Annotated in this window: 103 protein-coding genes, 1 other RNA gene and 1 pseudogene (1 of these 105 only partly in view); 85 read left to right on the top strand and 20 right to left on the bottom strand. The window is 27.7% G+C overall.

Annotated features, from left to right (window positions below; genetic code table 11):
• Positions 1-205: 205 nt before the first annotated feature.
• The 6 genes from BQ2505_RS00805 to BQ2505_RS09045 all read right to left on the bottom strand — a co-directional run bounded on the left by BQ2505_RS00805 (position 206) and on the right by BQ2505_RS09045 (position 3,104).
• A complete protein-coding gene (locus BQ2505_RS00805; RefSeq protein WP_074015935.1) occupies positions 206-679 on the bottom strand; it encodes a DUF2004 domain-containing protein in 474 nt (157 codons plus the stop codon).
• A 27-nt stretch (positions 680-706) separates the two neighbouring features.
• Positions 707-1,120 carry a hypothetical protein gene (locus BQ2505_RS00800; RefSeq protein WP_074015934.1) on the bottom strand — a complete coding sequence of 138 codons (414 nt, stop codon included), beginning with the start codon at positions 1,118-1,120 and terminating at the stop codon, positions 707-709.
• A 121-nt stretch (positions 1,121-1,241) separates the two neighbouring features.
• Positions 1,242-1,460 (bottom strand): hypothetical protein, encoded by a 219-nt coding sequence (locus tag BQ2505_RS00795; protein ID WP_074015933.1) that lies wholly within the window; start codon positions 1,458-1,460, stop codon positions 1,242-1,244.
• A 16-nt stretch (positions 1,461-1,476) separates the two neighbouring features.
• Positions 1,477-2,190, bottom strand: a complete 714-nt coding sequence (locus BQ2505_RS00790; RefSeq protein WP_074015932.1) for a DUF4241 domain-containing protein — start codon at positions 2,188-2,190, stop codon at positions 1,477-1,479.
• A 26-nt stretch (positions 2,191-2,216) separates the two neighbouring features.
• Entirely contained in the window at positions 2,217-2,723 is a 507-nt protein-coding gene (locus tag BQ2505_RS00785; protein WP_074015931.1) for a hypothetical protein, read from the bottom strand.
• Between the two features lie 264 nt (positions 2,724-2,987).
• Complete coding sequence (locus tag BQ2505_RS09045; protein WP_392389516.1) at positions 2,988-3,104, bottom strand: helix-turn-helix domain-containing protein; 117 nt, start codon at positions 3,102-3,104, stop codon at positions 2,988-2,990.
• Positions 3,105-3,239: 135 nt separating this feature from the next.
• On the opposite strand from BQ2505_RS09045, the gene BQ2505_RS08625 reads away from it, so the two are divergent.
• From BQ2505_RS08625 to BQ2505_RS00765, 3 genes are all read left to right on the top strand, one after another.
• On the top strand, positions 3,240-3,446 hold the full coding sequence (locus tag BQ2505_RS08625; RefSeq protein WP_262360264.1) for a type III toxin-antitoxin system ToxN/AbiQ family toxin: 207 nt from the start codon (positions 3,240-3,242) through the stop codon (positions 3,444-3,446).
• Positions 3,447-3,520: 74 nt separating this feature from the next.
• Positions 3,521-4,477: a formimidoylglutamase gene (gene hutG, locus BQ2505_RS00770; protein WP_074015930.1), complete on the top strand. Its 957-nt coding sequence runs from the start codon at positions 3,521-3,523 to the stop codon at positions 4,475-4,477.
• 344 nt (positions 4,478-4,821) lie between these two features.
• Complete coding sequence (locus BQ2505_RS00765) at positions 4,822-5,619, top strand: class I SAM-dependent methyltransferase (protein WP_074015929.1); 798 nt, start codon at positions 4,822-4,824, stop codon at positions 5,617-5,619.
• 216 nt (positions 5,620-5,835) lie between these two features.
• Here the strand turns inward: BQ2505_RS00765 and recJ are convergent, their stop codons facing one another.
• Complete coding sequence (gene recJ / locus BQ2505_RS00760) at positions 5,836-8,394, bottom strand: single-stranded-DNA-specific exonuclease RecJ (RefSeq protein WP_074015928.1); 2,559 nt, start codon at positions 8,392-8,394, stop codon at positions 5,836-5,838.
• A 606-nt stretch (positions 8,395-9,000) separates the two neighbouring features.
• On the opposite strand from recJ, the gene nhaC reads away from it, so the two are divergent.
• Together nhaC and BQ2505_RS00750 are read left to right on the top strand one after the other, a co-directional pair.
• Positions 9,001-10,380, top strand: coding sequence for a Na+/H+ antiporter NhaC (gene nhaC, locus BQ2505_RS00755; RefSeq protein WP_074015927.1), 1,380 nt, complete (start codon positions 9,001-9,003; stop codon positions 10,378-10,380).
• Positions 10,381-10,400: 20 nt separating this feature from the next.
• Positions 10,401-10,733: a DUF1904 domain-containing protein gene (locus tag BQ2505_RS00750; protein ID WP_074015926.1), complete on the top strand. Its 333-nt coding sequence runs from the start codon at positions 10,401-10,403 to the stop codon at positions 10,731-10,733.
• 180 nt (positions 10,734-10,913) lie between these two features.
• Here the strand turns inward: BQ2505_RS00750 and dtd are convergent, their stop codons facing one another.
• Positions 10,914-11,366 (bottom strand): D-aminoacyl-tRNA deacylase, encoded by a 453-nt coding sequence (gene dtd / locus BQ2505_RS00745; RefSeq protein ID WP_074015925.1) that lies wholly within the window; start codon positions 11,364-11,366, stop codon positions 10,914-10,916.
• Between the two features lie 117 nt (positions 11,367-11,483).
• Between dtd and BQ2505_RS00740 the strand changes: the two genes are divergently transcribed.
• The 8 genes from BQ2505_RS00740 (at position 11,484) to BQ2505_RS00705 (ending at position 19,133) form a co-directional block, all read left to right on the top strand.
• Positions 11,484-12,989: a nicotinate phosphoribosyltransferase gene (locus BQ2505_RS00740; protein ID WP_074015924.1), complete on the top strand. Its 1,506-nt coding sequence runs from the start codon at positions 11,484-11,486 to the stop codon at positions 12,987-12,989.
• 70 nt (positions 12,990-13,059) lie between these two features.
• Positions 13,060-13,962, top strand: coding sequence for a phosphatidylserine decarboxylase (locus BQ2505_RS00735; protein ID WP_074015923.1), 903 nt, complete (start codon positions 13,060-13,062; stop codon positions 13,960-13,962).
• Positions 13,949-14,338 carry a NusG domain II-containing protein gene (locus BQ2505_RS00730; protein ID WP_074015922.1) on the top strand — a complete coding sequence of 130 codons (390 nt, stop codon included), beginning with the start codon at positions 13,949-13,951 and terminating at the stop codon, positions 14,336-14,338. The genes BQ2505_RS00735 and BQ2505_RS00730 overlap by 14 nt, the downstream gene beginning before the upstream one ends.
• Positions 14,339-14,359: 21 nt before the next feature.
• Positions 14,360-15,454, top strand: coding sequence for an AI-2E family transporter (locus BQ2505_RS00725; protein WP_074015921.1), 1,095 nt, complete (start codon positions 14,360-14,362; stop codon positions 15,452-15,454).
• Positions 15,451-16,596, top strand: coding sequence for a THUMP domain-containing class I SAM-dependent RNA methyltransferase (locus tag BQ2505_RS00720; RefSeq protein ID WP_074015920.1), 1,146 nt, complete (start codon positions 15,451-15,453; stop codon positions 16,594-16,596). Before BQ2505_RS00725 ends, BQ2505_RS00720 begins: the two co-directional genes overlap by 4 nt.
• Positions 16,580-17,242, top strand: a complete 663-nt coding sequence (locus tag BQ2505_RS00715) for a hypothetical protein (protein ID WP_074015919.1) — start codon at positions 16,580-16,582, stop codon at positions 17,240-17,242. Before BQ2505_RS00720 ends, BQ2505_RS00715 begins: the two co-directional genes overlap by 17 nt.
• A gap of 42 nt (positions 17,243-17,284) precedes the next feature.
• Positions 17,285-17,788, top strand: a complete 504-nt coding sequence (locus tag BQ2505_RS00710; protein ID WP_074015918.1) for a peptidylprolyl isomerase — start codon at positions 17,285-17,287, stop codon at positions 17,786-17,788.
• A 43-nt stretch (positions 17,789-17,831) separates the two neighbouring features.
• Positions 17,832-19,133 carry a Na+/H+ antiporter family protein gene (locus BQ2505_RS00705; protein ID WP_074015917.1) on the top strand — a complete coding sequence of 434 codons (1,302 nt, stop codon included), beginning with the start codon at positions 17,832-17,834 and terminating at the stop codon, positions 19,131-19,133.
• 183 nt (positions 19,134-19,316) lie between these two features.
• On the opposite strand, the gene creD is transcribed toward BQ2505_RS00705, so the two are convergent.
• Positions 19,317-20,759 (bottom strand): cell envelope integrity protein CreD, encoded by a 1,443-nt coding sequence (gene creD / locus BQ2505_RS00700; protein ID WP_074015916.1) that lies wholly within the window; start codon positions 20,757-20,759, stop codon positions 19,317-19,319.
• 163 nt (positions 20,760-20,922) lie between these two features.
• Positions 20,923-22,257 (bottom strand): H2O-forming NADH oxidase, encoded by a 1,335-nt coding sequence (gene nox, locus BQ2505_RS00695; protein ID WP_074015915.1) that lies wholly within the window; start codon positions 22,255-22,257, stop codon positions 20,923-20,925.
• Positions 22,258-22,864: 607 nt separating this feature from the next.
• On the opposite strand from nox, the gene BQ2505_RS00690 reads away from it, so the two are divergent.
• The 3 genes from BQ2505_RS00690 (at position 22,865) to BQ2505_RS00680 (ending at position 23,836) form a co-directional block, all read left to right on the top strand.
• Complete coding sequence (locus BQ2505_RS00690) at positions 22,865-23,065, top strand: cold shock domain-containing protein (protein WP_074015914.1); 201 nt, start codon at positions 22,865-22,867, stop codon at positions 23,063-23,065.
• A 238-nt stretch (positions 23,066-23,303) separates the two neighbouring features.
• A complete protein-coding gene (locus tag BQ2505_RS00685) occupies positions 23,304-23,570 on the top strand; it encodes a type II toxin-antitoxin system RelB/DinJ family antitoxin (protein WP_074015913.1) in 267 nt (88 codons plus the stop codon).
• On the top strand, positions 23,570-23,836 hold the full coding sequence (locus BQ2505_RS00680) for a Txe/YoeB family addiction module toxin (protein ID WP_074015912.1): 267 nt from the start codon (positions 23,570-23,572) through the stop codon (positions 23,834-23,836). Before BQ2505_RS00685 ends, BQ2505_RS00680 begins: the two co-directional genes overlap by 1 nt.
• 250 nt (positions 23,837-24,086) lie before the next feature.
• On the opposite strand, the pseudogene BQ2505_RS09020 reads toward BQ2505_RS00680, so the two are convergent.
• A pseudogene (locus BQ2505_RS09020) lies at positions 24,087-24,251 on the bottom strand (EamA/RhaT family transporter); the annotation flags it as partial.
• A gap of 222 nt (positions 24,252-24,473) precedes the next feature.
• On the opposite strand from BQ2505_RS09020, the gene BQ2505_RS00670 reads away from it, so the two are divergent.
• The 8 genes from BQ2505_RS00670 (at position 24,474) to deoD (ending at position 33,876) form a co-directional block, all read left to right on the top strand.
• Complete coding sequence (locus tag BQ2505_RS00670) at positions 24,474-25,454, top strand: MBL fold metallo-hydrolase (protein ID WP_074015911.1); 981 nt, start codon at positions 24,474-24,476, stop codon at positions 25,452-25,454.
• Positions 25,455-25,532: 78 nt separating this feature from the next.
• Positions 25,533-25,784 (top strand): glutaredoxin domain-containing protein, encoded by a 252-nt coding sequence (locus BQ2505_RS00665; protein WP_074015910.1) that lies wholly within the window; start codon positions 25,533-25,535, stop codon positions 25,782-25,784.
• A gap of 100 nt (positions 25,785-25,884) precedes the next feature.
• Complete coding sequence (locus BQ2505_RS00660; RefSeq protein WP_074015909.1) at positions 25,885-27,588, top strand: proline--tRNA ligase; 1,704 nt, start codon at positions 25,885-25,887, stop codon at positions 27,586-27,588.
• Between the two features lie 18 nt (positions 27,589-27,606).
• On the top strand, positions 27,607-28,080 hold the full coding sequence (locus tag BQ2505_RS00655; RefSeq protein WP_074015908.1) for a YehS family protein: 474 nt from the start codon (positions 27,607-27,609) through the stop codon (positions 28,078-28,080).
• Between the two features lie 16 nt (positions 28,081-28,096).
• The gene (locus tag BQ2505_RS00650; RefSeq protein WP_074015989.1) at positions 28,097-30,559 is read left to right on the top strand and encodes an ATP-dependent DNA helicase; all 2,463 of its coding nucleotides are present in this window, start codon (positions 28,097-28,099) and stop codon (positions 30,557-30,559) included.
• A gap of 10 nt (positions 30,560-30,569) precedes the next feature.
• Entirely contained in the window at positions 30,570-32,642 is a 2,073-nt protein-coding gene (locus tag BQ2505_RS00645) for an HD family phosphohydrolase (RefSeq protein ID WP_074015907.1), read from the top strand.
• Positions 32,643-32,656: 14 nt separating this feature from the next.
• Entirely contained in the window at positions 32,657-33,145 is a 489-nt protein-coding gene (gene ybeY, locus BQ2505_RS00640; RefSeq protein WP_074015906.1) for an rRNA maturation RNase YbeY, read from the top strand.
• A 20-nt stretch (positions 33,146-33,165) separates the two neighbouring features.
• Positions 33,166-33,876, top strand: coding sequence for a purine-nucleoside phosphorylase (gene deoD, locus BQ2505_RS00635; protein ID WP_074015905.1), 711 nt, complete (start codon positions 33,166-33,168; stop codon positions 33,874-33,876).
• Positions 33,877-34,064: 188 nt separating this feature from the next.
• On the opposite strand, the gene BQ2505_RS00630 is transcribed toward deoD, so the two are convergent.
• A complete protein-coding gene (locus BQ2505_RS00630) occupies positions 34,065-35,492 on the bottom strand; it encodes an aminotransferase-like domain-containing protein (RefSeq protein ID WP_074015904.1) in 1,428 nt (475 codons plus the stop codon).
• Between the two features lie 133 nt (positions 35,493-35,625).
• Between BQ2505_RS00630 and megL the strand changes: the two genes are divergently transcribed.
• The 23 genes from megL (at position 35,626) to trxA (ending at position 60,802) form a co-directional block, all read left to right on the top strand.
• The gene (gene megL, locus BQ2505_RS00625; protein WP_074015903.1) at positions 35,626-36,816 is read left to right on the top strand and encodes a methionine gamma-lyase; all 1,191 of its coding nucleotides are present in this window, start codon (positions 35,626-35,628) and stop codon (positions 36,814-36,816) included.
• Between the two features lie 51 nt (positions 36,817-36,867).
• On the top strand, positions 36,868-38,223 hold the full coding sequence (locus tag BQ2505_RS00620) for a Na+/H+ antiporter NhaC family protein (protein ID WP_074015902.1): 1,356 nt from the start codon (positions 36,868-36,870) through the stop codon (positions 38,221-38,223).
• A gap of 265 nt (positions 38,224-38,488) precedes the next feature.
• Positions 38,489-42,061 (top strand): pyruvate:ferredoxin (flavodoxin) oxidoreductase, encoded by a 3,573-nt coding sequence (gene nifJ / locus BQ2505_RS00615; protein WP_074015901.1) that lies wholly within the window; start codon positions 38,489-38,491, stop codon positions 42,059-42,061.
• Between the two features lie 365 nt (positions 42,062-42,426).
• Positions 42,427-43,515: a tetratricopeptide repeat protein gene (locus BQ2505_RS00610; RefSeq protein ID WP_074015900.1), complete on the top strand. Its 1,089-nt coding sequence runs from the start codon at positions 42,427-42,429 to the stop codon at positions 43,513-43,515.
• Positions 43,516-43,544: 29 nt separating this feature from the next.
• On the top strand, positions 43,545-43,739 hold the full coding sequence (locus BQ2505_RS00605) for a heavy-metal-associated domain-containing protein (protein WP_074015899.1): 195 nt from the start codon (positions 43,545-43,547) through the stop codon (positions 43,737-43,739).
• A 149-nt stretch (positions 43,740-43,888) separates the two neighbouring features.
• Positions 43,889-46,168 carry a heavy metal translocating P-type ATPase gene (locus BQ2505_RS00600; RefSeq protein ID WP_074015898.1) on the top strand — a complete coding sequence of 760 codons (2,280 nt, stop codon included), beginning with the start codon at positions 43,889-43,891 and terminating at the stop codon, positions 46,166-46,168.
• Positions 46,169-46,549: 381 nt separating this feature from the next.
• A complete protein-coding gene (gene eutA / locus BQ2505_RS00595) occupies positions 46,550-47,980 on the top strand; it encodes an ethanolamine ammonia-lyase reactivating factor EutA (protein ID WP_074015897.1) in 1,431 nt (476 codons plus the stop codon).
• Between the two features lie 23 nt (positions 47,981-48,003).
• Entirely contained in the window at positions 48,004-49,371 is a 1,368-nt protein-coding gene (locus BQ2505_RS00590; RefSeq protein ID WP_074015896.1) for an ethanolamine ammonia-lyase subunit EutB, read from the top strand.
• An 11-nt stretch (positions 49,372-49,382) separates the two neighbouring features.
• Complete coding sequence (eutC, locus tag BQ2505_RS00585; RefSeq protein ID WP_074015895.1) at positions 49,383-50,270, top strand: ethanolamine ammonia-lyase subunit EutC; 888 nt, start codon at positions 49,383-49,385, stop codon at positions 50,268-50,270.
• Positions 50,271-50,354: 84 nt separating this feature from the next.
• Positions 50,355-51,008 carry an ethanolamine utilization microcompartment protein EutL gene (gene eutL, locus BQ2505_RS00580; protein WP_074015894.1) on the top strand — a complete coding sequence of 218 codons (654 nt, stop codon included), beginning with the start codon at positions 50,355-50,357 and terminating at the stop codon, positions 51,006-51,008.
• 10 nt (positions 51,009-51,018) lie between these two features.
• Positions 51,019-51,483, top strand: a complete 465-nt coding sequence (locus tag BQ2505_RS00575) for a BMC domain-containing protein (protein ID WP_074015893.1) — start codon at positions 51,019-51,021, stop codon at positions 51,481-51,483.
• Between the two features lie 29 nt (positions 51,484-51,512).
• Complete coding sequence (gene eutM, locus BQ2505_RS00570) at positions 51,513-51,797, top strand: ethanolamine utilization microcompartment protein EutM (RefSeq protein WP_143403511.1); 285 nt, start codon at positions 51,513-51,515, stop codon at positions 51,795-51,797.
• Between the two features lie 77 nt (positions 51,798-51,874).
• Complete coding sequence (locus BQ2505_RS00565; RefSeq protein WP_074015891.1) at positions 51,875-53,314, top strand: acetaldehyde dehydrogenase (acetylating); 1,440 nt, start codon at positions 51,875-51,877, stop codon at positions 53,312-53,314.
• Between the two features lie 180 nt (positions 53,315-53,494).
• The gene (locus tag BQ2505_RS00560) at positions 53,495-54,280 is read left to right on the top strand and encodes an ethanolamine utilization protein (RefSeq protein ID WP_074015890.1); all 786 of its coding nucleotides are present in this window, start codon (positions 53,495-53,497) and stop codon (positions 54,278-54,280) included.
• A gap of 11 nt (positions 54,281-54,291) precedes the next feature.
• Positions 54,292-54,885: an ethanolamine utilization protein gene (locus tag BQ2505_RS00555; RefSeq protein WP_074015889.1), complete on the top strand. Its 594-nt coding sequence runs from the start codon at positions 54,292-54,294 to the stop codon at positions 54,883-54,885.
• Between the two features lie 3 nt (positions 54,886-54,888).
• Positions 54,889-55,137 (top strand): EutN/CcmL family microcompartment protein, encoded by a 249-nt coding sequence (locus BQ2505_RS00550; protein WP_074015888.1) that lies wholly within the window; start codon positions 54,889-54,891, stop codon positions 55,135-55,137.
• Between the two features lie 8 nt (positions 55,138-55,145).
• Entirely contained in the window at positions 55,146-55,457 is a 312-nt protein-coding gene (locus BQ2505_RS00545) for a hypothetical protein (RefSeq protein WP_074015887.1), read from the top strand.
• Entirely contained in the window at positions 55,457-56,536 is a 1,080-nt protein-coding gene (eutH, locus tag BQ2505_RS00540; RefSeq protein WP_074015886.1) for an ethanolamine utilization protein EutH, read from the top strand. The genes BQ2505_RS00545 and eutH overlap by 1 nt, the downstream gene beginning before the upstream one ends.
• A gap of 15 nt (positions 56,537-56,551) precedes the next feature.
• Positions 56,552-56,995 (top strand): cupin domain-containing protein, encoded by a 444-nt coding sequence (locus tag BQ2505_RS00535; RefSeq protein ID WP_074015885.1) that lies wholly within the window; start codon positions 56,552-56,554, stop codon positions 56,993-56,995.
• 22 nt (positions 56,996-57,017) lie between these two features.
• Positions 57,018-58,133: an HAD family hydrolase gene (locus BQ2505_RS00530; protein ID WP_074015884.1), complete on the top strand. Its 1,116-nt coding sequence runs from the start codon at positions 57,018-57,020 to the stop codon at positions 58,131-58,133.
• Between the two features lie 68 nt (positions 58,134-58,201).
• Positions 58,202-59,284, top strand: coding sequence for a haloacid dehalogenase-like hydrolase (locus BQ2505_RS00525; protein WP_074015988.1), 1,083 nt, complete (start codon positions 58,202-58,204; stop codon positions 59,282-59,284).
• A 19-nt stretch (positions 59,285-59,303) separates the two neighbouring features.
• On the top strand, positions 59,304-60,419 hold the full coding sequence (locus BQ2505_RS00520; protein ID WP_074015883.1) for a 1-propanol dehydrogenase PduQ: 1,116 nt from the start codon (positions 59,304-59,306) through the stop codon (positions 60,417-60,419).
• Positions 60,420-60,493: 74 nt separating this feature from the next.
• Positions 60,494-60,802 carry a thioredoxin gene (gene trxA, locus BQ2505_RS00515; protein WP_074015882.1) on the top strand — a complete coding sequence of 103 codons (309 nt, stop codon included), beginning with the start codon at positions 60,494-60,496 and terminating at the stop codon, positions 60,800-60,802.
• 258 nt (positions 60,803-61,060) lie between these two features.
• Here trxA and ilvA read toward each other — a convergent pair whose 3' ends face one another.
• The 3 genes from ilvA to BQ2505_RS00500 form a co-directional block, all read right to left on the bottom strand.
• Positions 61,061-62,275: a threonine ammonia-lyase gene (ilvA, locus tag BQ2505_RS00510; RefSeq protein ID WP_074015881.1), complete on the bottom strand. Its 1,215-nt coding sequence runs from the start codon at positions 62,273-62,275 to the stop codon at positions 61,061-61,063.
• Between the two features lie 313 nt (positions 62,276-62,588).
• Positions 62,589-63,011: an RrF2 family transcriptional regulator gene (locus BQ2505_RS00505; RefSeq protein ID WP_074015880.1), complete on the bottom strand. Its 423-nt coding sequence runs from the start codon at positions 63,009-63,011 to the stop codon at positions 62,589-62,591.
• Between the two features lie 16 nt (positions 63,012-63,027).
• A complete protein-coding gene (locus BQ2505_RS00500; RefSeq protein WP_074015879.1) occupies positions 63,028-63,759 on the bottom strand; it encodes an HAD family hydrolase in 732 nt (243 codons plus the stop codon).
• Between the two features lie 245 nt (positions 63,760-64,004).
• Between BQ2505_RS00500 and BQ2505_RS00495 the strand changes: the two genes are divergently transcribed.
• The 3 genes from BQ2505_RS00495 (at position 64,005) to BQ2505_RS00485 (ending at position 69,215) form a co-directional block, all read left to right on the top strand.
• Complete coding sequence (locus BQ2505_RS00495) at positions 64,005-65,432, top strand: leucyl aminopeptidase (RefSeq protein WP_074015878.1); 1,428 nt, start codon at positions 64,005-64,007, stop codon at positions 65,430-65,432.
• A gap of 160 nt (positions 65,433-65,592) precedes the next feature.
• Positions 65,593-67,899 carry an McrB family protein gene (locus BQ2505_RS00490; protein ID WP_143403510.1) on the top strand — a complete coding sequence of 769 codons (2,307 nt, stop codon included), beginning with the start codon at positions 65,593-65,595 and terminating at the stop codon, positions 67,897-67,899.
• The gene (locus BQ2505_RS00485) at positions 67,899-69,215 is read left to right on the top strand and encodes an McrC family protein (protein WP_074015877.1); all 1,317 of its coding nucleotides are present in this window, start codon (positions 67,899-67,901) and stop codon (positions 69,213-69,215) included. The genes BQ2505_RS00490 and BQ2505_RS00485 overlap by 1 nt, the downstream gene beginning before the upstream one ends.
• A gap of 72 nt (positions 69,216-69,287) precedes the next feature.
• On the opposite strand, the gene clpB is transcribed toward BQ2505_RS00485, so the two are convergent.
• The gene (gene clpB, locus BQ2505_RS00480) at positions 69,288-71,864 is read right to left on the bottom strand and encodes an ATP-dependent chaperone ClpB (protein ID WP_074015876.1); all 2,577 of its coding nucleotides are present in this window, start codon (positions 71,862-71,864) and stop codon (positions 69,288-69,290) included.
• Positions 71,865-72,486: 622 nt separating this feature from the next.
• Here clpB and glmS point away from each other — a divergent pair.
• From glmS to BQ2505_RS00395, 17 genes are all read left to right on the top strand, one after another.
• Complete coding sequence (gene glmS, locus BQ2505_RS00475; RefSeq protein ID WP_074015875.1) at positions 72,487-74,310, top strand: glutamine--fructose-6-phosphate transaminase (isomerizing); 1,824 nt, start codon at positions 72,487-72,489, stop codon at positions 74,308-74,310.
• Between the two features lie 344 nt (positions 74,311-74,654).
• Positions 74,655-75,380: a YlmH/Sll1252 family protein gene (locus BQ2505_RS00470; protein ID WP_074015874.1), complete on the top strand. Its 726-nt coding sequence runs from the start codon at positions 74,655-74,657 to the stop codon at positions 75,378-75,380.
• Positions 75,381-75,396: 16 nt separating this feature from the next.
• Complete coding sequence (locus BQ2505_RS00465; RefSeq protein WP_074015873.1) at positions 75,397-76,863, top strand: hypothetical protein; 1,467 nt, start codon at positions 75,397-75,399, stop codon at positions 76,861-76,863.
• Between the two features lie 58 nt (positions 76,864-76,921).
• Positions 76,922-77,014: signal recognition particle sRNA small type (gene ffs / locus BQ2505_RS00460), an RNA gene on the top strand.
• A gap of 56 nt (positions 77,015-77,070) precedes the next feature.
• Positions 77,071-78,027: a nitronate monooxygenase gene (locus BQ2505_RS00455; RefSeq protein WP_074015872.1), complete on the top strand. Its 957-nt coding sequence runs from the start codon at positions 77,071-77,073 to the stop codon at positions 78,025-78,027.
• A 182-nt stretch (positions 78,028-78,209) separates the two neighbouring features.
• Positions 78,210-78,857, top strand: a complete 648-nt coding sequence (locus BQ2505_RS00450) for a septum site-determining protein MinC (RefSeq protein WP_074015871.1) — start codon at positions 78,210-78,212, stop codon at positions 78,855-78,857.
• A 1-nt stretch (position 78,858) separates the two neighbouring features.
• Positions 78,859-79,656, top strand: a complete 798-nt coding sequence (gene minD / locus BQ2505_RS00445; RefSeq protein WP_074015870.1) for a septum site-determining protein MinD — start codon at positions 78,859-78,861, stop codon at positions 79,654-79,656.
• Positions 79,657-79,658: 2 nt separating this feature from the next.
• Positions 79,659-79,931, top strand: a complete 273-nt coding sequence (gene minE / locus BQ2505_RS00440; protein ID WP_074015869.1) for a cell division topological specificity factor MinE — start codon at positions 79,659-79,661, stop codon at positions 79,929-79,931.
• A 65-nt stretch (positions 79,932-79,996) separates the two neighbouring features.
• Entirely contained in the window at positions 79,997-81,517 is a 1,521-nt protein-coding gene (locus BQ2505_RS00435; protein ID WP_074015868.1) for an ABC transporter substrate-binding protein, read from the top strand.
• A gap of 286 nt (positions 81,518-81,803) precedes the next feature.
• On the top strand, positions 81,804-82,730 hold the full coding sequence (nikB, locus tag BQ2505_RS00430; RefSeq protein ID WP_074015867.1) for a nickel ABC transporter permease: 927 nt from the start codon (positions 81,804-81,806) through the stop codon (positions 82,728-82,730).
• A gap of 9 nt (positions 82,731-82,739) precedes the next feature.
• Positions 82,740-83,606: an ABC transporter permease gene (locus BQ2505_RS00425; RefSeq protein ID WP_074015866.1), complete on the top strand. Its 867-nt coding sequence runs from the start codon at positions 82,740-82,742 to the stop codon at positions 83,604-83,606.
• Positions 83,607-83,624: 18 nt separating this feature from the next.
• A complete protein-coding gene (locus tag BQ2505_RS00420; RefSeq protein WP_074015865.1) occupies positions 83,625-84,632 on the top strand; it encodes an ABC transporter ATP-binding protein in 1,008 nt (335 codons plus the stop codon).
• On the top strand, positions 84,625-85,596 hold the full coding sequence (locus BQ2505_RS00415; RefSeq protein ID WP_074015864.1) for an ABC transporter ATP-binding protein: 972 nt from the start codon (positions 84,625-84,627) through the stop codon (positions 85,594-85,596). The genes BQ2505_RS00420 and BQ2505_RS00415 overlap by 8 nt, the downstream gene beginning before the upstream one ends.
• 169 nt (positions 85,597-85,765) lie before the next feature.
• Positions 85,766-87,157, top strand: coding sequence for an aminopeptidase P family protein (locus tag BQ2505_RS00410; protein ID WP_074015863.1), 1,392 nt, complete (start codon positions 85,766-85,768; stop codon positions 87,155-87,157).
• 79 nt (positions 87,158-87,236) lie between these two features.
• Complete coding sequence (locus tag BQ2505_RS00405; protein ID WP_074015862.1) at positions 87,237-88,061, top strand: sirohydrochlorin cobaltochelatase; 825 nt, start codon at positions 87,237-87,239, stop codon at positions 88,059-88,061.
• A gap of 311 nt (positions 88,062-88,372) precedes the next feature.
• The gene (locus tag BQ2505_RS00400) at positions 88,373-89,263 is read left to right on the top strand and encodes a tRNA 2-thiocytidine biosynthesis TtcA family protein (protein ID WP_187367076.1); all 891 of its coding nucleotides are present in this window, start codon (positions 88,373-88,375) and stop codon (positions 89,261-89,263) included.
• Positions 89,264-89,467: 204 nt separating this feature from the next.
• The gene (locus BQ2505_RS00395; protein WP_074015861.1) at positions 89,468-91,765 is read left to right on the top strand and encodes a tetratricopeptide repeat protein; all 2,298 of its coding nucleotides are present in this window, start codon (positions 89,468-89,470) and stop codon (positions 91,763-91,765) included.
• Positions 91,766-91,839: 74 nt separating this feature from the next.
• On the opposite strand, the gene BQ2505_RS00390 is transcribed toward BQ2505_RS00395, so the two are convergent.
• Both BQ2505_RS00390 and BQ2505_RS00385 read right to left on the bottom strand, forming a co-directional pair.
• Positions 91,840-92,364 carry an NUDIX hydrolase gene (locus tag BQ2505_RS00390; RefSeq protein ID WP_074015860.1) on the bottom strand — a complete coding sequence of 175 codons (525 nt, stop codon included), beginning with the start codon at positions 92,362-92,364 and terminating at the stop codon, positions 91,840-91,842.
• Position 92,365: 1 nt separating this feature from the next.
• On the bottom strand, positions 92,366-93,721 hold the full coding sequence (locus BQ2505_RS00385; RefSeq protein ID WP_074015859.1) for a DUF1576 domain-containing protein: 1,356 nt from the start codon (positions 93,719-93,721) through the stop codon (positions 92,366-92,368).
• A gap of 169 nt (positions 93,722-93,890) precedes the next feature.
• Here BQ2505_RS00385 and BQ2505_RS00380 point away from each other — a divergent pair, with 169 nt between their 5' ends.
• Complete coding sequence (locus BQ2505_RS00380; protein WP_074015858.1) at positions 93,891-95,237, top strand: NCS2 family permease; 1,347 nt, start codon at positions 93,891-93,893, stop codon at positions 95,235-95,237.
• 181 nt (positions 95,238-95,418) lie between these two features.
• On the opposite strand, the gene BQ2505_RS00375 is transcribed toward BQ2505_RS00380, so the two are convergent.
• Positions 95,419-95,796, bottom strand: a complete 378-nt coding sequence (locus BQ2505_RS00375) for a DUF2752 domain-containing protein (RefSeq protein WP_074015857.1) — start codon at positions 95,794-95,796, stop codon at positions 95,419-95,421.
• Positions 95,775-96,104, bottom strand: coding sequence for a DUF4234 domain-containing protein (locus BQ2505_RS00370; RefSeq protein ID WP_074015856.1), 330 nt, complete (start codon positions 96,102-96,104; stop codon positions 95,775-95,777). The genes BQ2505_RS00375 and BQ2505_RS00370 overlap by 22 nt, the downstream gene beginning before the upstream one ends.
• Positions 96,105-96,271: 167 nt before the next feature.
• On the opposite strand from BQ2505_RS00370, the gene BQ2505_RS00365 reads away from it, so the two are divergent.
• The 17 genes from BQ2505_RS00365 to rplI form a co-directional block, all read left to right on the top strand.
• Complete coding sequence (locus BQ2505_RS00365) at positions 96,272-97,309, top strand: hypothetical protein (RefSeq protein ID WP_143403509.1); 1,038 nt, start codon at positions 96,272-96,274, stop codon at positions 97,307-97,309.
• A 9-nt stretch (positions 97,310-97,318) separates the two neighbouring features.
• Positions 97,319-97,894 carry a dephospho-CoA kinase gene (gene coaE / locus BQ2505_RS00360; RefSeq protein WP_074015855.1) on the top strand — a complete coding sequence of 192 codons (576 nt, stop codon included), beginning with the start codon at positions 97,319-97,321 and terminating at the stop codon, positions 97,892-97,894.
• Entirely contained in the window at positions 97,891-100,086 is a 2,196-nt protein-coding gene (locus tag BQ2505_RS00355; RefSeq protein ID WP_074015854.1) for a peptidase U32 family protein, read from the top strand. Before coaE ends, BQ2505_RS00355 begins: the two co-directional genes overlap by 4 nt.
• Positions 100,087-100,593 carry a phosphatidylglycerophosphatase A family protein gene (locus BQ2505_RS00350; RefSeq protein WP_074015853.1) on the top strand — a complete coding sequence of 169 codons (507 nt, stop codon included), beginning with the start codon at positions 100,087-100,089 and terminating at the stop codon, positions 100,591-100,593. It abuts the gene before it with no gap.
• A 161-nt stretch (positions 100,594-100,754) separates the two neighbouring features.
• Positions 100,755-101,957 (top strand): CinA family nicotinamide mononucleotide deamidase-related protein, encoded by a 1,203-nt coding sequence (locus tag BQ2505_RS00345; protein ID WP_074015852.1) that lies wholly within the window; start codon positions 100,755-100,757, stop codon positions 101,955-101,957.
• A 3-nt stretch (positions 101,958-101,960) separates the two neighbouring features.
• Complete coding sequence (locus tag BQ2505_RS00340) at positions 101,961-102,512, top strand: helix-turn-helix domain-containing protein (RefSeq protein WP_074015851.1); 552 nt, start codon at positions 101,961-101,963, stop codon at positions 102,510-102,512.
• An 11-nt stretch (positions 102,513-102,523) separates the two neighbouring features.
• Complete coding sequence (locus BQ2505_RS00335; protein ID WP_074015850.1) at positions 102,524-105,067, top strand: DegV family protein; 2,544 nt, start codon at positions 102,524-102,526, stop codon at positions 105,065-105,067.
• Positions 105,068-105,382: 315 nt separating this feature from the next.
• Entirely contained in the window at positions 105,383-105,931 is a 549-nt protein-coding gene (locus tag BQ2505_RS00330; RefSeq protein WP_074015849.1) for a DUF116 domain-containing protein, read from the top strand.
• Positions 105,928-108,723, top strand: a complete 2,796-nt coding sequence (locus tag BQ2505_RS00325; protein WP_074015848.1) for a tetratricopeptide repeat protein — start codon at positions 105,928-105,930, stop codon at positions 108,721-108,723. The genes BQ2505_RS00330 and BQ2505_RS00325 overlap by 4 nt, the downstream gene beginning before the upstream one ends.
• A 155-nt stretch (positions 108,724-108,878) precedes the next feature.
• Positions 108,879-109,214 (top strand): hypothetical protein, encoded by a 336-nt coding sequence (locus tag BQ2505_RS00320; protein ID WP_074015847.1) that lies wholly within the window; start codon positions 108,879-108,881, stop codon positions 109,212-109,214.
• Between the two features lie 21 nt (positions 109,215-109,235).
• Complete coding sequence (locus BQ2505_RS00315) at positions 109,236-109,847, top strand: MotA/TolQ/ExbB proton channel family protein (protein WP_074015846.1); 612 nt, start codon at positions 109,236-109,238, stop codon at positions 109,845-109,847.
• A 7-nt stretch (positions 109,848-109,854) separates the two neighbouring features.
• Positions 109,855-110,295 carry an ExbD/TolR family protein gene (locus tag BQ2505_RS00310; RefSeq protein WP_074015845.1) on the top strand — a complete coding sequence of 147 codons (441 nt, stop codon included), beginning with the start codon at positions 109,855-109,857 and terminating at the stop codon, positions 110,293-110,295.
• Positions 110,296-110,300: 5 nt separating this feature from the next.
• Positions 110,301-111,170, top strand: coding sequence for an energy transducer TonB (locus tag BQ2505_RS00305; RefSeq protein WP_074015844.1), 870 nt, complete (start codon positions 110,301-110,303; stop codon positions 111,168-111,170).
• A gap of 12 nt (positions 111,171-111,182) precedes the next feature.
• Positions 111,183-112,577 (top strand): sigma-54-dependent transcriptional regulator, encoded by a 1,395-nt coding sequence (locus BQ2505_RS00300; protein ID WP_074015843.1) that lies wholly within the window; start codon positions 111,183-111,185, stop codon positions 112,575-112,577.
• 3 nt (positions 112,578-112,580) lie between these two features.
• Positions 112,581-114,038, top strand: coding sequence for a DNA polymerase III subunit gamma/tau (gene dnaX, locus BQ2505_RS00295; protein WP_074015842.1), 1,458 nt, complete (start codon positions 112,581-112,583; stop codon positions 114,036-114,038).
• 18 nt (positions 114,039-114,056) lie between these two features.
• The gene (locus BQ2505_RS00290; RefSeq protein WP_074015841.1) at positions 114,057-114,887 is read left to right on the top strand and encodes a hypothetical protein; all 831 of its coding nucleotides are present in this window, start codon (positions 114,057-114,059) and stop codon (positions 114,885-114,887) included.
• Positions 114,888-114,900: 13 nt separating this feature from the next.
• Positions 114,901-115,343 carry the 5' portion of a 50S ribosomal protein L9 gene (rplI, locus tag BQ2505_RS00285; RefSeq protein ID WP_074015840.1) on the top strand. It continues 7 nt past the right edge of the window, so the window shows 443 of its 450 coding nt (coding positions 1-443); the start codon lies at positions 114,901-114,903; the stop codon falls past the right edge of the window.

Raw genomic sequence — 115,343 nt, 5'->3', positions numbered from 1 at the left:
GGAGCTTCCTACGAAGTAGGTACTTCTACTAGCTACCTATACTTTAATAGTGAAAATTCCGCCCTAGTGGTAACCAAATTTTTTTATTTTGTTTATTGATAACTAATAAATCGTAACTAAAGCATTACCGTTTTGTTCAAGTATTTTTTATAGAATTCTTTCATATTTTCAAAATGTTCTAATAGTTACCCTTTAATTTTAAATTTTAACTTTCCCAAGCAATATCTATAATATCAAGACTATCATCAAATTTAACAGCTAAAATTTCATCACTTTCTTCTGGAGAAATCATATAATCTACAATCATTACATTCTCTCCATCTGCCCATAATCCAATATTCGTAACTTTCATACATTGTACAAATTCATTTACATCTTCTGGTAAATCAAGTTCTAATTCTTCTTTATGAAATGTAATATATGTATTATCTTCTAATAGAAATTCTTCTATTGCTTTTCTAGCTTTTATGTTATATTCATCAAAATTTTGTAAAAACTTCGTAAAATTATCTAATAATTCTGTTGTGATTTTAGCTGGTTTACCATACCAAAGTGTTGTATTAATTCCATTTATCTCTTCTTCCCACAATACAACAACATCGTCACTAAATCCCATACCATCGTCTAATCCATTTACTAAATCTAATTCTCCAAAAAATTCATGTTTTATTTTTTCCATATTCTACCACCTCATTACAATTTTTATTTATTCTGTAAATTCACTTGTTACATCTATCCATTTTTCTGCATCAATTTCTTCATCGTTTAAATACTTTTCAAGATAAGAAATAATAGTTTCTGATTTATCAAAGAAAGCTCGATAATGCTTAAAGTTCTTTTTATGTTCATATTTTCTATATTCTATTATGTAAAAATCTAATTCATCTATAGCATTTGCTTCATAATTTAAATTAGACTTAATAAACTTCACTACAGGTTTTAAATCATCGAGTATTCCTATATCTGAATGAACTTGAATATAGTTAGGATTTTTCTTAGAAGTGTCAATGATAGATATCCACTCCTCACTATTTTCTGTAAACAGATTTTTTATAATCTCTTTAATTTCTTCTATATCCGCTTTTTTATTGCTAATGTATTCTGTATCAAATTTTTTCATTTTATCCTCTAACTTTCATATAGGCTTCGATATTTTTAATATTATATTCTTTAAGTAAAATATTTATCACCAATACACTATTTGTTAATTTTAGCTATCAATTCTTACATCAAAAATATCTTCATACAAGCCTAAAAGTATCTAAATTTACACAAGCCAAAGCTATTTTAGGTAAATTCTTCTCATAAAGATTAATTAGCTTGTTAGTAAAATCAATTTCTTCCTGTGTGAAATCGTCTTTATAAATGGTTACATTAATATTTTCATCATCAAATTCATAAGTCGAAACATACTTGGATTCATATAAAATAAAATCTTCTTTATTTAATAAATAGTTCATATATCCCCCTTTGAAATTAATTTATCGGTATATACTCTAAAACAATATCACAAAGATTTCCCTTTTCATCATACCCAAAATATACAGGATACTGTCCATCTCCAAAACCAGACTGAATCATAGGAATTGATAAATCTGTATTAGGAATTTTAAAGTTTATCCAGTCTCCATCTTCTCTTTGAAATTTTGGATTTTTCATGGCATTTTCTTTAAATTCCTTTGCAAAAAAATCATTATAAATATTTTTTTCAGTATTTTCTTTATACCACTTCTCTACAAAATCACAATATTTATCTCTTGTTTCTACATCAACTATAGTTGCCAATCCTGCATCAACCATAAATCCAAAAATACTTTCATTATCTACACCTTCTAGGTTTTCATCACCTTTTAAAGCTTCGTAATAAATCACAGGCTTATTTTCATTAAATTTTACTCTTGTAAGTACATAACGATAGTGTTCTTCTTCGATTTCTGCTACCAAAGTTTCAATGCTATACTTTCCTCTTGGTACTTTGGTTAAGTAAGGTTTTTCTGCTCTACTCAGCCAAACCAAAGGATCTCTTACCAAAAGTTCTCCCGTAGGAAATATGATTTCTCCCATTTCTAAAACAAATAATTTTTTTCCATGAATTTCATTTTTTTCAAAAACTTCTGCATAGTTCATAGGGGCAACTAATAAATGTTTTACTGTTTCATATTTTTTAATCCATTCTTTTGTTGTATTCATATATACTCCTTCAAAAATTTATCGTTCTACACTATTCCTAATCTTTCACCACGTATTTTAAAAACAGTATCCACATCCATATCAAACATCTTGCTTTTGAAATTTATTTCTTCAAAATAATAGCTCACTTTTTCTTTGTCGAATTCATTTTCTAATTGTTTCCATAAATCTTTAGTTAATACCACAAATGCCAAAGTATCATTCCCAAGACTTTCAATACAAAAACGAATTTCATACTTGGGTTGAATAAACTCATTTATAGATTTAATGGTTGTATCTCTATCCATTTTTTCCTTATAGGGTATCATAAATGACTTATCTTTATGTTTTAAATAAATATCTTCTCCATAAGGTTTCCCATTATCTTTTAATACTATTTCTATCTTATCTTCTAGTTTTTCATTCACATAAGAGATGATATCTTCATCATATTCTCTATGATCGACCCATATAAGAGTATCGGATTCTAAAAGTTCTTCAAAATTGTTCGTATCTTCTAAAAAAGATTTTAATCTTATAAATGTATTATCCATAAATTTTCTCCTTATTTACTTTCAAAATAAGATTGTAGAATATAAATTCATAGTTACTTTTCTATGTTAATTATACCATTTTGCATATACCCTTATAAAGCGAAATAATTCACAAATTGTAAAAACACAAACTTGCACTTTTAGAATTACGTGAACTACTCCCACCTAAAGAGGTGGGAGCTTCCTATGAAGTAGGTACTTTTACTAGCTACCTATATTGAGTAGGCTATCCCCATAGTTCCTATGGTTCTTTTTATCTTTTCATCAAGCTGTCTGTCTTATTCTTAGACCTTCAGCTAATATATTTTTCGCTGCATTTATATCTCTATCGTTGAGCATAAGGTTGTAGACAAGTCTAACACAACCAAAAGTTTTACTTATGAATATTTTTGTTCTTCTGTTGGTTATATTCTGTATTTGTATGCTTTTAGTTGTATCATCTTCTCTATCTTCTTGCTATTTTTTAATTATATATATCAATTATACGATTATTCTACCTAAAAAACAAGGCAATTCATCTCCCAGCTACAGAGATCGGAGAATTCTTGCCTCAATTGGTTAAAAACTGCTACAAAGCTTTATGAATATATGTTGCTTGATAAATTGCCTAACAATATAAAAGAAAGGTGCTGCAACTTTAAATTATTAGAAGAAAAAGCTATAGAATATGATAAAGAGAAATATTTTTACTTGAATAATTATAACAATGTGTTAAAATTATAAATATATTTAAAGTTTGTTATAAATATTCTTAAAATAAATAATAGAAACATATATTTAATGGAAAGAGGTATAAAATGGATTGGAATGGTCGTATAGATGGATATGATGAAGATGTACTTAGAATACACCAAGTTATTCAAGTAAAAACTTTAGAAGAATTGTTGGAAGAAAGTAGTGACGGGAAAAAAGTTTGTTTTGTAAGCTATAATTCTGATGAAGGAATTAGAAGAAATAATGGAAGATTAGGAGCAAGAGAAGGGTGGCAACATTTAAAATCTGCATTGTCAAATTTTCCGATATTTGATACTTCTATAAAATTTTATGATTTAAAAAACCCAATAGATGTAAAAAATGGAAAACTGGAAGAAGCCCAAATGCAACTTGCTGATACTGTTGCAAAACTAAAAGAAAAGAATTATTTTGTTGTATGTATGGGTGGTGGACATGATATAGCTTATGGAACATATACAGGTATAATGAATTATGCAAAAACTCTTAGTTCAAAACCTAAGGTTGGAATTATAAGTTTTGATGCTCACTTTGATATGAGAGATTTTAGTAAAGGTGGAAATTCAGGAACTATGTTCTACCAAATTGCTGAAGATTGTAAAAGAGATAATATAAAATTTGACTATAATGTTATAGGAATTCAAAGATTTTCAAATACTAAAAGACTTTTTGATAGAGCAAAAGAATATGGCGTAAGATATTATTTAGCAGAAGATATACAAAAAGTTAGTGATTTAAATTTAAATCCAATTTTAGAAAGAAATGATTTTATACATCTAACTATATGTACAGATGTATTCCATATAACTTGTGCTCCAGGAGTAAGTGCTCCACAAACTTTTGGAATTTGGCCAAGCCAAGCAATTAGATTGCTAGATATTATAGCTAGTACTAAAAAGAATTTGACACTTGAAGTAGCAGAAATTAGCCCTAGATATGACTATGATGATAGAACTTCAAGACTTGTGGCTAACTTGATTTATCAAGTTGTACTAAAATATTTTGGTGCTGAAGTTAAATAAAAAATAATCCCTGACATTCGTATTACTTTGAAACCTGTATTTACTAAAAACAGGAAATTTTGTACGTTTGTCAGGGATTTTTTGTTTATTCTATAGGAAAGTATAAAAGTGAATAATGAAAATTAGTCTCTTGAGTTCTACGAGCTCAATGAACACAGGCTCTTCGAACTAATACGGACGTCAGAGACTAATAAGTATTTAAATTTAGACTTTTCTATAAAAATTATATATACAAATATTTTGATTTAAAGAAATTTAGCTAGTAAAAAATATTGAAAGTTTCATTTATGAAGAGTATAATAAAATTAATTATATTTATTATCTAATCACGAAGGAGGCTTTTTATGAAAATTAAATTAGATGGTGTAGCAGAAACATTGCTTATAACATTAAATGTAAGGGCTAAAGATTATGAAAGTACAAAATCTATTTTACAAGATAAAAAATCTTTTGAAATTGTTTCACAATTAGATTATGATTTTAAAAAATTTGATACTGCTTGGGCTAGTTATTATGGAGTATTAGCAAGAGCATATATAATGGATAAAGAAGTAAAGAAGTTTATAGCCAAATATCAAGATTGTGTAATAATTTCAATAGGTTGTGGACTTGATACCAGATTTGAAAGAGTAGATAATGGAAAAATAATTTGGTATAATCTTGATTTGCCAGAAGTAATAGAAGTAAGAAAAAATTTTTTTAAAGAAAATGATAGAGTAAAAAATATTTCAAAGTCAGTTTTTGAATCTGATTGGACCAAAGAAGTTGTAACTAACGGCAAAGAGTTGCTTATAATTTCTGAAGGAGTTTTTATGTATTTTGATGAAAGTGAAGTAAAGAAAATTTTAGAAAATTTAGTTAATAGCTTTAATAAATTTGAGTTACATTTAGATTTACTTTATAAAGGAACTGTAAAAATGAGTTCAAAACACGATGCTCTAAAGAAAATGAATAATGCTGTATTTAAATGGGGTGTAAAAGACGGTAGTGAAGTTGTAAAATTAGAACCTAAATTAAAACAAATAGGACTTATTAATTTTACAGAAAAAATGGCAAAAATTTTGCCCCTATCAAAAAAAATATTTATTCCACTTTTTTGGATTATGAATAATCGTTTAGGAATGTATAGATATGATAAATAAATAAAGTCACTTGACAGCCGTATGAGTTCTACGAGCTCAATGAACACAGGCTCTTCGAACTAATACGGACGTCAGAGACTATTTTTTATTTATTTTTATACTTCCCTTATAAATGAAAAAATAGTGTATCAGAACTTTTAATAGTTCATCAACACTATTTGACAAATAGCCTACTTTAATTGCATTATAAACCAAAAAAATATTATTTTCAATCATTTAGAAATGAACAACTATTTCTTTTGTTGAATATATTTTTTCATTTTCTTCTACTTTTTTTAATAAAATTTCTTTCTTTTCATTTGATAAGAATGGGTAATATAAGTTATCAAAATCTTTTAATTTTTTAATTTCTTTATAATCTATATACTCAACATTTTTTGGAACAGAGTAAGTATCCTCAATTTTTATAAAATTATTGATATTAAAATCTCTGTTTGAAATAATTAAGATATTATTTTTATTTTCAATTTTTTCAAGACTTTTAAGAAAATCTTCTAAAATTGTATCGTGATTAAAATTTAAAGTAAAGATATAGAAATTAGCTTTTTTAGAAGCGTCATTTATACTTATAGTTAAATTTTTGTATTCATAGAAAAATTTTATTGTATTTATAATAGTTTCTATTCCTCTTCCTTTTTCCATTATAGCAAGAGTAGGATTTTTCTCTTTAAAAATAGAAGAAAGTATTTTTTTCTGAATAGAGTTATACGAAAAATTTCCTATTAACATATTTTTAATTTCCATAAAAATTTGATTGTCTTTTATTGGAAAACTTTTCAGTTCAGCTTCCTTTTTGTTTATTACAATATGTAAGTTTATATTTTCTTTTTTTATATATCTTTCTTTTATCTCTACTGAAAAATCATAATTGAAATCCCTTTTTAGTGTTACTAAAATTTTAGAAAGATTAGAGTCAATATTTTCAAAAATAACTCTATCTTTAGTTAAAGCTACCCCATAATCGTTAAAACTTAAAGATATGGGATTTTCAATATCCATTCTCTTAGGATAGACAACTGTTTCTATTGGAAAAGTAATATCTTTACCTTCTAATTTTAGAATGCTATCAAAAATATCTGAATTATTTTCTGAATTTTTAATATCTTCAAGTTGTAACTTACACATATATCTATCTTTAAAAGTTTCTAATTTTAATTTAAAAGCTATATCAATACTTTTTGATTCAGCTACCAAATCATAGTAATCCCCACCACCAAAAAAAATACAATTTTTGAAATAGTATCCATCTTTCATAATATCCATCATAAGATGTTCTGTACTATTTCTAGTAAATCTTAGATTTTCAAATCTACAATTTTTAAAAATAAAAATAGGAGTATGATTTTTAGCTCCGTATGGTTCAAGTAATTCTAACTCTTTTAAAAAATTATAATTTACTTTGTAAGGCTCTAAAATTGATTCTATTTTTATATTTTTTTTAAAAACTTCAGTGTCATAGTGCTCGTCTATATATTTTTCTACCCTATCATAAAATTCATCAATATTTTCAATATTTATTGTAAAACCTGCAGCTCCTGAATGACCACCGTATTTTACTAAAATATCACTAACAGAATTTAAACATTCTACTATATTTATACCATCAATACTTCTGCAAGAGGCAGTTGCTATTCCTTCATTTTCTTTTATTTCCATGATAATACTAGGCTTATAGTATTTATCTAAAATTTTAGATGCAACTATACCTATAACACCATGATGGAAATTTTTATTAGCCACTAAAATTAATTTTCTATTGTATAGTTGTTTTTTTTCAATTTCAACTAAAGATGTTTCAAATATTCTTTTTTGTATCTCTTTTCTTGAATTGTTATTTTCCAAAAGTTTATCTATAATTTGTAAGCATTTAAAGCCATCTTCTTCAACAAACAAAGAAACGGCTTGTTTTGCATCTTCTAAACGACCAGCAGCATTAAAAATAGGGGCAATTATATAACCTATATCGTAAGCAAAATATTCTCTACTATCCCAATCATCAGGGAAAATTTTTCTAATAAGTTGCTTTATTCCTATCCATCTTGTATTTTTTAAAACTTTTAAACCTCTTCTTACAAATTTTCTGTTGTCAGAAACTAAAGGGACTATATCTGCAACAGTTCCAATAGCTACGATATCTAGATATTTGTTTAAATCATTCATTTTATTTTGTTTTTTATAAATAGCATAAACAAGCATAAAAGCTGTTCCAACACCTGCTAAATATTTGAAAGAGTATATATTCTCATTTCTTTTAGGGTTGATAACTGCCATAGCTTTTGGTAAATTCCCTGTTATTTCATGATGATCTGTTATAATAAAATCTAATTCTAATTCATTAGCTAAGTCAATTTCTTCTGCGGAGTTTATACCACAGTCAACACTTATAACGAGATTAGCTCCATCGTTTTTTAATGTTTGTATAGCTTCTTTATTAAGACCATAACCTTCATCTCTCAATGGAATATAATAGTTAACATTTGCACCTAGTTCAGATAAAGATAAATATAGAAGTGAAACAGAAGTTATCCCGTCTACATCGTAGTCTCCATAGATATAAATTTTTTCATTTTTTTCTATTGCTTTCATTATTCTTTCATATGCAATATCAATATCTTTTAAATCAAAAGGATCAAAAGAAAAGTCATCTTCAAGAGATAAATTTCTATTCTCTAAAATTTCTTTTACTATGTAATCTAATTTTTTATTTTTTTCTTTATTAAAAACATATTCATAATTAACTTCGTTTTCTAAAATCCATTTAGTTTCTTTTCTCATATTTTTTCCTTTCTAAAAAATATTTTATAATATTCATTATATCATTTTTATTAAAAATGGGGGTAAAAAAAATAAAATTTCACTACTTGACAAGCTCTTTATATTATGTTAAAATTCAAAATCATAATTAATAAGAAAGGAGTAATCAAAATGTTAAACTTACTATCAATAGAATTAAATAAAAACCTAAATATAAATAAAAATCATTTTGGTTACGTATATTATTATAAGAATTAGAGAGTCATTAATTAGTGGCTCTATTTGTATTTGTAAAGAGCCTCTAATTTATAATAAGGTACCTAAGGCTTTTTACATTTACAATATGTAAAAAGCCTTTTTTGTTTATTAGGAAAGTATAAAATTAAATAGCAAAAATAGTCTCTGACATCCGTATTAGTTGGAAGAGCCTGTGTTCATTGAGCTCGTAGAACTCATACGGCTGTCAAGAGACTTTATTTATTTGTTATTTGTTAGAAAAGTATAAAATTTAAAATAAAAATTAGGCTCAAATGGCTATATTAGTTTGAATAAACTGTGTTTATTAAATTTTTAAAACTCATAAGGTTGTTAATGGGCTTTATAAAAAAATTAGAGGGAGAGATTTTTATGTTTGATTTAGTACAACATCACAAACCGAAGAAAATGGAAGCAATACTTATAATTTTGATAGTATTTCTAATACTAGGATACTCAATGATAGGAATTCCAAATATGACACCACATATTCCAGTTTTAATAACTATTGTATTTTTATTATTATATGGTTCTATAAATAAAGTTAAATTTTCATTATTACAAAATAGTATGATTCAATCTGTTAGTACAAGTATGGGAGCTGTATTTTTGTTTTTTTTCATTGGAATTTTAGTTACAGTACTAATGATGGCAGGGTCTATACCAACATTAATTTTTTATGGTTTAGATATAATTTCAACAAAGGTGTTTTACCTTTCATCTTTTGTAATAACAGCAATTATTGGAATAGCTATTGGAAGTAGCTTGACTACTGTTGCAACTTTAGGAGTTGCTCTTATGGGAATGTCTAATGCTTTTGGATTAAATCCTGCAATCACTGCTGGAGCAATAGTATCTGGAGCATTTTTTGGAGATAAAATGTCTCCTTTATCAGATACAACAAGTATTTCGGCAAGTATAGTCGGAGTTGATTTATTTGAACATATAAAAAATATGATGTATACAACAGTTCCAGCTTTTATATTATCAGCTCTTGCATTTACTTTACTTTCTCCTTGGAATAAGGTTGGAGATATATCAAGTGTTGTACAATTTAAGAATGATATTTTAAATACAGGTTTAGTTAATAATTTATCTTTTATACCTTTCATTTTATTAATAATATTTTCAATATTAAAAGTTCCAGCAATATTAACAATTATATATACAAGTATAGTTGGACTAGGAATAGCATTCATTAATAATTCTTATAGTTTAGAAGAAATAGCTGGGTTTTTATTTGCAGGATTTTCAAAGGCTGATTTACCACAAACAATAGCAAGTCTTCTAAATAGAGGTGGAATAAACAGTATGTTTTTTACATTGACAATAGTAATACTTGCTTTGGCCTTGGGAGGTTTATTATTTGGTTTAGGAATTATTCCTACATTATTAGAAAGCATAGCTCATTTATTAACAACACCATCAAGAGCGACTTTTTGTGTAGCTTTTACAGCTTTAGGAGTAAATTACATAGTGGGAGAGCAATACTTAAGTATTTTACTTTCAGGAAAAACTTTTAAGCCTATCTATGATGAATTGCAACTACATTCTAAAAATTTATCAAGAACCTTAGAAGATTCAGGAACTGTTATCAATCCTTTAGTTCCTTGGGGAGTTTGTGGGGTTTTTATAACTAGTGTTTTAGGAGTTAGTACAGTAGCTTACTTACCATTTTCATTTTTCTGTTACCTTTCATTGATATTAACATTAATTTTTGGATTTACAGGAATGACTTTAACAAAAAAATAAAATATAGTTTAGGAGGAATTATGCCACATTTAAAAATAAGAGGAATTGAGAAAAAAATAATAGTGGAACACAGTAAAGAAATAGTAGATAATTTATCTAAAATTATAAATTGTGATAGAACTTGGGTGACCATAGAGCACCAAGAAACTGAATATATTTTTGATGGAAAAATTGTAGAAGGCTATACTTTTGTTGAAATATATTGGTTTGCAAGGGAAGAAAAAATAAAAAAAGAGGTTGCTAAGTATTTAACAGAACTTATAAAAAAAGTAAATAACAATAAAGATTGCTGTGTTATATTTTTTACATTGACTGGTGAAAATTATTGTGATAATGGAGAATTTTTTGCATAAATGTATAAATAAAATAATATCTCCTGATGTCTGTATTAGTTCGAAGAGTTTATTTTATAGGAAAGTATAAATTTAATATGAAAATTAGTCTCCAACCTCCGTATTACTCTGGAGAGCATTTCGGTGAGCTCGGAAGAGTCATACGGTTGTCAGGAGACTTTATTTATCAAAGGAATAAAACTAAATTTTAGCATCTTTTGTATCTATTATCATGGTAACTGGCCCATCATTTAGCAGTTCAACTTGCATATCAGCTCCAAATTCTCCAACTTCTGTTTTTATTCCAAAATTTTTAAATTCATCTATAAATTTTAGATATAATTCTTTTGCATACTCAGGTCTAGCAGCATCGATAAAAGATGGACGACGACCTTTTATACAATTACCATAAAGAGTAAATTGTGAGACAATTAATATTTCACCTTTTACATCTTCTAGTGATAAATTCATCTTTTGATTTTCATCTTCAAAAATCCTTAAATCCTTTATTTTGTTTGCGAGCCATTTAACTTCTTTTTCACTATCATCGTGTGTAATTCCCAATAAGACAAGAAAACCATGATTAATCTCTCCTATAATTTTACTATCTACACTGACTTTAGCACATTTAACTTTTTGAATAACTGTTCTCATTAAAATCACCTCTATATTTTTTTAATATATTAAGTTCACTTATCGTATTTAAATTATTATTTGGAAAAACAAAAAAATGTGGTATAATTAATAAAATAAATTTTCAAGGTGGAACTTATGAATAATGAATTAATTTTAACAGAATTTGCCAGAGTTATCAACTCTGATAGATATCAATATACAGAAAGTGATATTTTTTTAATGGAAAATATGCAAAATAAAGTTGCAGTCTTTGATATGTTTTTTAGAAAGACGGAAGATGGTGGTTTTGCAGTTGTTTCAGGAATACAGGAAGTTATACATTTAATAGAGATTTTAAATAATACTCCGGAAGAAGAAAAGAAAAAATATTTCTCTAAAATTTTAGAAGAACAGCATTTAATAGAATTTTTATCAAAGTTAAAATTCACTGGTGATTTATATGCATTAAGAGATGGAGAAATAGTTTATCCTAATGAACCAATAATAACTATTAAGGCTCCATTGATACAAGCTAAAATTTTAGAAACTCCCATATTAAATATAATGAATATGAATATGGCAATAGCTACAAAAGCTTCTATGATAACAAGAGTAGCTGCACCTATAAAGGTTTTAGCATTTGGAAGTAGAAGAGCTCATGGTTTTGATAGTGCTGTTGAGGGAAATAAAGCAGCTATAATTGGAGGATGTTTTGGGCATTCAAATTTAATGACTGAATATAAGTATGGACTTCCTTCGAACGGAACAATGTCTCATTCATATATTCAAGCATTTGGGGTAGGTGTAGAAGCTGAAAAAATTGCTTTTAAAACTTTTATAACACACAGAAGAGAAAGAAAAAATAATAGTTTAATATTATTGATAGATACATATGATGCAATAAATATTGGTATAGAAAATGCAATAAAAGCTTTTAAGGAATGTGGCATAGATGACAACTATCAAGGAATATATGGTATAAGACTTGATTCAGGGGACTTGGCATATCAATCAAAAAAATGCCGTAAAAGATTAGATGAAGAAGGCTTTACAAAAGCTAAAATAACTTTAACTAATGGTTTAGATGAAAAACTTATAAGGTCTTTGAAAGAACAAGGAGCTTGTGTAGATATGTATGGAGTGGGAGATGCAATAGCAGTAAGCAAATCATTTCCTTGTTTTGGAGGAGTTTATAAGATAGTTGAGTTAGATGAAGAACCTTTAATAAAAATTTCAGGAGATGTTATAAAAATTTCAAATCCAGGATTTAAAGAAGTGTACAGAATTTTTGATAAAGAAGGGTTTGCTTATGCCGACCTAATAACTTTAGTAAAAAATGATGAGGATAAAGAAAAATTAACAGCTAATAAAGAATTTTCTATAAGAGATGAAAAGTATGAATTTAAAAGTAGTTTATTAAAAAAAGATAGTTATTCATATAAAAAACTTACAAATATTTACATAGAAAATGGAAATATAATTGAAAATTTATACAGTGAACTTTTAGATGTAAAAAAATCACAAAATTATTATTTTGATACATTAGGAAAAATATCTCCTGAAAGAAAAAGATTGGAAAATCCACATAGTTATAAGGTAGATTTATCTTCTGATTTATTAAAATTAAAATATGGATTAATTAATAAAATAAAAAATGTTTAAGAAACGAAAAAAAATAATAGTAGTTCTAGTAATAATAATTTTTCTAATTATTACTAGTAAGGGAAATAATATGAAGTTTGAAAAAATAAGATATATTGAAAGAAAAACAGGAGAAGTAAAAATAGAAAAGGTTATGGGAGAGAATTTTTTGGAGTTTCTTTACTATAATCCTTTTGGAAAACTAACTTTAAATGCAGTTGTAAAAAGAAAAATTTTATCTGATTGGTATGGTAAAAAAATGTCTAGTCCAGAATCAAAAAATAAAATTAAAGATTTTATAAAAGATATGGATATAAATATGAATGAATATAAGTATCCAGCTGAGTATTATAATAATTTTAATGAATTTTTTTATAGAGAATTAAAAGATGGAGCTAGAATAATTGACAAGAATGAAGAAAGTCTTGCATCACCAGCAGATTCAAAAATATTAGCTTATGAAAATATAGATGAGATTCAAAAATTTTTTGTGAAAGGATCTGAATTTTCTTTAGAAGAATTTTTTCAGAGTAAAGATTTAGCTGAAAAGTATAAGGGTGGAACATTTGTAATTTTTAGATTAGCACCAGCAGATTATCATAGATTTCATTTTCCAACAAGTGGAAAAATATCTGAAAATAAAAAGATAGAAGGATATTATTATTCTGTTTCAACTCATGCTATAAAAACAAATTTTAGAATTTTTTCTGAAAATAAGAGAGAATATGCTATATTAAGCACTGAAAAGTTTGGGGATATAGCAATGGTTGATGTTGGAGCTACTATGGTTGGTGGAATAGTTCAAACTTATAAAGAGAACTCTTTTGTAAATAAAGGAGATGAAAAAGGTTATTTCTTATTTGGTGGATCAACTTGTATTTTAGTTTTTGAGAAAGATAAGGTTGAAATAGATAAAGATATTTTAGATAATACAAAAAATAAAATAGAAACAAGGATATACATGGGAGAAAAATTTGCCAATGCAAAAAAATAGATATTTTAAGATAGGTGATACTGTAATTTATATATTTTTAATAGTATTTTTTGGAGTTTTTTTATCAAAAATAGGAAACTTTAAAGATGTAAAAGGTGCTAAGGCAGAAATATGGGTTGATGGAGATTTGAAGTATGTTCAACCATTGCAAAAAGAAGAAAAAAATATTTTTGTAGAAACAGGAATTGGTGGTTGTAATGTGCAATTTAAAGATGAAATGGTTAGAGTAACAAGCTCAAATTCTCCATTGAAAATTGCAGTTAAACAAGGTTTTATAAAATCTCCAGGAGAGGTTATTATTGGTATACCTGATAGGTTAGTAATAAAAATTGTTGGAGATTCAGAAGAGAATGAAGTTGATTTCATTTTGAGATAAATAGTAAGAGGTTTAAAATAAATGAGTTTAAAAAAAGTAACAAAAATTTTAGGGATAGTTTTATTAATTATAGTTGTTCAAGCATATTTTTTAAGTACTGCTAACTTTTTAGAAATAATTAGCAAGTGGAGTGGTTATTTTACATCAATAATAATGGCTTTATTTCTTGCTGTATTACTAAATCCTATAGCAGAATTTTTTAGAAGAAAAATTAAAATGAATTTAATATGTTCACTTATTGCATCTATTCTGATTGTAATACTGATAATATTAGTATTATTAATGATAATTATTCCTCAAATTTTAGCTTCAATGAAAGAGATGAATAATATTTTTCCTTATATTTCAGATAAAATTTATAATTTTATGACTAGAGGTATAGAAATTTTAGAAGAGAAAAATATATATAAAATAAATGTTAGTGAATTAAATACCAATTTTTCTAATTTTATTAAAGCTAATTCTTCTAGTATACAAAAAATAGGCTCAGTATTATTAGGAAATATTGTTCGTTGGTCAGTGGGACTTACAAATGTAGTAGTAGCTTTTATATTAGCATTTTTAATATTGCTAGATAGAGAAAGACTGTTAAATACATTAAAAAATATTGTAAAAATAATATTTGGAGAGAAAAATACAGATTATGTAATGCTTAAATTAAAAGCTTCAGAAACTATATTTTTAAACTATATTGGTGGGAAAATAATAGTTTCTTTCATTGTGGGTTTATGCGTCTATATAACTTTATTGATAACAGGAACTCCTTATGCAGCATTAAGTGGCATACTACTAGGAATAGGAAATATGATACCTTATGTAGGTTCATTAGTTGGAGGAATAATAGCATTTTTCTTAATACTTATAATTGCTCCAATAAAAACAATATTTTTAATAGTTGCTATTGTAATTTCTCAACTTGTTGATGGTTTTATAGTTGGACCGAAGATAATTGGAGATAAGGTAGGATTGAGTTCATTTTGGGTTATGGTTTCAATGATAGTTTTTGGTAATTTATTTGGTTTACTAGGAATGTTTTTAGGAACACCATTATTATCAATAATAAGATTATTTTATAAAGATTTAGTAAAAAAAGCTGAGAGAGAGGGAGAAAAATGATTTTTATAGCATCAACTACAATGGGATTAGAAAGTGTTGTTAAAGAAGAATGTCTTTCTCTTGGTTTTAAAAATATAAAAGTTTTTGATGGTAGAGTTGAGTTTGAAGGTGATTTTACAGATTTGGTTAAAGCTAATATCCATTTAAGATGTTCTGATAGGGTTTTTATAAAAATGGCTGAATTTAAAGCTCTTACTTATGAAGAACTTTTTCAAAATATAAAAAAGATAGAGTGGGGAGATTATATTGATGAAAACGGAGAATTCCCAGTTTCTTGGGTAAGTTCTGTAAAATCAAAATTGTATTCAAAATCAGATATTCAAAGAATAGTTAAAAAGGCTATGGTTGAAAAGTTGAAAGAAAAGTATAAAAGAGAAATCTTTTTAGAAAATGGAGCTTTATATTCAATAAAAATTCATTGTCATAAAGATATTTTTATAGTTATGCTTGATAGTTCTGGAGAGTCTTTAACGAAAAGAGGATATAGAGCAAATCAAAGAGTAGCTCCTATTAAAGAAACTTTAGCGGCAGCTCTAGTATTGCTATCGAAATGGAGAGCTAACGAAGTTTTTTTAGATCCGATGTGTGGAACAGGAACTATAGCTATTGAAGCAGCTATGATAGCTAGAAATATTGCTCCAGGAGCTAATAGAAATTTTTCATCTGAAAAATGGTCTATTATTCCTGAAAATATTTGGACTGACACTAGAGATGAAGCTTTTTCAAATGAAAATCTCGATATAGAACTAAAAATAATGGCTTCTGATATAGACGAAAAAAGTATAGAAATTGCTAAAGGGAATGCTGAAAAAGCAGGTGTCTTAGACGATATAACATTTTCAGTAAAAGATTATAGAGAGTTAGAAAGTCCAGCAAAATATGGGGCAGTAATAGTAAATCCTCCTTATGGAGAAAGACTTATGAATGGAGAAGATGAAGATATATATCAATTTTATAAGGAATTTGGAGATTTTTGTAAGAGAAAGTTAGCAAAGTGGTCGTATTATGTAATAACATCATATGAAGATTTTGAAAAAGCTTTTTCAGAAAAATCAACAAAAAATAGAAAATTGTATAATGGTGGAATAAAATGTCATTTCTATCAATATTTTGGAGCAGGGAAAAATGGATACAAAAATTAATGTAGATATGTTTTTAGACTATTCAAGAGAGGTTATATTACAAGTTTTGACACTAGTGAAAAGAGTATATGATGATTTAAAAGAAAAAGAGGATATTGCCGGTATTGAAAAATTAAAGAATGAAGTTATTCCTATTTATGAAACAATGTTCTTATCTTTAAATATAGAAGAAATCTCAAAATTAGCTAGTGAAAATATAGAAAAATTTAATAAACTAAAAAATAATATAGAAAAACTAGCTATTGAATATAACTTTTCTGAAGACTTTTTGAATAAAAAGATTGAGAAAAGAAAAATGCTAAAAGGTAAATCTGGCTCTGAAGTTCTAGAGAGATTTTATAAATATAAATTGAAAGAGTTGAAGAGAATAAAAGGGGATTTTATGGTAAAAATAAATAAGCTCCTTTCAGAAGAAAAAAAATTAAATTTTGAATTAACTAATACAATTCAAGAAGAAGAGCAATTACCTATAATGGAAAAAATTATTGAAGTTAGTAAAAAATATAGAAATTTAAATACGATTTTAGAAAAGTATCAAATTGAATTAAAAGATACTGAAAATAAGTTAAATAAGAAATGGTATTATGAAATTTATGGAACGACAGAAGAAAAAATACTTCTAGACACCTATAAAAGTGGAAATTAATGTATAATTAATTTATAAAAAAATATAAAGAAAGGAGGACAGATGAGTTTACAAGCTATTATTAAAACAGACAAGGGGGAGATAAAACTAAATTTATTTCCTGAGGTTGCTCCAATAACAGTTCTAAATTTTGTTACATTAGCAAAAATTGGCTATTATAATGGATTGACATTTCATAGAGTTATAAAAGATTTTATGATTCAAGGTGGAGATCCTAGTGGAACTGGAGCAGGAGGACCTGGATATCAATTTGGTGATGAATTCAAAAAAGGTGTTGTATTTGATAGAAAAGGGCTTTTGGCTATGGCAAATGCTGGGCCAAATACAAATGGTTCTCAATTTTTTATCACACATGTTCCAACTGATTGGCTAAATTATCATCATACTATCTTCGGTGAAGTTGTAGAACAAGCTGATCAAGATGTAGTTGATAAAGTTGAACAGGGAGATGTGATGAAAGAAATTGTTATTGTAGGAGAAACAGATAAATTAGTAGAAGATAATAAAGAATTTTATGCACAATTAACCGAATTTCTAAAAATCTAATAAATTATCTAAAGTGTATTTTTAAATATGTGGAGGTAAGTCTATGATTTTATTAAATCCAGTTGTTATATCAGTCATTGTTATGACTATTTTATGCTTATTAAAATTAAATGTTCTTTTGGCTTTAGTTGTATCTGCTTTAGTTGCTGGTTTCACAGCAGGAATGCCTGTTGGAGACATAATGGGAAATCTAATAAATGGTATGGGAGGAAATGCTGAAACAGCTTTGAGTTATATACTGTTAGGAACACTAGCTGTTGCTATTAATAGTACAGGAGTTGCTACTATAGTATCTAGAAAGATAGCTTCATTAGTTGATGGTAAAAAGAAAATATTACTTATAGTTATAGCTGTATTTTCTTGTTTTTCACAAAATTTAATACCGGTTCATATAGCATTTATTCCTATATTAATTCCACCTTTATTAAAATTAATGAACTCTTTGAAATTGGATAGAAGAGCTATGGCTTGTTCTTTAACATTTGGGTTAAAAGCACCATATATAGCATTACCAGTTGGGTTTGGATTAATTTTCCATGGTATTCTTTCAGCAGAAATGAGTAAAAATGGTATGGAAATAGCAAAAACTGATGTATGGAAATCTACATGGTTTTTAGGTTTATTTATGATTATTGGTTTATTATTAGCAATTTTTGTTTCTTACACAAGAAGTAGAGAATATAAAGATTTACCTCTAAAAGGTATGGAAGAAGTAGAAGCTACTGAAATGGAAACTAAACATTGGTTAACATTAGTTGCTGCTGCACTTGCATTTATTATTCAATTATTAACAGGTTCTTTACCTTTAGGAGCAATAGCTGCTTTAGCTGCAATGTTTATATTTAGAACTATAAAATGGAAAGATATTGATGAATATATCAATGGTGGAGTAGGACTTATGGGGCTAATAGCTTTCATCATGCTAGTTGCTGCTGGTTATGGAAATATAATTAGAGAAACTGGAGCTGTTGATTCATTAGTATTGAGTATACATGATATGATAGGAGGAAGCAAAGCTATAGGAGTTGCTGTAATGTTGTTAATAGGATTGTTAATAACTATGGGAATTGGAACTTCTTTTGGAACTATTCCAGTTGTTGCTGCTATATATATTCCTTTATGTATAAAATTAGGGCTATCAGTAGAAGGATCAGTAATAGTTCTTGCAGCAGCAGCAGCATTAGGAGATGCTGGATCACCTGCATCAGATTCAACATTAGGACCAACATCTGGGCTTAATGCCGATGGTCAACATGATCATATAATGGATACTTGTGTTCCTACATTTATACACTATAATATACCTCTTCTTATTGGAGGATTTATTGGAGGAATGTTCTTCTAATAACTAAGATTTGAATTCAAAGAAAAAGAAGGACTATTGTAATAAAAATTGCAATAGTCCTATTTTATTTATAAGGAAAGTATAAAATTAAATAACTAAGTTAGTCTCTTGACAGCCGTATGAGTTCTACGAGCTCAATAAACATAGGCTCTTCGAACTAATACGGACGTCAGAGACTTTTTTTTATTTTTCTCTATTTTCAAGTCTTTCAAAAATTTCAGTGTTTTTTGTTAGGTACATAACAACATAAAGTACAGTAAGTATCAATAGACTTCCAGTTAGTAAAGCATATTGCTCCATTCTTAAGATAGAAAATAATATTGCATAAATACCACTTAAGAAAAAGAACATTCCGATTCCAAGTTTTTTATTTGAAGTTAGACTCATTATATATAAGGAGTTTGGAATAACTATAGCTAATGAGGAAATTAAATAAGCCCATTCAAAGCCTATATGCTCTGATAAAGATAGTAATAGTAGGTAAAAAATAATAAGAGATAGTCCTACAATTAGGTATTGTACATAGTGAGTAAATCTTCTGCTAATTACTTCAAATATATAAACTATGACCAAACTCATCATAATAAACAAGATTCCGTATTTACTTGCTCTAGTGATTTGAGTATAATCTGTTATAGAATCAAATAATCCAGTTTTTATAACAGTATTTTCATTATTAGAGTTATTTTCATCATAGGAATCATCGTAATAGGAATCATCGTAATAGGAATCATCGTAATAGGAATCATCGTAATAGAAATCATCGTATTTATCTTCGTTTATATCTATAATTTGAGGATAATTTCTAACTAAATTTGAAACCTCCCATTTAGCTGAAAAACCGTTATTATTGATATTTTTTTCACTTGGTAAGATGCCTGAAAAACTTGGAGATTTCCAATTTGAACTAATTTCGATATTGTTTTTCTTTCCAAGAGGTAATATTGAAATATCCTTACTTCCTCTAAAGTCTATATCAATTTCAAAAGGAATTTTTTCTTCTTCTAAAATTTTATTAAAATCTAATTTAAGTTCGGCAGATATTCCATTAGTGATTAAAGGAACAGCCATAGTTCCAGACATAGCATCTAAATCTTTTTCTAAATTTCCTATTTTTAATTTATTGATTTTTATAAGAGCTTTAGTGTCTGATAATCCAATAGATAAATAAGATTTAATTTTTTTGTTTTTTGGAAAATCTTTAGGCGAAAAAAAACCTTTTAATTTCATATTTGCATTATAGACAGTGGCATTATATATTCCTCTTTGTCTTATTTCATCTTTTATTTTAATAATTGCATTAAGCTCATCAGGAAGTATTACAAATTTCTTTTCAACTGGAACCACTGCAAGAGTTTTTGAATTAATGATATCTTTTTCATTATCTATACCTGTATCTGTATATGAAATAGTAATTACAGGAGCTATAATTTTTTGATTTTTTCCCCATTCATTACCAATGCTAATTACAGTTTTATTATATAAATCACCTCTATCAAAAATTAAACTTCCAATAAACGATAAAGGTATTTGTAATAAAAGTGAAAAAATAAATAAGAATATAATTTTTTTCATAATTGGGGAAGTTTTTTTTGTGTAAAATTTTTTTTGTAAGTTATTTTCCATAGTTCTCCTTTCAAATTTAATAAAAACACTGAGAGCTGTATAGGTTTATAAGCTCAAAAAAACAAGTTAAATAAATAATAAAGTCCCTTAATACATATTCTATGAAATTATAACATAGATAATGGAAATCAGGGACTAATTTTTATATTTATTTTTGTGCTTTCTATTTAGCTCCAAGAGCAGCCATAGTTATATAGTTGTATGGTTTATTAAAATGAGGTAAGAATAATATATCTAATAGTTTAAATTTGTCAATAGTTACACCTTCTTGTATAGCTAAAGAGAATACATGCATAGCCATAGAAATATCATATTTAGAAGACATTTGAGCTCCTATTATTTTTCTGTTATCTTTTCTATATACGATTCTTATATAAACCTCTTCGTTATTGTGTTCCATAAATTCTGGTTTTTGTAAGTCATGGAAAGTAGTTTCTAATGCTTCTATTCCTAATTTTTCAGCTTTTTCTAAAGTAAGACCAGTAGAAACCATATTTAATCCAAATATAGAAATACCATTAGAACCTTGAACACCAACACTTTCTATTTTAGTTCCACATACATTATGAGCAGCAATAATTCCAGATCTAACTGCATTAGTTGCAAGAGCAATATAGTTTACATCATTGATTGAATTATCAAAAACAGTAGCACAATCTCCAATAGCATAAACATCATCTAAATTAGTTTTTTGAGTTTTATCTACCACATAGGCTCCATTTTTAAATAAAGTTATTTTATCTTTTCCTAAATCTGTATTAGGTCTGAATCCAGCACATAAAATAACCATATCTACTGGTAATTCTCCCTTATTAGTTATAATTTTTTCAACTTTACCATTTCCTTGAATTTCTTTTACTAATTGATCATATTCAAGGTTAATTCCATGATTTTTTAATTGTGCATCCATTTGATCTCTAAATATTTTATCGTAATAAACAGATAGACAACCTTTAGCAGCATCTATTAAATAAACTTCTTTTCCCCATCTTTTAAATGCTTCTGCAAGCTCAACTCCGATGTATCCAGCTCCAACAACAGCTACTTTTTGAATATTTTTGTTAGAATCTAACTTATCTATAACTTCTTGTGCATTTTGGAAAAGTTTTACATATTGTACATTTTCTAATTCTTTTCCAACAATTGGTAAATTCATAGGTAAAGAACCAGTTGATAAGATTAGTTTGTCATATTTTTCTTCGTATTTTTCTCCATTTTTTCCAGTAGCATATACAATTTTATTATCAAAGTCAATATTAGTAACTCCAGTTTCCATATGAATTTTAGCACCTTTAGCTTCTAATTTTTCTTTTGATGAATAAAAAAGACCTTCAGAACCTGCAATTTGATGTCCTATCCATAATGCCATTCCACAACCTAAAAAACTAATATTAGAATTTTGGTCGAATACAACTACTTCATTTCCTTGATAATTATCAAGCATTGTGTTGATACAAGCTGTTCCAGCATGGTTTGCTCCTACTACAACTATTTTCATTACAATCTCTCCTTTTTTTTATTCTCTAAGAAAGTATAAATTTAATATAAAAATTAGTCTCTTGACAGCCGTATGAGTTCTACGAGCTCAATAAACACAGGCTCTTCGAACTAATACGGACGTCAGAGACTTTTTTTTATATACTTAATTAATATAATTTCTTAACTATTTATATATTACACTTTTTTGTAAAAAAAACAATACAGTTTTTTATTTTCTTATGATTTTTAATAAAAATAAGGCAAAAATGATTATTTTTAGTTCAATTATTATTTTAAAAATTATTTTTAATCTATAAAAAAGTCTAAAAAACATAAAATGTTATATTTAGTCATTAAATTTTCACTTAAGATTTTTATTTTTTAAATAAATTGTTTAAAATTTAAAAAAAAATTAAAAAAATAGTATACATCTATGAAATTTTATAGTATAATATGTCAAGGTAAGATATATAACTTTTTAGATTGAATTATTCTTTTAATATTGTGATAAGTGATTCTTTTTAGTTCCTTTTTCTAATATTAAATTTCTATATGCTTTTATAGATATATTCATTTATGTTAGTTATTTATTTTTAATCATATTTATTTTTATGGAGGTTTACAAAATGAAAGGTACTGTTAAATGGTTTAACAAAGAAAAAGGGTTTGGATTTATTACTGGTGAAGATGGAAAAGATGTTTTTGCACACTTTTCACAAATTCAAAAAGAAGGATTCAAAGAATTGTTTGAAGGTCAAGAAGTTGAGTTTGATATAACTGAAGGACAAAAAGGACCTCAAGCTTCTAATATAGTTATAGTTAAATAATAATATTATTAGAGAATTTTAGCTGTTGTAGAAATACAACAGCTTTTTTATTCTATAGGAAAGTATAATAATAAATAAAGAAAATTAGTCTCTTGACAGCCGTATGAGTTCTACGAGCTCAATGAACACAGGCTCTTCGAACTAATACGGACGTCAGAGACTTTATTTTTTAAACTTGACTTTTTCAAATATAAAGATATAATATATACAATATAAAGATAATAAAGGAGGTTTTAAAATGTCGATGAAATTAATAAATATTAGAATGGATGAAGATTTGAAAAAAGAAATGGAAATTGTTTGTAATGACTTAGGTATTAATATAACAACTGCATTTACTATATTTGCCAAGAAATTAACAAGAGAAAAGAGAATCCCTTTTAATGTATCAATAGACCCTTTCTATTCAAGTGAAAATATAAAAGCCTTACAAAACTCAATAGATGAAGTAAAAGATGGTAAAGTTATTATGAAAACTATAGAAGAATTGGAGTCTATGGAGTAATGAAAATTAGTTTTTCTATTCAAGCTTGGGAAGAATATTTATATTTTCAAAGTCAAGATAAAAAGACATTAAAGAAAATAAATGAACTAATAAAAGATATTGAAAGAAATGGTGTATTGAATGGAATAGGTAAGCCTGAAAAACTAACTAATAATCTTAGTGGACTATATAGTAGAAGAATCAACGACAAAGATAGATTAGTTTATAAGTTAGAAAATGATTTTATAATTATCTTACAGTGCAAAGGGCATTATAATGATAATTAAAAACATAATAATACTAATTAATATCAATGTATACTTTATACTTTAATTTCTACAAAAAAGCCCGAACATGCAAAAAGTTGAAGGCTTTTTTGCTTTATAGGAAAGTATAAAGTTAAATAGTAAAATAAAGTCTCTTGACAGCCGTATGAGTTCTACGAGCTTAATAAATACAGGATCTTCGAACTAATACGGACGTCGGAGATTTTTTTTATTTTTTGAAAAGTTGAATGAAAAAACAATCTCTGTAACGAGGAGAGCTGTATCTAAATAATAAAAGAAATCCGTAAAATACTGCTGAAATAATATTTATAAGAGCAACTATTCCTAAAAGATTACCGTTTTTAACTTTTTGTAAGTTATATGAATAAAAAACAAAAGAGACTCCTATTATTATTCCACTTACTATTGCCCACCAAATAAAAAGACTGTTACATTAGACGAATGTAAATCCCAAGTGTTAGGCTCTATCGAAATTTCATCCATATCTCTCTGAATTTTATCCATAAAATATCCACATTCTAGCCCCTATTTTTAAATAAAATACTCTAAAATAAAATATTAATATTTTTATAATATCTAAAAAAGCTATTTTATTGTATAATATGAATAAAAGATTTTTATTGAAAGAGGTGTAAATATGCTAAATGAAATTCAAAAAAATATATTTTTAGTTGAAGTACCGTTACCAAAAAATCCTTTAAGAGCATTAAATTGCTATTTTATAAAAAATGGAGATAATATTTTAGTCATCGATAGTGGTTTTGACCATGAAGAAAGTGAAAAAATATTCTTTGAAGCTTTAGAAGAATTAGGAGCAAAAATTGGGAAAACAGATATGTTTTTAACTCATTTACATGCTGATCATTCAGGACTTGCTCTAAAATTTAAAAATAAATATCAAGGAAAAGTTTATTGTAGTCAAATAGATACAGATTATATTAACCAAATGAAACACGAGCTATATGCTGATAGATTTGTTCCCACTTTAAAAGTTATGGGAATAGAGCCTGATTTTAAATTTTTTGAAACTCATCCGGGGCTTGTATATTGTGTAAAAGGGAAATTAGATACTACAATTGTTAAAGATGGAGATATTATAGATTTTGGAGATTATAAGTTTGAGGTTATTGATTTGAGTGGTCATACTCCTGGACAAGTTGGTATTTATGATAAACAACATAAAATTTTATTTTCTGGAGATCATATTTTGAATAAAATAACTCCTAATATAAGTTTTTGGGAATTTAAATATGAAGATATTTTGGGGACTTATCTTAAAAATTTAGATAAAGTTTATAATATGGAGGTAGATGTTATCTACTCAGCTCATAGAGGAATAATAGATAATCCAAAAACTAGAATAGATGAGTTAAAAAAACATTATGCAGATAGGAACGAAGAAGTCTATAATTTGTTAAAAGATGGAGAGAAGTTTACGGCTGTTGATATTGCTAGAAAAATGCATTGGGATTATAGAGCAAATAATTTTGATGAGTTTCCTAATAATCAAAAATGGTTTGCAACAGGAGAAGCACTAGCAAATTTAGAGCATCTAAGAGCTATAGGAAAAGCTAGAATGGATTTCGCTAATGAGGTTGCTTTTTACTCTGTTATATGAGTATAGAGTATAATTTTATGAATTATGCCAGAACGCTTTATTTAGTCGTGAGAGATTCAGAAAAAAAGGAAGGTATGTATGTTAAAAATGTATGGAACTATGCTTTGTCCAGATTGTGTTGAAGCGAAGGAGTATTTTGAAAAAATAAATTACAAATATGAATTTATAGATATTACAGCAAGTATAAGAAATTTAAAAGAATTTCTTTATTTAAGAGATAATAGAAAAGAATTTGAGGAAATGAAGAGATTAGGATATGTATGTATTCCAGCTATCTTAACAGATGACAATGAAATAATTTTAGGAGATGACATTTTTGAAATAAAGTAAAGTAAAAAATATTTGAATTGATAAACTAGAAAAAAAATGTAAATTGTGATAAAATTCTAAGGAATAATAAAGGATTTTATTGAAAAAAGTGGAGGAAAAAATGAGATTCAGTAAAGCGTATATAAAGACTTTGAAAGAAACACCTAAGGAAGCTGAAATAGTTAGTCATAAGTTGATGTTAAGAGCTGGAATGATAAAAAAATTAGCAAGTGGTATTTATGCATATTTACCATTAGGATATAGAACAATTAGAAAAATAGAAAATATTGTTCGTGAAGAAATGGATAGAGCAGGAGCTCAAGAACTTTTAATGCCAGTTGTTCAACCGGCTGAACTTTGGCAAGAAAGTGGAAGATGGAATATAATGGGTCCTGAAATGTTAAGATTAAAAGATAGACACGAAAGAGATTTTGTTTTATCTCCAACACAAGAAGAAATGATAACAGCAATAATAAGAAGTGATATTTCTTCTTATAAATCACTTCCTATTAATTTATATCATATTCAAACAAAATTTAGAGATGAAAGAAGACCTAGATTTGGACTTATGAGAGGTAGAGAGTTTACAATGAAAGATGCTTATTCTTTCCATACTTCTCAAGAATCATTGGACGAAGAATTTTTGAATATGAGAGATGCTTATTCAAGAATTTTTACAAGATGTGGGCTAACATTTAGACCTGTTGATGCAGATACAGGAAATATAGGTGGAAGCGGTTCACAAGAGTTTCAAGTGTTAGCTGAATCAGGAGAAGATGAAATTATTTATTCAGATGGTTCAGACTATGCAGCAAATGTTGAAAAAGCTGTAAGTGAACTTATAAATCCTCCAAAAGAAGAACCAAAAGAAGTTGAACTTGTTCATACACCAGATTGTCCAACAATAGAAGCACTTGCAAAATATTTAAATGTACCTATGAATAAGACTGTAAAAGCTCTAATGTATAAAGATATGGGAACAGATGAAATTTATATGGTTCTTATAAGAGGAGACTTTGAAGTAAACGAAGTAAAATTAAAAAATATTTTAAAAGCAGTAGAAGTAGAAATGGCAACTGATGAAGAAATAGAAAAATTAGGATTGAAAAAAGGATATATTGGGCCATACAAACTACCTACTGAAGTAAAAATAGTTGCAGACTTATCAGTTCCTGAAGTTTCAAATCAGATAGTTGGTTCTCATCAAAAAGACTATCACTATTCTAATGTAAATTATGGAAGAGATTATAAAGCAGATATAATTGATGATATAAGAACAGCAAAAGCTGGGGAAAATTGTATTACAGGTGGAAAACTTCATTCAGCTAGAGGGATTGAATGTGGACAAATATTTAAACTTGGTGATAAATATTCTAAGGCTATGAATGCAACATATCTTGATGAAAAAGGACAAACTCAAGTTATGTTGATGGGGTGCTATGGAATAGGAGTTACTAGAACTATGGCAGCAGCAATAGAGCAAAACTATGATGAAAATGGGATTATATGGCCTGTATCAATAGCACCATATATTGTTGATGTGATTCCGGTGAATGTAAAAAATGAAGCTCAAATAAAATTAGCTGAAAAAATTTATACTGATTTACAAAATGAAAATATAGATACTATGATAGATGATAGAGATGAAAAACCAGGTTTTAAATTTAAAGATGCTGATTTAATTGGATTTCCTTTCAAAGTTGTAGTTGGAAAAAGAGCTGATGAAGGAATTGTTGAAGTAAAGGTAAGAAAGACAAATGAAGTTTTTGAAATATCAGAAACTGAAGTTATATCTAAAATAAAAGAATTAATAAAATTATATTAATTTAAGAAAAGAGGAAAAATGACAAATAATGACTTTTTGAGAAGATTGAGATATGCTTTAAATTTAAAAGATAAAACTATGGTTCAAATATTTAAGTTAGGTAAAGTTAATTTATCTGTTGAAGAAGTGCTTGATTATTTAAAAAAAGAAAATATAGATGAAGGTTTTAAAAAATTGAACAATGCAAATTTAATGGCTTTTTTAGATGGATTAATAATATTTAAAAGAGGAGAAAAAACAGATGGAAAACCTGTTCAAGAAGTAAAAATAACAAAAAATAATTTGAATAATATAATTCTTAGAAAATTAAGAATAGCATTATCTTTCAAGAGTTATGATATGCAAAAGGTTTTTCATTTAGGTGGAGTAGAAATATCTGATGGGGAACTAAGTGCTTTGTTTAGATCAGAAGGACATTCTAATTATAAGGAATGTGGAGATAAATATATAAGAGTTTTTCTCAAAGGATTAATAGAATTTTACAGAAATTAGAAAGATGGGAATGGTTATGGATATAAGAAAAAGATTTTCTGAGGAGAGTTTGCTGGAAATAAAAAAATATTTAGAAGAAAATGAAGATAAATCTATTCTTTTAAAGGCAACTTTAGATGAGGAAGAACTTATCCATAACCCATTTTTTTTATCAATTTATAAAAGAAAAAATTTTGAGAATATTTTAGAAAATATTAAAAAAAATGAGATAATAATAAGAACTACAAAACCTCAACAACTTTATCCTAGTGATGCAGAGCTAGAGCTATGTGAAAATTTGATAAATAAAAATATAGGATATTGTTTGTTAAGTTCAGATTTAGATGATTTTTATTTTGTTCAAGATATAGAAAGAGAATATTTAAATAGAATAAACATAGATAATTATTTTTCGAAAAAAGGGAAATTAGTTGAAGAAATTAAAAATTTTGAATACAGAAAAGAACAAGAGGAAATGGCTAAATTTATAGAGGAAGGTATAAATGATGATAAGAAAGTCATTGTAGAAGCAGGAACAGGGACAGGGAAAACCTTGGCATATTTAATACCTGCTATAAAATGGGCTATTGAAAATGATAGGAAAGTTGTAATAGCAACAAACACTATTAATTTACAAGAGCAACTTCTACATAAAGATATTCCTTTAGCAAAAAGTGTAATAGGAGAAGATTTTAAATACTATCTAATAAAAGGTAGGAGTAATTATCTTTGTAAAAGACTTTTTAATGAATTGGCTATTAATAGTAAAAAAAATATAGATATAGATAATTTAACAGATGAAGAAAAAAAACAGTTAGAATATATATTAGATTGGGGAACTAAAACAAAAACAGGAGATAAGGCAGATTTACCATTCGAAGTGTCTTATGAAGTATGGGAAAGAATACAAAGTACTTCGGAGTTATGTGTGGGGAAAAAATGTCCTTATAGGAAAAGTTGTTTTTTTGTAAAAACAAGAGAACAGAAAATGGAGGCTCAAGTATTAATTTCAAACCATCATATATTTTTTGCTGATTTAAATATTAGAGAAGAAACAGAATTTGATAGTGAATATCTAATTTTACCTAAATATGATATGGTAGTTTTTGACGAAGCTCATAATATAGAGTCTGTTGCAAGGAGTTATTTCTCTGTTGAAGTTTCAAAGATATCTTTTTCAAGACTTTTAAATAGAATTTATAATAAAAGGAATGCAAAAAAAAGAGAACAGACTGCTTTAAGAAAATTGGAAACTACTTTTGATGAGTCTCTTCTTGAAGAAAATAGTGAAGAGTATATTAAAATTTTAAATGATTTAAAAGAAGAAATTTCAAATTTACACAAGTTGTCAGATGATTATTTTTCAGAAATTGAAAAAACTTATGAAAATAATGCTTTCGATACTCCAATAAGAAAAACTTTAAATGATTTTGAAGTTAATAAATCTAAATTTTTGGAAAAAACAAGAGAGAAAAGAGAAGAGTTTTTGAGAGAGATTTATTCGTTGGATAAAAAAATGAAAAGACTTTCTCAAATAATTTCTGATGATAAAAAAAATCCAGAAGTTACAAATTTTGATAATCACTTAAAAATATTTGAAAAATATATTGTGAACTTTAATTTTATAAATAATTTTGAAGATAAGGACTACATTTATTGGTTAGATATAAATGCTAAGAGAACAAATGTTGTTTTAACAGCAACACCTCTTAATATATCGAAAAAATTAAATTCTGTTTTATATGAAAATTTAAATAGATTAGTTTTTGCTTCAGCAACTTTAGCAACAGATGGAAGTTTTAAATATTTTAAAAATTCTCTGGGGCTTAATGGAGAAAAATGTAGAGAAAAAATTATAGACTCTCCCTTTAATTATGAAGAACAAATGTCAGTTTATATACCAACAGATATATTGGATTCAGAAAATATAAATGCATTTATTAATGATGGAAGTAAGTTTATTTTAGATATATTGAAAAAAACAAAGGGGAAAGCATTCATTTTATTTACTTCATACAGTATGTTGAATGCTATTTACTATTCAATACAAAATAATTTAAAAAGATTAGGTTTTGAAGTATTTCTACATGGTGAAAAACAAAGAAGTCATATAATAAAGGAATTTAAAGAGGCGAAAAACCCAGTTTTATTTGGAACTACTTCTTTTTGGGAAGGAGTAGATGTTCAAGGGGAAAATTTAAGTAATGTAATTATAGTTAAACTTCCGTTTTTAGTTCCAACAGACCCCGTAGTTGCAGCTGTTAGTAGAAGAATAGAGGAAAATGGAGGAAATTCATTTAGTGATTTTCAATTACCAGAGGCTATTATAAAATTTAAACAAGGTGTAGGACGTCTTATTAGAAAAAAAACAGATAGTGGAAATATATTTATATTGGATAGTAGAATTTATAAAAAAAGATATGGTTCATCCTTTATAAAAGCACTTCCAATGAAAAAAATTAAATTACTTGAGAAAAAAGAGATATTAGATTTGTTGTAAGGAGAAAAGTATGAAAAAATTTACTTTATTTGGCTTTAAATTTTCTTTGGATATAAAAAAAACTGAAGAAAATGAAGAAGAAAAATTTTCCGATAGTTATTTGCTCAAAGAAAAAGTATTTTACTTACTTTTAGCATTTTTCTTGATAACAATATCTTCAAAAATACCAATATTATTTAGAAATAATAACTATATGGTTGGAGATGTTGTAAAATCGGATATATATTCATCTAAAACTATTGTTTTTAGAGATAAAGCTGCAAAAGATAAGATAATACAGGATATGATAAATAATTTTGATAAAGAATATATTTATTCAAGTGATGCAGCTGATATATATTTAACAGAATTTGAAAATTTTGATAAAGAAATAATAGCTATAAAAAAGGGAAAGTTAGAAAATTTTGATTACGGTAGTTTTGAAAAAAAGACAGGGAAAGCACTTTCGAGTAAATTAATAAAAAGAATTTTAGAAAAAGATGAAAAAACAATCAATAAAACATTTGAAAAAATTGGGAAAATACTGAAAAAAGCTTACTCACAAGGAGTATATAGAGAGAATAACTCAATAAAAATAAATGAACCTGTAAATTCCGAAATAAACGAGTTAAATAGTTTAGAAAAAGAGATTGTAGAGAATTTTTTAGTACCAAACTATATTTATGATGAAGAAAAAACTAAAAATATAATAAGTGAAAAAGTTTCACAAATAAAAGATCAGTATATAGAAATAAAAGCTGGAACATTAATAGCAAAAACAGGAGAGGTTTTAACAGAAAGAAAAATAAATATTTTAGATAAATTAGGAATATATAACTATAAAATGAGTATATTTATAATTCTTCTAAATATAGTATTTTTATTGGTAATTTCAAGTATATTTAATGTAGTTACATTAAGATTTTATAGCAGAGAAATACTACAAAAAAATAAATATAGGGCCTGTTTTCTTTTAACAGTAGTCACTTTACTATTATTTAGAATAGTTCCAAGCTCAATGATATACTTATTGCCTTTTGATACAATATTATTATTGTTATTATTTATAACTAGGCCTAGATTTAGTATATTTTTAACTATGATAATGTTAGCTTATATATTACCGATGACAGATTATGATTTAAAGTATTTTACAGTCGAAGTAATTACAATACTTGCAACAGGCTTTTTAAGTAAAAATATGGGAACTAGATCTTCAATAATTGCTACTGGAATACAATTAGCTATTTTAAAAATACTTTTATACTTAATTTTGAGTTTCTTTTCAGTTGAAGAAAGTTTTGAAGTGGCTTTAAATACAATTAAAATGTTTGTTTCTGGAATGTTTTCTGGAATGATAACAATAGCTCTTTTACCATATTTTGAAAAGACATTTAATATATTAACTGTCTTTAGACTTATAGAGTTAGCAGATTTATCTCATCCGTTACTTAGAAAGCTTTCGATAGAAGCTCCGGGAACTTTCCAACATTCAATGATGGTTGCAACTTTATCTGAAAATGCAGTTATTGAAATTGGAGGAGATGCTATATTTACAAGAGTTGCTTGTTATTATCATGATATTGGAAAAACAAAAAGACCTCAATATTATGTGGAAAATCAATCTAATGGGACAAATTTACATGACAGTATTTCTCCTTTTATGAGTAAAATGATAATCTTAGCTCATACTAGAGAGGGAGCTGAAATGGCTAAGAGATATAAAATTCCAAAAGAAATTAGAGATATTATGTTTGAACACCAAGGAACAACTTTACTTGCTTATTTTTATAATAAAGTGAAGAAAGATAATCCTGAAATACCTGAAGAAGAATTTAGATATTCTGGACCAAAGCCTCAATCAAAGGAATCAGCTGTAATTCTTTTGGCTGATTCGATAGAAGCTGCTGTTAGATCTTTAGATGTAAAAGATCCTGTTAAGATTGAGGAAATGGTTAGAAGAATTGTTAATGCGAAAATTAGTGACAATCAGCTTTCAGATGCAAATATAACATTTAAGGAAGTTGAAACTATAATAAATTCTTTCTTAAAGACGTTTAGTGCTATATATCATGAAAGAATTAAATACCCTGGTCAAAAATAAAAATGGAGGAGAAAATGGATTTAGTAGTTGATTTTAGTTGTGATATATCAGATGAAAAATTTGATGAATTTATAGATGAATTAAATGCGAATGATTATTTAGAAAACTATATAAAGAAAGTATTAGAAATTGAAGAGATTGAGTCAGATAGACCACTTTATTTATCTTTATTATTGACAGATAATGAAAAAATACAAGTTATTAATAGAGATTTTAGATCAAAAGATGCCCCAACTGATGTAATTTCCTTTGCTTATCATGAAACAGAAGATTTTAATATAGGACCCTATGATACTTTGGGAGATATTATTATTTCTCTTGAAAGGGTAGAAGAACAAGCTAAAGAATATAATCATTCATTTAAAAGAGAATTTTATTATGTTTTAACACATGGAATATTACATATTTTAGGCTATGATCATATAGAAGAAGAAGATAAGAAAATAATGAGAGAACGAGAAGAAATAATTTTATCTTCTTTTGGATATACTAGAGATAACTAAAAATAAGGAGAAGAGTGTTTATGAGTATTCATATTGCAGCTAAGATGGGAGAAATTGTTGATACTGTTTTATTACCTGGAGATCCAAAGAGAGCTAAATGGATAGCTGAAAAATATTTAGAAGATGTAGTTTGTTATTCAGATATAAGAGGAATGTTTGGATTTACAGGAGTATATAAAGGGAAAAGGATATCTGTTCAAGGTACAGGAATGGGGATTCCTTCAATGAGTATTTATGCTACAGAGTTAATGAAAGACTATGGTGTAAAAAATTTAATTAGAGTCGGTTCAGCAGGTTCATATCAAAAAGAAATTAAAATAAGAGATGTTGTTGTTGCAATGTCAGCTTCTACAGACTCAAATATAAATAATAGAAGATTTCCAAATGGAAATTTTTCACCGACAGCAAATTTTGAACTGTTCGAAAAATTACTAGAAACTTCAAAAGAGTTAAAAATTAATATAAAAGCAGGAAATGTATTAACGAGTGATGAATTTTATAACGATGATCCAAATTATTACAAAAAATGGGCAGATTTTGGAGTGTTAGCTGTTGAAATGGAAACGGCAGGACTTTATACACTGGCTTCAAAATATAAGACTAAAGCTTTATCAATTTTAACTGTATCTGATTCTTTAGTTAGTCCTGAAATTACTACTTCAGAAGAGAGAGAAAAAAGTTTTTCAGAAATGATAGAACTAGCTTTAGAAACAGCAGTAAAGATAAAATAAATTTATAAATAAAATTAATCCCTGACATCTATTTGACTTGTAAAAACTTATAGGACTGTCAGGGGATTTTATTTATTCTATAGGAAAGTATAAATTTAAATGCTTATTAGTCTCTTGACAGCCGTATGAGTTCTACGAGCTCAATGAATACAGGCTCTTCGAACTAATACGGACGTCAGAGACTTTATTTACATATCTAAATTTTCACAATGATTCAGAATATCTTCTATTATTTCAACACCTTTTTTAATTTCTTGCATAGAAGCCGAAACTATACTAATTCTTATTCTTGATTTCAACTCTTTAGTAGTAGAGCTAAAAACAAAGCTTGGAAGAATACTAAGCCCACGAAGTTTACACTTATAATAAAATTTCTCACTATCTATGTAGTGTGCAAGTTTGAGCCAAATAAAAAAGCCACCTTTAGGCTCAAATATAACTTCAATATGCTTAATATTTTGAAGTAAGTTTAAAGTGAAATCCATTTTTTCTTTTAAAACATTTCTAAGGTTAGATAGGTGTTTGTCTAAAAGCCCTCTTTTAATAAAAAATTCTAAAAATTTTTGATTTATTCCAGATGTTGTAGTTTCAATAAAATATTTGTTTAAGCTTAGGTTTTCTATATATTTTTTAGGTGGAATAAATAAAGCTAAAGAAATTCCTGGCATAACAATTTTTGAAAAAGTTTTAATAAAGAAAACTCTATCATTTTTATCTAATGCTTTTAAAGAATGAGGAGTTTTTTGAGAGTAATAAAAAAAATCAGAAAAACATTCATCTTCAATAATATAAAAATCAAACTTTTCAGCAAGAGCCAATAAATGTCTTTTTTTAACAAAACTCCAACTAATTCCAGTTGGATTTTGAAAATTTGTCATAATATAAACAAAATCTATTTTTTTATTTTTTAATAAATTTTCAAACTCTTTCATATTCCAGCCATCATATTGTAAGTCTATATACTCAATATCACAAAAGTTTTTTAATATAAAGATTGCATTTTGATAGGTTGGATTAGATAATGCTATAGTTTTTTTAGGATTTATTCCAAAAGAGGTACTAATAAGTTGAAGTGCCATTTGAGTACCAGAACATAGAATCATATTATTTTTATCAGAAATAATTCCATATTTTTTTGTGAAATCACTTAAAACTTCTCTTAAACTTTCTAAGCCCTGTATATTTTGATAACCCATCAAAGAATTTATATTTTCTTTATCGTTTAAAATTTCATTTAATAATTTATTATAATCTTTGATAGGAAAAAATTCCTTAGGGGGTGCTCCATTTGAAAGATTAATTTCAGTTTCTTTAGAAAACTGCCCGAATTTAAAAGTGTTTAAAATGGGTGTCATTCTCACACTAATATCGTTGTTATAACCTTTTTTTATAAAACAACCTTTACCTTTCACACTATATAAATATCCTTCGTCTTCTAAAATATGTATTACTTTTAAAACAGTATTTGGATTAACGTTATATCTTATAGATAATTGTCTTACAGAATAGTATTTTTGATTTTCTTTCCATTTCTTTTCAATAATAGTTTTCCTTAAAATATCATAAAGTTGAGTTGAAATAGAGATATCAGATTCTCTAATAATTGAATCTTTCATAGAAATATCCTCCTTATAAAAGTGTACTATGACAGTTTTTAGTATAAAATATTGAAATTTAAAACTATTAATACTATTATTATAATATAAAAAATTAAAATATCAAATTTTATTATATAAGGAGGACTAGATTATGGAAATGAGAAAAAAAGGGTTAGGGACAGTGGCTATACATTCAGGAACAGTTAAGAATTTATATGGGACTTTAGCAGTACCTGTATATCAAACTTCAACTTTTATTTTTGATTCAGCAGAACAAGGTGGAAGAAGATTTGCTTTAGAAGAAGGAGGATATATTTATACGAGATTAGGGAATCCGACAACAACAGTTTTAGAGGAAAAAATAGCAGCTCTCGAAGAAGGAGAAGCAGCTATAGCGACTAGTTCTGGTATGGGAGCTATTGCTTCAACATTATGGACTGTTTTAAAAGCTGGAGATCATATTGTGACTGATAAAACACTTTATGGTTGTACTTTTGCTTTGATGAGTCATGGTTTAACTAAATTTGGGATAGATGTAACTTTTGTTGATACTTCAAATTTAGAAGAAGTAAAAGCAGCTATGAGAGAAAATACAAGAGTTGTTTACCTTGAAACGCCTGCTAATCCTAATTTAAAAATAGTTGACTTAGAAGAAGTTAGTAAAATAGCACATAAGAATCCAAATACCTTAGTTGTTGTAGATAATACTTTTGCTACACCTTATATACAAAAACCTTTAACTTTAGGTGCCGATATTGTAGTTCATTCGGTAACGAAATATTTGAATGGACACGGAGATGTAATAGCGGGTTTAGTTATAACTAATAAAGAACTTGCAACTCAAATTCGTTTTGTTGGATTGAAAGATATGACAGGTTCTGTTTTAGGACCTCAAGATGCTTATTATGCAATTAGAGGAATGAAAACTTTTGAAGTACGAATGGAAAGACATTGTAAAAATGCTCAAATAGTAGCTGAATTTTTAGATAAACATTCTAAAATAGATAAAGTATATTATCCAGGATTAGCTGGACATGTTGGATATGAGATAGCTAAAAAACAAATGAAAGCTTTTGGTGGAATGATTTCATTTGAATTAAAAGGAGGATATGAAGCAGGAATAACTTTATTAAATAATTTAAAATTGTGTTCTTTGGCTGTTTCTTTAGGGGATACAGAAACTTTAATACAACACCCTGCTTCAATGACACATTCTCCTTACACAAAAGAAGAAAGATTAAAAGCAGGAATTACAGATGGTTTAGTAAGATTATCTGTTGGTCTTGAAAATGTTGAAGATATAATAGCTGACTTAGAACAAGGTCTTGAAAAAATTAAATAGAAGGAATGAGTAGAGAAGTAAACTGTACTATAAAATTGTGGAGGAAACGCTATGGAAAACGATGAAAATAAGAAAAGTTTTATAGGATTAGTACCATTTATTGTGTTTATTTTGATATATCTTGGAACAGGAATATTATTACATTTAAAAGGAACAAAATTAGCTTTTTATCAATTACCTGGACCAGTAGCTGCTTTTGTTGGAATAATTGTAGCTTTCTTAATTTTTAAAGGGAAAATACAAGATAAATTCACAACATTTTTAGAAGGTTGTGGGCATCCAGATATAATGACAATGTGTATTATATATTTATTAGCCGGAGCTTTTGCAGTTGTATCTAAAGCGATGGGAGGGGTTGAGGCAACAGTTAATTTTGGAATAACTTATATTCCACCTCAATATATAGCAGTTGGATTATTTATAATAGGTGCATTTATTTCGACAGCGACAGGAACTTCAGTTGGAGCTATAGTTGCATTAGGACCTATAGCAGTTGGTCTTGGAGAAAAAAGTGGTGTTCCTATGCCGCTTATATTGGCTGCTGTCATGGGTGGAGCAATGTTTGGAGATAATTTATCAGTTATATCTGATACAACTATAGCAGCGACTAAAACACAAAATGTTGAAATGAAAGATAAGTTTAGGATAAATATGTATATAGCATTACCAGCAGCAGTGCTAACAATAATTTTGCTATTCTTGTTTGCTAGACCAGAAGTTATACCAGAAGTTGCAAGTCAGGATTATAAATTGATAAAGGTATTTCCATATATTTTTGTATTGGTAATGGCTTTAATTGGAGTAAATGTTTTTGTTGTTCTTGCATCAGGGGTTATTTTGTCAGGATTTATAGGACTTTTTTATGGAGATTTTACTTTACTTAGTTTTGGTCAAGAGATATATAATGGTTTTACTAACATGACAGAAATATTTGTGCTTTCTCTTTTAACAGGTGGTATGGCACAATTGGTAACAAAAGAAGGTGGAATTGAATGGGTTATTCAAACTGTTCAAAAATTTATCTCTGGTAAACGAAGTGCAAAAATTGGGATAGGACTTTTAGTTTCACTTGCAGATATTGCAGTTGCAAATAATACTGTTGCAATACTTATAACAGGAAATATAACTAAAAAAATATCAGAAAAATATGAAGTCGATGCAAGAGAAAGTGCAGCATTTTTAGATATATTTTCTTGTATTTGGCAAGGATTAATACCTTATGGAGCTCAAATGCTTATATTATTAGGATTTGCAAATGATAGTGTATCTCCAATAGAAATAATTCCTTTATTGTGGTATCAGGTATTGTTAGGATTTTTTACTATAATATATATATTTGTTCCTAAAATAAGTGAGATAACTTTAAAAATAGTTGACAGAAAAAATAAGAAAGATGAAAAAATATAGTTTGTATTAAAAAAGTCTCTTGACAGTCGTATGAGTTCTACGAGCTCAATAAACACAGGCTTTTCGAACTAATACGGACGTCAGAGACTAATTTTTTCTATTTATTTTTATACTTTCCTATACAATAAAAAAAATTAGAAAATCGGGAAAAAATTCTTTATTTTTTTTAATAAATGATATATAATATGTTTGTAAAAACGATATATTAAACTAAAAAAGTATTTTTAAAATAAAAATAAACTATATTTATTGAGGAGGATACAAAATGAAAAGAGTTATGAAAACGATGGATGGAAACCAAGCAGCAGCTTATGCTTCATATGCTTTTACAGAAGTTGCAGGTATCTACCCAATAACACCTTCTTCACCAATGGCAGAATATGTTGATGAATGGGCATCGAAAGGAATGAAAAATATATTTGGAGTTCCAGTTAAATTGGTTGAAATGCAATCAGAAGGAGGAGCAGCAGGGACAGTTCATGGTTCTTTACAAGCGGGAGCTTTAACAACTACATATACAGCTTCACAAGGTTTGCTTCTAAAAATACCAAATATGTATAAAATAGCTGGAGAACTATTGCCAGGAGTAATACATGTTTCAGCTCGTTCTCTATCAGCACAAGCATTATCAATCTTCGGAGATCATCAAGATATATATGCTACAAGACAAACAGGATTCACTATGATGGCAAGTGGTTCCGTTCAAGAAGTTATGGATATGGCAACGGTAGCTCATTTAACAGCGATAAAAACAAGAGTTCCAGTATTACATTTTTTTGATGGCTTTAGAACTTCACATGAAATTCAAAAAATAGAACTTATGGATTTTGATGTTTGCAATAAATTGGTAGATCATGAAGAAATACAAAGATTTAGGGATAGGGCATTAAATCCAGAACATCCAGTTACAAGAGGAACAGCACAAAATGATGATATTTATTTTCAAACAAGAGAAGTTCAAAATAAGTTTTATGATGCAGTGCCAGATATAGCTGCTCATTATATGGAAGAAATATCAAAAGAAACTGGAAGAGAATATAAACCATTCAAATATAGAGGAGCGATTGATGCAGAAAGGGTTATAGTTGCTATGACATCCGTATGTCAAACTGCTGAAGAAACTGTTGATTACTTAGTAGAAAATGGAGAAAAAGTTGGGTTAATAACAGTTCATTTGTATAGACCTTTCTCTGAAAAATATTTCTTTAATGTACTACCTAAAACAGTTAAAAAAATTGCTGTACTAGAAAGAACAAAGGAACAAGGAGCTCCAGGTGAACCATTATTGTTAGATGTTAAATCAATATTTTATGGAAAAGAAAATGCTCCAGTAATAGTTGGAGGAAGATATGGACTTTCTTCAAAAGACACAACACCAGCACAAATAAAGGCTGTTTTTGATAATTTATTATTAGATGAGCCTAAGACAAATTTTACAGTTGGAATAGTTGATGATGTTACGTTTACATCTCTTGAAGTTGGAGAAAAATTAAATGTTGCTGATCCGACAACTAAAGCTTGCTTATTTTATGGATTAGGGGCAGATGGAACGGTAGGTGCTAATAAAAACTCTATCAAGATCATAGGAGATAAAACAGATTTATATGCACAAGGATATTTTGCTTATGATTCTAAAAAATCTGGAGGAGTTACAAGATCGCATTTAAGATTTGGAAAGAATCCTATAAAATCAACATATTTAGTATCGAGTCCAAGTTTTGTAGCTTGTTCTGTTCCGGCTTATATAAATCAGTATGATATGACTTCCGGATTAAAAAAAGGTGGAAAATTTCTTTTAAACTGTGTTTGGGATAAAGATGAAGTTTTAGAACATATTCCAAATAATATAAAATATGATTTAGCAAAAGCAGAAGCTAAGTTTTATATTATTAATGCAACAAAACTTGCTCAAGAAATTGGATTAGGACATAGAACAAATACTATTATGCAATCAGCTTTTTTCAAATTAGCAGAAATAATTCCTTATGAAGAAGCACAACAATATATGAAAGATTATGCTTATAAATCTTATGGTAAAAAAGGTGACGATGTAGTTCAATTAAACTACAAAGCAATAGACGTGGGAGCGGAAGGATTAGTTGAAATAGAAGTTGATCCTAATTGGGTAAATTTAGAAATTAGAAATAAAGAAAAAGTAGAAAAACATAATGATACTTCAAATTGTAAAACAGAGTTGTTAACATCTTTTATCAAAGATATAGTAGAACCAATTAATGCTATTAAAGGGAATGAATTACCGGTATCAACTTTTTTAGGAAGAGAGGATGGAACTTTTGAAAATGGAACTGCTGCTTTTGAAAAAAGGGGAGTAGCTGTTGATGTTCCTCAATGGGATATGGATAAATGTATACAATGTAACCAATGTGCATATGTTTGTCCACATGCTGCAATTAGAGCATTTTTAATAACAGAAGAAGAAAAGAAAAGTTCCCCAGTTGAATTTGAAAGTAAAAAAGCTACCGGAAAAGGCTTAGAAGACTTGACATACAGAATACAAGTTACACCACTTGATTGTACAGGTTGTGGTTCATGTGCAAATGTCTGCCCAGCTCCAGGAAAAGCTCTTAATATGAAGCCTATAGCTACAGCATTGGGAAATCAGGAAGATAAAAAAGCAGCATATATTTATAGTGAAGTGAGCTATAAAAATGATAAGATAGCAACAAACACTGTCAAAGGCTCACAATTTTCTCAACCATTATTTGAATTTAATGGGGCTTGTCCAGGTTGTGGAGAAACACCTTATTTGAAAGTGATTTCTCAAATGTTTGGAGATAGAATGATGGTAGCTAATGCAAGTGGATGTTCTTCAGTTTATAGTGGTTCTGCACCGTCAACACCATATACAAAAAATTGTTGTGGAGAAGGACCTGCATGGGCTTCATCATTATTTGAAGATAATGCTGAATACGGTTTTGGTATGCATGTTGGAGTTGAAGCTCTTCGCGATAGATTACAACATATAATGGAAATTAATATGGAAGTAGTCAGTCCCGCATTACAAGGATTATTTAGAGAGTGGATAGAAAATAGAGCTTATGCAGCTAAAACTAGAGAGATTAGTCCTAAAATTTTAGCTTTATTAGAAGGAAAAAATGATAAATATGCTAAAGAAATTATAGGATTAAAACAATATTTGATAAAAAAATCTCAATGGATAGTTGGAGGAGATGGTTGGGCATATGATATAGGATATGGTGGACTTGACCATGTTCTTGCTTCTAAAGAAGATATAAATGTCATTGTTATGGATACAGAAGTATATTCTAATACTGGAGGTCAATCATCTAAAGCTACACCAACAGCTGCCGTTGCAAAATTTGCTGCTGCCGGAAAACCTTTGAAGAAAAAAGATTTAGCTGCTATTTGTATGAGCTATGGACATATTTATGTTGGACAAGTTTCTATGGGAGCAAATCAACAACAATTTTTAAAAGCTATACAAGAAGCGGAAAGTTATAACGGGCCATCAATAATTATAGCTTATTCACCTTGTATTAATCATGGAATAAAAAAAGGTATGTCAAAATCTCAAACAGAAATGAAACTTGCTACTGAATGTGGATATTGGCCAATATTTAGATATAATCCTACATTAGAGACACAAGGAAAAAATCCTTTACAACTAGATTGTAAGGAACCTAAGTGGGAGTTATATCAAGAATATTTGATGGGAGAAACAAGATATATGACTTTGAAAAAATCCAATCCGGAAGAAGCAAATGAGTTATTTGAAAAGAATATGTTTGATGCTCAAAGAAGATGGAGACAATATAAAAGACTTGCAAGTCTTGATTTCTCAGAAGAAAAAAGATAAATAAAAAAAATATTATTTAAAAAGTAAAAATAGTTAGTTATTTAGTAGATTTCTTAACAGTAAAAAAATGGAGAGTTTGCTGGGCTCACTCTAATTTAATTTTTTATCCAAAATCTACAATTGTAATTAATTTATTTTTACTTTTTTACTATACTTAAATAAAAAAAATGGTCTCTTGACAGCCATATGAGTTCTACGAGCTCAATGAACATAGGCTCTTCGAACTAATATGGACGTCAGAGACTTTATTTATTTTTTATTTGTAATAACAAGTAAATAAAAAAATAATTAAATTTCTAATATAAAAAAAATACTTTTTATGGTAGAATGTACAAAATCTTAGAAAGGTTTATAAATAAGAAATTATGGAAAAATTTGAAAGTTTATTTCAAGATGAAAAATATGATGTAATCATTGATGAAATAAAAAAAATAAAAAAAGAAGAATTAACTTCAGAAATTCTTAGTTATCTTGGAAAAACATATATTGCTATATCTGAATATAGACAAGCAATTGATGTATTAAAAGGAATAGAAGCTGAAGAAGGAAAATCATTTTTATGGAATTATAGAATAGGGAGTGCTTATTTTTTTGAAAACGAATATGAAAATGCTATTACATATTTTTTAAAAGCATTTAATATAAAACCGGAAGCGGAAGGAACAAAAGAATACTTGTTGAGATCGTATATAAGTCTCGCTGAATTAAAAGAAGATGAAAATGAAATAGAAATTGCTATAAAATATGCTTTTGAAGCTAGAAAATATGTTGAAACATTAGAGGATAAAATCTATTGTGAATCAAATATAGCTTGGATTTTAAATAAGATATCTAGATGGGAAGAAGCTAAAGAATTATTAGAATATGTATTGCAACTAGGAAGAAATGATGATTGGATTTATTCTGAACTTGGTTATTGTCTAGGAGAAATGAAAGAATATAAAAAATCTTTAGAGTATTATCTGAAAGCAGTAGAAGTTGGAAGAAATGATATTTGGATATGCTCACAAATAGCTTGGACATACGGTGTAATAAAAGACTTTCAAAAATCTTTAGAGTGGTATTTTAAAGCAAATGATTTAGGAAGAAATGATAAATGGATAAATATTCAAATAGGTTTATGTTATAGAGCTTTAGGAGATTTTGAAACAGCTTTAAAGAACTATCTTTTAGCTTACAAATTAGACAATGGAAAGGATATATTTTTAATTTCTGAAATAGCTTGGACATATAGGGCTTTAGGGAAATATAGTGAAGCTTTAGAATATCTAGAAATAGTTGAAAAACTAGGTAGAAAAGATATATGGTTTTATTCTGAAAAAGCAGCTATTGAGTTTGAAATTGGAGAATATGAAGAGTCGTTAAAAAATTTAAAAAAAGCCGAAGAATTAGGTAGAAAAGATAAGTGGTTATTTTTTATGATGAGTGAAAATTTAAAGAAAATAAAAGGATAAATATTAAAATATAAATTAGGAGGAGTTTTATGAAATTAAATTTGAAAATTGAAGGTATGGCTTGTGAACATTGTGTAAAATCTGTAAAGAAGGCGTTAGAAGAGATAGACGAAATAAAAGTCTTAGATGTTAAAGTTGGTTCGGCAGAAGTTGAAGTTAAAGATGAAAGTGTATTAACTAAAATAAGAGAAAAATTAGATGATGCAGGATATGATTTAATATAAACAAAGTCTCTGACGTCCGTATTAGTCCGAAGAGCCTGTATTTATCCAGCTCGTAGAACTCATACGGCTGTCAAGAGACTAATTTTAATATTTAAATTTAATAAAAAATCTGATTAACTTTTAGTAATTGTTTATAGAATGAGGGAAAAATGGAAGATTTAACAAAAGAAAATTTTAAAAAATTAGAACTAAAAATAGAGGGAATAAGTTGTCAAGCTTGTGTAGCAAAAATTGAAAGAAAATTATCTAGAACTAATGGAGTAAAAAAAGCATTAGTTAACATTTCAAATAATATGGCTGATATTGATTATAATGAAAGTGAAATAAAAGCTAGTGAAATAACAAAAATTATTGAAAAACTTGGGTATATTCCTAAAAAAAGAGAAGACTTGAGAGAAAAGGAAGAAAATATAAAAGCAGAAAAAAAATTAAAAAATGAATTAGCAAAGACTAAAATAGTTGTTTTATTATCATTTATATTAATGTATATTTCTATGAGCCATATGTTTTCTATGCCTTTGCCAAGTTTCTTGAATCCGGAAATAAAAATATTAAACTATGTATTGACTCAATTAGTTATAACGATAATAGTTATGTGGATAGGTAAAATATTTTATAGAGTTGGATTCAGGCAATTAATAATGTTAAGTCCAAATATGGATAGCTTGGTGGCTGTTGGAACAAGTTCGGCATTTGTATATAGTTTGTATATAAGTTATAGAATTTTTGCTGAAAGTAATGTTCATTTGATGCATTCCTTATATTATGAGTCGGCAACAATGATTATAGCTTTTGTTATGCTAGGAAAATATTTAGAAACATTGAGTAAGGGAAAAGCTTCAGCAGCTATCAAAAAATTAGTTAATTTTCAAGCAAAAAAAGCTAATATAATAAGAAATGGTGAAATATTTGAAGTAAATATTGAAGAAGTTTCAAAAGGAGATACTGTTTTTATAAAACCTGGAGAAAAAATCCCTGTTGACGGAGTAATTGTAGAAGGGCATTCCAGTATAGATGAAGCTATGATTACAGGGGAAAGTATACCAGTTGAAAAAGGAGAAAACGACAGTGTATACAGTGGAAGTATCAACAAAGATGGAGCTTTAAAAGTTCTTGTAAATGCAACAAAAGATGAAACTTTAATTTCAAAAATAGCAAAACTTGTTGAGGACGCTCAAATGACAAAAGCTCCAATAGCAAAACTTGCAGATAAAGTGTCTTTGGTATTTGTTCCAACAGTAATTACAATAGCAATAGTGGTATCTTTAATTTGGTGGTTTGCTATAAAATATAATGCTGTTAGAATAATAGGAAGTCCATTTGAATTTGTTTTAACAATATTTATTTCTATACTTATTATAGCTTGTCCTTGTTCGTTGGGACTTGCAACTCCTACAGCAATAATGGTTGGTACAGGTAAAGGAGCAGAATTAGGGATACTTATTAAATCTGGAGAGGCACTGGAAAAATTAAATAGAATAGATACTATCGTTTTTGATAAAACTGGTACTTTAACAGAGGGAAATCCTAAAGTTATAGATATTATAAGTCTTAGTGATTTAAGTGAAGATGAAATTGTAAAAATAGCTGCTTCTATGGAAAAAAATTCAGAACACCCACTAGGAAAAGCTGTCTATGAAAAATTAAAAGAAAAGAATTTTTCTGAATACGATATTAGAAATTTCTTATCAATTTCTGGTAGAGGAGTTATTGGAGAAATTGAGAATAATAAATATTTTTTAGGAAATAGAAAATTATTAATTGAAAATAATATAGGGAATATCAAAGAAGAGCTAATACATAAGTATGAATTAGAAGGTAAAACTACTATATTATTGGCAGACAAAGATAATTTAATAGCTTTTATTACAATAGCAGATGTTATTAGAGAAGAAAGTATTCAGTTAATAGAAAAATTAAGAAAAGAAAAAATTGAAACATATATGCTTACTGGAGATAATGAAAGAACAGCTAAAGTTATAGCCAAAAAATTGAATATAGATAATGTTATTGCAGAAGTTTCACCAGAAGATAAATATAAAAAAGTTAAAGAGTTACAGGAAAAAGGTAAGAAAGTTGCAATGGTAGGAGACGGAATAAATGATTCTCCAGCACTTGCTCAAGCAGATGTTGGATTAGCAATAGGTAGTGGGACAGATATTGCAATAGAGAGTGCAGATATAGTTCTTATGAATAAGAATATTGAAGTGATACTTACAGCAATAAGATTAAGTAGAGCTACAATAAAGAATATAAAAGAAAATTTATTTTGGGCGTTTTTCTACAATACTTGTGGAATACCAATAGCAGGAGGAATACTTTACTTATTAACTGGCCATTTATTAAATCCAATGATAGCTGGTCTTGCTATGGGATTGAGTTCTGTTTCTGTTGTGACTAACGCTTTAAGATTGAAGAGATTTAAATAAGATAAAATTATTTGATTTAATCTATTAAAAAAATATATTGACAAAATATAAAAAATAGAGTTTAATATAGGAGAAAGTAAAATTTATTATACTTTCTAATAAATGATACAAGTTAGGAACAGAATGGTTCAGAGAAATGTATCAGTTGTGATAAAATTAATACTTAATTTTATAATTTTTGATAATGGCGTCAAAAAATTTATTAAAAAATTTAAGTGATAATTAATTTTGAAAAATTAGAAATGTAATAAAATTTATAAAATTAGAATAATAAAATAAAAATGGTATACAACGGAGTATATTAATTAAAAAGCAATGATGCTGGCAAATAGGATTTTTTTCTATTTCCAGCTTTTTTTATTCTAAAAAAAGGAGTTGTCTATGAGAGAAGAAATTAATAGTGTTGGGATAGACATAGGAACATCAACAACACAGGTTGTTTTTAGTAAAATAGTCTTAGAAAATACAGCTTCTGGAGCGAGAGTACCTCAAATAAAAATTATATCTAAAGATGTAGTTTATAGAAGTCATATTTATTTTACGCCATTAGTAAGTCAAACTGAAATTGATTCTCAAGGTGTAAAAAAAATTGTGGAAGAAGAATATAAAAAGGCAGGTATGACACCATCTTCTATATCTACTGGAGCAGTAATTATTACTGGAGAAACTGCTAGAAAATCAAATGCAAATGAAGTATTAAATGCTTTAAGTGGAATGGCAGGAGACTTCGTTGTTGCAACTGCAGGGCCAGATCTTGAAAGTATAATAGCAGGTAAAGGTTCTGGGGCTATGGCTTTTTCAGAAAAAAATAACACTAGAATATTTAACTTGGACATAGGTGGAGGAACAACTAATATCTGTTACTTTGACAGAGGAAAGGTAATGGATACAACTTGTTTAGACGTAGGTGGAAGACTTATAAAAATCAATACTGCTACAATGACTATTGATTATATAAGTGATAAATTTACAAAACTTATTTCGAGATTAGGACTTAATATTAAAGTTGGTTCTAAATGTGATAAAAATGAAATAGTTAAATTATGTAAAGAAGTTGCAGATATTCTATTACAATCAGTTTCTTATAAAACAAAAACTGATAATTATGATTTGTTGATAACTTACAAAGATTTTCATACAAGAAACAATGAACTTGATTATGTAAGTTTTTCTGGGGGAGTAGCTGATCTAGTTTATAATGATTATAGTGGTGATGAATTCAAGTATGGAGATATAGGAATAGTACTTGGAAAAGAAATAAAGAAAGCTTTTGAAACAGCAGGAGTTAAGTTCGTAAAAGTTGGAGAAACTATAGGAGCAACTGTTGTAGGAGCTGGAAATTATACTACTGAAATAAGTGGAAGTACTATAACTTATACTAATGAAGACATTCTTCCAATCAAAAATATTCCGGTTATAAAAATGAGTAAAGAAGATGAAGAAAATTTATTCGAGTTCAAAGAAAGACTAGAACAAAGATTGGATTGGTTTAGAAATAACGAAGGAAGACAAGATGTTGCTATTGGTATTGTTGGAGACAGCAATATGAAATACAAAAAAATAGTTGGTTTAGCAGACGCTATAACACAAGTATTTAAAAGTGTTCCAAGACTTATTGTAGTAGTTGAAAAAGATATTGGTAAGGTTTTGGGTCAATGTTTAATGTTGAATACAAATGGTAAAACTGACGTTGTCTGTGTAGATAGCATAAGCGTAAACGATGGAGATTACATTGATGTTGGGAAACCTTTGGGTATGGGTAGTGTGCTACCAGTTGTTGTAAAAACACTGGTGTTAAAAAACTATAAATAGTAAAAAATATAAGAGGTGAAAGTATGATATTAAGTGTAAAGCTATTTGACCATGTTTACAATTTTTCTTCTTTAAAAGAAGTAATGGCAAAAGCAAATGAAAGAAAATCTGGAGATGCACTTGCTGGTATTGCAGCTAGTTCAGCGAAAGAGAGAGTTGCAGCAAAAGTAGTTTTATCAAAAGTTACTTTAAAAGATTTAAAAGAAAATCCTGCAGTTCCATATGAGGAAGATGAAGTTACAAGAATTATAATTGATGACTTAAATCTACAAATTTATGATGAAATTAAAGATTGGACAGTTTCTGAATTAAGAGAATGGCTTTTAAGTGAAGAAGCTACTCCTGAAAAAATTAACTGGATCAGAAGAGGATTAACATCTGAAATGATCGCAGCAGTTGCAAAATTAATGTCTAACATGGACTTAATCGTAGCAGCTAAAAAAATTGAAGTACATGCTCACTGTAATACAACAATTGGTGGATACGATACTCTAGCAGTAAGATTACAACCTAACCATACAACAGACGATCCTGATGGAATAATGATATCTACATTAGAAGGATTAACATATGGAATGGGAGATGCTGTTTTAGGATTAAACCCAGTTGATGATAGTGTTGATAGTGTTATGGCAGTTATGGAAAGATTCCATAAAATCAAAACAGACTATGAAATACCAACTCAAACTTGTGTATTGGCTCACGTTACTACACAAATGGAAGCAATAAGAAGAGGTGCTAAAGTAGACTTAATATTCCAAAGTATAGCAGGTTCTCAAAAAGGAAATGAAGCTTTCGGAATAACAGGAACTATGATAGAAGAAGCAAGACAACTAGCTTTAAAACAAGGTACAGCTGCTGGACCAAATGTAATGTATTTTGAAACAGGACAAGGTTCAGAATTATCTTCAGATGCTCACAATGGAGCAGACCAAGTTACTATGGAAGCTAGATGTTATGGATTTGCAAAAAGATTCCAACCATTCCTAGTAAATACAGTTGTTGGATTTATAGGACCTGAATACTTATATGATAGTAAACAAGTTATAAGAGCTGGACTTGAAGATCACTTCATGGGAAAACTACATGGATTACCAATGGGAGTTGACGTATGTTATACTAACCACATGAAAGCAGACCAAAGTGACGTTGAAGTTCTTGCAACATTATTAACAGCAGCAGGATGTAACTATTTCATGGGAATTCCAGCTGGAGACGATATAATGTTGAACTATCAAACAACAGGTTTCCACGATAACCAAAGCTTAAGAGAATTATTTGGTAAAAAACCTATAAAACCATTCCATGAATGGCTAGTAAAATATGGATTTATGACAGAAGATGGAAAATTAACTGAGAAGGCTGGAGATCCTTCAGTATTTCTTAAATAAGGAGGAGAAAAATGGTTTCTGAATTAGAACTAAAAGAAATTATAGGAAAAGTATTAAAAGAAATGTCGGCTGAAGGACAAGTAAAAGCATCAGCACCAGCAGAAGCTAAAAAATCTTCTGAAAGTCATATAGAAGATGGAATCATTGATGACATTACAAAAGAAGATTTAAGAGAAGTTATAGAATTAAAAAATGTAGCAAATAGGGAAGAGTTATTAAAGTATAAAAGAAAAACTCCAGCAAGATTAGCCATTTCTAGAGCTGGATCAAGATATACAACTCATACTTTGTTAAGATTAAGAGCAGACCACGCTGCAGCTCAAGACGCTGTTTTAACAAATGTAAGTGAAGAATTTTTACAAGCTAATAATTTATTCACAGTAAAATCAAGATGTGAAGATAAAGATCAATATATCACAAGACCTGATTTAGGAAGAAGATTAGATGAAGAAGCTGTTAAAACATTAAAAGAAAAATGTGTACAAAATCCTACAGTACAAGTATTTGTTGCGGATGGATTAAGTTCTACAGCAATAGAAGCTAATATTGAAGACTGTTTACCAGCTTTATTAAATGGATTAAAATCTTATGGAATTTCTGTAGGAACTCCATTCTTTGCAAAACTTGCAAGAGTTGGTATAGCAGATGATGTTTCTGAAGTTGTAGGAGCAGAAGTTACTTGTGTATTAATAGGAGAAAGACCTGGATTAGCAACTGCAGAAAGTATGAGTGCTTACATAACTTACAAAGGATATGTAGGAATTCCTGAAGCAAAAAGAACAGTTGTTTCAAATATTCATATTAAAGGAACACCAGCTGCAGAAGCAGGAGCCCATATTGCACACATAATTAAAAAAGTACTAGATGCAAAAGCAAGTGGACAAGATTTAAAATTGTAATTTTACAGTAAAAGTAGTTTATTAGTATGTAATTTACTTACTTTTACTAGATATTAAATAAAATTAAAAAGTGTGGAGGTAAAAATGATAAACGACGCTTTAAGAGCAAGTGTATTATCTGTAAAGTTAATACCAAATGTTGATGCTAAAATGGCAGAAGAATTAAATCTTCCTAATGGATACAGAAGTATAGGAATTATAACAGCTGACAGTGATGATGTTACTTACACTGCATTAGATGAAGCAACAAAAATGGCAGAAGTTGTAGTTGTATATGGAAGATCATTCTATGGAGGAGCAGCTAATGCAAATACAAAATTAGCTGGGGAAGTTATAGGAATTATAGCAGGACCTAATCCAGCTGAAGTAAAAAGTGGATTAAATGCTGCTGTAGACTTTATTGAAAATGGAGGATGTTTCTACAGTGCAAACGAAGATAATACAATTCCTTACTATGCACATTGTGTATCAAGAACAGGAAGTTACTTATCAAAAACTGCAGGAATAGAAGAAGGAGAAGCTTTAGCATACTTAATAGCTCCACCTTTAGAAGCAATGTATGCATTAGATGCTGCATTAAAAGCTGCAGATGTTAGACTTGCTGCTTTCTTTGGACCACCTTCTGAAACAAACTTTGGAGGAGGACTTTTAACAGGAAGTCAATCAGCATGTAAGGCAGCTTGTGAAGCATTCGCAGATGCTGTTAAATTTGTAGCAGCAAATCCTACAAAAATCTAAGGAGTAAAAAATGAAAGCACTTGGACTAGTTGAAACAAAGGGTATGGTTGGTGCTATTGAAGCAGCTGATGTGGCTTTAAAAACGGCTCAAGTTGAACTTATAAACAAAGTTCACACAAAAGGTGGACTTGTATGTATTGAAATTGAGGGAGATGTGGCAGCTGTAAAAGCAGCAGTAGAAGCAGCGGTAACAGCAACAAAAAATTTAGGTGTATATATAGGAAGTCATGTTATACCTAGACCCGATGATTCTGTTGAAAAAATTATTAATAGAATACCAACTCCTTCTGAAAAAACTGAAGTTGAAAAAAAGGATGAAACTCCTGTTGTAGAAGCAGAGCCTGAAATTAAGATTGAAGTTAAAGAAGAAGTTGAAGAAAAAGATTTAAAATCAATTGAAGAAGAAATAGAAGAAATCAATGAGATTTTAAAAGTTAGTAAAAATAAAAAAGTAAAAAATAAAAGTAAAAAATAATATTTAATTTAAAAGGAGAGATGAATAATATGTCAACATTAAACGCATTAGGAATGATAGAAACTAAAGGATTAGTAGCAGCAGTAGAAGCAGCTGACGCAATGGTAAAAGCAGCTAACGTAACATTAGTAGGAAAAGAATTAGTAGGTGGAGGACTTGTAACTGTTATGGTAAGAGGAGACGTTGGAGCTGTAAAAGCTGCAACTGATGCAGGAGCAGCAGCAGCAGATAGAGTTGGAGAATTAATATCTGTACATGTAATCCCTAGACCTCACTCAGAAGTTGAAGTAATATTACCAAAATTCGACAAATAATAGTTTAAAATTAAATAAGGGTGACAGAGGGTCACCCTTATTTTGAATAGTTAGAAGTAAGAACGGAGGATCATAAAATGGATAAAGATTTGTTATCAATCCAACAAGTGAGAGACTTAGTAAAAGCAGCTAAAACAGCTCAAAAAATATACGCTAGTTTCACACAAGAACAAATAGATAAAATAGTATATGCAATAGTACAAGAAATGAAAAATCACTATGTTGATTTAGCAAAAAAAGCTCATGAAGAAACAGGTTTCGGAAAATGGGAAGATAAAGTAATTAAAAATAAATTTGCAACAGAATTTCTTTATGATTACATAAAAGATATGAAAACTGTTGGAATTTTAAATGAAACTGAAACAGTTACTGAAGTAGGAGTTCCTATGGGAATAGTTGCAGCTTTAACACCATCAACTAACCCTACATCTACAGCTATCTATAAAACATTAATTTCATTAAAAGCTGGAAATGCTGTTATAGTAAGTCCACACCCTAATGCAAAAAATTGTGTTATAGATACAGTTAAATTATTACAAAAGGCAGCATATGCTGCTGGAGCACCAGAAGGGTTAATAGGAGTTATTGAAATCCCTACATTAGAAGGAACAAATGAATTAATGAGATCAAAAGATACTTCTATAATACTTGCAACTGGTGGAGAAGCTATGGTAAGAGCTGCATATAGTTCAGGAAGACCAGCTATCGGAGTTGGACCAGGAAATGGACCAGCATTTATAGAAAAAACTGCTAATGTAAAAGAAGCAGTAAGAAAAATTATTGAAAGTAAGACATTTGATAACGGAGTTATTTGTGCATCTGAACAATCAGTAATAGTAGAACCTTGCAATAAAGAAGCTGTAATGGAAGAATTTAGAAAGCAAGGAGGATTCTTCTTGTCTAAAGAAGAAAGTGATAAGTTAGGAAGATTTATATTAAGAGCTAATGGAACAATGAATCCGCAAATAGTTGGAAAAGATGCTCAAACATTAGCAAAATTAGCAGGATTAAATATTCCTTCAAATGTTAAAGTATTATTGTCAGAACAAAATACTGTATCAAAAGCAAATCCATATTCAAGAGAAAAATTAACAACAATTTTAGCTTTCTATGTTGAAGAAAATGCAGAAAAAGCATGTGAAAGAGCAATAGAATTACTTGAAAATGAAGGAGAAGGACATACTTTAATTATACACTCTGAAGATAAAAATATTATAAGAGAATTTGCATTAAAGAAACCAGTTTCAAGAATGTTAGTAAATGTAGGAGGATCACTAGGAGGAGTTGGAGCTACAACAAATCTAGCACCAGCATTTACTTTAGGTTGTGGAGCAGTTGGAGGAAGTTCAACTTCTGATAATGTAACTCCAATGAACCTAATTAATATCAGAAGAGTTGCAACAGGAGTTAGAGAATTATCAGATTTCAAAAAAACTGTTGATTACTCATCTTCAACTACAACAAATTCAGATGTAGAAGATATGATTAGAAGAATTATAGCTGAGTACAGAAAATAAAATTAAGAATATATTCCCAGCTTTAAAAATAAAGTCCCTTGGCAGCCGTATGAGTTTTACGAGCTCAATGAACATAGGCTCTTCAAACTAATACGGACGTCAGGGATTAATTTTTACTTTTTAAATTTATACTTTCCTATAGATAAAAAGATAAGAGGGGATATCTAATGTGGAGGGAAAATGGTTTTATCAGAAGACATTCTAAAAATTAAATATAGAAAAGAGCCTTTTGATACATTTGAAGTTGAAAAGGGAACTCTTTTAACACCTTCAGCTAAACAATTCTTAACTGAAAAAGGGATAGAGCTAATAATAAAAGGAGAAATTTCTACTTCAAACACTTCTACAACAAAAAATAAAGAAGTAGTTTCTGAAAAAGAAGAAGTTAAAGAAATTTTTGAAAAGCCTAAATATGTAGGTAAAAATGGAGAATATTACTTTGAAAAACCAGAATATATGACTCAAATTGATGGTAATGTTCTAGTTGCTAAAAATAGTAAACAAATTAGATTTAGAGGTAAGATGGATACTTTCTTAGCAGATTTATTATTAACTACAAAAGAATTAGTGCTATCATTTCCTAATGAAAAGTTTGTAAAAGATATGGAGAGTATAATAAAATTTCTACAAAATATCATTGTAGCAGAAAAATTAGATAAAATTTTAGAAAATCAAGTTTTATTAGATTCAAAAACAATTAGAGATATTAAAGAAATTTTAGAAAACCCAAAAGATTACTTTAAAAAAGGGCATTTATTAGAAGTAAGCCTAGAAAGTGATTTAGCTATTCATAAATTGAATAAATTAAGATTCTTAGCTAGAGAACTAGAAGTTGAAGCTATTAATTATTTGGTTGAAGACTATAAGGTTAACAGAAAAGATTTACTAGAAGCATTCAATATATTGAGTGATGTTATATATCTAGTAATATTGAAAATAAATAATGGAAACTATGATTTGAGATAAAGGGGTAAATTATGGAAAATAACTTTAATGAAGAATACATAGTTGAATTAATAAAAAAAGAATTAAGAAAAGTTTTATCAAGTAATTCAGGAGAGTTAGAAGCAAAAAAAGACATTTGTTTTCTTGGAGAAGATGAAGAAATAAGAGAATTTTTAAGTCAAAAATTTAATTTTATTGAAGAAGCACACACAGTTATAGTATCACAATTAAGTTTAAAAAATTTGTTTAATATCTCTAATGCAGTTTATGATGACAGTTATGAAGAAAAAATTATAAAAGCTCTTTTAAATAATAAAGAAATAGTCATCATAAAAGAGGGAATTGAGTTTTCCAAATATGAAAATATTCCTACATTGTTGCTAAAAAAATATGAAAGCTATATTTCACAAATAAAGTCTTATGGAATAAAAGTTGAAACAAAAGATTTTTATCTAAATTCTATATTAAAAAAGGAAGAAGTTTTCAATTCAAAATTACTTGATTTAGCTAATTTAAAAAAGTTAGAAGAAAAAGGAATAAGAAAAGTGGTATTAGATAATACCATAGTAACAAGTTCAGCAATGGAATATGCAAAAGAAAAAAATATAGAGATATCAAAGAGGTAGAATATGATAATTGGTGAAGTTATTGGGAATGTTTGGGCAACAAAAAAATATGATGGTTTAGAAGGACTTAAATTTTTAATAGTAAAAACTGAAACAAATGGTAAAATGGTAGCTTTTGATGCTGTTGGAGCTGGAATAGGAGAAAAAGTTATAGTTGCAACTGGAGGAGCAGCCAGAACAATTTATAAAATGCAAGATAGACCAGTAGATGCAGCAATCATTGGAATTATTGATGGAATGGATGAAGAATAGGTGGTAATATGTCAAAGAAATTTATAACATTAAAAGATGTAGAAGAACAAATTTCTAGCGGGAAAATTTATGTAGAAGAAAAAGCATTTTTATCATCAGCACTAAAAGATTATGTAAGAGAAAACAATATCGAAGTTGTTTATGGTAAAGAAGCTTGTACAGAAAAACCTGCTATTTCATCTTGTGGATGCTCAAAATCTTCGGATGATTTTTCAGAAACTGCAAAGTTAATTGAAAATATATTAAAGAAAGATTATTCTATACAAGATGAACAAATGATAAATAAAATTACAAAAATTATAAGAGAGGTACTTAGATAATGGGAATAAATGAAATTATTATTTATATAATGGTATTTTTTATGGCAGTTGGAGCTATAGATAAATGCTTAGGAAATAAATTTGGTTATGGAGAAAAATTTGAAGAAGGAATTATGGCTATGGGAGCTTTGGCTTTATCAATGGTTGGAATAGTTTCTTTAGCTCCAGTTTTAGCTAATATCTTAAGACCAGTAGTTGGACCTGTATATTCTGCATTAGGTGCTGACCCAGCAATGTTTGCTACAACTTTATTAGCAAATGACATGGGAGGGTATCCTTTAGCAATGAGCTTGGCTCAAGATCCAATGGTTGGTAAATTTGCAGGACTTATATTAGGATCAATGATGGGAGCAACTGTAGTATTCACAATACCAGTAGCATTAGGAATTATTGAAAAAGAAGATAGACCTTTCTTAGCAAAAGGGGTTCTTGCTGGAATGGTAGCTATTCCATTTGGTTGTTTAGTTGGAGGATTAGTGGCTGGTTTCCCATTACTTACTGTAGTTAGAAACTTAGTACCAATTATAATTTTTGCTGTATTAATAATAATTGGATTATGGTTAATTCCTGAAAAAATGACAACAGGATTTACATATTTTGGAACAGGAGTTGTTGTTGTTATAACTATAGGACTTGCTGCAGCAATAATCGAAAACTTAACAGGAATAGTTATTATACCAGGAATGGCACCAATTGGAGAAGGTATGGGAATAATTTGGTCAATAGCAATAGTATTGGCAGGAGCTTTCCCACTAGTACATTTTATTACAAAAGTATTCAAAAAACCACTTGAGAAAGTAGGAGAAAAATTAGGAATGAATGAAATAGGAGCAGCTGGACTTGTTGCATCATTAGCAAATAATATTCCTATGTTTGGTATGATGAAAGATATGGATGCTAACGGTAAAGTAATAAACGTCGCTTTCGCTGTTTGTGCAGCATTTGTATTTGGAGATCACTTAGGATTTACTGGTGGAGTTGATAAAGCTATGATAGCTCCGATGATAGCTGGAAAATTATCTGGAGGAATTTTAGCAATAATTATAGCTAAAGTATTATTTACTAAAAAATCTAAATAGAATTAAGGTGAAAAAATGGATAAAGAATTATTAGAAGAATTAATAAGAAAAGTTATAAAAGAAGAATTAGGAAAAAATTCTGAAGAAGAATATAAACAAATGGATAAAAGTGGAGTTGGAGTAGTAAAATTAAATAAAATGACAAAAAGAGTTAAGATGGATACAGGAAATCCTAATGACCAAGTTACTACAACAGATTTATTCACATTAGAAGAAAGCCCAAGATTAGGTGCTGGACTTATGGAAATGACAGAAAGTACTTTCCCATGGACATTGACTTATGATGAAGTAGATTATATAATCGAAGGAAGACTAGAAATTCTTATCGACGGAAGAAAAGTTGTAGGAGAAGCTGGGGATGTTATTTTAATACCAAAAGGTTCTAAAATTCAATTTAGTGCTCCAAAATATGCAAAATTCATGTATTTTGTATATCCAGCAAACTGGTCTGAACTATAATCTAAAATAGGAGTGACCATATATGAGTCTAAAAAAATCAGAAGTAAGGCTTTCAGAAGGTAGATGGAATAAAAAAAATAGAGAAGAGTTAATTAAACTAATAGAAGAAAATAAAAATCAAGGCAATTATGTTGTATTTGATTGGGATAATACTTCTATACAGGGAGATACTCAAAAAAATTTATTTAACTACCAAACAAAAAAATTACTGTACAAAATTGAACCATCGGAATTTGAAAGGTTAATAAGAAAAGATATTCCTATTGAAAAATTTTCTATGGTGTATAAAAATTTAAACGGTGAAATTTTAAATATAGAAAGACTTGCAAAAGATTTAAGAGCTAGATATGACTTTTTATATGAAAATTATATTCTAAAAGAAAAGAGAAATTTTCAAGAAATAATACTTACAGAAGAATATAAAGATTTTGTAGCAAAAATGCACTTTTTACATAATGCTGTGGCTGATAGTTTTTCAAATAAAGCAACTTGTTTATGGGAATTTTTCCTTTTTACAGGTTTTAGTCAAGAAGAATTAAAAATTATAACAAAAAATTCTAATGACTATGCCCTTGGAGATAAACTTGGAAAGTTATATATTGAGTCAAGTGATATATTAACAGGGGAAAGTGGAAAAATTAGGACTGAATATGAAAATGGACTTAGAATAAGGCCAGAAATTGCAGATTTATTTTGTGAGCTAAGAAGAAATGAAATAGAAGTTCACATAGTCTCAGCTTCAATGCAAGAAGTAATAGAAGTTTTTGCTACAGACTCATCATATGGTTATAATTTAGATATAAAAAATATACATGCTATGAGAGTAAAAAATTCAGGAAAAAGCAATAAAATAATAGATGAATACGAAGAAAATTACCCTTTAACTCAGAGAGTTGGAAAAGTTACAGCAATAAATAAGTATATAAGAGATAGATATGATGGAAAAGCTCCTATATTAGTTGCTGGAGATGCTGAGGGTGATGAAAATATGCTAACTGAATATAAAGAAACACAAAAAATATTACTTATGAAAAGAGAAGGAAAATTAGATAACTTGGTTAATAATGGTAAAACATTGTTACAGTATAGTGACAGTTCTACTGGATTATTAAGACCGGAAAATTTTCCTAATTATTAGGAGGCACAGTGAATTTTTTAAAAAACATAACAAAAATATCTTTATTTTTAGCTTTATCAGTAGGAGCAATGGCAAATCTTGACGAAGGTAGATGGGTTCCTCAAAACAGAGTGGTGTTAGATAAAGTTATATCAGAAAGTAAAAACCAAGGAAATTATGCTGTATTTGATTGGGATTACACGTCTATTTATCAAGATACACAAGAAAATCTTTTTAGATATCAAATAGATAATTTGAGATTTAAAATGACTCCAGAACAATTTTCTAAAGCAATAAGAAAAGACATTCCTTTAGATAATTTTTCTGATGATTATAAAAATGTAAATGGTCAAGCAATCAATATAGAGAAAATCGGTTCAGACCTAGATAAAGATTATACTTTTATTTATAATAATTATATTAAAAATAAAAAAATGAGCTTAGAACAAATAAAAGCAACAGAAGAATTTAAAGATTTTAGAGGGAAATTAGCTTTCTTATATGAAGCTATAGGCGGAAGTTTTTCTCATGATGTTTCTTATCCATGGGTATTATACTTATTTGAAGGAATGAAAGTAAGTGAAGTTAAAGCACTTGCAAAAGAAGCTAATGATTTTGGAATAGGAAATAAATTGGGAAAATATACACTTGAATCAAGTGATGTTTTAACAGGAAAAGCTGGAAAAGTTAGCCATTCATATAAAAGTGGACTTAGAACTCAACCTGAAACAGCTAACTTATTTAGAGAATTAAAAGCTAATGGAATAAAAGTTTATATAATTTCAGCTTCATTACAAGATATAGTTGAAGTTTTTGCTACTGATAAAACTTATGGATATAATTTAGAAGACGGTAGTGTATATGGAATGAGATTGGAAATGAACGGAGATGAATACCGTGCTGAATATAAATCTGGATATCCTCAAACTCAAACTAAAGGAAAAGTTCAAATAATTGAAACTTACTTAAAACCTAAACATAATGGAAAAGCTCCAATTTTAGTTGCTGGGGATAGTTCAGGAGATTTTAATATGTTATCTGAATATAAAGATACAAAAGTATTATTACTTATGAAAAGAGAAGGGAAATTAGATGATGTAGCTAAAGATAGTAGAGCATTAATCCAAAAAAGAAATGCTCAAACTGGATTGCTAGATCCAAATAATAACTAACTCAAAGCAGGGGGAAAAAATGAAAGAATTTAGACTGCAACCTAAAATTTTGTTTGGTGAAGACTCATTAAACTATTTAAAAACTTTAGGCTACAAAAGAATTATGATAGTAACAGACGATGTTATGGTTCAGCTAAAACTTACAGAATTAGTTACTAAAAATTTACCAAATAATGTTGAAGTAAAGATTTTTAGTAAAGTAGAACCTAATCCAAGTATGGAAACTGTTGAAAATGGATTAAAAGACTTTGTAGAACTTGAACCTGATTGTATTATTGCACTAGGGGGAGGTTCTCCAATAGATGCTTGTAAAGCTATACTTTATTTTGGATATGAATTATATAAAAAATTAAATGTTGAAAAAAGAGTATTCTTTATAGCTATTCCAACAACAAGTGGTACAGGTTCAGAAGTAACTTCATATAGTGTTGTTACAAAAGGGGATAGAAAAATAGCTTTAGCAGCAGATATTATGTTACCTGATATTGCTCTTTTAAATACAGAATTTTTAAGTGGGCTACCTGCAAAAGTTGTTGCAGATACAGGAATGGACGTATTGACTCACGCTTTAGAAGCTTATGTTTCTAGAAATGCTAATCCTTTTTCTAGTTCACTTGCTATGAAATCAATAAAATTAATATTTGAAAATCTTGTAACTCATTACAATGATAGAAAAATATTAGCTCCTAGAGAAAATGTTCAATTTGCATCTTGCTTAGCAGGAATGGCTTTTGATAACTCATCATTAGGAATAAATCATAGTATAGCTCATACAGTTGGTGCAAAATTTCATTTAGCTCACGGTAGAGCAAATGCAATTTTAATGCCTTATATAATTGAAATAAATACTCATGCAGACAGAAAGTATTTTGAAATTTCGAGAGAATTAGGATTACCAGCTGACACTATTGAAGAAGGTAAGTCATCTTTATTAAGTTTTGTAAGAATTTTAAAAGAAAAATTGAATATTGAAAAGTGTTTAAAAGATTATGGAATAGATTTTGAAGATTACAAAAGAGAAATTCCTAATATGTTAGCAGATATTAAAAAAGATATCTGTACTGCATATAATCCAAATGCTTTATCTGATGAAGACTATGTAAGACTTCTTTTAAAAGTTTATTATGGAGAATAATGTGACATTATCACTGATAATTTGTAGTATATAAATTATAATCTTTATGAAATAAATAATTAGGAGGTTATAAAATGATAGTTAAAGGAACAAAAGAAAATTTTAAAGAAGAAGTTTTAGAAGCAAAAGGAATTGTAGTAGTAGATTTCGGAGCAAATTGGTGTGGACCTTGCAAAAGTTTAGTACCAGTTTTAGAAGAAGTTGTTACTGAAGATCCAAATAAAAAAATAGTTAAAGTAGATATAGATGAACAAGAAGAATTAGCAGCTCAATTCAAAATTATGAGCGTTCCTACTTTATTAGTTTTTAGAAATGGAGAAGTTATTGATAAATCAATTGGATTAATCCAAAAAGATGAAGTAAAAGCTTTATTTGCTAAATAATAAACTTCTGAATAAAAATATAAGAACCAGCAGAATTTTCTGCTGGTTTTTATTCTTCTAAAAACTATAAAATTAAAGTAGAAAAACTAGTATCTGACGACTGTAGTTCGAAAAACCTGTGTTCATTGAGCTCGTAGAACTCATGGCTGTCAATAGACTTTATTTGTTTGTATAGAAAAGGATAAATTAAATATTGAGGGATATCTGTATTTATTGAGTCTGTAAATTTCATATATCTGTAGAGTTTATTTAGTAAATTTATATTATTTTTGATTTTAATTTTATAATTTCATATCCGTGTTTTTCAAAAAGTTCAATAAGTTTTTTAATATGTTCAGAACCATTGGTTTCAACAGTTACTTGTAATTCTACATCTCTAAATCTTGCTAAATTTTTAAATTGATTATGTTCTAATTTGATTACATTGGCTCCAACTTTTGCTATTAGTTCAGATACTTTTGCTAATTCACCAGGTTTATCTGAAATGTTTACAGAAAAATTAAAAATTCTATCTCTTCTAATAAGACCTTTATTTATCATAGAAGAAATCATTAAGACATCGATATTTCCACCACTTAAAACACTTACAATATTTTTACCCTTTAGATTTAATTTTTTTAAAGCTGCAACTGATAATATTCCAGAATTTTCTGCAATAATCTTATGTTTTTCTACTAGTAATAAGAATGCTTCCATCAATTCATAATCGGATACAGTTATAATATCATCAACATACTCTTTTATGTATTTAAAATTTATATCTCCTATTTTCTTTACAGCAGTTCCATCAGCAATTGTATTAGCTTCTGCTAGTTCAATAACTTTATTTTCTGCAATAGATTTCTTTGCTGAAGCAGCTCCTTCAGGTTCAACTCCTATAATTTTAATATCTGGTTTTATTTGTTTTGCAGCATATGCTATTCCTGATATTAAACCTCCACCACCAATAGGAACTAAAATAATATCTGTAAGAGGTAATTCATCCAATATTTCTAATGCAATAGTACCTTGACCAAATAATACATCTTCATCGTTAAAAGGATGAATAAAAATATAACCATTTTCTTTCTCTAATTCTTTAGCTTTTTTATAAGCATCATCATATACATCACCATAAAGAATTACCTCAGCTCCATATTGTTTTGTAGATTCAACTTTAATTAAAGGTGTTGTTTTAGGCATAACTATAGTAGCTTTAATTCCTAGTTCTTTAGCAGCATAAGCTACACCTTGAGCATGATTACCTGCTGAAGAAGCTATAACACCTTTCTTTTTTTCTTCGTTATTTAATTTTGAAATTTTGTTGTATGCTCCCCTTATTTTAAAAGAACCTGTTTTTTGTAAGTTTTCAGGTTTAATATATACATTATTGCCTGTTTCTTGTGAAAATACTGAACTAAATATAAGGTTTGTATTTAAAAGTACTTTTGATAATTTTTCTCTCGCTTCTAAAAACTCATTTACTTTTTTCATAATATCCTCCTAATTACAGTTTATAATTTCCTATATTTTAATTATATATCTGTTTGATTAGTAAGTCAATAGTATAAAAAGTATTTAAATAAAACATAAAAAATAATTAATATTAATTTATAAATTATTTGTTTTGTGATAAAAAAAGTCTCTTGACAGCCGTATGAGTTCTGCGAGCTCAATAAACACAGGCTCTTCGAACTAATATGGACGTCAGAGACTAATAAGCATTTAAGTTTATACTTTCCTATAGAGTAAAAAAAGAGAATTTTAATTTACTGTTAATTCCAGTAAAAAATTCTCTAATTAAAATTTATTCAGTTTGAGAAAGAGTTTTTTCAGCTAAATCATAAAAGTTGATTTCGTCAAAATCAGCAAGTAAAGCATCTTGAATTTCTTTAAGTGCTATTCTTATTGCACAATCATTTCCCCTAGTTGAGCATATTGTAGTACTATCTATACAAGGTTGTAAAACTATATCATCATCAATAATTTCTATGATATCTCTAAAAGTAAGTCTTTTAGGATCTCTAGTTAGTACATATCCTCCTTTAGCACCTCTAAATATCTTTACAACTCCAGCTTTTTCTAATTTTTTAATTATTCTAAGACAAAATAATCTTGGTATTTGTTCTTCTTCTGATATCTCGCTTGATGAAATTATTTCCTTATCTCTGTGTAAAGTAAGATAATAAATTATTTGTAGAGCATATCTGACTTCGTTCTTTATTTTCATTTTTTATCTCCTTTTTCTAAAATTCTATTAATTCTATATTAGATTTTAATTTATAAATAACATTTTTTCTTTCAATAATTATATCAGTTTTATCTTTAAGAATATCGTCATTTTTTATTCGATTTATTAATTCTTTGCTTGGATTAATTGCTCTAGGAAAACCTACTAAAGATAACATAGAAAAGTCTCCATTTGTATCTCCGTAAGCATAACTTTTAGACAAATCTATATCATATTTTTTTATAAAATTTTCAATAGCTTCTCTTTTATGGAATGAATCCCACATAGGTTTAGTAATTTCTCCAGAGAAAGTATTAGTTTTTTCATCTATTTCATAAATAGAACCACAGTAATCATCTGCTTCAAATTTTTCTGCCATTCTAGAAACTAAAAAAGATGGACTTCCTGAAATAAAAAAAACCTTATGTCCTTGCAGTTTATGCCACTTAATCATTTCTCTTGTGTATGAATAAACTTTATTTCCTTTCAAAAGTAAAACTTGGTCAGAAATAAAATCGTTGTACTTTATGGGTAAACCTTTTATTGCTTTAACATAAAGTTGAGTTAAATCAAGTAGATAAGTATCGTATTCTCCTCTTCTAGTGTCCCAACGAGTATAGGCTTCTTCTACTCTCAATTTGTAATTTAGATCATCAAAAAGTTCATATTTAATCATTTTTTTAAAATGTTCAATAAGTAGAGCATTTCTATAAATTGTCCCATCAATATCAAAAAAAGCAGCTATCATTACTATCACCTTTTATTTTTAATAAAAAACTTATATAATTGTTTGGTAATATTTTATTCTATCACATTTTTAAGAAAAAAAATACTAATTTTTATAAAAATACATAAAAAGTTTTTTATTGTTTAATAAGTGGTTTGAAATCAGATTATTTTTTTGGAAATTGAAAAATAAAAAAAATAAAAGTTGAAATATTAGAAATAAAATGATATTCTAAAAATATAGTATTTTTAGGAGGAGAGATAAAAATGAGTTTTAAGTGTACTAAAATTTATGAAGATACTTATGATAAATATGTTCTTATAAGTACTTCTGATAAAATTAACTTGCCAAATTTTTTAGATAAGAATAGTAAAAAGTTAGCAGAAGAAATTATTAAAAAAAATAATTTTACAGCTAAGAGTTCTGAAAAAATTTCAATGACATTAGTGAATGATAAAAAACTATTGGATTTAAGAATTATTGGTTTGGGAGAAAAAAATAAATTAAATAATAAAAATATAAGACAATACCTTTATGATGGATTAAAAGATATTACAGGAAAAGTCTTTGTAGCTTTTCTTGATAAAGAATTAGATAACATGGATGTTGTTGCTGAAGTTGTGGAACATATAAACTATAAATTTGATAAATATTTTTCACAAAAAAAAGAAAAGTTTTTAGAAGTTAGTTATTTAACAGATAAAAAAGTTCCTAAACTTATTGAAGGATATGAACTTTCAAAAATATCTAATATAGTTAGAGATTTAGTAAATGAACAGGCTGAAGTTTTAACTCCGAAAGCTCTAGCAGATAAAGCTGTTGATCTAGGAAGAGAATATGGTTTTGAAGTTGAAATTTATGATGAAAAGAAAGCAAAAAAATTAGGAATGAATTCTTATCTTTCAGTTGCAAGAGCTGCACATCACAGACCTTATGTAATTGTTATGAGATATAAAGGTGAAGCAAAATCAAAGTATACTTACGGATTGGTTGGAAAAGGTCTTACTTATGATACAGGAGGACTTTCATTAAAACCTACTGACGGAATGTTGACTATGAGATGCGATATGGGAGGAGCAGCTACAGTTATTGGGTCTATGTGTTCTTTAGCTAAGATGAAAGTTAAGAAAAATGTTACTTGTGTTGTAGCAGCTTGTGAAAATTCAATAGGACCTAATGCTTATAGACCTGGAGATATACTAACAGCTATGAATGGAAAAACAATAGAAGTAACAAATACAGATGCTGAAGGAAGATTAACTTTAGCAGATGCTTTAACATATATAGCTAAACATGAAAAAGTAGATGAAATAATAGATGTAGCAACTTTAACAGGTGCTATTATGATAGGACTTGGAGAAGATGTCACTGGAGTTTTCTCTAACGATGATAAAATCGCAAGAAAACTAATAGATTCCTCAGAAAAATGGAATGAATATTTTTGGCAAATGCCTATGTTCGATTTATATAAAAGAAATTTAAAATCTTCTTATGCTGATATGCAAAATACAGGTGTTAGATATGGTGGTTCTATAAATGCAGCTAAATTCTTAGAAGAATTTATAGAAGGTAAAAAATGGATACATTTAGATATAGCTGGTACAGCTTGGGCTAGTGGTTCAAACCCTTACTACACACAAAAAGGTGCAACAGGGCAAGTATTCAGAACTATTTACTCTTATATAAAAGAATAGAAAAATAAATTATATATTATTCTATATTCTAAAATAAGATTATAAGATAGTATATAGTGAAATATATTACAAATTAAAACAGTCTACAATTACTTTTTTTGTAACATTTTATAAGTTTAACAAATATTTATATAAAAATAATTTTTTGGGGGAAATAAAAATGGCTGATGATAAAAAAATTAATTATGAAGAAATTAATTATAAAGAAATATTGGAATTTTTAAATAAAAATGCTGGAAAAGAGTATAAAGACCCAGAAAAAGAAGGTTTAACAGAAGACGAAAAAAGAAAATATAAGGATTTGAGAGAAAAAGGTTCAAACATATGTAAAGAATTAAAAAAGATAGCAAAGCTAAATGATTCATGTAAATTTTCTACAGAAATAATAAAATGGTTAGATGGGAGTAATACTAAAATAAAAAATTATTTATGGTTACAAATGAAATGTGAAAAATATAAAGATAGTCCTATAAGTATCTCGATTTTTGTGGAAAAAAATGAAGATAAGGTAAGATATCGTATATGTCTTGAGATAAAAAATGATAAAGCTGATGATTCTATAATGAAGCAATATCATTCATATTTGAATCTTCCTGAGAATGAAAATATAGTTTATGCTTCAGGAAGTAATGAAGAAGGAACTCCAGATAATTTAAAAGATAAAAAATATAAAGATAAATATAAAGATAAATCAACAATAATAAAAGAACTTGAATCAAAACAATTAACTAAAGTACAGCCTTCAATTTATATAGAACAAAGTCCTACAAAAGGGAATGAAGATTACGAAAAAGAGATAAAGAAAGCTATAGAAGAGTTAATTCCATATTATAAATATGTTATGGAAAAAAAAACAAATGAATTGATAAGCAGTAAAAATTTAAATGAGGAAGATGAAGAGAAAATTATGGGAAAATTTTCTAAAAAAGAATTTGATAAAAATGTAATTTTTTATGGACCTCCTGGAACAGGAAAAACATATACAACAGCAAAAAGAGCAGTTGAAATTTGTAAAACTGAATCTGAGAAAGAATTGACAGATTATTCTGAAATAATGGAAAAATATAATGAATTAAAGAAAAAAAATAGAATAGAGCTTATAACTTTTCATCAATCTTATGGTTATGAAGAATTCATTGAAGGAATAAGACCTGTTGTTTCAGATGAAGATGATGAATCAGAGGATGAAAAAGAAAATAATAAAGAATCAAAAACTAATATAAAAATAGAAAATGATATAAAATATGATGTTGTAGATGGTATTTTTAAAAAATTCTGTGATAATGCAAGAAAAGCAATTATAGAAACTAACAATGATAATGATAATGATATACCATTAGAAGCAATAGTATGGAAGGTTACAGTAAGAGGTCAAGTAAGAGAAGAGTGTTTTAATAATAATCATGTGAGAATTGATTGGAATTTTGATGATGCTGGAGCAGTAGGCTTTGTTGAAGAAGTAAAAAAAGGGGATATTATTATCACAACAGATGGTTCACGTACAAGAATAAATGGTATTGCAGTTGTAACAGATGATAAAGGTTATACTTTAGATAAAGAAGAAAGAGATACTACAACTAGAAATGTTAAATGGCTAGCAAAAAATATTGATGAAAATATAAAAAATATTAATAAAGAAAAAATGTTACATCGTAGAACGGTAGCTAGAGTACCAAATATGAAAGTAGAAGATATTATTAAACTAGCTAAAGAAAAGAACCAAGAAGAACTATCAAAAATAGTCATTAAAGAAAATAAAGATCCCTATGTTTTCATTATTGATGAAATCAATAGAGGTAATATCTCAAAAATATTTGGAGAATTAATAACATTAATAGAAACTACTAAGAGAGCTGGAAAAGAAGAATGTATCTCTACAAAATTACCATATTCAAAAGAAGAATTTACAGTTCCTGACAATGTCTATATCATAGGAACAATGAATACAGCTGATAGATCTATTGCCTTAATAGATACAGCTTTAAGAAGAAGATTTAAGTTTGAAGAAATGTTACCTGATTATCATTTACTAGAAGATATTTTTGTTGAAGATAAAGGAACAAAAGTAAATATAGGAGCTATGTTAAAAGTTATCAACGAGAGAATAAAATATCTTTATGATAGAGAACATACAATAGGACATGCAGTATTCTTAGAATTGAAGGAAAATAATAACATAGATAAACTAGAAAATATATTTAAGAAATCAGTTATTCCTTTGTTACAAGAGTATTTCTATGAAGATTATGAAAAAATTAGAATTGTTCTAGGAGATAATGCAAAAGATGAAGATGAGCAGTTTATTTCAGCAGTCTCTATACCTGAAGATATTTTTGAAGATAATATAGTCGATATAGATATTCCAGAGAAAAAATATACTATAAATTATGATAACTTTAAAAATATTATGGCTTATAAAAATATTTCACAAAAAAAAGATTTAAGTAAAAAAATAAGTGATGAATAATGGATAGAATTATTCAATTAAAAGAATTTCAAAATATTGTTTCTAAGAAAGGTTATGAGAATGAAGGAAATAAGTATCTACCAGAAAAGGATTTTAAAGAATTAATTAGTTTTATAGAAGAATTTGTTGGTTCAGAAGAAGAAACAGATGTAATGGACTTTATGAAAGTATATAAAACTAAAGATAGAAATCTTGGAACAGTAGTAAAAGTTAATAATTATGTAGGTTTAATTCAACTTAAGAGTGGATATAAAATAGAGATATTACCAAAGATAGATTTTACTGATGATGAAGAAAATAACAAAACAAAAGCAATTTTTCTAAAGATGTTAAAAAGTTTGAAAGATTTTTTAGGTAAAAACTTTAAAAATACCGATTTAAAAATTAGTAAAATGAATCTGTATGAAATCTTTATTAATTTGTATTTAAATGATGTTAGAATTCTTGTAAAAAATGGTTTAAAATCAGCCTATGTAACAAAAGAAGATAATATAAAATTCTATAAAGGAAAGTTACAAGTAAGTCAACATATAAAAATGAATTTAGCACATAAGGAAAAATTCTATATGTCTTATGATGAATTTTTAGTTGATAGAGCTGAAAATAGATTGGTAAAAGCTACATTATTAAAACTACAAAAATTAACAAGCAGTTCTCAAAATTCTAAAGAAATAAGGCAACTCCTTATAGCTTTTGAATTGGTGGAAGCATCAACTAATTATGAAAAAGATTTCTCTAAAGTTTCAATAGATAGGAATACAAAAGACTATACAAATTTAATGAGATGGTCTAAAGTTTTTCTATTTAATAAAAGCTTTGCAAGTTTTTCAGGTAAAGTTTCATCAAAAGCTATACTTTTTCCAATGGAAAAAATTTTTGAAAATTATATAGCACAACAAGTTAGGGGAAAATTTTTGTCAGATAATTGGGAAGTATCAATTCAAGATAAGGGATATCATTTATTTAATGAAAAAAATAATAATAATTTTAGACCTATATTTAGTTTAAGACCAGATATAGTATTAAGGAAAGAGAATAAAATTGTTATCTTAGATACAAAATGGAAAAGACTTATACCTGAGAGTATAAAAAATTATGGAATTTCTTCAGGGGATATGTATCAAATGTATGCCTATGCAAAAAAATATGAAAAAGATGGGATTATCCCAGAAGTATACTTAATTTATCCTAAAACTAAAGATATGATAGAAACTAGATATTTTGAAAGTAACGATGGAGTTAAAGTAAATATATTTTTCATTGATTTAGTTAATATTGAGGAAAGTTTAAATGAATTAAAAAATATGATTGAATAAAACTAAAGAAAGTGTGAGTAGATAAAACTCACACTTTCTTCATATATAAAAGGAGTGCTATGAAAAACAAATTTATTGAATTTCTTTAAAGATAATATGATCGTTATCTAAATCTATTAAAACATTAGATTTTTCATGAACTTCATTTGCAAGAATTTTCTTAGCAAGACTTGTTTCAATCTCTCTTTGAATATATCTTCTTAAAGGTCTTGCACCATAGTGAGGGTCATAAGCGTTGTTAGCTAAATAATCAACCATCTTATCAGAAAAATCTAGTGTAATATGTTTAGATTTTAATTTGTTTTCTAAATCTTTTAAACTTAATTTTACAATTTCTTTAATAGCTTCTAAATCTAAAGCTTTGAAAGTTATTATTTCATCAATTCTATTTAAAAATTCAGGTTTAAATCTAGATTTTAATTCATCTGCTACTTTTTCTCTAGTATCTTCAGAAAGAGTAGGATCTTCAAGTATTAAAGGACTACCTATATTAGATGTCATTATAATTAAAGTGTTTTTAAAATCTACGATTCTTCCTTGTCCATCTGTAAGTCTACCATCATCTAAAACTTGTAACAACACATTAAATACATCAGGGTGAGCTTTTTCAATTTCATCAAATAGTATTACTGAATAAGGTTTAGTTCTTATAGCTTCTGTAAGTTGACCACCTTCTTCATATCCAACATATCCTGGAGGTGCACCTATAAGTCTAGTAACTGAGAACTTATCCATATATTCACTCATATCTATTCTAACTACATTATCTTCACTATCAAATAAATTATATGCTAAAGTTTTTGCAAGATATGTTTTACCAACACCAGTAGGTCCTAAGAAAATAAATGAACCCATAGGTCTATTTGGGTCTTTTAAACCTGCAACTGATCTAAGCATAGTATCAGCAACAGCCCTAACAGCTTCATCTTGTCCTTTAACTCTTTCTTTTATATGGTCTTCAAGATGTAACATTTTTTCTTTTTTAGTTTCAGTTAATTTTGATACAGGAATACCTGTCCATCTTGAAACTATATCAGCAATTTCTTCTGCTGTTACTTCTTGTTTTAATAGAGAATTTTCTTTCCCATCTTTATCAACCTTATTTTGTTGTTCTTGTAATTCTTTTTCAAGACTTGCAAGTTTACCATATTTTAATTCAGATAACTTTGTTAAATCATACTCTCTTTCAGCTTTTTCCATTTCAAGTTTAACATTTTCAATCTCTCTTTTAATATTCTTAATTTTTGAAATATCTTCTTTTTCAAGTTCCCATTTAGATGTTAAAACTTTCTTTTCTTCATTTAATTCAGCTAATTCTTTTTCTATAACTTTTAATCTTTCTTTTGAAGCCTCATCTGTTTCTTTTTCAAGTGCTTTGATTTCAATTTCTAATTGTAGAGCCTTTCTTGTCAACTTATCAAGTTCTTCTGGCATAGAGTCAATTTCTGTTCTTATCATTGCAGCAGCTTCATCTATTAAGTCTATAGCTTTGTCTGGAAGTTTTCTATCACTTATATATCTTTGGCTAAGTGTTGCAGCTTCAACTATTGCAGTATCTGTAATTCTAACTCCATGATAAGTTTCAAATTTATCTTTAAGTCCTCTTAAAATTGAAATAGTATCATCAACATTAGGTTCATTTACTAATATTGTTTGGAATCTTCTTTCAAGTGCAGGGTCTTTTTCAATATATTTTCTGTATTCATCTATTGTAGTTGCACCAATAACTCTTAATTCTCCTCTTGCTAGCATAGGCTTTAACATATTTCCAGCATCAAGAGAACCTTCTCCCTTACCAGCTCCAACTATAGTATGAATTTCATCTATGAAAAGAATGATATTTCCATTTGATTCTTCAACTTCTTTTAAAACCCCTTTCATTCTTTCTTCAAATTCACCTTTGTATTTAGCACCTGCAACTAAAGCTCCCATATCAAGAGAGAATATCTTTTTATTCTTTAAGCTTTCAGGAACGTCTCCATTTAAAATTCTTTGAGCAAGTCCTTCAACTATTGCAGTTTTACCAACACCAGGTTCTCCTATTAAAATAGGGTCATTTTTTGTTCTTCTTGAAATTATTTGTATAGCTCTTCTTATCTCAGAATCTCTACCAATAATAGGATCCATCTTACCTTCTCTAGCAAGTTCAACTAAATCTTTTGCATATTTTTCTAAAACTTCATAAGTTGCTTCTGGATTTTGATTATCTACTTTTTTATTTCCTCTTATATTCATCAATACCTCCATATACTTTTCTAAACTGATACCTAATCTTTTAAAAATTGGTATTTCTTCAATCATAGCTCTAAAAATATGTTCTACACTTAAAAAGCTATCTTCCATTTCCTTCATAACCATTTCTGCACGATTTAATATAGTATTTGTTTTTTGGTCGAGTGAAATATTGTCATTGCTAACTTTCACTTCAACTTTTGGATAATTAGCCATTTCTTTTTCTAATTCAGAAATGATGTGTTGCAAATTTAATCCCATTTTTTCTATTACTCTTGGTATAAGTCCATTATTTTGCATTAATAATCCTAAAGCAAGAGCTTCTGGTCTAATACTTTGTTGCATATTACCTTTGCTAATATCTACTGCTAAATTGATTGCAGAAATTGTATTCTCTGTAAATTGATTTGGATTCATAATATCAACCTCCAATATATTTATATTTATTTTTATTTTTTACTTTATAGGAAAGTCTAAAATTAAATAATGAAAATTAATCTTTGACGTCCGTATTAGTCCAAAGAGCCTATGTTTATTAAGCTCGTGAACTTATACGGCTGTCAAGAGACTTTATTCAATTAAAAAAATTAACTCTAAAAAAATTGAAAGGTTTAGAGCTAGAGTACTTACTCTAGCCCGTTCTTTCTTTATAAAAATTTAAAATAGAGGGCAAGTATTAGCACTCTTTTAAGATGACTGCTAATAACTTTAAATAATATATACCACAGAATAAAAAAAATGTCAATAGTATTTATAAAAAAATTTTTTTAAAGATTAGAAAATTTTGATTATTAAAAAAACTATTAAAACTTGCTAAAATACTTAAAATATAATATAATTAAAACTAGGAGATTCATGTAAAATAGCGCCAGAACTTAATTTTTAAGTTGACGAGGATTGGAATTATCGAAAATTCGGCGGATATTCCAAAGGTGGTTACAACCATTATCTACAAAAAAGCAAAGTAATTTGCCCGACAAAAAGATAGTCGTAACAGTCTCCTATTTTTGTATGCAAAAAATTTATAGGAGGTTTTTTTATGTGTGGAATAGTAGGTTATTCAGGAAGCAATTCAAAAGCAGTAGAGATTTTATTAGAGGGATTGGAAAAGTTGGAATACAGAGGTTATGATTCAGCAGGAATAGCTTTTGTAACTAAAGATGGTATTCATATTGAAAAAAAAGAAGGTAAATTAGAAAATTTAAAAAACCATATGAAAGGGACTAATTATTCATCTTTTTTAGGTATAGGACATACTAGATGGGCAACTCATGGAGTACCAACTGATAGAAACTCACATCCTCATTATAGTGAAAACGGAGATGTTGCTGTTGTTCATAATGGAATTATTGAAAACTATGCTGAAATAAAAAAGGAATTACAAGATCAAGGAGTAAAATTTAGTTCAGACACAGATACAGAAGTTGTAGCTCAATTATATTCAAAATTATTTGATGGAGATTTATATTCTACTTTTAAGAAAGTTTTAAAGAGAATAAGAGGGACTTATGCATTTGCTATTATTCATAAAGATTTTCCTGATAAAATGATATGTTCAAGAAGTCATAGTCCTTTAATTGTCGGACTTGGGAAAGAACAAAATTTTATTGCTTCGGATGTTTCAGCAATATTAAAATATACAAGAGATATTATCTATCTTGAAGACGGAGATGTTGCATTAATAGAAAAAAATAAAGTAACGGTCTATGATAAAAATGAAGAAAAAATTGAAAGAGAAGTTAAAAAAGTAGAATGGGATTTTGAACAAGCTACTAAAGGTGGATATGACCATTTTATGATAAAAGAAATAGAAGAACAACCAGAAATTATAGATAAAACATTAAATGTCTATATAGATAAAGAAAAAAATGTAAATTTTGATGAACAATTAGAAGAAATAAATTTTCACAATATAGATAGAATATATATAGTTGCTTGTGGAACGGCTTATTATGCTGGTTTACAGGGGCAATACTTTATGAAAAAAATAATGGGGATAGATGTATACACAGATATTGCATCAGAATTTAGATACAGTGATCCTATTATAACTAATAAAACTTTGGCTATATTTGTGAGTCAATCTGGAGAAACAATAGACACTTTAATGTCTATGAAATATGCTAAAGAAAAAGGAGCAAGGACTTTAGCTATATCAAATGTCTTAGGCTCAACAATAACAAGAGAAGCAGATAATGTGATTTATACTTTGGCTGGACCAGAAATTTCAGTTGCTTCAACAAAAGCATATAGTTCACAAGTGTTAGTAATGTACTTATTAGCTCTATATATGGGAAGTAAATTAGGAAAATTAGGAGAAAATAGTTATCAAAAGTATATTTCGGATATAACTTTATTAAATAAAAATATTAAAGATCTAATATTGGATAAAAATAAAATTCATGAAATTGCTAAAAAAGTAAAAGATATAAAAAATGGATTTTACTTAGGTAGAGGTATAGATGAAAAGGTTGCCAGAGAGGGAAGCTTGAAAATGAAGGAGGTTAACTACATTCATACAGAGGCTTTACCAGCTGGAGAATTAAAACATGGAAGTATAGCACTTATAGAAAAAAATGTTATGGTTGTGGGAATATCAACAAATTTAGAAATGGATGAAAAAGTAGCTTCAAATTTAAAAGAAGTTAAAGCCAGAGGAGCATATATAATAGGAGTTTGTAAAGAAGGAAGTTTGCTTCCTGAAGTTGCAGACGACAGTGTTGTTATAAAAGATAGTGGAGAATTGCTAAGTCCTGTGTTAGCTGTAGTTGTACTACAATATTTAGCATACTATACATCTTTAGAAAAAGGTTTAGACGTAGATAAACCAAGAAATTTAGCAAAATCAGTAACAGTGGAATAAAATAAAATGAATAAAAGAAGTTGTTTTATAGATTAAAGCAACTTCTTTTTATGTAAAGAAATATAAATTTTAAAAAAGTCTCTTGACAGCCGTATGAGTTCTACGAGCTCAATGAACATAGGCTCTTCCAACTAATACGGACGTCAGAGACTAATAAGCATTTAAATTTATACTTTCCTATAGAATAAAAAAAGGAAAAATTATGATAGAGAGATATAATTCTTTGAAGAACTCGTATTTATTAAAATTTAACTGATGAGATACTTTATTAAAAAAAAGTAGAAAAAATTTAAAAATTATTATAAAATACTATATAAAACTAAAATAAAAATTTGGAGCTTTTAATGATAGAAAAAAATGAAAAAATAGAAAATTATATAAAACTTATGGAAAAAATAGACACAGTGGTTTATAGTAATGAATTTTTTTCATTGAATGAAATAAATAAAATACAAAAAGCAAAAATAAATTATTCGTTGAAAGGTCTGAATGAGGACAGCGAAAAAAAAGTTATAGCATTCTATCCGAAGGATTTTCCAGAAGAGTATTTAAATTTTCCAGTAAAATATTTTAAAATAATAAAAAAATCAAAATTTATTAAGTTAGAACATAAACATTATTTGGGAAACATATTATCTTTAGGTATAAAAAGAGAAATAATGGGAGATTTAGTGGTGAAAGATGAAATGTGTTATGGAATAATAATGGAAAATATGTTTTCATTTTTAGAGGAAAATTTAACGAAAATAAATTCTTCTCCGGTTGAAATTTTAGAAATAGAAGAAAATGAAATTCCAAAGAGTGAATTTCAAGTTTTAAATATAACTTTATCTTCACTTAGAATAGATAGTTTAGTTGCAGAACTTACAAATTTATCAAGAAATTTATCTGTTCAACATATAGATTTAGGAAATGTTCAAATAAATTATGAAGTTGAAAGAGAAAAAGATAGAAAGATTGAAATAGGAGATGTTATCATTATAAAAAAATATGGTAAGTTTAAAATAGAGGAAGAAAATGGACTTACTAAGAAAAATAAAAATAAATTAATAGTAAAAAAATATGTTTAGATATGGGGTAGGGAAGATGAAAAAAATTTTTGGAATTTTAATAGGTTTTATACTTATAATTTTGGTCTTACTATTTTTTGCAAGAGATTTTATCTTGAAAGAATATTTAGAGAGAAAAATGACAGAAGCTAATCGAGCACCTGTTAAAATAGGAAGTCTTGATTTAAATTATCTAGATAGCTATATTATTCTGAAAGATGTTGAGATAGCAAGTAATTTGCATAAAGATGAAAACTTTATTTATATTTCTGAAGTAAAAGGATACTATAGTATAGACTTTGATAAAAAAATAGTTACTTTTGATGACAGTGAAGTTAATGGAATTAAATTTTTTAAAGATGATAAGTATGAATATAATGATGATGAAAAAGCTAAGGTATTTCAAAATAGAGTTACAGAAGCTGAAGAAAAACTTAAAAGAGAAAAAGTTTTAACAGAGTTAAAAGAATTATATTTAAATAAAATAGAAAAAAATCATTTAAATGTTAAAGAAGTTTTAGAGAAAAATTTAAAAACTAAAAAAATAGAAGAAGAAATAGAACTTGATAAAATAAAAGAAAGTATTAAAAATATAAAAGAGAGCGATGAAAAAAAATTAAAGATTTCTGATGTAATAGATGAAATTTCTAGCATAGGAAAGTCATCTAAAAAAATTGTAAAAAATTTAAATATAAACGACTTAACAAAGCCTGAAGGAAAAGTTGAGGAATTAGATGGAGTGGTAAGGGGCTTCTTAGATAAAAATAAACTTGTTTTATTTGATTTAGACGGCTATATCAATATGTATTTAAATTTAATTTATGAGCAAAAAATATATAATTTATCTTTAAAATATAGAGATATTTTAGAAGAAATAAGATTGAGAAAAATTGAAGATTCAAAAGTTGCTGATGAAGATAAATGGGAATTATTTTTTGATAGTATAAGTGTTAGCTCTAATGTTTATGGAATTAATTTTAATGGAGAAGTTAAAAATTTCTCAACAAGATTATCTAAAGATAAAAATAATACTGAATTTAAATTATTCGGTGAAAAAGGAGATACTATCGGAGAGTTTAAAGGTTTTATAAATTTTGATAAAGAAATCACTGAAACTAATTTAAATATACCGGAAGCTAATTTACAAGATTTAGGTAATGAGAATTTAGAATCAGGAGAAGCTATGCTTACACAATTTTTAACTACAAATGGGAATTATTTAGCAATAAATGGTAGTATTAATTTAAAGAATATGAAATTAAATACTGAAAAAATAGTAGAAACAATGAAAATAGAAGATGATATAACAAAAGAACTTCTTGTTTCTATATTAGAAGAATTAAATAGAGGAAGTGTAAGTTACAGCTATGATACAGAGACTAGAGTATTAGCTATAAAAACTGATATTATGGAGGTATTAGATTCTATTATTAATGGAGAAAATTCTTCATTGAAAAATAAAATGCAAGACAAGATTAAAGATAAAATTTTAGAAAAGTTTTAAAATATTGCTAAATATAAAAAATTTGACAAAAATTTATAAAGATGATATTATAGGTTGCCCTTAGGGTTTATGATATATTGTCGTTGAACCGTGTCAGGTCTGGAAGGAAGCAGCACTAAGATGTATGGTATATGCATTTTCTCTAGGGGTATCTTTATATTAAATAATAAAAATAAAATTTGAAATTAAATATGGAGGAAATTTTCGATGAAAAATAATAGAGTTTGTGAAATTCTAGGAATTAAATATCCAATATTTCAAGGTGCAATGGCATGGATATCTGGTGGGGAACTAGCAGGAGCTGTTTCGAGAGATGGAGGACTTGGAATTATTGCTGGTGGAGGAATGGAACCAGATTTATTAAGAGAAAATATAAGAAAAGCTAAAGCAATAACATCTAATCCTTTTGGTGTTAATCTTATGCTTATGAGACCAGATGTTGAAGAACAAATAAACGTTTGTATTGAAGAAGGAGTTAAAGTTATAACTACAGGAGCTGGGAATCCAGGAGCTTTTATGGACAGATTAAAAGCTGCGAATATAAAAGTTATACCAGTTATTCCAACAGTTAAACTTGCAGAAAGAATGGAAAAAATAGGAGCAGATGCTATTATAGTTGAAGGAATGGAAAGTGGAGGTCATGTTGGGACTATAACAACTATGGCATTATTACCTCAAATAGTAAATGCAGTAAATATTCCAGTTATAGCTGCTGGAGGAATTGCTAGTGGGAAACAATTTTTAGCTGCCTTATCTATGGGAGCAGAAGCTGTACAATGTGGAACTATTTTCTTAACTGCAAAAGAATGTTTGATACATCAAAATTATAAAAATGCTATATTAAAAGCTAAAGATAGATCAACAGTTACAACTGGGAATTTCACAGGACATCCTGTTAGAGTAATCGAAACTAAGTTAGCAAAAGAAATGTTAGAATTAGAAAAAAATGGAGCTCCTAAGGAGAAAATAGAAGAATTAGGAAGAGGAAGTTTAAGAAATGCTGTTATTGAAGGAGATGTAGAAAACGGAAGTGTTATGGCTGGACAAGTTGCAGCAATGGTTAATGAAGAAAGAACAACAAAAGAAATTCTAGAATATTTAATTTGTGACTTAAAAGTTGAAACAGAAGTTTTAAAAAGAAAAGTTGACAATTGGGGAATATAAAATAAAATAATTGAAATACTTTGTATTATATGTTATACTTTCGTTTGAAGGTATAACATTTTTTTATTCTATATGAAAGTATAAAATTAAATAAAAAATTAGACCTGACGTCCGTATTAGTTTGAAGAGCCTATGTCGTAGAACTAATAAGGCTGTCGAGGAGTTTTATTTTAGGAGAAATTATGAGCAGTCAGGTAGTTATAAAAGGGAAAAAAGATAGACTTATTATTAATTTAGATTCAGAAATAGATTTTTTGGAACTTTCAGAAATTTTAAAAACTAAAATAATAGAAGCTAGAGCATTTATAGGTAGTAGTAGATTAGCAATAGAATTTAGTGGGAGATCTTTAACTAATGATGAAGAAAATACTTTGATTGGAATTATAACAGGAAATAGTGATATAATAATATCCTATGTTTTCTCTGAAAAGATAAATTCAGATGAAGATATAAATTTTGAAATTCCAAAATCTTTAGTTGAGGAAGGGAATACATATTTTCACAAGGGAACACTAAGATCAGGTGCTAAAATTGATTATGATGGTAATGTTGTAATAATAGGAGATGTAAATCCAGCCTCTATTGTAAGAGCTAAGGGAAATATTATTGTTATAGGGCACCTAAATGGGACTGTTTATGCAGGCTTAGGTGGTGATGAAAAAGCTTTTGTTGGAGCGATGTTTTTCAATCCGATACAAGTGACTATCGGAATGAAAACTATAAATAATATTCAAAAAGAAATATTGGATTCAAACAGAGTTGATAAAAAAAGTAAATTTAAATTTGCACAGATAAAAAATCAAGAAATAATAATCGAGGAGTGGGTATAGAATGAGTGCAAGAGTAATAGTAATTACATCAGGAAAAGGTGGAGTTGGTAAAACAACTACAACAGCAAATTTAGGAGCTGGGCTTGCTGAAAGTGGGCATAAAGTTTTATTGATTGATACGGATATAGGATTAAGAAACCTTGATGTTGTAATGGGACTAGAAAATAGAATAGTTTATGATTTGGTTGATGTTATTGAAGGAAGATGTAGAGTAGCTCAAGCGTTGATAAAAGATAAAAGATGTACTAATCTTTCATTAATACCAGCAGCTCAAATAAGAGATAAAAATGATGTTAGTCCAGAACAAATGAAAAAATTAGTATCAGAATTAAAGAAGGATTTTGATTTTATTTTAATTGACTGTCCAGCTGGAATAGAGCAAGGATTTAAAAATGCAATAGTTGCAGCAGATGAAGCAATTGTGGTAACAACACCAGAAATATCAGCTACAAGAGACGCTGATAGAATTATAGGATTATTAGAAGCGTCTGGAATAAAAGATCCAAAATTAATTGTAAATAGAATTAGAATGGAAATGGTAAAAGAAGGGAATATGCTAGGTGTAGAGGATATGCTTGACATATTAGCAATAAAATTACTTGGAGTAGTTCCTGATGATGAATCAATAGTTATATCAACAAATAAAGGGGAACCTCTAGTATATAAAGGAGATACTCTTGCAGCAAAAGCATATAAAAATATTGTAGAAAGAATAGAAGGCAAAGAAGTTCCATTCTTAGATTTGAATGTGAAAATGGGATTCATTGATAAAATAAAATTTGTCTTCAAAAGGGGATAAAAATGGGACTATTTAATTTTTTTAAAAAAGAGAATTCAAAAGATGATGCAAAAAATAGATTAAAATTTGTTTTGATTCAAGATAGAGCAATGTTACCATCTGGAGTTCTAGAAAATATGAAAAATGATATTCTAAAAGTTTTATCTAAGTATGTAGAAATAGATAAATCAAAATTAAATATAGAAGTTTCTTCATATGAAGATGATCCAAGAAAAGTGGCTCTTGTTGCTAATATTCCTATTTCAAAACCGAAAGCTAAAACAAAAAATAAGTAAAAAGTTTTTTGACTGGTATAAGTTAAAATACAAAATTTTATAGAAACTATTTTAAGGAGGAAAGTATGAAAAAGAAATTTTATTTATTAGCAGTTATGATTTTTAGTATGTTATTTCTTGTAGCTTGTGGAGGAAATGATAAAGCTGCAGATGGAGGAAAAGATACTTTAGTTGTTGCTCAAGGAGCAGATGCTAAGTCTCTAGACCCTCATGCATCAAATGACAACCCATCAGCAAGAGTTAGAGTACAAATTTTTGATACATTAATGTATCTTGATGATGATGGAGTTCCTCAACCAATGTTAGCAGAATCATGGGAAAGACCAGATGATAAAACTATAATTTTCCATTTAAGACAAGGAGTTAAATTCCATAATGGAGATGAAATGAAAGCATCTGATGTTAAGTTCTCATTAGAAAGAGCTTTAAAATCACCAGAAGTTAGTCACATTTTAGCTGGAGTAAATGGAGTTGAAGTTATTGACGATTACACTGTAAAAGTAACAACTGAAAAACCTATGGCAGCAATTTTAAATAACTTATCACACTCAACTTTAGCAATATTAAGTGAAAAAGCAACAACAGAAGCTGGAGATAAATTTGCACAAAATCCAGTAGGTACAGGGCCATATAAATTTGTTTCATGGCAAAGTGGAGATAGAATTACTTTAGAAGCTTTCCCTGATTATTGGAAAGGTGCAGCTCCTATAAAAAATTTAGTATTTAGAAATATAGTTGAAGAAACAAATAGAACTATTGGATTAGAAACTGGAGAACTTGATGTTATATATGATATTCAAGGAATGGATAAAACAAAATTAAAAGATAATGAAGCATTTAATTTTATAGAAGGTCCTCAAGTATCTATAACTTATTTAGGGTTTAATATGAAAAAAGCTCCTTATGACAATTTAAAAGTAAGAGAAGCTATATCTTATGCAATAGATCAAAAACCTATAATAGATACAGTATTTTTAGGAGCTGGACAAGCAGGAAATTCAATATTAACTCCAAATGTTTGGGGATATTCTGATGTTGAAAAATATACTCAAAATATAGAAAAAGCAAAAGCGTTACTTGCTGAAGCTGGTTATCCAAATGGATTTAAAGCTAAAATATGGGTAAATGATAACCCTGTAAGAAGAGATACAGCAGTTATACTTCAAGACCAATTGAAACAAATTGGGATAGATTTAACTATCGAAACTGTTGAATGGGGAGCATTCTTAGATGGAACAGCTAGAGGAGACCATGAAATGTATTTATTAGGTTGGGGAACTGTTACAAGAGACCCAGACTATGGAATGTTTGAATTAACAAGTTCTACTACTATGGGATCAGCTGGAAATAGATCTTTCTATTCAAATGCAGAAGTTGATAAATTATTAGAAGCAGGAAAAACTGAATTAGATCCTGAAAAGAGAAAAGATATATACAAAAAGATTCAAGAAATAATAAGAAAAGATTTACCTATGTATATAGTTGTTTATCCTTTACAAAATGTTGTAACTAAAAAAGAAGTTAAAAACTTCAAATTAGATGCAGCTCAAGCACATAGAATATATGGTGTAACTAAAGGTGAATAAGTAGTAATATTATAAATATGAAAGCTGTTGCAAATCAAGATTTATAGCAAGTCTGTTATATTTGTTTGAAAATAAACAAATTTAGTATTTGCTACACTAATCTGCAACAGCTTTTTGTATTTTTGTTTATTCTATAAGAAAGTATAAAAATAAATAGAGAAAATTAATTTCTACATCAGTATTAGTTCGAAGAGCCTGTGTTCATTGAGCTTGTAGAACTCATATGGTTGTCAAAAAGCTTTATTTATTATGTATTGTTAAACTTTAATTTTGGGACGGTGATGAAATGCACAAATATATTTTAAAAAGGTTACTTCTTTTAATACCTGTAATGCTTGGAGTAACATTATTAGTATTTGCTATTATGTATCTAACACCTGGTGATCCAGCACAGTTAATTTTAGGAGAAAGTGCTCCTAAAGAAGCGGTGTTAGCATTAAGAGAAAAAATGGGATTAAACGATCCTTTCTTTATACAATATTTTAGATTTGTAAAAAATGCCTTAATGGGTGATTTTGGAAAATCTTATACAACTGGAAGAGAAGTTTTTGCTGAAATATTTGCTAGATTTCCAAATACAGTAGTATTAGCTGTATTAGGAATAATAATTTCAATATTGATTGGAATTCCAGTTGGAATAATTTCAGCAACAAAACAATATTCTTTTATGGATAGTTTTAGTATGGTATTGGCATTATTAGGAGTTTCTATGCCAGTATTTTGGTTAGGACTTATGTTAATTTTAACTTTTTCTGTTAAATTAGGAATGTTGCCGTCTGGTGGATTTGATGGATTATCAAGTGTAATACTGCCAGCTCTTACTTTAGGTGTAGGTTCTGCAGCAATAGTAACAAGAATGACAAGGTCTTCTATGCTTGAAGTTATAAGACAAGACTATATAAGAACTGCAAGAGCAAAAGGAGTTGCAGAAAAGAAAGTTATAAATAAACATGCTTTAAAAAATGCTTTAATTCCCATAATTACAGTTGTAGGATTACAATTTGGTGGACTTTTAGGAGGAGCAGTTCTAACTGAATCAGTATATTCTTGGCCTGGTGTTGGAAGACTTATGGTTGAAGCTATAAGACAAAAAGATACACCTACTGTGTTGGCTTCTGTTGTATTTTTGGCTCTAGTGTATAGTGTGGTAAATCTATTAGTAGATTTATTATATGCTTTTGTTGATCCAAGAATAAAATCACAGTATAAGTAGGAGGTTGAGATGAGTACAAATACTAAAAAACAAGGGCAGTGGGCAGAAGTAACAAGAATGCTTAAAAAAAATAAGATGGCAATGTTGGGGCTAATTATACTTATAATATTAGTTATATTAGCACTATTTGCTGATGTAATAGCAAATTATGACAATATTGTAATAAAACAAAATCTGGCTGAAAGACTTATGCCACCTAATGCAAAACATTGGTTAGGAACAGATGAATTTGGAAGAGATATATTTGCAAGACTTATTCATGGAGCTAGAGTTTCACTAAAGGTTGGGATTTTAGCAATAGCAATTTCGATAATTGTAGGTGGAATATTAGGGGCAATATCTGGTTTTTTCGGTGGATTAATAGATAATGTTATTATGAGAATTATGGATATATTTTTAGCTGTACCTAGTATATTATTGGCAATAGCAATAGTTTCAGCATTAGGTCCAAGTATGTTAAATCTTATGATTTCAATAAGTGTATCCTATGTTCCAAATTTTGCTCGTATTGTAAGAGCATCGGTGTTATCTATAAGAGATCAAGAGTTTATAGAGGCAGCTAGAGCAATTGGAGCTAGTAACACAAGAATAATTTTAAAACATATAATACCTAACTCTTTAGCACCTGTTATTGTACAAGGAACTTTAGGAGTTGCAGGAGCAATATTATCTACGGCAGGACTAAGTTTTATTGGTCTAGGAATACAACCACCAGCACCTGAATGGGGTTCTATGCTATCTGGAGGTAGACAATACCTAAGATATGCTTGGTGGGTAACAACTTTCCCTGGTGTAGCAATAATGGTAACAATTTTATCACTTAACCTATTGGGAGATGGATTAAGAGATGCTCTTGACCCTAGATTGAAACAATAATTATTAGGAGGCGAAACGATGGAAAATAAAAATCTTTTAGAAATTAGAGATTTAGAGATACAATATGTTAAAAATTCTGAAACGGTTCATGCTGTTAATGGAATTAATATAGAAATTGCAGAGGGAGAAACTTTAGGTCTTGTTGGAGAAACAGGAGCTGGGAAAACTACAACAGCTTTAGGAATTATGAAACTTATAGCTGGACCTACTGGAAGAATAAAAAATGGAAAAATAATATTCAATGGAAAGAGCATTCTAGAAATTCCTGAAGAAGAAATAAGAAAAATAAGAGGTAATGATATTTCAATGATATTCCAAGATCCAATGACATCATTGAATCCAGTTATGACTGTTGGAGAACAAATAGCTGAAGTTATTGAAATTCATGAACGTATAACAAAAGAAGAAGCTATGGATAAAGCAGCAGAAATGCTAGAACTTGTTGGTATACCAGGAGCTAGAAAAAATGATTTTCCACATCAATTTTCAGGTGGAATGAAACAAAGGGTTGTTATAGCTATAGCTCTTGCTTGTAATCCAAAACTTTTGATTGCTGATGAACCTACAACAGCTCTTGATGTTACTATTCAAGCTCAAGTATTAGATTTGATGACAGATTTAAAAAATAAATTTAAAACTTCAATGTTGCTTATAACTCACGATCTTGGTGTTGTAGCTCAAGTATGTGATAAGGTAGCAATAATGTATGCAGGAGAAATCGTTGAATATGGAAGTCTTGAAGATGTGTTTGAAAATCCAAAACACCCATATACTTTAGGATTGTTTGGTTCTATCCCAAGTTTAGATGAAGAAAAAACTAGATTAGTTCCTATAAGAGGACTTATGCCAGATCCAACTAATTTACCTTCTGGTTGTAAATTTAATCCAAGATGTCCACATGCAGTTGAGTTATGTTCAAAACAAGCTCCATTGACAACAGAAATATCAAAAGGACATAATGTAAGATGCTTGATAGCAGAAAATTTAGTAAAATTCAGAGAAAATTGGGAGGAAGAAAATGAGTAATGTACTATTAGAAGTAAAAAATTTAAAGAAATATTTTCAGACTCCAAAAGGACAATTACATGCAGTAGATGGAATTAATTTTACTATTGAAGAAGGAAAAACTTTAGGAGTAGTTGGAGAATCTGGTTGTGGGAAATCTACAACAGGAAGAGTTATTCTTAGACTTTTAGAAGCAACAGATGGAGAAATAATATTTGAAGGTAAAAATATAAGAGAATATTCAAAGTCAGAAATGAAGAAATTGAGAGAAGAAATGCAAATAATATTTCAAGACCCATTTGCTTCGTTAAACCCAAGAATGACAGTAAGTGAAATAATAGCAGAACCACTTATTATTCATAAAAAATGTAAAAATAAACAAGAGTTAAATGCAAGAGTTAAGGAACTTATGGATACAGTGGGACTAAGTGAAAGACTTGTTAATACATATCCACACGAACTTGATGGGGGAAGAAGACAAAGAATAGGGATAGCTAGAGCTTTAGCTTTAAATCCAAAATTTATTGTTTGTGATGAACCTGTATCAGCTCTTGATGTATCTATTCAAGCACAAGTTTTAAATTTAATGAAAGATTTACAAGAAAAATTTGGACTTACATATATGTTTATAACACATGATTTATCGGTAGTAAAACATTTTTCAAACGATATAGCAGTTATGTATTTAGGAGAATTAGTTGAAAAAGCTCCGTCAAAAGAACTTTTTAGAAATCCTATTCACCCATATACTAAAGCATTATTATCTGCAATACCTACAATAAATATAAAGAAAAAAATGGAAAGAATAAAACTTGAAGGGGAAATAACTTCTCCTATAAATCCTGGTGTAGGGTGTAGATTTGCAAAAAGATGTATTTATGCTGAAAAAATTTGTTCTGAAAAATCTCCTGCACTTGAAAAAGTTGGAGAAAATCATTTCTTTGCCTGTCATAGAGCTAAAGAATTAAATTTTATTAAAGAATAACAATAGAATACTGAAAAATAGTCTCTGATATTCGTATTAGTTCGAAGAGTCTGTGTTTATTGAGCTCGAAGAACTCATACGGCTATATAAATTGCTATTATGGGAGGAGGACATAGGAGTTGTTGTAAATTTCTTTAAATAAGAAGACAATAACTCCTATAAATTTATAATGTTCGAGAAAATATTTTATGAAAATAGAAGAAAAAAATTAAAAGAAAATTTTAAGAGTGGACTTATTGTAATTATGGGAAATAATTTTTCACCTTTAGACTGTGAGGATAATACATATCCATTTATTCAAGATGCAACATTCAGATATTACTTCGGTCTTAATCATAATGGCCTTGTTGGAGTTATAGATATTGATAATAATGTAGATATTATTTTTGGAAATGACTATACTATATCAGACATAATTTGGATGGGAAAACAAAAGTATTTAAAAGACATAGCTAAGGAAGTTGGAGTAGATAAATTTATTGAAAAAGAAGAGCTAAAGAGCTATTTAAAAAATAGAGAAAATATTAGATTTACTAATCAATATAAAGCAGATAATATAATGTATTTGAGTTCAATTTTAGATATAAATCCATTAGAATTTGATAATTATACATCTTTTGATTTGGTAAAAGCTATTATAAAACAAAGAAACATTAAAGATAAATTTGAAATAGAAGAAATAGAAAAAGCAGTAAATATTACAGCTGAAATGCACTTAACTGCTATGGAAAAAGTAAAAGCTGGAATGAAAGAATATGAATTGGTTGCAGAAGTTGAGAAGATGCCTAAAAAGTATAATGCTTACTACTCATTCCAAACTATTTTGACAAAGAATGGGCAAATTTTACATAATCACAATCATTTAGAAACTTTAAAAGATGGAGATATGGTTTTATTAGATTGTGGAGCCTTGAATGATGAAGGCTATTGTGGAGATATGACGACTACTTTTCCTGTTAGTGGAAAATTTAGTGAAAGACAAAAAATTGTTCATAATATTGTTAATGATATGTTTGAAACAGCTAAAAATAATTGTAGAGCTGGAATAACATATAAAGAACTGCATTTAAAGGCTTGTAAAGTTCTAACAGAAAATATGAAAAAGCTAGGACTAATGAAAGGTGATGTGGAGGAAGCTGTTAAAGTTGGAGCACATGCTTTATTTATGCCACATGGGTTAGGGCATATGATGGGAATGACTGTTCACGATATGGAAAATTTTGGTGAAGTTAATGTTGGTTATGAAGATGGTGAAAAAAAATCATCTCAATTTGGACTTTCTTCATTGAGACTTGCTAAAAAATTGGAAGTTGGAAATATATTTACTATTGAACCAGGAATTTATTTTATACCAGAACTTTTTGAGAAATGGAAAAAAGAAAAATTACATGAAGAATTTTTAAATTATGATGAAATTGAAAAATATATGGATTTTGGTGGAATTAGAATGGAAAGAGACATACTAATTGAAGAAAATGGAGAAAGTAGAATTTTAGGAGAAAAATTTCCAAGAACAGCAGATGAAATAGAAACTTATATGAGTATAAAAAGTAAAAAATAATAATTCTTGCTAAGTGCCTTTAAATAATATATAATACATATAAATATATTTTGCTAAACAAAATAATTTAGGAGGAATTATGTCTAATAAAAAAGCATTGTTTATAGTTCATTTTGGGACAACTCATGATGATACAAGAAAATTAACTATAGATAAAATGAATAAAAAATTTGCAGAGGAATTTAAAGATTACGATTTGTTTACTGCTTATACTTCAAGAATTGTATTAAAAAAACTAAAAGATAGAGGAGTAATAGTTCCCACTCCACTAAAAGCTATTGAGGAAATAATAGAAAAGGGTTATGATGAAATAATTGTTCAAACTTCAAATATTATTCCGGGTGTTGAATATGAAAATTTATTAAATGAATTAAATAAATATTCGGATAAATTTAAAAGTATAAAAATAGGAAAACCTTTATTGTATTATATTGACGATTATAAGAAATGTGTGGAAGCTTTAGAAGAGGTATATGTACCAAAGAATAAAAAAGAAGCTCTTGTTTTTGTTTGTCATGGAACAGATTCTCCACTAGCAACTAGTTATAGTATGATAGAATATATTTTTGATGACCATGGTCATGAAAATGTTTTTGTTGTTTGCACAAAAGCTTATCCTCTTATGGATACACTAATAAGAAAGTTAAAAAAAGCAGGAATTGAGGGAGTTCGTTTAGCTCCATTTATGTTTGTTGCAGGAGAACATGCAAAAAATGATATGGCTATTGATTATAAAAATGAACTAGAAGAAAATGGATTTAAAGTGAATGATGTTATCTTAACTGGCTTAGGAGAATTTGATGGGATTATAGATATTTTCTATAATCATTTAAAATTAGCAATTGAAAAAGATGATGAAGATATAGCTGTATTCAAAAAAAATTATACTGAAAAATATTTATAAAAAATTTTTATTCTATAGGAAAGTATAAAATAAAATAACAAAAATTAGTCTCTGATATCCGTATTAATTCGAAGAACATGTATTTATTGAGCTTGTAGAACTTATACGGCTGTTAAGAGACTTTTTTAATCTATAGGAAAGTATAAAATTAAAAAATGAAAATTAGTTTCTGACGTCCGTATTAGTTCGAAGAGCCTGTGTTCATTGAGTTTGTAGAACTCATACGGCTGTCAAGAGACTTTATTTATAAGGAAACAATTTTTAAGGAGGATAGAAAGTTATTGAAAATAAAATAACTTTTTTGATTAAATATGGGAAACACTAGCAAAGAAAATTTAATAGATATGTCAAATAGTATTGGGAAAATTGTATGTGAGGCTATAATTCCAGAAGTCCCATTAAAACCAATTGTTGAAATAGAAAAAAGTATACAAAAAAAATTTCGTTCAGAATTATGGAGTCCTTTTATTCATGCATTAAAAGAATTTTCTATGATTAATGATGGAGACAAAGTTGCTGTTGCTATTTCTGGTGGGAAAGACAGTTTACTCCTAGCAAAATTATTTCAAGAATTAAAAAGAGCAAGTAAAACAAAATTTGAGGTAGTTTTTATTTCGATGAACCCTGGTTTTAATGGTGAAAATTTAAAAAAATTAGAAACTAATCTAAAGAATTTAGGAATACCAGGAGAAATTTATCAAGATAATGTTTTTCAAATTGCAGAAAAAATAGCAAAAGAATATCCTTGTTATATGTGTGCTAAGATGAGAAGAGGAAGTTTGTATACAAAAGCGGCTTCTTTAGGTTGTAATAAATTAGCTTTAGGTCATCATTTTGATGATGTTGTTGAAACTACACTTATGAGTATGTTTTATATGGCGAAGATTGAAACTATGTTGCCTAAACTAAAAGCAGATAATTTTGAAATGGAATTAATAAGACCACTTTACTATGTAGAAGAAAAATCTATAAAAAATTGGATAAAATATAATGGAATTTCTCCAATGAATTGTGGTTGTACTGTTGCTGCGGGGAAAACATCTAGTAAAAGAAGAGAAACAAAAGAGTTGCTAGATTTACTTGTAAAAACTAACCCAGATATAAAGAAGAGTATAATGCAGTCAACAAAAAATGTAAATTTAGAAAAAATTGTTGCATGGAAAAATAAGGGGAAAATTTTTTCGTATTTGGATATTTTATAGCAAAGGATTTAAAATGAAATGACAACTGGATATATGTGCATATTTGGAGAACTAAAGGAAAAGAAGGAGCTTTAAAATATTTTTAAGATGAAGTAAAAGCTAATAATAAAAATGATGTTATTTAGGCATCATTAGGATAAACTTATATGAATGTGTTCCAATATTATGATAAAGCTGAAAAAGCATTAAAATAAGAGGTGAAAATTGAAAGAAGAAATATTACAAAAAATAGAAAGTTTGTATGATTTAGATAAACATGAAGAAATAATTGATATGATAGAAGCCTTACCAGTTGAGCAATTAAATGCAGAATTAATAAGTGAGCTAGGTAGAGCCTACAATAATACTCAACAATATGAAAAAGCTCTAGAAGTATTAAAGGGAATAGAGTTTGAAGAAGCTAATAATCCTCGTTGGAATTGTAGAATAGCTTATTCATACTATTTTTTAGATGATTTTAAAAATGCAGAAAAATATTTGTTAAAAGCCAATAAGTTAAATCCAGAGGACGATTTTACTTGTACTCTATTGATAGAAACATATATATCTTTATCAAGAGTTGAAGATGAAAATGGAAATCATGAGAAAGCCATGGAATATGCACTTGAAGCTAAAAAATATGTTAGAGATGATGAAGGAGAAACTAATGTAGATTCAACTTTAGCTTGGTTATATGATAGATATGGGCATTATACAGAGGCAGAAGAACTTTTAAAAAATATGATAAATAAGAGTCAAAATGGTGAGTGGTTATACTCTGAGTTAGGATACTGTTTAGCAGAACAAGGAAGACAAGAAGAAGCCTTAGAAAGTTACTTTAAAGCCATAGAATTAGGTAGAGCTGATGCTTGGATTTTTATAAGAATAGGTATGTGTTATAAAAATATGGATAAAAAGGAAGAAGCAATAGAATACTATTTAAAAGTTCTTGAATTAAAAGAAGATGATATTTTTATAATGTCAGATTTAGCTTGGTTATATAACTCTTTGGGCGAATTTGAAAAAGCATTAAAGTATTTAGAAAGACTTGAAGAACTAGGGGAAAATGATGCTTGGATAAATACAGAATATGGTTATTGTTTATCTAAACTAAAAAGGTTTGAAGAAGCAATAGTAAAAATTAATCGTGCATTAGAGGCAGAATCAGAAGATAAGGACACTGCATATATTTATAGTCAACTTGGGTGGTGTAAAAGACATTTAGCAAACTATGATGAAGCTATTGAAGCATTTTCACAAGCTAAAAAATGGGGTAGAAATGATGCTTGGCTACTTATTGAGATAGGGCATTGTTATAAGGAGAAAGATGATAAAGAAAAGGCATTAGAATTCTATTTAAAAGCTGAAAAACTTGATAAAAATGATATTTATCTTTTATCAGATATAGCTTGGTGCTACGATGCTCTAGATAAATATGAAGAAAGTTTAAAATATATTAAGAGAGCAGTAAGACTTGGTAGAAATGATGCTTGGATAAATGAAGAATATGGTTATTGTCTAGAAAAACTAAGAAAATATAAAGAAGCTATAAAAAAATATGAAGATGCTTTAAATTTAGATGATGAAAATAAGGAAGAGGCCTATATTAATAGTCACCTTGGTTGTTGTCATCGTCAATTAGGTAATTATGAAAAAGCACTTGAATATCATAAAAAAGCTAAAGAATTAGGAAGAAATGATGCTTGGATAAATGTTGAAATAGGAATGTGTTATGCTGAATTAGAAGAATATGAAAAAGCCATTGAAAATTATTTAGTTGCCTATGAAATGGATAGTGAGGATTCATTCACATTGACAGAACTTGGTTGGCTTTATGATGCAATGGAAAACTATGAAGATGCTATTGAATTTTTATTAAAGGCTGAAAAACTTGGTAGAGCTGATGAATGGCTTAATACAGAAATAGGATTAAATCTAGGTAGAAGTGGTAAGACAGAAGAAGGAATTGAAAGGTTACAAAAATCTTTAACTATGATTGAAGATGACGATACAGAACAAAAAATTTTTGTAAATTCTGAAATAGGTTGGCTTTATGGAACACTTGAAGAACCTAATCCAGAAGAAGCCTTGGAACATTTTGAGAGAGCAATTGAGCTTGGAAGAAATGATGCTTGGATTTATGGAATGAGAGGAGAACTTTTACTAGATTTAGAAAAATATGAAGAAGCATTAGAATCATTTAGAAAAGCTAATTCTTTAAATAAAGACGGTTGGTATTTATATTATATTGGAATATGTCTAAGAAGACTAGAAAGATATGAAGAAGCTATTGAAATTCTTTTAGAATCAAGACAAATATCACTGGATGAAGAAGATGTAGTAGATGGAGAAGATTTAGAATTAGCATTCTGTTATATTGGTATTGGAGATAAAGAGAAAGCTGAAGAATATTTAAAATTTGCTAGAGAATCAATAGAAGAACAAGGAACTTTAAATGATGATATGCAAGAAGAAATAAATAAAATAGAAAAGGGCATACTTTCCTTAACTAGATTTTCTTAATTTTATAGGAAAGTATAAATTTAATATAAAAATTGGTCTCTTGACAGCCGTATGAGTTCGTAGAACTCATACGGCTATCGAGAGAGTTTGTTCATTATTTTATAAAGATTTAAAGAAAATATAGTTTTCATATCAAGAGTAAGTTTAGGTACATCTTCAATAGGAAACCATCTTGTCTCTAAAGCTTCTGTTTCATCTAATATTAATTCTTTTGGTAATATGTCATCAGATTTAAGTTTAATTATATAAGTATAGATTTTTTCAGAAGTATATCCTGGAGAAACTAAAAAACCAGTTTTTGAATCATAAATAATATCATAATCTTCTTTAGAATATCCAGTTTCTTCTCTAATTTCTCTTTCAAGTGTAGAAAGAGGACTTTCCCCTACTTCGATAATTCCAGCTGGAACTTCATAGATAAAATTGTGCACACCTGCTCTATACTGATTAACTAATAATATTTTAGTTTCAGAATGATTTAAAAGAAGAGCAGAGATTGCATTTTGTTTTTCTAAATATTCTAATTTATGATTTGTTAACGGGTCTATATCTACACCTACTTTTAAAAAGTTTAATTCTTTTATATCAAGTACTTTCATTTTATATTTCCTCCTCTTTCTTTTGTTCTTCTTCGAGTTTTTTCTCGATAGTGTTTTGAACAGCTTTTAAAAATTTCATATGTCTTTTTTGAGTATTTATCTTTCTTAAATTTTTATTGTCTGTAATCATATTAAAAATTGGTAATAAGAATCCAGCTACTATACCCGCAGAAAAACCATTGTTATAAAGATTAAGTCCACCATGTACTAAGCCAACATTTTGAACTACGGCTAAATGAAGCCAACCAGCTATAATTCCAGCAACTGGTCCAAAAGTACCGGAAATAGGAGCTAGAGATGTACCAAAGAGTCCTGATAATGCTATTGTAAAGTCTGTTCCCTTAGAACCCAAACTAGCAAGAGTAACTCCAACTAAAATGGGAATAGTATTAAACCAAGTTTTTCCATAAGCAGAGAAACCAACAACTGTAAATAATCCGGCAAGTATAGGGCCATTAAAAGTTTGCTTTGTGAAAATAACATAAAGCATTCCAGTAAGTCCCATTAATCCCATATTTATAAATGTTAGTCCGTAACCATATTTTTTAGTAAAATCTGATTTATATCCATCATCTTTTAATAAATTAAAGAAGCCGGAAAATGAACTGTTATTTATAAAAAAACCTATGATAATTAAAGATAGAAAAGTAAGTGAACATATTATTTTTAATGGTTCATCGTATTCAGTGGATACAACATACTGAGGAATAATTTCAAAATGATACATTTTTAAAACTCCAATTATAACAGAACCTAAAATTCCAGCAGTAAATCCTAGATTATATAAATCATAACCTTCGTGAAAATCGTATAAACTTTTTGCTAGAGGAACGACTATAAATCCTATCAATACTCCTATTAAGACTGCATTAATATAAGAAGTTTCATAAGTAACTTCTCCATAGAAAGCAACACTACTTACAAAGGGAGCTAGAGCACTTGAAAAAGCTACAGGAACTATATTTTCTGAAAACTCTGTTGAAGTATAAATACTATATAAAATTCCACCTAAATAAAAAGGCAAAATATTTAAGATATTTTTTCCAAAGAAAGAAAATCCAAAAACAGTGAAAAACATGGCAATAACCATACCTGTAATTTTTACTTTAAAAATTTTTATTAAAAAATAATTAAAAAGAAAAATTAAGAGAGCATTTAAAAAAGCTGCCCCTATTCCTCCAACTTGAATAAAATCTGTTATTAATATTGCTGGAGATGTTATTATATTAAATAGACCTAAAAACACATTTTCTCTTTCACCTATAATATATGAAGCGAAAAAGAATAAAATTATTATAGAAAGAGTTACAGTAAGTATCTCTATATTTTTTATTCTATCCTCATTTAAATTGTCCATTACTCACCTCTAAAATTTTGATTATTAATTATATCTTATTTTAAGTATCATAGCAAATAATAATTTCTTGTTCTATAGGAAAGAATATAAAATAAAAAATAAAAACTTGATTTATATTAGCCTATTATTTATAATGTATAAAAGTTATAAGATTTTTAAGGGGGAGGAAATGATAGAAAAATTAAGAGGTTATTTTCAATTTGAAGAATATGAAACTAATTTCAAAAAAGAAATAATAGCAGGAACAACAAATTTTTTGACTATGGCTTATATTTTAGGAGTGAATACTATTATATTAAGTTCAGCTGGAATGGATTTTAATTCAGTGTTTTTAGCAACAGCAATTTCATCAGCTATTGCATGTTTTGTAATGGGACTTATTGCAAATGCTCCACTAGGTTTAGCTCCAGGAATGGGTTCAAATTCATTTTTTACTTTTATAGTTGTAAAGTTATATGGTTATTCTTATCAAGAAGCTTTAGCAATGGTCTTTGTATCAGGAAGTTTGTTTCTTTTGCTTTCTGCAACAGGAATAAGAGATAAAATTATAAATTCTATTCCAGAAAATTTAAAACAGAGTATAGGAGCTGGGACAGGTTTTTTTATAGCACTAATAGGACTTGTTAAAGCTGGAATAGCAGTATCACATCCGGCAACACTTATAACATTGGGAAATTTTAGAAATCCTACTGTGCTTCTTGCAGTTTTTGGTTTACTTATTACTATAATTTTAATGAGTAGAAAAATAGATGCAGCTGTGTTTTTTGGTCTTTTAATTACTGCTATTGTTGGTATAGTATTAGGTAATTTTGGTGTTGAAGGAATGCCTAAGTTTTCAAATGAAATTATAAAAGTAAATACTTCTTTAAATCATTTCGGAGATTTTTTTATAGGTTTAAAAAGTTTGGTGGCAAAACCTAAATCAATTTTTCTAATTTTTACATTCTTCTTTGTAGATTTCTTTGATACTGCTGGAACTTTAGTTGCAATTACAAATAAAATAACATCAAAAACTGGTAAAAATTATGAAATGAAAAAAATGTTATTTTCAGATGCTATAGGAACAGTTTTAGGAGCTGTACTAGGAACTTCTACAGTTACAACATTAACAGAATCTACAAGTGGAGTAGCTGCTGGAGGAAGAACAGGAGTTACAGCAATAGTAACTGGTATTTGGTTTTTAATAGCTTCAATTTTTACACCACTTGTTGCAATAGCTTCCCCAATAATGATAAATGGAATGTCTTTTGAACCTGTTATTGCACCATCTCTTATATGTGTTGGAATACTTATGGCAACACAACTTTCAAGTATAGATTGGCACGATTTTACAGCTGCTTCAGCTGGGTTTGTAACAATAATGATAATGATAGTTGGATACTCTATTCCTGATGGTATTGCTGCAGGTTTTATAGTGTATGTTTTTTCAAAAATCTTTACAAAAAATGTAAAAGACATTACCCCAAGTGTATGGGCAATGTTTGTATTATTTGTTTTACATTTTGCATTGAAATAAAAAAGTCTCTTGACAGTATGAGTTCTATGAGCTCAATGAACACAGGCTTTTTTTATTAATATGGACGTCAGAGACAAAAAAATATATTTAATTTATACTTTTCCATATAATAAAAAAATACCCTTGATAGCTGTATGAGTTTTATACGGATATCAGGGGTTATTTTTTTGTATTAATAAAATTATTTAAACATTCTATAAATTCTAGGAAAAATTGCGTTATCATTAAAATCCAAAGGTGGAGTAGTTGGAAAAAACAAAAAAAGTCTAACTATCCAAACTACTATAAAAATTGCACTAATAGTATAAAAAATCTTTTTGTTTTTATAAAATATTAATAAAAAGGGAACAGCCCAAAATAAAGGGTGAAAATGAAAAGCTCCTTTAAAATCTAAATGGAACAGATGTAAATAAGATCTAGTCATTCCACAACTGGGGCAAGGTAGTCCAAAAATATTATAGAATAGGCAAATACTATGCCCTTTAAATTTTATATTTACAAAAAAACTAATTAAAGCTATCCCTATGAAAATTAATATTAATTTTGATTTTTTTGGCATATTTTATTCACTTGATGTTGAGCTAATGCAACAGATATTAACATGAAACCAAATAAAGATAAAATTAAGTAAACAACTCCTTCGTTTTTACCACCAGCATCTTCAACTTCATCACCTAATTTATACATCCAAACAAGAGAATAAATTCCACAAGTTATAAAAGACAATAAAAAATTAGTTCCTGAGTTTAAATTTTTATTGTTTGCTGTTCTTAATTCATTATTTAAGCACCATAACCAAATAATAAAATAAATTCCACAAGTTAAAAATGAAAAGATAATAGCCATGGCAATATTTCGTTGTTTCATAAAAACACCCCCAAAATTAAAAAAATATTATATTTGTTTTATAATATCATTTTTAAATTTTATTTTCAATATTATAAAAAAGATTTTTATTACGATAATAAAATTTGATATATATTGTAAAATATGGTAAATTAATTTATAGTATAAAAATATATTAGGGAGCTAACATGAGTTATAAAAAAATAATTTTAATGTTTTTAAGTATGATATTTTTAGTGTCTTGTACACAAATGACAATAAATTCAGCTAATAGAAGTGCCACAAAAAATGAATATTATGAAGCTTTATCATTACTTGATGAGCCTATTAGAGAAAAAATAGATAATGAAAATTTAGTGAAAAGTTATCAAGAAATTTTTAATAAAGGAAAGATTTACTATAGTGAAAAAAATGATATGCAAAATTTATTCTTGTTAGAAAAATTGTATTTAGACTTGCCTAATAAAATAAAAGATAAATTATTTTCTATTGAAGTAGATGTTGAAAAGCATGAAAAAAATGGGAAAATCATAGCTAATAAATTATTTGAAGAAGCAGGAAAAAGCAAAGAAAATACTTATAAAGAAAAGGTTGCTAAATATAGAAAATATAAAAAAATTTTTGTGTACAACCCTCAAGATAATAAAGTAAAAAATGAGCTAGATAGATTGGATAAAAACATTGAGAAAACATATATCTATAGAATAAATGGAGATGATTATCTTTTAAATAAAGAAATTGAAGATAATATTACCACTGAATTAAAAAATAATAATTTTAAATATTCTAATAAAAATCCAGACTTAGACTTGGAAATAAATTTAGAACTATTGAATTATAATCCAGCCAAGGTAAATATGCAAAGTTTTCCTAGGCAAAATAGAGTTGTATCAAAAGATAATAATGGAAAAGAAGTTGTAGATGTAGTAAACTATATAGAAAATAGATTTACTAATTCAACCGATATAAGAATAAAATTAAAGTATAAATTAATTTCTAATATTAGTAGAGAAGTTATTTTTAGTGGAGAAAAAACATTTGAAAAAGAATATGAAGAAAAATGGAAAACTTACTATGTTATTTCTGGAAAAGTAACAAATAAAATTCCTAAAGATGAAACTGAAAAACCTGTACCATCAAAGAAAAAGATGATATCAGACATAAAGAAAGAGATTTTAAATTATATAGATTCTGATTTTAAAAATTTACCAGTGTATAAAAGATAGGTGAATGATGTGATAATAGGATTAACTGGAGGAATAGCAAGTGGTAAAAGTACTGTGTCTAAGTATTTGAAAGAAAAAGGATATCAAATTTTTGATGCAGATAAGATTGCTAAAGATTTAACTAACGAAGATAATATAAAAAATAAAATAGTGGAAAAATTTGGTTCAAATATTTTGGATAATAATTTTTCTTTAGATAGAAAAAAAATGAAAGAAATAGTATTTAATGATAAAAGTAAATTAAAGCTATTAAATGATATTATTCACCCAGAAGTTTTTGAATTTTATAAAAAGGCTAAAGAGAATAATAAAGAAAATAAAATTCTTATTTTTGATGTGCCCTTACTTTTTGAAAGTGGAATAGACAGTTTATGTGATAAAATATTAGTTGTTATTTCTGACCATAAAATTCAGATAGAAAGAATAATTGAAAGGGATAAAATAGATAAAACTTTGGCAACGAATATTATCAATTCTCAAATAACGAATAAAGAAAGAATAAAAAAAGCAGACATTGTAATAGAGAATAACGGTTCTCTTGAAGAGTTATATGAAAAAATAGAAAGGGTTTGTGAAAGTATATGAAAATTGTAGCACCAGCTGGAAATATGGAAAGATTTTACTCGGCTATTAGTGCCACAGCTGATGAAATATATTTAGGGTTAAAAGGGTTTGGGGCAAGAAGAAATGCAGATAATTTTACTGTAGAAGAAATAAAAGAAGCACTTGATTATGCTCATCTAAGAGGAAGTAGAATTTTTTTAACTTTAAATACTATTATGACAAATAGAGAAATAGAGCTTTTATATCCAACATTAAAAGATTTATATAATCATGGTCTAGATGCAATAATTGTTCAAGATATAGGTTATGCAAAGTATTTACATGAAAATTTTCCAAATATAGAAATTCATGGAAGTACTCAAATGACAATAGGAAATTATCATGAAATAAATTATTTAAAAGAACTTGGCTTTAAAAGAATAGTTTTACCTAGAGAATTGAGTTTTGAAGAAATAAAAACTATCAGAGAAAATACAGATATGGAACTTGAGGTTTTTGTTTCTGGTTCACTTTGTATTTCTGTTTCTGGAAACTGCTATATGAGTAGTTTTGTTGGTGGAAGAAGTGGAAATAGAGGAATGTGTGCTCAACCTTGTAGAAAAGAATATAAAACAAGTTGTGGAGAAAAATCATATTTTTTAAGCCCTAAAGACCAATTATATGGCTTTGATGAAATTCAAAAATTAAAAGAAATTGGAGTTGAAAGTATAAAACTTGAGGGTAGAATGAAAGATGTTAATTATGTTTTTGAAACAGTAAGCTATTTTAGAAATCTAATTAAAGGTATAAAAACAGAAGAAAATACTTCTAAGTTATTTAATAGAGGTTATGAAAAAGGCTTTTTTTATGGAGATAATAAAAATATTATGAATAGGAATTTTTCCTACAATATGGGAGAAAAAATAGGAACTGTTGTTGGAAAAAATATATTATTAGACACAGAAATTATTTCTGGAGATGGAATTACTTTTGTTTCAAAAGATTATACGAGTTTAGGGGGAACATATATTGGAAGAATAAATGTTCTATCTGTGAATGAAGAAAGAAAAATTGCTTATAAAGATGAAAAAATTATATTAAATTATCCCGAAGGAACGAAGTATATTTTTAGAAATTACAACAAAAAATTAAATGATATTGTCAGTAAAAATTTAAAAATATCTGATAAAAAATTAGCTATAAATTTCAAAATATTAGCAAAATTGGAGCAAAAAATTGAACTTTTAGCTTTTATAAAAGATGAATATGAAAATAAACTTTTAGAAGTAAAAGAAATATCAGAAATAAGTCCACAATTAGCACAAAAAAGAGCTACAACTGAAGAAGATATTATTAGTAAGTTATCTGAAATAGGAGATAGTGAATTTTCAATCGACAACATTGAATTAGATATTGATAAAAATATCTTTATTCCCTTGTCAGAATTGAAGACTTTAAAAAGAAATATAGTTGATAAATTTAGAGAAAGTTTAATTTCTTTTTATAGAAGAAATTTAGATGATGATTTGAAGAAGTTAGGAAAGAATTATTACAATATAGAGATTGAAAAAGATGAGCCTAAAAAACTTGAAATAAGATGTATAGTTAGCAATGATGAGCAGGAAAATTATTTAAAAGAAGTTCAAGATAATTTTTCAATAAAATCTATTTACAGAAGGACTTATGATTTAGCTAAACAATCTAATTTAAAAAAACATAACTTAGATAATAAATTAGCATCTAATTTTTATGAATTATTAGAAAATAATAACTCAGATGTTATGTTGAATTGGAATTTAAATATAGTGAATAGCTATACTATAAAAGTTTTAGAAAATATAAATAAATTGGAAAGTTTTATTATTTCTCCTGAAATAAATTTTTCAAAAATTAGAACTTTAGGAAAAACTAGATTAAAAAAAGCTCTTTTAATCTATTCTAAGCTTAAAGGAATGACTATTGATGTAGATTTAAATAATTCAGAAGATATAACTATAACTAATAAAGAAAACGATAATTTTATCATTAAAAGAAATGAATATGGAACAGAGCTATTTTTAGAAAAAGCATTAAATATTATAAATATAATGGAAGATATTGAAAAAATGAATGTAGATATAGTAGTTCTTGAATTTACGACTGAAAAAATCGAAGAAATTTCTAAAATTTTAAAGCAATTAAAAACAAAAAAAGGAGTTTATAGAGAATATAATTATAAAAGAGGGGTATATTAAATGTCTGACAAAAATTATAAGTTAATTAGAAACTTAGGGACTTGGTTTGGTTTAGGAGATATTCCATTTATGCCAGGTACTTTTGGAACTTTAGGTGGAATACCAATTTTTATTTTTTTAACATATATAAAAAGATTTTTTATGAATATAACTTTGTATAATTCTTTTTATTTGATTTTCCTTGTAACTTTTTTTGCTATATCAGTTTATGTGGCTGATATATGTGAAAAAGAAATATTTAAAAAAGAAGACCCACAGTCTGTAGTTATAGATGAAGTTTTAGGTTTTCTAACAACATTATTTTTAATTAATCCAGTTGGAGTAAAAGAGACGATGATTTCTATGGGACTAGCTTTTATTATTTTTAGAATACTAGATATAACAAAGATAGGACCTATTTATAAATCTCAAAGTTTTGGAAATGGTGTAGGTGTTGTTTTAGATGATTTTTTAGCAGGAATTATAGGAAATTTTATTCTAGTTTTTATTTGGACAAGATTTTTTTAACTTAAGGACTTATTTTACTCTATAGGAAAGTATAAAATTAAATAATAAAAGTTAGTCTCTGGCGTCCATATTAGTTCGAAGAGCCTATGTTTATTGAGCTCGTAGAACTCATACGGCTGTCAAGAGACTTTATTTATGAAAAAGGGGGAGAGTAAATAAAAATGAAAGCTGCAATATTACTTGTAGGAACAGAATTGTTAAATGGAGCTACAGTGGACACTAACAGTATTTACATAGCTGAAGAGTTAAATAAATATGGGATAGAAATAGAGTATAAACTCATTGCAAGAGATGTTATTGGAGAAATAAAAAAATCTTTAACTTTTTTGAGAAAAAATGTAGACCTTATTATAACAACTGGAGGCTTAGGGCCAACAGATGATGATATCACAAAAGATGCTATAGCAAAATTTTTGAAAAAAAAGCTAATTATTGAAGAGAAAGATAAAAATGAATTATTAAAAAAATATAAAAAAGTTAAGATTACTCGTTCAAATTTAAAAGAAGTAGAAAAACCTGAGGGAGCAATAATGTTTTCAAATGATGTTGGTATGGCTCCGGCAGTTTATATCGATGGTATAGTTTCTTTTCCTGGATTTCCAAATGAGTTAAAAAATATGTTTCCTAAATTTTTAAAATATTATGCTAAGGAAAATAATTTAAAAAGCCAAATTTATATTAAAGATATTATTACATACGGTATAGGAGAAAGTATTTTAGAAAATAAAGTAAAAGATTTATTTACAGAAGATGGAATTTTTTATGAATTTTTAGTAAAAGACTATGGAACCTTGATTAGACTACAAACAGATAGTAAAAATAAAAAGAATGTGGAAAAAATTGTAAAAAAATTATATAATAGAATATCTGACTATATTATTGGAGAGGATACAGATAGAATAGAAGCTTCTATTTGTAAAATTTTAAGAGATAATAAGTTATTGATTTCAACAGCTGAATCTTGTACAGGTGGGATGATAGCAAGTAAATTAATAGGAGTTCCAGGAATTTCTGAAACTTATAAAGAGGGAATAGTTTGCTATAGCAATGAAACAAAAATAGAAAAACTTGGAGTAAAAGCTAAAACCTTAGAAAAATTTGGAGCTGTCAGTGAAGAAGTAGCAAGAGAAATGTTGCTTGGGTTAAATACCGAAGTAGCAATATCCACAACAGGAATTGCAGGACCTGATGGTGGAACAAAAGAAAAACCAGTAGGCTTAGTCTACATTGGAATAAAAGTAGGGAATGATATACAAATTTTTAGAAAGGAATTAAATGGAGATAGGAATAAAATAAGACAGAGAGCAACAATGCATGCACTGTATAATTTATTAAAAATATTAAGTAAAAGGTACGGTAAATAAAAAATGACAATAGGTGAGAAATTAAAGAAAACTAGGAACGATAAAGGAATGTCACTTAGAGAACTTGCAACTAAAGTGGAATTATCTGCAAGTTTTTTATCACAAATTGAACAAGGAAAAGCTTCACCATCAATAGAAAATTTAAAAAAGATAGCACATACACTTGATGTTAGAATTAGTTATCTTATAGAAGATGAAGAAGATGATATAAGGAATATCGAATTTATAAAAAAAGAAAATATGAAATTTTTAGAAAGCAAAGACTCTAATATAAAAATGTGTATACCACTATCAAATAGCAAGGAAAAAAATATGGAACCTATAATTTATGAAATAGGAATCGATGGAGAAAGTGGTAGAGAATTTTATAGCCATGGTGGAGAAGAATATATCTATATAGTAAGTGGTGAATTAGAAGTTTATGTAGCAAATAAAAAATATAAAATGAGTGCTGGGGACAGTTTGTATTTTAAATCTAGTTTAAAGCATAGATTTAAAAATGTTTCAAAAAAAGAAGTAAAAGCACTGTGGGTGGTTAGTCCACCAACATTTTAAATGGAGGTATAATGAAAATAGAAATAAAAAGTTTGACACCTGTGAGATTAACAAAATTATTCATTGCAGCAAGCAGATGGCTTTCTAAATATGCAGATGTACTTAATGATTTGAATGTTTATCCTGTTCCTGATGGAGATACTGGTACTAATATGTCTATGACATTGCAATCTGTTGAAAATGAATTAATAAAATTACAAAATGAACCTAAAATGGAGGAGTTAGCAGATATAATTTCTGAAGCAGTCCTTCTAGGGGCAAGAGGAAATTCAGGAACAATATTATCACAAATAGTTCAAGGATTTTTGAATGTAGTGAGAGATAAAGAAGAAATAGATATTTCAACAGCTGCAAAAGCTTTTGCTGAAGCTAAAGAAAAAGCATATAAAGCTGTTAATGAACCAGTTGAAGGGACAATGCTTACAGTTATAAGAAAAGTTGCTGAAGCAGCTGCTGAATATGATGGACCTAAAGATGATTTTATTCCATTTTTAGTGCATCTAAAAAATGCAGCAAGTATAGCTGTTGAAGAAACTCCTAACCTTCTACCTAAATTAAAAGAAGCTGGGGTTGTTGATGCTGGAGGAAAAGGAATATTTTATGTGTTAGAAGGGTTTGAAAAATCAGTTACAGACCCAGAAATGTTAAAAGATTTAGAAAGAATTGCTAAATCACAAGTTAATAGAAAACAAAAACTAGAATACATAAATAAAAACGAGATAAAATTTAAGTATTGTACAGAGTTTATAATAGAATCTGGAGACTTTGATTTAGATGAGTATAAGGCTAGAATAGGGAAATTAGGAGATTCTATGGTTGTTGCTCAAACTAAGAAGAAAACAAAGACTCATATCCATACTAATAATCCTGGACAAGCTCTTGAAATAGCTGGTTCTTTAGGAAATTTAAATAACATAAAAATTGAAAATATGGAGATTCAACATAATCATGTTTTGATAAATGAAAAAGAATTAAATGGTCTTCATAATACTGTAAATACTAAAGAAACTAGTGAAACTGTAAAAGAAGATAATTTTATCTTGGAAGAAAACAATATAGAAAAAAACATTGCAGTTTATGCCATAGCTGATAATAAAAAACTTGCAGAATTATTTATTAATGATGGAGCTAGTGCTGTTTTAATTGGTGGACAAACAAAAAATCCATCTGTGTCAGACATTGAAAATGGATTAAAGCAAATAAAAGCTAAGACGATTTATATATTACCTAATAATAAAAATATAATTTCAAGTGCTAAGTTGGCTGCCGAAAGAGACGAAAGAGATATTATTGTAATTGAAAGTAAAACTATGCTAGAGGGATATTATTTTATAAAAAATAAAAGTATACCTTTAGAAAAATTGTTAAGACAATTAACATTTAATAATTCTGTAGAAATTACAAAAGCAGTTAGAGATACAAAAATAAATGATATAGAAGTTAAAATTGGTGATAGCATTGCTTTAGTAAATGGAAGTTTTTTTGATAAAGCTGAAAAAACTGAAGATTTAATAAAGAAAGTATATGAAAAATATGCTACTGACAACACTCTTAGTTTAACTGTTGTGTATGGTAATACAGCAACAACAGAAGCAAATAATGAATTAAAAACAAAAACATTTAGAAAGTTTTTTGAATATAATGGAGAGCAAGAAAATTATTCTTATTACTTATATTTTGAACAAAGAGATCCTAGTTTATCAAAAATAGCTATCTTAACAGATTCAGCTTCAGATTTAACACCTGATATGATAGAAGGGTTAGATGTTACAGTTATCCCTATAAGGTTGAGAATAGGAGAAAGTAACTATAGAGATGGAGTAAATTTAAGTAAAAAAGAATTTTGGCGTAAACTACTTACAGAAAAAGTTATTCCAAAAACTGCACAACCTTCTCCTGCTGAGTTTAGAGACTACTATGAAGAATTATTTAATAAGGGTTATGAAAAAATAATTTCTATCCATATTTCTAGTAAAATGAGTGGAACTCAACAAGCAGCTAAGGTTGCAAAAGAAATGTTAAAAAGAGAAAAAGATATCATAATAGTTGATTCTAAATCAGTTACTTTTGCTCAAGCACATCAAGTATTAGAAGCAGCAAAAATGGTTAAATCTGGAATGAAATTGGAAGATATCTTAGCTAGATTATATGAACTTACAGATATGATTAAAGTTTATTTTGCTGTTAGTGATTTGACATATTTAGAAAAAGGTGGAAGAATAGGGAAAGCCTCATCTATTATAGGAAGTATCTTGAAAATAAAACCTGTTTTAAAAATTGAAGATGGAGAAGTTACTCTTGAAACAAAAACTTTTGGAGAAAGAGGAGCTATATCTTATATGGAAAAAATTATAAAAAATGAAAGTAAAAATAGTTCATATCTTTACACTGCTTGGGGAGGAACTAATAACGAATTACAAGTTACAGATACTTTGAAAAAGGCAGCTGAAACTTTTAGAAGAATTGAATACAAAGGAAGATTTGAAATAGGAGCTACTATTGGGACTCATAGTGGGCCTGTTTTTGGAATTGGAATTGTATCAAAAATAAAATAAATATTTTTGTTAGAAAAAAAGTAATAATAAGAACTGCACATAAAATCTTTGTGAAAGATTGAAAGTGCAGTTTTTTTTATTGTATAGGAAAGTATAAAAAATAAATAGAGAAAATTAGTCTCTGGCGTCCGTATTAGTTCGAAGAGCCTGTATTCATTGAGCTCGTAGAACTCATACGGCTGCCAAGAGACTTTTTTAATTTTCTATAGAAAAATATAATTTTAAAACTGAAAATTAGGTAAAAAATTAATCTTAAAATTGTAATAAAATATTAAATATGTTATAATTTTTTTAAATACTTTTTTAGGAGGTATTATGAGAAAATTTTATGTAAATATAATAAAATATTTGATATATATAGCATTTATTAGTACCACTAAAATGAAAAAACAAAACTTAAATAATTATTTAAGTTTTAAATTTCTTGAGATTAATAATAATTATGTAATAAAAGAAATAAAAAAGAAAAGAAATGGTAAAATTTTGATACTTTTACCTCATTGTTTGCAGTTATATGATTGTGAATTTAAAGTTACAGCAAATATAGAAAATTGTAGATTGTGTGGAAAATGTGTAATAAAAAACTTTGTAGATATAAAAAAAATATATAGTAATATAGATATTAAAATTGCAACTGGTGGAACGCTGGCAAGAAAATATGTTAAAGAATTAAGGCCAGATCTCATTGTAGCAGTGGCATGTAAAAGAGATTTGATAAGTGGCATAAGAGATGCTGCTCCATTTTTAGTTTATGGAGTATTTAATAAAATTAAATCAGAACCTTGTATTAATACCACTGTATATATTGAGGATATCTATAGGATTTTAGGAGAATTAAAAATAGAAGAACAGGAGAAATTATGAAAAAGAAAATACTTTTGTTTATGTTAGCTTTGAGTTCAACTCTTGTAGCAGGAGAATTTGAAGAATTTAAATATATTGATAATCTTTATAAAGAACAAAATTTTAAAATGGCTTTGTCAGCTTCTGAAGAATTTCTAGAGAGGTATCCAGCTTCAAAATATAGTAAAGATATGAAAGATAAAGTTGCAAAATTATATTTTTTACAAAAAAATTATAAAAAGGCTGAAGAGACATTTAAAAGTCTTTATATAGTTGAAGAAAAAAAGAGTATAAAAGAAGAGTATGCGGCATATTTAGCAAGAACTTACGCATATTTAAATAATCCGGATTCAGCTTTATTTTATCTAAATGAGATATCAAGTAAAAAAACATATCAAAAAACATTATTTGCTTTGGGGCAAGATTTCTTAGCAAAAGAAAATAATGAAGCCGCAGAAAAGATATTTACAGAGATAATTGATAAGAAATTTGATAATTATGAAGAGGCAATTTTAAATTTAGGTATAGTTAAGTATAATTTAAAAGATTATGATAATGCTTTTGCAACATTAAATGAGTATAGTAGAAAAGAGCCAAAGAAAAATATACAAATGGTTGAGTTTTTAAAGGCTTCTGCATTATATAAAAATAATAAGACAGATGAAGCAATACAATATTTTGATATTCTTGCTAATCAAGAACAAGCTAGTGAATATTCAAAAAAATCTATTTTATACTTAATAGAAATATATAGTAATAAAAAAGACGAGGAAAAAGTATCTTATTATTTGGATAAAATAAAAGGGACAAAAGAGTATAATACTGCAATGATTATGATAGGAGATTTGTATGTTACAAAGGAAAATTATGACAGAGCTTTAAGGTATTATTCTCAAAGTGATGACCCAAATAACCCTAGATTGATTTATGGACAAGCCTATTCTTTATATAAAAAAGAAGAGTATCAACAGGCATTGAAAAAATTTGAATCTTTAAAAGATACTGATTACTATAATCAATCTATTTATCATATATTTGCAATAAATTATAAGTTGAAGAAATTTAATGAAATTATTGAAAATAGAGAGATAATTAGAAGAGTTGTAGTAAGTCAAACAGATACAGACAATATCATAAGAATAATAGCTAATTCGGCTTATCAAGTTGGAAATTATAAATTAGCAAAAGATTACTATGGAAGACTTTTTGCAGTATCTCCAGATAAAGAAAATTTATTTAGAGTTATTTTGCTTGATAGTCAAATTTTAGATATGGACGATTTATCAAATAGATTTGCACAATATAAGAGAGTTTACCCTGATGATACAGAGTATAAAAAAGATATATACCTTTACACAGGAGATGCTTATTATAAAACTGGAAATTATTCTCGAGCAGAAGAAATTTATAAGGAATATTTAGATGAATATACTAATGTTGAAATTATTTCTAGTTTAATGTCTACACTTTTAGAGCAAAAGAAGTATGAAGAAATGGATTCTTATTTATCAAGAGTTAATGATGATAATAGTTTGAATTATCTAAAAGGTGTAGCAGCATTAGGTTCTGGAAAGTATGATGAAGCAGAAAATCAATTTCAAAAGGTATTGGCAAGCAATGATGGTAGCTTAAATACAAAGGTTTATTTAAATAGAGTTAGAAATTTTTTCTTAGCTTCAAAATATAGTGAAGCTATATCGGCAGGAGAAACTTATTTATCTAAGATAAATCCGGAAAAAGAAAAAGCAATTTATAGTGAAATGTTGGATAAAATTGCCTTAAGTTACTTTAGATTGGGTAAATATAATGAAGCCAGAACATATTACTCTAAGATGTCAACATTAAATGGCTATGAAGTTTATGGAAAATATCAGATAGCTGATAGCTACTATAATGAAAAAAATTATGCTAGAGCAGGAGAATTATTTAAAGAAGTATATAGAAATTATGCAGAAACATTTTATGGAGAGCAAGCATACTATAGATACATAAATACTTTAAGTTTACAAGGAGAAACAGCTCTTTTTGAAAAAGAAAAAAATAATTTCTTAGCAACTTATCCTAATAGTTCTTTAAAAAATAGTTTAATTAATTTATCAGCTAATTTTTATACTGAAAATAATGATACAGAAAAAGCTATTGAAACTTTAAATACATTAAAATCTAGTACAGATGACAATAGCATAAAAGAAAATAATAACATAAAAATTATTAGTTTAAAATTAAAAAACAAAGAATATAAGGATATAGAAAAATATATAAATGAACTAGCAGATGAGGAAAGAGATTATTATCTAGCTCAATATTATGAAGCTAAAAAAGATTTTAAACTTGTAGGACAGTATGAAAAACTATTAAAATATCCTAAGTATAAAAATTATGCAAGTAAAAATTTAGGAGATTATTATTTTGAAAGAAAAGATTTGACAAAAGCTAAAAAATATTATACTCAGCATTCCCCACAAGAAGATTATATGATTTATAGAATAGCTCAAGCTGATGAAAGTTCAAATAATTTAAAAGCTGCTTTAAATGGATATAATAAGCTATATACAAAGAATGGAAGTTTTACAACTGATGCAACATTAAAAGCTGCAGAAATTTATGATAGACAAGATAACGTAGCTGAAGCAAAAAAATTATTCTTAAAACTTTATTCTGTAAAAAATAATAAAGATTTACATAACTACACACTAGAAAAATTAATTTATTATAGATTAGTTGAAAACAATATGAAAGAGGCAAATAAATACTATAAGGAGCTTCAAAAGTTAGATAAACAAAGAGCTTCTAAGTTTAAGGATTATTTTTAATCTATAGGAAAGTATAAAAATTAAATAGAAAATTAGTCTCTGACGTCCGTATTAGTTCGAAGAGCCTGTGTTCATTGAGCTCGTAAACTCATACGGCTGTCAAGAGACTTTATTTACCTATATGAAATTAGTTTTAATTGGATAGGGAGGAAAAAATGAAAAAATTATTTGTTTTTATTTTCTTAATATCAGGTATGTTAGTTTATTCAGAAGAAGAAACGTTTAATAATACAGAGAATACAATTAGTAAAGAAGTTGTTGCAGAAAATTCTCAACAATTAGATGTAAAAGAGATAGATACAGAAGAATTGATACTAAAAAATCAAAATTTAGAATCATCATCTGTTAATATCTCTGGAGAAAATTTAAAAGAAAATGGAGATAAAATAAAAATCAATCAAGAAAATACAGCAAATTTAGTGGAAGAATTATCCGAAGGAGTAGAAAAAAAATCTTTTTTCAAAAAACTTTGGGATAAATTATTTAATTAGTTTAAGAAAGGAAGATAGGAAATGCAAATACTTAATGCAGGTGGAGCACTGATGTATGTTATCCTTTTAATGGGGATAATTGGACTTTATGCAGTTTTAGAAAGATTTTCATATTTTATATTAAAAGAAAGAAGTAATTTTACAAAATTACCATCTGAAGTAAAAGAAATGATTAAAGAGGGTAAAATTAAAGAGGCAATAATTTATTTTAACTCGAATAAATCATCGACATCAAGTGTGTTGAAAGATATTTTAGTATATGGTTATAAAGAAAATAAAGAAAGTTTATCAGCTTTAGAAGAAAAAGGAAAGGAAAAAGCAATAGAACAGATAAAATTATTAGAAAGAAATATGTGGCTACTTTCAATGGCAGCTCATACATCTCCTTTACTTGGTTTATTAGGAACAGTAACAGGGATGATTACTGCTTTTAACTCAATATCAGTAAATGGAACAGGAGATGCAGCAGTTCTTGCAAAAGGGATTTCTGAAGCTTTATACACAACAGCAGGAGGGCTTATTGTAGCCATTCCTTGTATGATGTTTTATAACTATTTTAATAAAAGAATTGATTTGATAGTAAGTGATATAGAAAAAACTTCAACAGAGTTATTAAATTATTTCAGAGAGTAGGTAAAGTATGAAAATAGATAGAATAAAAAGAAGAAGTGGGGGAGACCTTATTCTTGAGATAACTCCACTTATAGATGTAGTGTTTCTTCTTTTAATATTTTTTATGTTGGCGACTACTTTTGATGATACAGCAGCCTTTAAAATAGACTTACCAAAGTCAACTGTTGCTAAAACTAAAAGTACTTTAAAAGAAGTTCAAATCCTTATAGATAAAGATAAAAATATATATGTGAAATATGATGATGGAGCAAAAAATAATCAAGAACAAGTTACTTTGGAAGAATTTTTAAATTTTGTTAGTGACAAATTAAATGCTTCAGATAATAAAGATGTAGTAATATCAGCAGATAAGAGTATAGATTATGGTTTTATTGTAGAAATAATGAGTTTACTTAAAGAAGCAGGAGCAAGTGCTATAAATATTGATACCACAATAAAAAATGGGTGATAAAAATGAAAAAAAATGATTTAATTTGTTTAGTTTTATCAATTGCTATAAATGTGGCTATAATATTTGCTCTTACTGTGTATAAAAAAGATGAAAGTTTAACCCAAGCAGATGAAATAAAAATAGGTTTAGTTGCTATGGAAACAGGTGCTTCAACTCAATTTAAAGCTGAAAAGAATGCAGATGCTAAAGAACAAAATTTAGATGCAACCAGCATAGAAAAAAAAGGTGAACAAGCTGAAACTGAAAAAGAAATTGATGAAAAAGAAGTTACTAATGAAAAGAAAACAGAAAAACAACCTAAGGAAGAAAAGCAAATTTCTAAAGAAGAAAAGACTATAGAAATTGAGAAAAAAGAAGAGAAAAAGAAAGAAGAAAAAAAAGAAATTGAAAAAACAACAAAAGAAGAAAAGGTGGAAAAAAAGAAACCATCACTTGCCGATTTAAAAAAGCAAATTTCTCAATCAAAACCTAAAATTGCTGGAAATCCTAATGGTGGATACAGTCCATCTTCAGAAACAGAAGAAGTAGTGGATAGAGTATTAAAAAATGTAAATTATAGTAATGGATTAGTATCTGGAAGTAAGATGGGAACATCTGAAAAGGGCTATTTAGTGAACTGGAGTGACAGAAATAGAAAGCCAGAGTTTCCACAAAGTGCAAGACAGTCGGGAAAACATGGGAAAATAAGAGTACAATTAAAGGTTGATAAAATGGGGAATGTTTTATCTTATTCGATAGTTAATGGTAGTGGTGTTCCTGAGATAGATGCAGCAGTTGAAAGGGTTATGGGTTCTTGGAGAGTAGAGCTGCTAAAAGGTGGAAAAGCAGTAAATGGGACTTTTTATTTAGATTATAATTTTGATTTTAAATAGGAAGGAGGAAAAATGATATTATTAGGTCTTCGTCTAGAAAATGATCTAAAAATGGAGTTTGAAGATAACTTTGAAAATGAATTAGTATTTGTCGATAATGTTATAAACTTTATGGAGGCAATAAAATCAAAGAAATTTGATGCAATTTTGATTGATGAAAAAAATTCTAAGGAAGATGCACTTATAAATTTAATTACAAAAATATTAGAAATTCAAAAAAGAGTTGTCATTATTATACTTGGGGAAACATCTAATCTAGGAGTTATAGCTGGAAGTATTAAAGCTGGTGCTTATGATTATATTTTAAAACCAGAAAAAAAAGAAGAAATAGTAAAAATTGTTGAAAAATCTGTAAAAGATAATAAAATACTTGCAGAAAAAGTTGATAAATCTATAGGAATGGGAGATAAATTAATAGGTCGTAGTAAAGCAATGGTAAACTTATATAAAGTTATAGGTAAGGTAGCAAGTAGTTCTGTTCCTGTATTAGTCAGTGGAGAAAGAGGAACTGGTAAAACTAGTGTTGCTAAAGCTATACACCAATTTAGCTTTGTAAATAAAAAACCACTTATAAGTATAAATTGTAATTCTTATAGATCAACATTACTTGAAAGAAAACTATTTGGTTATGAGAAAGGATCTTTTGAAGGTGCAGTATATAGTCAATATGGAGAATTGGAAAAAGCTGAAGGAGGAATATTACATTTAGCAAATGTAGAATCTCTTAGCTTAGAAATGCAATCAAATATACTATTTTTACTAGAAGAGAATAAATTTTTTAGATTAGGGGCAGGAGAACCTATTAATGCTTTTGTGAGGATAATTGCATCGACAAGTGCCAACTTAGAAGAATTAATAAGCAAAGGTTTATTTATAGATGAACTTTATAGAAAATTAAAGGTTTTAGAAATAGACATTCCTACTTTAAGGGAAAGAAAAGAAGATATTCCTTTTATTGTAGACCATTATATAGCCGAATGTAATAAAGAGATGAACAAGAATATAAAAGGAATTAGTAAAGTTGCCTTAAAAAAACTAATGAGATATGATTGGCCGGGTAATGTAAATGAACTTAAAAATGCTATAAAATATGCAGTTGCAATGGCAAGAGGTGGAAGTATTTTACTAGAAGATTTACCACCAAATGTTATGGGTGAAAAACTTTTAAGTTTGACTGAAGAAGCAAGAAATATTTCACTTGAAACTCTTATTAAAAATGAACTGGGGCAGTTAAGATTGGATAATAAAAATTCGGATTACTATTATGAAGTTATATCAAGAGTTGAAAAAGAACTAATAAAACAAGTGTTGGAAATAACAAATGGTAAAAAAATTGAAACGGCTGAGTTATTGGGAATAACAAGAAATACTTTAAGAACTAAGATGAATAATTATGATTTGGAGTAGAAAATGCATATAACACTTTATAGGAAATATAGACCTGCTAATTTTTCTGAAATTTCTGGAGAAAATGAAATAGTGAAGACTTTAAAATTATCTTTAAAAAATAATTCTATGGCTCATGCTTATCTCTTTTCAGGACCTCGTGGTGTTGGGAAAACAACAACAGCTAGATTAATAGCAAAAGGAGTTAATTGTTTAAATCTTCATGATGATGGAGAGCCTTGCAATGAATGTAAAAATTGTCAAGCAATAAATGAAGGAAGATTTGCAGACTTGATAGAAATAGACGCTGCTTCAAATAGGAGTATCGAAGAAATAAGAAACTTAAAAGAAAAAATTAATTATCAACCTGTTGAAGGATTAAAAAAAGTCTATATAATAGACGAAGCACATATGCTAACAAAAGAAGCATTCAATGCACTTTTAAAGACTTTAGAAGAGCCCCCTGCTCATGTTTTATTTATATTGGCAACTACTGAATTAGATAAAATATTACCTACAATTATATCAAGATGTCAAAGATATGATTTTAAAACTTTAAGTTTGGAAGAAATGAAAAACAGACTTGAATATATTTTAAAAGAAGAAGGTTTTAGTGCTGAAGAAGAAGTCTTTCCAATAATCTATGAAAATGCAACTGGAAGTATGAGAGATTCAATTTCTATTTTGGAAAGACTTATAGTTGCAACAAACGGAGAAAAAATAGATTTAAAAACTACAGAAGAAACTTTAGGCATAACTCCTAGTTCAAGAATAAAAAACTTTTTAGAAAAAGTTTTAGTTGGAAAAGAATGTGATATAATAGATGAATTAGAAAAATTATCATCTGAATCTTTTGATTTAGAATTGTTTTTTAAAGATTTTGCTAAATATTGTAAAAATAGTATTGTAAAAAATATGCTTGATATAGATAAGGGGCTAAAAATAATATCTATAATTTATGATGTTTTAGGAAAATTTAAGTTTGAAGAAGATAAAAAACTTGTAGGATATGTTATAATAGCAGATATTTTAGAAAAATTAAAACCTAAAAAAGAAGAAGTTAAGGTTAAATACATTTCGGAGCCTGACTCTAAATATCAAATACATGAAGAGGCTAAAACAAAGAAAAGTAATGTAAAAATAAGTCTATCAGATGTAAAAGCTAATTGGAAAGATTTTCTTGAAAGTGCTGTTTCTCATGCAATATACTATAAAGTATATTTAATGGGAGCTAGTCCATATAAGATAGAAGATAATATTCTAACAATAATTTATGAAGATTCGAAGTGGGCTTTTATAAAAGAAACTATGGAAACAAATGAATATAAAGAGGATTTCACAGTAATAATAAGAGAATTTTTTGAAGAACCAAATTTAAATATAGAATTTGAATTGGCTAAAGATTCTAGAAAAAAAGATAAAAGAAACAGTGAAGAAGAATTTCTTAGAAATGTAGAAAATTATCTTACAGGAAGAAATTAATTGTAATTAAGGAGGAAAATGGCTATTTTAAAATTTATTTCATCAGTAGCAACGATAGTTATATATTTTTTCATATCCCTTTTAGTGCCAGTATTTAGCTATTTAGTTCCGTATTATAGAATAACAAAAGTAAGAATATATGGTAGAAAATATGCAAGTTTAGTAAATGCTTTAGTCTTAATAGTTCTAGGTTTGATAAATATAAGATTAATGATACTATATATTATTATTCCATTTTTAACAGAAATTTTGTTAAGAATTGTTGCAAAGCTACAATTAAAAGGAATAGGACCTTATGATAGGATAGTTATAATGTCATTGATTTCTTCTGGAGCAGTGCTAGCTTACTTGTATATAGATAGAAATTTTTTATTTACAAGTTTGCAATCAGCAGTACATATGTTAGAAAAAATGGATAGTAATTTTGTATCAGAAGTAAAAGTGATTATGTCTATGGATTTATTAAAAGCTACAATAATCCCAAGCATATTTAGTTATATATTCTTAGCAAATATTTTTTTATTTTTTTCATTAGGAGCTAATACATATAAGCATTGGACTTTATCTTGCTATTGGTTATTGCCTTTTATGGCTATAGTTTTTGGACAACAATTTTTAAATATTGAAAGTACAATAATATCAGCAAATATATTAGATATAACAAGATTTATATTTGTGTGGTATGGAATAAAATGTATATACGGTTTTTTAGATGGTTTAAATGTAAAATCAAATATATTAAAGCATATAATTAGTATAGGAATAGGAGTATTTTATCCTATGATTGCATTTGTATTTGGAGCTTTAATGAGTTTTGATGTAATAGAAAGTAGAGATATAAAAATATAACGGAGGTAAAAAAATGGCAAAAATACAAGTAATACTTTTAGAAGATGTAGCAGGACAAGGAAGAAAAGGAGAAATAGTAAGTGTATCTGATGGATATGCTCATAATTTTTTATTAAAAAATAAAAAGGCTGTGTTAGCAACTGCTGAAGAATTACAAAAAATTGAAAATAGAAAGAAAAAAGAAGCTAAAAAACACGAAGAAGAAAGACAAAAAGCTATAGAAGTAAAAAAAATACTAGAAGGAAAAGTTTTAACTATATCAGTAAAATCTGGAGAAAATGGAAAATTGTTTGGAGCTATAACTAGCAAAGAAATAGCTAGCCAAATAAAAGAAGAATTGAATTTGGATATAGATAAAAAGAAAATAGAAGCAAATATAAAATCATTGGGAACAGATGAAGTTAGTATAAAATTATTTGCAGATGTTAAAGCTATATTAAAAGTAAATATAGTTTC

The organism is Fusobacterium massiliense (assembly GCF_900095705.1).
Taxonomy (GTDB): domain Bacteria; phylum Fusobacteriota; class Fusobacteriia; order Fusobacteriales; family Fusobacteriaceae; genus Fusobacterium; species Fusobacterium massiliense.
The sequence above is the reverse complement of the archived record's forward strand: the minus strand, read 5'-3'. Positions and strand labels throughout refer to the sequence as shown.

Bases quoted from the DNA above. Each gene is read 5' to 3' on its own strand.
- BQ2505_RS00805 (WP_074015935.1), bottom strand. From the start codon at position 679: ATGGAAAAAATAAAACATGAATTTTTTGGAGAATTAGATTTAGTAAAT.
- BQ2505_RS00800 (WP_074015934.1), bottom strand. From the start codon at position 1,120: ATGAAAAAATTTGATACAGAATACATTAGCAATAAAAAAGCGGATATA.
- BQ2505_RS00795 (WP_074015933.1), bottom strand. From the start codon at position 1,460: ATGAACTATTTATTAAATAAAGAAGATTTTATTTTATATGAATCCAAG.
- BQ2505_RS00790 (WP_074015932.1), bottom strand. From the start codon at position 2,190: ATGAATACAACAAAAGAATGGATTAAAAAATATGAAACAGTAAAACAT.
- BQ2505_RS00785 (WP_074015931.1), bottom strand. From the start codon at position 2,723: ATGGATAATACATTTATAAGATTAAAATCTTTTTTAGAAGATACGAAC.
- hutG (WP_074015930.1), top strand. From the start codon at position 3,521: ATGGATTGGAATGGTCGTATAGATGGATATGATGAAGATGTACTTAGA.
- BQ2505_RS00765 (WP_074015929.1), top strand. From the start codon at position 4,822: ATGAAAATTAAATTAGATGGTGTAGCAGAAACATTGCTTATAACATTA.
- recJ (WP_074015928.1), bottom strand. From the start codon at position 8,394: ATGAGAAAAGAAACTAAATGGATTTTAGAAAACGAAGTTAATTATGAA.
- nhaC (WP_074015927.1), top strand. From the start codon at position 9,001: ATGTTTGATTTAGTACAACATCACAAACCGAAGAAAATGGAAGCAATA.
- BQ2505_RS00750 (WP_074015926.1), top strand. From the start codon at position 10,401: ATGCCACATTTAAAAATAAGAGGAATTGAGAAAAAAATAATAGTGGAA.
- dtd (WP_074015925.1), bottom strand. From the start codon at position 11,366: ATGAGAACAGTTATTCAAAAAGTTAAATGTGCTAAAGTCAGTGTAGAT.
- BQ2505_RS00740 (WP_074015924.1), top strand. From the start codon at position 11,484: ATGAATAATGAATTAATTTTAACAGAATTTGCCAGAGTTATCAACTCT.
- BQ2505_RS00735 (WP_074015923.1), top strand. From the start codon at position 13,060: ATGAAGTTTGAAAAAATAAGATATATTGAAAGAAAAACAGGAGAAGTA.
- BQ2505_RS00730 (WP_074015922.1), top strand. From the start codon at position 13,949: ATGCAAAAAAATAGATATTTTAAGATAGGTGATACTGTAATTTATATA.
- BQ2505_RS00725 (WP_074015921.1), top strand. From the start codon at position 14,360: ATGAGTTTAAAAAAAGTAACAAAAATTTTAGGGATAGTTTTATTAATT.
- BQ2505_RS00720 (WP_074015920.1), top strand. From the start codon at position 15,451: ATGATTTTTATAGCATCAACTACAATGGGATTAGAAAGTGTTGTTAAA.
- BQ2505_RS00715 (WP_074015919.1), top strand. From the start codon at position 16,580: ATGGATACAAAAATTAATGTAGATATGTTTTTAGACTATTCAAGAGAG.
- BQ2505_RS00710 (WP_074015918.1), top strand. From the start codon at position 17,285: ATGAGTTTACAAGCTATTATTAAAACAGACAAGGGGGAGATAAAACTA.
- BQ2505_RS00705 (WP_074015917.1), top strand. From the start codon at position 17,832: ATGATTTTATTAAATCCAGTTGTTATATCAGTCATTGTTATGACTATT.
- creD (WP_074015916.1), bottom strand. From the start codon at position 20,759: ATGGAAAATAACTTACAAAAAAAATTTTACACAAAAAAAACTTCCCCA.
- nox (WP_074015915.1), bottom strand. From the start codon at position 22,257: ATGAAAATAGTTGTAGTAGGAGCAAACCATGCTGGAACAGCTTGTATC.
- BQ2505_RS00690 (WP_074015914.1), top strand. From the start codon at position 22,865: ATGAAAGGTACTGTTAAATGGTTTAACAAAGAAAAAGGGTTTGGATTT.
- BQ2505_RS00685 (WP_074015913.1), top strand. From the start codon at position 23,304: ATGTCGATGAAATTAATAAATATTAGAATGGATGAAGATTTGAAAAAA.
- BQ2505_RS00680 (WP_074015912.1), top strand. From the start codon at position 23,570: ATGAAAATTAGTTTTTCTATTCAAGCTTGGGAAGAATATTTATATTTT.
- BQ2505_RS00670 (WP_074015911.1), top strand. From the start codon at position 24,474: ATGCTAAATGAAATTCAAAAAAATATATTTTTAGTTGAAGTACCGTTA.
- BQ2505_RS00665 (WP_074015910.1), top strand. From the start codon at position 25,533: ATGTTAAAAATGTATGGAACTATGCTTTGTCCAGATTGTGTTGAAGCG.
- BQ2505_RS00660 (WP_074015909.1), top strand. From the start codon at position 25,885: ATGAGATTCAGTAAAGCGTATATAAAGACTTTGAAAGAAACACCTAAG.
- BQ2505_RS00655 (WP_074015908.1), top strand. From the start codon at position 27,607: ATGACAAATAATGACTTTTTGAGAAGATTGAGATATGCTTTAAATTTA.
- BQ2505_RS00650 (WP_074015989.1), top strand. From the start codon at position 28,097: ATGGATATAAGAAAAAGATTTTCTGAGGAGAGTTTGCTGGAAATAAAA.
- BQ2505_RS00645 (WP_074015907.1), top strand. From the start codon at position 30,570: ATGAAAAAATTTACTTTATTTGGCTTTAAATTTTCTTTGGATATAAAA.
- ybeY (WP_074015906.1), top strand. From the start codon at position 32,657: ATGGATTTAGTAGTTGATTTTAGTTGTGATATATCAGATGAAAAATTT.
- deoD (WP_074015905.1), top strand. From the start codon at position 33,166: ATGAGTATTCATATTGCAGCTAAGATGGGAGAAATTGTTGATACTGTT.
- BQ2505_RS00630 (WP_074015904.1), bottom strand. From the start codon at position 35,492: ATGAAAGATTCAATTATTAGAGAATCTGATATCTCTATTTCAACTCAA.
- megL (WP_074015903.1), top strand. From the start codon at position 35,626: ATGGAAATGAGAAAAAAAGGGTTAGGGACAGTGGCTATACATTCAGGA.
- BQ2505_RS00620 (WP_074015902.1), top strand. From the start codon at position 36,868: ATGGAAAACGATGAAAATAAGAAAAGTTTTATAGGATTAGTACCATTT.
- nifJ (WP_074015901.1), top strand. From the start codon at position 38,489: ATGAAAAGAGTTATGAAAACGATGGATGGAAACCAAGCAGCAGCTTAT.
- BQ2505_RS00610 (WP_074015900.1), top strand. From the start codon at position 42,427: ATGGAAAAATTTGAAAGTTTATTTCAAGATGAAAAATATGATGTAATC.
- BQ2505_RS00605 (WP_074015899.1), top strand. From the start codon at position 43,545: ATGAAATTAAATTTGAAAATTGAAGGTATGGCTTGTGAACATTGTGTA.
- BQ2505_RS00600 (WP_074015898.1), top strand. From the start codon at position 43,889: ATGGAAGATTTAACAAAAGAAAATTTTAAAAAATTAGAACTAAAAATA.
- eutA (WP_074015897.1), top strand. From the start codon at position 46,550: ATGAGAGAAGAAATTAATAGTGTTGGGATAGACATAGGAACATCAACA.
- BQ2505_RS00590 (WP_074015896.1), top strand. From the start codon at position 48,004: ATGATATTAAGTGTAAAGCTATTTGACCATGTTTACAATTTTTCTTCT.
- eutC (WP_074015895.1), top strand. From the start codon at position 49,383: ATGGTTTCTGAATTAGAACTAAAAGAAATTATAGGAAAAGTATTAAAA.
- eutL (WP_074015894.1), top strand. From the start codon at position 50,355: ATGATAAACGACGCTTTAAGAGCAAGTGTATTATCTGTAAAGTTAATA.
- BQ2505_RS00575 (WP_074015893.1), top strand. From the start codon at position 51,019: ATGAAAGCACTTGGACTAGTTGAAACAAAGGGTATGGTTGGTGCTATT.
- eutM (WP_143403511.1), top strand. From the start codon at position 51,513: ATGTCAACATTAAACGCATTAGGAATGATAGAAACTAAAGGATTAGTA.
- BQ2505_RS00565 (WP_074015891.1), top strand. From the start codon at position 51,875: ATGGATAAAGATTTGTTATCAATCCAACAAGTGAGAGACTTAGTAAAA.
- BQ2505_RS00560 (WP_074015890.1), top strand. From the start codon at position 53,495: ATGGTTTTATCAGAAGACATTCTAAAAATTAAATATAGAAAAGAGCCT.
- BQ2505_RS00555 (WP_074015889.1), top strand. From the start codon at position 54,292: ATGGAAAATAACTTTAATGAAGAATACATAGTTGAATTAATAAAAAAA.
- BQ2505_RS00550 (WP_074015888.1), top strand. From the start codon at position 54,889: ATGATAATTGGTGAAGTTATTGGGAATGTTTGGGCAACAAAAAAATAT.
- BQ2505_RS00545 (WP_074015887.1), top strand. From the start codon at position 55,146: ATGTCAAAGAAATTTATAACATTAAAAGATGTAGAAGAACAAATTTCT.
- eutH (WP_074015886.1), top strand. From the start codon at position 55,457: ATGGGAATAAATGAAATTATTATTTATATAATGGTATTTTTTATGGCA.
- BQ2505_RS00535 (WP_074015885.1), top strand. From the start codon at position 56,552: ATGGATAAAGAATTATTAGAAGAATTAATAAGAAAAGTTATAAAAGAA.
- BQ2505_RS00530 (WP_074015884.1), top strand. From the start codon at position 57,018: ATGAGTCTAAAAAAATCAGAAGTAAGGCTTTCAGAAGGTAGATGGAAT.
- BQ2505_RS00525 (WP_074015988.1), top strand. From the start codon at position 58,202: ATGGCAAATCTTGACGAAGGTAGATGGGTTCCTCAAAACAGAGTGGTG.
- BQ2505_RS00520 (WP_074015883.1), top strand. From the start codon at position 59,304: ATGAAAGAATTTAGACTGCAACCTAAAATTTTGTTTGGTGAAGACTCA.
- trxA (WP_074015882.1), top strand. From the start codon at position 60,494: ATGATAGTTAAAGGAACAAAAGAAAATTTTAAAGAAGAAGTTTTAGAA.
- ilvA (WP_074015881.1), bottom strand. From the start codon at position 62,275: ATGAAAAAAGTAAATGAGTTTTTAGAAGCGAGAGAAAAATTATCAAAA.
- BQ2505_RS00505 (WP_074015880.1), bottom strand. From the start codon at position 63,011: ATGAAAATAAAGAACGAAGTCAGATATGCTCTACAAATAATTTATTAT.
- BQ2505_RS00500 (WP_074015879.1), bottom strand. From the start codon at position 63,759: ATGATAGCTGCTTTTTTTGATATTGATGGGACAATTTATAGAAATGCT.
- BQ2505_RS00495 (WP_074015878.1), top strand. From the start codon at position 64,005: ATGAGTTTTAAGTGTACTAAAATTTATGAAGATACTTATGATAAATAT.
- BQ2505_RS00490 (WP_143403510.1), top strand. From the start codon at position 65,593: ATGGCTGATGATAAAAAAATTAATTATGAAGAAATTAATTATAAAGAA.
- BQ2505_RS00485 (WP_074015877.1), top strand. From the start codon at position 67,899: ATGGATAGAATTATTCAATTAAAAGAATTTCAAAATATTGTTTCTAAG.
- clpB (WP_074015876.1), bottom strand. From the start codon at position 71,864: ATGAATCCAAATCAATTTACAGAGAATACAATTTCTGCAATCAATTTA.
- glmS (WP_074015875.1), top strand. From the start codon at position 72,487: ATGTGTGGAATAGTAGGTTATTCAGGAAGCAATTCAAAAGCAGTAGAG.
- BQ2505_RS00470 (WP_074015874.1), top strand. From the start codon at position 74,655: ATGATAGAAAAAAATGAAAAAATAGAAAATTATATAAAACTTATGGAA.
- BQ2505_RS00465 (WP_074015873.1), top strand. From the start codon at position 75,397: ATGAAAAAAATTTTTGGAATTTTAATAGGTTTTATACTTATAATTTTG.
- BQ2505_RS00455 (WP_074015872.1), top strand. From the start codon at position 77,071: ATGAAAAATAATAGAGTTTGTGAAATTCTAGGAATTAAATATCCAATA.
- BQ2505_RS00450 (WP_074015871.1), top strand. From the start codon at position 78,210: ATGAGCAGTCAGGTAGTTATAAAAGGGAAAAAAGATAGACTTATTATT.
- minD (WP_074015870.1), top strand. From the start codon at position 78,859: ATGAGTGCAAGAGTAATAGTAATTACATCAGGAAAAGGTGGAGTTGGT.
- minE (WP_074015869.1), top strand. From the start codon at position 79,659: ATGGGACTATTTAATTTTTTTAAAAAAGAGAATTCAAAAGATGATGCA.
- BQ2505_RS00435 (WP_074015868.1), top strand. From the start codon at position 79,997: ATGAAAAAGAAATTTTATTTATTAGCAGTTATGATTTTTAGTATGTTA.
- nikB (WP_074015867.1), top strand. From the start codon at position 81,804: ATGCACAAATATATTTTAAAAAGGTTACTTCTTTTAATACCTGTAATG.
- BQ2505_RS00425 (WP_074015866.1), top strand. From the start codon at position 82,740: ATGAGTACAAATACTAAAAAACAAGGGCAGTGGGCAGAAGTAACAAGA.
- BQ2505_RS00420 (WP_074015865.1), top strand. From the start codon at position 83,625: ATGGAAAATAAAAATCTTTTAGAAATTAGAGATTTAGAGATACAATAT.
- BQ2505_RS00415 (WP_074015864.1), top strand. From the start codon at position 84,625: ATGAGTAATGTACTATTAGAAGTAAAAAATTTAAAGAAATATTTTCAG.
- BQ2505_RS00410 (WP_074015863.1), top strand. From the start codon at position 85,766: ATGTTCGAGAAAATATTTTATGAAAATAGAAGAAAAAAATTAAAAGAA.
- BQ2505_RS00405 (WP_074015862.1), top strand. From the start codon at position 87,237: ATGTCTAATAAAAAAGCATTGTTTATAGTTCATTTTGGGACAACTCAT.
- BQ2505_RS00400 (WP_187367076.1), top strand. From the start codon at position 88,373: ATGGGAAACACTAGCAAAGAAAATTTAATAGATATGTCAAATAGTATT.
- BQ2505_RS00390 (WP_074015860.1), bottom strand. From the start codon at position 92,364: ATGAAAGTACTTGATATAAAAGAATTAAACTTTTTAAAAGTAGGTGTA.
- BQ2505_RS00385 (WP_074015859.1), bottom strand. From the start codon at position 93,721: ATGGACAATTTAAATGAGGATAGAATAAAAAATATAGAGATACTTACT.
- BQ2505_RS00380 (WP_074015858.1), top strand. From the start codon at position 93,891: ATGATAGAAAAATTAAGAGGTTATTTTCAATTTGAAGAATATGAAACT.
- BQ2505_RS00375 (WP_074015857.1), bottom strand. From the start codon at position 95,796: ATGCCAAAAAAATCAAAATTAATATTAATTTTCATAGGGATAGCTTTA.
- BQ2505_RS00370 (WP_074015856.1), bottom strand. From the start codon at position 96,104: ATGAAACAACGAAATATTGCCATGGCTATTATCTTTTCATTTTTAACT.
- BQ2505_RS00365 (WP_143403509.1), top strand. From the start codon at position 96,272: ATGAGTTATAAAAAAATAATTTTAATGTTTTTAAGTATGATATTTTTA.
- BQ2505_RS00355 (WP_074015854.1), top strand. From the start codon at position 97,891: ATGAAAATTGTAGCACCAGCTGGAAATATGGAAAGATTTTACTCGGCT.
- BQ2505_RS00350 (WP_074015853.1), top strand. From the start codon at position 100,087: ATGTCTGACAAAAATTATAAGTTAATTAGAAACTTAGGGACTTGGTTT.
- BQ2505_RS00345 (WP_074015852.1), top strand. From the start codon at position 100,755: ATGAAAGCTGCAATATTACTTGTAGGAACAGAATTGTTAAATGGAGCT.
- BQ2505_RS00340 (WP_074015851.1), top strand. From the start codon at position 101,961: ATGACAATAGGTGAGAAATTAAAGAAAACTAGGAACGATAAAGGAATG.
- BQ2505_RS00335 (WP_074015850.1), top strand. From the start codon at position 102,524: ATGAAAATAGAAATAAAAAGTTTGACACCTGTGAGATTAACAAAATTA.
- BQ2505_RS00330 (WP_074015849.1), top strand. From the start codon at position 105,383: ATGAGAAAATTTTATGTAAATATAATAAAATATTTGATATATATAGCA.
- BQ2505_RS00325 (WP_074015848.1), top strand. From the start codon at position 105,928: ATGAAAAAGAAAATACTTTTGTTTATGTTAGCTTTGAGTTCAACTCTT.
- BQ2505_RS00320 (WP_074015847.1), top strand. From the start codon at position 108,879: ATGAAAAAATTATTTGTTTTTATTTTCTTAATATCAGGTATGTTAGTT.
- BQ2505_RS00315 (WP_074015846.1), top strand. From the start codon at position 109,236: ATGCAAATACTTAATGCAGGTGGAGCACTGATGTATGTTATCCTTTTA.
- BQ2505_RS00310 (WP_074015845.1), top strand. From the start codon at position 109,855: ATGAAAATAGATAGAATAAAAAGAAGAAGTGGGGGAGACCTTATTCTT.
- BQ2505_RS00305 (WP_074015844.1), top strand. From the start codon at position 110,301: ATGAAAAAAAATGATTTAATTTGTTTAGTTTTATCAATTGCTATAAAT.
- BQ2505_RS00300 (WP_074015843.1), top strand. From the start codon at position 111,183: ATGATATTATTAGGTCTTCGTCTAGAAAATGATCTAAAAATGGAGTTT.
- dnaX (WP_074015842.1), top strand. From the start codon at position 112,581: ATGCATATAACACTTTATAGGAAATATAGACCTGCTAATTTTTCTGAA.
- BQ2505_RS00290 (WP_074015841.1), top strand. From the start codon at position 114,057: ATGGCTATTTTAAAATTTATTTCATCAGTAGCAACGATAGTTATATAT.